95 protein-coding genes and 2 pseudogenes (1 of these 97 running past the window's edge) are annotated in these 115,343 nt (G+C 64.8%); 44 read left to right on the plus strand and 53 right to left on the minus strand.

Annotation, left to right across the window (positions count from 1 at the left end; all coding sequences use genetic code 11):
* Window positions 1–109 precede the first annotated feature (109 nt).
* The 3 genes from AC1RQP_RS12460 to AC1RQP_RS12470 are packed head-to-tail and all read left to right on the plus strand — an operon-like array spanning window position 110 to window position 2,993.
* A complete protein-coding gene (locus tag AC1RQP_RS12460) occupies window positions 110–1,003 on the plus strand; it encodes an ABC transporter permease (protein ID WP_492937164.1) in 894 nt (297 codons plus the stop codon).
* Window positions 1,003–2,010, plus strand: a complete 1,008-nt coding sequence (locus AC1RQP_RS12465; protein WP_492937166.1) for an ABC transporter ATP-binding protein — start codon at window positions 1,003–1,005, stop codon at window positions 2,008–2,010. Before AC1RQP_RS12460 ends, AC1RQP_RS12465 begins: the two co-directional genes overlap by 1 nt.
* Window positions 2,007–2,993 (plus strand): ABC transporter ATP-binding protein, encoded by a 987-nt coding sequence (locus AC1RQP_RS12470; RefSeq protein ID WP_492937168.1) that lies wholly within the window; start codon window positions 2,007–2,009, stop codon window positions 2,991–2,993. Before AC1RQP_RS12465 ends, AC1RQP_RS12470 begins: the two co-directional genes overlap by 4 nt.
* Here AC1RQP_RS12470 and AC1RQP_RS12475 read toward each other — a convergent pair.
* The 8 genes from AC1RQP_RS12475 to AC1RQP_RS12510 all read right to left on the minus strand — a co-directional run bounded on the left by AC1RQP_RS12475 (window position 2,965) and on the right by AC1RQP_RS12510 (window position 12,798).
* A complete protein-coding gene (locus AC1RQP_RS12475; RefSeq protein ID WP_492937169.1) occupies window positions 2,965–3,777 on the minus strand; it encodes a hypothetical protein in 813 nt (270 codons plus the stop codon). The two genes, AC1RQP_RS12470 and AC1RQP_RS12475, sit on opposite strands and share 29 nt — an antisense overlap.
* A 191-nt stretch (window positions 3,778–3,968) precedes the next feature.
* Complete coding sequence (locus tag AC1RQP_RS12480; protein ID WP_492937171.1) at window positions 3,969–5,945, minus strand: acetyl/propionyl/methylcrotonyl-CoA carboxylase subunit alpha; 1,977 nt, start codon at window positions 5,943–5,945, stop codon at window positions 3,969–3,971.
* Entirely contained in the window at window positions 5,942–7,558 is a 1,617-nt protein-coding gene (locus AC1RQP_RS12485; RefSeq protein ID WP_492937173.1) for an acyl-CoA carboxylase subunit beta, read from the minus strand. Before AC1RQP_RS12485 ends, AC1RQP_RS12480 begins: the two co-directional genes overlap by 4 nt.
* 115 nt (window positions 7,559–7,673) lie before the next feature.
* Window positions 7,674–8,540 carry a beta-keto acid cleavage family enzyme gene (locus AC1RQP_RS12490; protein ID WP_319326867.1) on the minus strand — a complete coding sequence of 289 codons (867 nt, stop codon included), beginning with the start codon at window positions 8,538–8,540 and terminating at the stop codon, window positions 7,674–7,676.
* A gap of 193 nt (window positions 8,541–8,733) precedes the next feature.
* Window positions 8,734–9,534 carry an AraC family transcriptional regulator gene (locus AC1RQP_RS12495; RefSeq protein ID WP_492937175.1) on the minus strand — a complete coding sequence of 267 codons (801 nt, stop codon included), beginning with the start codon at window positions 9,532–9,534 and terminating at the stop codon, window positions 8,734–8,736.
* 193 nt (window positions 9,535–9,727) lie between these two features.
* Window positions 9,728–10,384 carry a glutathione S-transferase family protein gene (locus AC1RQP_RS12500; protein ID WP_492937177.1) on the minus strand — a complete coding sequence of 219 codons (657 nt, stop codon included), beginning with the start codon at window positions 10,382–10,384 and terminating at the stop codon, window positions 9,728–9,730.
* Window positions 10,384–11,547, minus strand: coding sequence for an acyl-CoA dehydrogenase family protein (locus AC1RQP_RS12505; RefSeq protein WP_492937179.1), 1,164 nt, complete (start codon window positions 11,545–11,547; stop codon window positions 10,384–10,386). The genes AC1RQP_RS12500 and AC1RQP_RS12505 overlap by 1 nt, the downstream gene beginning before the upstream one ends.
* A gap of 114 nt (window positions 11,548–11,661) precedes the next feature.
* A complete protein-coding gene (locus tag AC1RQP_RS12510; RefSeq protein WP_492937181.1) occupies window positions 11,662–12,798 on the minus strand; it encodes an acyl-CoA dehydrogenase family protein in 1,137 nt (378 codons plus the stop codon).
* A gap of 263 nt (window positions 12,799–13,061) precedes the next feature.
* Between AC1RQP_RS12510 and AC1RQP_RS12515 the strand changes: the two genes are divergently transcribed.
* Entirely contained in the window at window positions 13,062–14,612 is a 1,551-nt protein-coding gene (locus AC1RQP_RS12515) for an acyl-CoA synthetase (protein ID WP_492937183.1), read from the plus strand.
* A gap of 74 nt (window positions 14,613–14,686) precedes the next feature.
* Complete coding sequence (locus AC1RQP_RS12520) at window positions 14,687–15,910, plus strand: ABC transporter substrate-binding protein (protein ID WP_492937186.1); 1,224 nt, start codon at window positions 14,687–14,689, stop codon at window positions 15,908–15,910.
* Window positions 15,911–15,994: 84 nt separating this feature from the next.
* Here the strand turns inward: AC1RQP_RS12520 and AC1RQP_RS12525 are convergent, their stop codons facing one another.
* Entirely contained in the window at window positions 15,995–16,756 is a 762-nt protein-coding gene (locus AC1RQP_RS12525) for a helix-turn-helix transcriptional regulator (protein ID WP_492937845.1), read from the minus strand.
* A 186-nt stretch (window positions 16,757–16,942) separates the two neighbouring features.
* Here AC1RQP_RS12525 and AC1RQP_RS12530 point away from each other — a divergent pair.
* From AC1RQP_RS12530 to AC1RQP_RS12545, 4 genes and pseudogenes are all read left to right on the plus strand, one after another.
* Window positions 16,943–19,206 (plus strand): annotated as a pseudogene (locus tag AC1RQP_RS12530) (marine proteobacterial sortase target protein).
* Window positions 19,207–19,383: 177 nt separating this feature from the next.
* A complete protein-coding gene (locus AC1RQP_RS12535; RefSeq protein ID WP_492937187.1) occupies window positions 19,384–19,953 on the plus strand; it encodes a class GN sortase in 570 nt (189 codons plus the stop codon).
* Between the two features lie 140 nt (window positions 19,954–20,093).
* Window positions 20,094–22,310 (plus strand): acetate--CoA ligase family protein, encoded by a 2,217-nt coding sequence (locus AC1RQP_RS12540; RefSeq protein ID WP_492937189.1) that lies wholly within the window; start codon window positions 20,094–20,096, stop codon window positions 22,308–22,310.
* A 198-nt stretch (window positions 22,311–22,508) separates the two neighbouring features.
* Complete coding sequence (locus AC1RQP_RS12545) at window positions 22,509–23,333, plus strand: MlaD family protein (RefSeq protein ID WP_492937190.1); 825 nt, start codon at window positions 22,509–22,511, stop codon at window positions 23,331–23,333.
* Window positions 23,334–23,398: 65 nt separating this feature from the next.
* On the opposite strand, the gene AC1RQP_RS12550 is transcribed toward AC1RQP_RS12545, so the two are convergent.
* From AC1RQP_RS12550 to urtA, 8 genes are all read right to left on the minus strand, one after another.
* Window positions 23,399–24,439, minus strand: a complete 1,041-nt coding sequence (locus AC1RQP_RS12550; protein WP_035716139.1) for an aliphatic amidase — start codon at window positions 24,437–24,439, stop codon at window positions 23,399–23,401.
* Between the two features lie 62 nt (window positions 24,440–24,501).
* Complete coding sequence (locus AC1RQP_RS12555; RefSeq protein ID WP_492937191.1) at window positions 24,502–24,879, minus strand: FmdB family zinc ribbon protein; 378 nt, start codon at window positions 24,877–24,879, stop codon at window positions 24,502–24,504.
* 138 nt (window positions 24,880–25,017) lie between these two features.
* Window positions 25,018–26,247 (minus strand): formamidase, encoded by a 1,230-nt coding sequence (gene fmdA / locus AC1RQP_RS12560; protein ID WP_492937192.1) that lies wholly within the window; start codon window positions 26,245–26,247, stop codon window positions 25,018–25,020.
* Between the two features lie 27 nt (window positions 26,248–26,274).
* On the minus strand, window positions 26,275–26,964 hold the full coding sequence (urtE, locus tag AC1RQP_RS12565) for an urea ABC transporter ATP-binding subunit UrtE (protein WP_239628160.1): 690 nt from the start codon (window positions 26,962–26,964) through the stop codon (window positions 26,275–26,277).
* A gap of 246 nt (window positions 26,965–27,210) precedes the next feature.
* Complete coding sequence (urtD, locus tag AC1RQP_RS12570; protein WP_492937193.1) at window positions 27,211–27,966, minus strand: urea ABC transporter ATP-binding protein UrtD; 756 nt, start codon at window positions 27,964–27,966, stop codon at window positions 27,211–27,213.
* A 63-nt stretch (window positions 27,967–28,029) separates the two neighbouring features.
* Window positions 28,030–29,172 (minus strand): urea ABC transporter permease subunit UrtC, encoded by a 1,143-nt coding sequence (gene urtC / locus AC1RQP_RS12575; protein ID WP_492937194.1) that lies wholly within the window; start codon window positions 29,170–29,172, stop codon window positions 28,030–28,032.
* Window positions 29,173–29,189: 17 nt separating this feature from the next.
* Window positions 29,190–30,116: an urea ABC transporter permease subunit UrtB gene (gene urtB, locus AC1RQP_RS12580; RefSeq protein WP_239628165.1), complete on the minus strand. Its 927-nt coding sequence runs from the start codon at window positions 30,114–30,116 to the stop codon at window positions 29,190–29,192.
* Window positions 30,117–30,243: 127 nt separating this feature from the next.
* On the minus strand, window positions 30,244–31,503 hold the full coding sequence (gene urtA, locus AC1RQP_RS12585; protein WP_492937195.1) for an urea ABC transporter substrate-binding protein: 1,260 nt from the start codon (window positions 31,501–31,503) through the stop codon (window positions 30,244–30,246).
* Between the two features lie 165 nt (window positions 31,504–31,668).
* Between urtA and AC1RQP_RS12590 the strand changes: the two genes are divergently transcribed.
* Both AC1RQP_RS12590 and AC1RQP_RS12595 read left to right on the plus strand, forming a co-directional pair.
* Window positions 31,669–35,040: a hybrid sensor histidine kinase/response regulator gene (locus tag AC1RQP_RS12590; protein ID WP_492937196.1), complete on the plus strand. Its 3,372-nt coding sequence runs from the start codon at window positions 31,669–31,671 to the stop codon at window positions 35,038–35,040.
* Window positions 35,030–35,950, plus strand: coding sequence for a response regulator (locus AC1RQP_RS12595; protein ID WP_035672991.1), 921 nt, complete (start codon window positions 35,030–35,032; stop codon window positions 35,948–35,950). Before AC1RQP_RS12590 ends, AC1RQP_RS12595 begins: the two co-directional genes overlap by 11 nt.
* A 124-nt stretch (window positions 35,951–36,074) precedes the next feature.
* Here AC1RQP_RS12595 and AC1RQP_RS12600 read toward each other — a convergent pair whose 3' ends face one another.
* Window positions 36,075–37,577, minus strand: a complete 1,503-nt coding sequence (locus tag AC1RQP_RS12600) for a flavin-containing monooxygenase (RefSeq protein ID WP_492937197.1) — start codon at window positions 37,575–37,577, stop codon at window positions 36,075–36,077.
* Between the two features lie 125 nt (window positions 37,578–37,702).
* Window positions 37,703–38,461, minus strand: coding sequence for a S1 family peptidase (locus AC1RQP_RS12605; RefSeq protein ID WP_492937198.1), 759 nt, complete (start codon window positions 38,459–38,461; stop codon window positions 37,703–37,705).
* Between the two features lie 106 nt (window positions 38,462–38,567).
* Here AC1RQP_RS12605 and AC1RQP_RS12610 point away from each other — a divergent pair, with 106 nt between their 5' ends.
* Window positions 38,568–39,203 (plus strand): HAD-IA family hydrolase, encoded by a 636-nt coding sequence (locus tag AC1RQP_RS12610; protein ID WP_492937199.1) that lies wholly within the window; start codon window positions 38,568–38,570, stop codon window positions 39,201–39,203.
* A 101-nt stretch (window positions 39,204–39,304) separates the two neighbouring features.
* On the opposite strand, the gene mtnA is transcribed toward AC1RQP_RS12610, so the two are convergent.
* The 3 genes from mtnA to AC1RQP_RS12625 all read right to left on the minus strand — a co-directional run bounded on the left by mtnA (window position 39,305) and on the right by AC1RQP_RS12625 (window position 41,752).
* Window positions 39,305–40,411: an S-methyl-5-thioribose-1-phosphate isomerase gene (gene mtnA / locus AC1RQP_RS12615; RefSeq protein ID WP_492937200.1), complete on the minus strand. Its 1,107-nt coding sequence runs from the start codon at window positions 40,409–40,411 to the stop codon at window positions 39,305–39,307.
* Between the two features lie 18 nt (window positions 40,412–40,429).
* Window positions 40,430–41,305 (minus strand): S-methyl-5'-thioadenosine phosphorylase, encoded by an 876-nt coding sequence (locus AC1RQP_RS12620; protein WP_239628176.1) that lies wholly within the window; start codon window positions 41,303–41,305, stop codon window positions 40,430–40,432.
* A 174-nt stretch (window positions 41,306–41,479) separates the two neighbouring features.
* Entirely contained in the window at window positions 41,480–41,752 is a 273-nt protein-coding gene (locus tag AC1RQP_RS12625; protein ID WP_028180428.1) for a phosphopantetheine-binding protein, read from the minus strand.
* A gap of 356 nt (window positions 41,753–42,108) precedes the next feature.
* Between AC1RQP_RS12625 and AC1RQP_RS12630 the strand changes: the two genes are divergently transcribed.
* The 7 genes from AC1RQP_RS12630 to AC1RQP_RS12660 all read left to right on the plus strand — a co-directional run bounded on the left by AC1RQP_RS12630 (window position 42,109) and on the right by AC1RQP_RS12660 (window position 51,842).
* The gene (locus tag AC1RQP_RS12630; protein ID WP_492937201.1) at window positions 42,109–43,326 is read left to right on the plus strand and encodes an acyl-CoA dehydrogenase family protein; all 1,218 of its coding nucleotides are present in this window, start codon (window positions 42,109–42,111) and stop codon (window positions 43,324–43,326) included.
* A gap of 56 nt (window positions 43,327–43,382) precedes the next feature.
* Window positions 43,383–44,363 carry an amino acid--[acyl-carrier-protein] ligase gene (locus AC1RQP_RS12635; RefSeq protein ID WP_239628179.1) on the plus strand — a complete coding sequence of 327 codons (981 nt, stop codon included), beginning with the start codon at window positions 43,383–43,385 and terminating at the stop codon, window positions 44,361–44,363.
* Between the two features lie 36 nt (window positions 44,364–44,399).
* Window positions 44,400–45,275 (plus strand): acyl-CoA acyltransferase, encoded by an 876-nt coding sequence (locus AC1RQP_RS12640; protein ID WP_492937202.1) that lies wholly within the window; start codon window positions 44,400–44,402, stop codon window positions 45,273–45,275.
* Between the two features lie 331 nt (window positions 45,276–45,606).
* Complete coding sequence (locus tag AC1RQP_RS12645; protein ID WP_492937203.1) at window positions 45,607–48,471, plus strand: PAS-domain containing protein; 2,865 nt, start codon at window positions 45,607–45,609, stop codon at window positions 48,469–48,471.
* 210 nt (window positions 48,472–48,681) lie between these two features.
* Complete coding sequence (locus tag AC1RQP_RS12650; RefSeq protein WP_492937204.1) at window positions 48,682–49,659, plus strand: tripartite tricarboxylate transporter substrate binding protein; 978 nt, start codon at window positions 48,682–48,684, stop codon at window positions 49,657–49,659.
* 184 nt (window positions 49,660–49,843) lie between these two features.
* The gene (locus AC1RQP_RS12655) at window positions 49,844–50,329 is read left to right on the plus strand and encodes a tripartite tricarboxylate transporter TctB family protein (RefSeq protein ID WP_492937205.1); all 486 of its coding nucleotides are present in this window, start codon (window positions 49,844–49,846) and stop codon (window positions 50,327–50,329) included.
* 4 nt (window positions 50,330–50,333) lie between these two features.
* Window positions 50,334–51,842, plus strand: a complete 1,509-nt coding sequence (locus tag AC1RQP_RS12660) for a tripartite tricarboxylate transporter permease (protein ID WP_239628188.1) — start codon at window positions 50,334–50,336, stop codon at window positions 51,840–51,842.
* A gap of 150 nt (window positions 51,843–51,992) precedes the next feature.
* Here AC1RQP_RS12660 and AC1RQP_RS12665 read toward each other — a convergent pair whose 3' ends face one another.
* Window positions 51,993–53,687 (minus strand): EAL domain-containing protein, encoded by a 1,695-nt coding sequence (locus tag AC1RQP_RS12665; RefSeq protein ID WP_492937206.1) that lies wholly within the window; start codon window positions 53,685–53,687, stop codon window positions 51,993–51,995.
* A gap of 221 nt (window positions 53,688–53,908) precedes the next feature.
* On the opposite strand from AC1RQP_RS12665, the gene AC1RQP_RS12670 reads away from it, so the two are divergent.
* Window positions 53,909–54,169, plus strand: coding sequence for a hypothetical protein (locus tag AC1RQP_RS12670; protein ID WP_194390444.1), 261 nt, complete (start codon window positions 53,909–53,911; stop codon window positions 54,167–54,169).
* Between the two features lie 75 nt (window positions 54,170–54,244).
* On the opposite strand, the gene AC1RQP_RS12675 is transcribed toward AC1RQP_RS12670, so the two are convergent.
* The 3 genes from AC1RQP_RS12675 to mtgA all read right to left on the minus strand — a co-directional run bounded on the left by AC1RQP_RS12675 (window position 54,245) and on the right by mtgA (window position 56,067).
* Window positions 54,245–54,898, minus strand: coding sequence for a hypothetical protein (locus AC1RQP_RS12675; RefSeq protein ID WP_492937207.1), 654 nt, complete (start codon window positions 54,896–54,898; stop codon window positions 54,245–54,247).
* A gap of 142 nt (window positions 54,899–55,040) precedes the next feature.
* A complete protein-coding gene (gene rpmF / locus AC1RQP_RS12680) occupies window positions 55,041–55,223 on the minus strand; it encodes a 50S ribosomal protein L32 (RefSeq protein ID WP_007598106.1) in 183 nt (60 codons plus the stop codon).
* 169 nt (window positions 55,224–55,392) lie between these two features.
* Window positions 55,393–56,067: a monofunctional biosynthetic peptidoglycan transglycosylase gene (gene mtgA / locus AC1RQP_RS12685; RefSeq protein WP_194390446.1), complete on the minus strand. Its 675-nt coding sequence runs from the start codon at window positions 56,065–56,067 to the stop codon at window positions 55,393–55,395.
* Between the two features lie 161 nt (window positions 56,068–56,228).
* Here mtgA and AC1RQP_RS12690 point away from each other — a divergent pair, with 161 nt between their 5' ends.
* Together AC1RQP_RS12690 and AC1RQP_RS12695 are read left to right on the plus strand one after the other, a co-directional pair.
* Window positions 56,229–57,152 carry a polyprenyl synthetase family protein gene (locus AC1RQP_RS12690; RefSeq protein ID WP_492937208.1) on the plus strand — a complete coding sequence of 308 codons (924 nt, stop codon included), beginning with the start codon at window positions 56,229–56,231 and terminating at the stop codon, window positions 57,150–57,152.
* A 9-nt stretch (window positions 57,153–57,161) separates the two neighbouring features.
* Window positions 57,162–57,854 carry a DUF1345 domain-containing protein gene (locus tag AC1RQP_RS12695; RefSeq protein WP_239628199.1) on the plus strand — a complete coding sequence of 231 codons (693 nt, stop codon included), beginning with the start codon at window positions 57,162–57,164 and terminating at the stop codon, window positions 57,852–57,854.
* A gap of 43 nt (window positions 57,855–57,897) precedes the next feature.
* Here the strand turns inward: AC1RQP_RS12695 and AC1RQP_RS12700 are convergent.
* Both AC1RQP_RS12700 and AC1RQP_RS12705 read right to left on the minus strand, forming a co-directional pair.
* Window positions 57,898–58,140, minus strand: a pseudogene (locus tag AC1RQP_RS12700) (caspase family protein); the annotation flags it as partial.
* 26 nt (window positions 58,141–58,166) lie between these two features.
* On the minus strand, window positions 58,167–58,595 hold the full coding sequence (locus AC1RQP_RS12705) for a GFA family protein (protein WP_239628201.1): 429 nt from the start codon (window positions 58,593–58,595) through the stop codon (window positions 58,167–58,169).
* A gap of 95 nt (window positions 58,596–58,690) precedes the next feature.
* On the opposite strand from AC1RQP_RS12705, the gene AC1RQP_RS12710 reads away from it, so the two are divergent.
* The 3 genes from AC1RQP_RS12710 to AC1RQP_RS12720 all read left to right on the plus strand — a co-directional run bounded on the left by AC1RQP_RS12710 (window position 58,691) and on the right by AC1RQP_RS12720 (window position 61,766).
* Window positions 58,691–59,065, plus strand: coding sequence for a nuclear transport factor 2 family protein (locus AC1RQP_RS12710; RefSeq protein WP_061879813.1), 375 nt, complete (start codon window positions 58,691–58,693; stop codon window positions 59,063–59,065).
* Between the two features lie 186 nt (window positions 59,066–59,251).
* Window positions 59,252–60,109: a class A beta-lactamase gene (gene bla, locus AC1RQP_RS12715; protein ID WP_492937209.1), complete on the plus strand. Its 858-nt coding sequence runs from the start codon at window positions 59,252–59,254 to the stop codon at window positions 60,107–60,109.
* Window positions 60,110–60,158: 49 nt separating this feature from the next.
* Window positions 60,159–61,766, plus strand: coding sequence for a Na+/H+ antiporter (locus AC1RQP_RS12720; protein ID WP_239628206.1), 1,608 nt, complete (start codon window positions 60,159–60,161; stop codon window positions 61,764–61,766).
* Window positions 61,767–61,870: 104 nt separating this feature from the next.
* Here AC1RQP_RS12720 and AC1RQP_RS12725 read toward each other — a convergent pair whose 3' ends face one another.
* The 6 genes from AC1RQP_RS12725 to AC1RQP_RS12750 form a co-directional block, all read right to left on the minus strand.
* Window positions 61,871–62,683, minus strand: a complete 813-nt coding sequence (locus tag AC1RQP_RS12725) for an N-acetylmuramoyl-L-alanine amidase (RefSeq protein WP_492937210.1) — start codon at window positions 62,681–62,683, stop codon at window positions 61,871–61,873.
* 86 nt (window positions 62,684–62,769) lie between these two features.
* A complete protein-coding gene (locus AC1RQP_RS12730) occupies window positions 62,770–62,895 on the minus strand; it encodes a hypothetical protein (protein WP_492937211.1) in 126 nt (41 codons plus the stop codon).
* Between the two features lie 145 nt (window positions 62,896–63,040).
* On the minus strand, window positions 63,041–63,937 hold the full coding sequence (locus AC1RQP_RS12735; protein WP_492937213.1) for a TauD/TfdA dioxygenase family protein: 897 nt from the start codon (window positions 63,935–63,937) through the stop codon (window positions 63,041–63,043).
* A gap of 135 nt (window positions 63,938–64,072) precedes the next feature.
* Window positions 64,073–65,356, minus strand: a complete 1,284-nt coding sequence (ispG, locus tag AC1RQP_RS12740; protein ID WP_239628212.1) for a flavodoxin-dependent (E)-4-hydroxy-3-methylbut-2-enyl-diphosphate synthase — start codon at window positions 65,354–65,356, stop codon at window positions 64,073–64,075.
* Window positions 65,357–65,368: 12 nt separating this feature from the next.
* Window positions 65,369–66,322, minus strand: a complete 954-nt coding sequence (locus AC1RQP_RS12745) for a DMT family transporter (RefSeq protein WP_492937214.1) — start codon at window positions 66,320–66,322, stop codon at window positions 65,369–65,371.
* A gap of 35 nt (window positions 66,323–66,357) precedes the next feature.
* On the minus strand, window positions 66,358–66,852 hold the full coding sequence (locus AC1RQP_RS12750) for a Fur family transcriptional regulator (RefSeq protein ID WP_028176819.1): 495 nt from the start codon (window positions 66,850–66,852) through the stop codon (window positions 66,358–66,360).
* 157 nt (window positions 66,853–67,009) lie between these two features.
* On the opposite strand from AC1RQP_RS12750, the gene AC1RQP_RS12755 reads away from it, so the two are divergent.
* Genes AC1RQP_RS12755 through AC1RQP_RS12765 form a run of 3 tightly spaced genes read left to right on the plus strand, consistent with a single transcriptional unit; the run spans window position 67,010 to window position 70,247 of the window.
* Complete coding sequence (locus AC1RQP_RS12755; protein WP_492937215.1) at window positions 67,010–67,492, plus strand: MarR family winged helix-turn-helix transcriptional regulator; 483 nt, start codon at window positions 67,010–67,012, stop codon at window positions 67,490–67,492.
* Complete coding sequence (locus AC1RQP_RS12760) at window positions 67,485–68,666, plus strand: HlyD family secretion protein (protein WP_492937216.1); 1,182 nt, start codon at window positions 67,485–67,487, stop codon at window positions 68,664–68,666. Before AC1RQP_RS12755 ends, AC1RQP_RS12760 begins: the two co-directional genes overlap by 8 nt.
* 24 nt (window positions 68,667–68,690) lie before the next feature.
* Window positions 68,691–70,247: an MDR family MFS transporter gene (locus tag AC1RQP_RS12765; protein WP_239628218.1), complete on the plus strand. Its 1,557-nt coding sequence runs from the start codon at window positions 68,691–68,693 to the stop codon at window positions 70,245–70,247.
* Window positions 70,248–70,322: 75 nt separating this feature from the next.
* Here the strand turns inward: AC1RQP_RS12765 and AC1RQP_RS12770 are convergent, their stop codons facing one another.
* The 5 genes from AC1RQP_RS12770 to pcaF all read right to left on the minus strand — a co-directional run bounded on the left by AC1RQP_RS12770 (window position 70,323) and on the right by pcaF (window position 76,102).
* On the minus strand, window positions 70,323–71,387 hold the full coding sequence (locus AC1RQP_RS12770; protein WP_239628224.1) for an ecdysteroid 22-kinase family protein: 1,065 nt from the start codon (window positions 71,385–71,387) through the stop codon (window positions 70,323–70,325).
* A gap of 76 nt (window positions 71,388–71,463) precedes the next feature.
* Window positions 71,464–73,152 (minus strand): methyl-accepting chemotaxis protein, encoded by a 1,689-nt coding sequence (locus AC1RQP_RS12775; protein WP_492937217.1) that lies wholly within the window; start codon window positions 73,150–73,152, stop codon window positions 71,464–71,466.
* Window positions 73,153–73,417: 265 nt separating this feature from the next.
* The gene (pcaG, locus tag AC1RQP_RS12780; RefSeq protein WP_492937218.1) at window positions 73,418–74,020 is read right to left on the minus strand and encodes a protocatechuate 3,4-dioxygenase subunit alpha; all 603 of its coding nucleotides are present in this window, start codon (window positions 74,018–74,020) and stop codon (window positions 73,418–73,420) included.
* Window positions 74,021–74,722, minus strand: a complete 702-nt coding sequence (gene pcaH, locus AC1RQP_RS12785) for a protocatechuate 3,4-dioxygenase subunit beta (protein ID WP_239628230.1) — start codon at window positions 74,720–74,722, stop codon at window positions 74,021–74,023.
* Window positions 74,723–74,893: 171 nt separating this feature from the next.
* Window positions 74,894–76,102, minus strand: a complete 1,209-nt coding sequence (gene pcaF / locus AC1RQP_RS12790; RefSeq protein WP_247800047.1) for a 3-oxoadipyl-CoA thiolase — start codon at window positions 76,100–76,102, stop codon at window positions 74,894–74,896.
* 215 nt (window positions 76,103–76,317) lie between these two features.
* Between pcaF and mutS the strand changes: the two genes are divergently transcribed.
* On the plus strand, window positions 76,318–79,056 hold the full coding sequence (gene mutS / locus AC1RQP_RS12795) for a DNA mismatch repair protein MutS (protein WP_492937219.1): 2,739 nt from the start codon (window positions 76,318–76,320) through the stop codon (window positions 79,054–79,056).
* Window positions 79,057–79,150: 94 nt separating this feature from the next.
* Here the strand turns inward: mutS and AC1RQP_RS12800 are convergent, their stop codons facing one another.
* The 3 genes from AC1RQP_RS12800 to AC1RQP_RS12810 all read right to left on the minus strand — a co-directional run bounded on the left by AC1RQP_RS12800 (window position 79,151) and on the right by AC1RQP_RS12810 (window position 82,677).
* The gene (locus AC1RQP_RS12800; RefSeq protein ID WP_492937220.1) at window positions 79,151–80,827 is read right to left on the minus strand and encodes a methyl-accepting chemotaxis protein; all 1,677 of its coding nucleotides are present in this window, start codon (window positions 80,825–80,827) and stop codon (window positions 79,151–79,153) included.
* A 372-nt stretch (window positions 80,828–81,199) separates the two neighbouring features.
* The gene (locus tag AC1RQP_RS12805; RefSeq protein WP_492937221.1) at window positions 81,200–82,003 is read right to left on the minus strand and encodes a hypothetical protein; all 804 of its coding nucleotides are present in this window, start codon (window positions 82,001–82,003) and stop codon (window positions 81,200–81,202) included.
* Window positions 82,004–82,167: 164 nt separating this feature from the next.
* Window positions 82,168–82,677 (minus strand): OsmC family protein, encoded by a 510-nt coding sequence (locus AC1RQP_RS12810; RefSeq protein ID WP_492937222.1) that lies wholly within the window; start codon window positions 82,675–82,677, stop codon window positions 82,168–82,170.
* 247 nt (window positions 82,678–82,924) lie between these two features.
* Between AC1RQP_RS12810 and AC1RQP_RS12815 the strand changes: the two genes are divergently transcribed.
* A complete protein-coding gene (locus AC1RQP_RS12815) occupies window positions 82,925–85,714 on the plus strand; it encodes a [protein-PII] uridylyltransferase (protein ID WP_239628238.1) in 2,790 nt (929 codons plus the stop codon).
* Window positions 85,715–85,723: 9 nt separating this feature from the next.
* On the opposite strand, the gene AC1RQP_RS12820 is transcribed toward AC1RQP_RS12815, so the two are convergent.
* A complete protein-coding gene (locus tag AC1RQP_RS12820; RefSeq protein ID WP_492937223.1) occupies window positions 85,724–86,254 on the minus strand; it encodes a methylated-DNA--[protein]-cysteine S-methyltransferase in 531 nt (176 codons plus the stop codon).
* A 49-nt stretch (window positions 86,255–86,303) separates the two neighbouring features.
* Here AC1RQP_RS12820 and AC1RQP_RS12825 point away from each other — a divergent pair, with 49 nt between their 5' ends.
* Window positions 86,304–86,711 (plus strand): DUF1304 domain-containing protein, encoded by a 408-nt coding sequence (locus tag AC1RQP_RS12825; RefSeq protein ID WP_492937224.1) that lies wholly within the window; start codon window positions 86,304–86,306, stop codon window positions 86,709–86,711.
* A 146-nt stretch (window positions 86,712–86,857) separates the two neighbouring features.
* Window positions 86,858–88,084 carry an ABC transporter substrate-binding protein gene (locus tag AC1RQP_RS12830; RefSeq protein WP_492937225.1) on the plus strand — a complete coding sequence of 409 codons (1,227 nt, stop codon included), beginning with the start codon at window positions 86,858–86,860 and terminating at the stop codon, window positions 88,082–88,084.
* Window positions 88,085–88,213: 129 nt separating this feature from the next.
* Here the strand turns inward: AC1RQP_RS12830 and AC1RQP_RS12835 are convergent, their stop codons facing one another.
* The gene (locus AC1RQP_RS12835) at window positions 88,214–88,639 is read right to left on the minus strand and encodes a DUF1330 domain-containing protein (protein WP_492937226.1); all 426 of its coding nucleotides are present in this window, start codon (window positions 88,637–88,639) and stop codon (window positions 88,214–88,216) included.
* 168 nt (window positions 88,640–88,807) lie between these two features.
* Here AC1RQP_RS12835 and AC1RQP_RS12840 point away from each other — a divergent pair, with 168 nt between their 5' ends.
* Together AC1RQP_RS12840 and AC1RQP_RS12845 are read left to right on the plus strand one after the other, a co-directional pair.
* Window positions 88,808–91,024: a transglycosylase domain-containing protein gene (locus tag AC1RQP_RS12840; protein ID WP_492937227.1), complete on the plus strand. Its 2,217-nt coding sequence runs from the start codon at window positions 88,808–88,810 to the stop codon at window positions 91,022–91,024.
* A 265-nt stretch (window positions 91,025–91,289) separates the two neighbouring features.
* Window positions 91,290–91,949 carry a hypothetical protein gene (locus AC1RQP_RS12845; protein WP_492937228.1) on the plus strand — a complete coding sequence of 220 codons (660 nt, stop codon included), beginning with the start codon at window positions 91,290–91,292 and terminating at the stop codon, window positions 91,947–91,949.
* Between the two features lie 157 nt (window positions 91,950–92,106).
* Here AC1RQP_RS12845 and AC1RQP_RS12850 read toward each other — a convergent pair whose 3' ends face one another.
* The 4 genes from AC1RQP_RS12850 to AC1RQP_RS12865 all read right to left on the minus strand — a co-directional run bounded on the left by AC1RQP_RS12850 (window position 92,107) and on the right by AC1RQP_RS12865 (window position 96,442).
* Window positions 92,107–92,946: a M48 family metallopeptidase gene (locus AC1RQP_RS12850; RefSeq protein WP_239628250.1), complete on the minus strand. Its 840-nt coding sequence runs from the start codon at window positions 92,944–92,946 to the stop codon at window positions 92,107–92,109.
* Window positions 92,947–93,257: 311 nt separating this feature from the next.
* Window positions 93,258–94,586 carry a polyhydroxyalkanoate depolymerase gene (locus AC1RQP_RS12855; RefSeq protein WP_492937229.1) on the minus strand — a complete coding sequence of 443 codons (1,329 nt, stop codon included), beginning with the start codon at window positions 94,584–94,586 and terminating at the stop codon, window positions 93,258–93,260.
* Window positions 94,587–94,707: 121 nt separating this feature from the next.
* On the minus strand, window positions 94,708–95,526 hold the full coding sequence (locus AC1RQP_RS12860; protein WP_239628254.1) for an ABC transporter permease: 819 nt from the start codon (window positions 95,524–95,526) through the stop codon (window positions 94,708–94,710).
* A gap of 112 nt (window positions 95,527–95,638) precedes the next feature.
* Entirely contained in the window at window positions 95,639–96,442 is an 804-nt protein-coding gene (locus AC1RQP_RS12865) for an ABC transporter ATP-binding protein (RefSeq protein ID WP_492937230.1), read from the minus strand.
* A 107-nt stretch (window positions 96,443–96,549) separates the two neighbouring features.
* Here AC1RQP_RS12865 and AC1RQP_RS12870 point away from each other — a divergent pair, with 107 nt between their 5' ends.
* The 3 genes from AC1RQP_RS12870 to AC1RQP_RS12880 all read left to right on the plus strand — a co-directional run bounded on the left by AC1RQP_RS12870 (window position 96,550) and on the right by AC1RQP_RS12880 (window position 99,864).
* A complete protein-coding gene (locus tag AC1RQP_RS12870; protein WP_197965395.1) occupies window positions 96,550–97,872 on the plus strand; it encodes an ActS/PrrB/RegB family redox-sensitive histidine kinase in 1,323 nt (440 codons plus the stop codon).
* Window positions 97,873–97,974: 102 nt separating this feature from the next.
* Window positions 97,975–98,529 carry an ActR/PrrA/RegA family redox response regulator transcription factor gene (locus AC1RQP_RS12875; RefSeq protein WP_492937231.1) on the plus strand — a complete coding sequence of 185 codons (555 nt, stop codon included), beginning with the start codon at window positions 97,975–97,977 and terminating at the stop codon, window positions 98,527–98,529.
* Window positions 98,530–98,874: 345 nt separating this feature from the next.
* Window positions 98,875–99,864, plus strand: a complete 990-nt coding sequence (locus AC1RQP_RS12880) for a c-type cytochrome (protein ID WP_492937233.1) — start codon at window positions 98,875–98,877, stop codon at window positions 99,862–99,864.
* Window positions 99,865–99,936: 72 nt separating this feature from the next.
* On the opposite strand, the gene AC1RQP_RS12885 is transcribed toward AC1RQP_RS12880, so the two are convergent.
* Window positions 99,937–100,428 (minus strand): MmcB family DNA repair protein, encoded by a 492-nt coding sequence (locus tag AC1RQP_RS12885; RefSeq protein WP_492937235.1) that lies wholly within the window; start codon window positions 100,426–100,428, stop codon window positions 99,937–99,939.
* A 98-nt stretch (window positions 100,429–100,526) separates the two neighbouring features.
* A complete protein-coding gene (locus AC1RQP_RS12890; RefSeq protein WP_492937237.1) occupies window positions 100,527–102,128 on the minus strand; it encodes an alpha-amylase family glycosyl hydrolase in 1,602 nt (533 codons plus the stop codon).
* A 170-nt stretch (window positions 102,129–102,298) separates the two neighbouring features.
* Between AC1RQP_RS12890 and AC1RQP_RS12895 the strand changes: the two genes are divergently transcribed.
* A complete protein-coding gene (locus AC1RQP_RS12895) occupies window positions 102,299–102,979 on the plus strand; it encodes an MBL fold metallo-hydrolase (protein WP_492937239.1) in 681 nt (226 codons plus the stop codon).
* A 46-nt stretch (window positions 102,980–103,025) separates the two neighbouring features.
* On the opposite strand, the gene AC1RQP_RS12900 is transcribed toward AC1RQP_RS12895, so the two are convergent.
* Both AC1RQP_RS12900 and AC1RQP_RS12905 read right to left on the minus strand, forming a co-directional pair.
* Window positions 103,026–104,213: an extracellular catalytic domain type 1 short-chain-length polyhydroxyalkanoate depolymerase gene (locus AC1RQP_RS12900; protein ID WP_492937241.1), complete on the minus strand. Its 1,188-nt coding sequence runs from the start codon at window positions 104,211–104,213 to the stop codon at window positions 103,026–103,028.
* Window positions 104,214–104,236: 23 nt separating this feature from the next.
* A complete protein-coding gene (locus tag AC1RQP_RS12905; protein WP_492937243.1) occupies window positions 104,237–104,704 on the minus strand; it encodes a hypothetical protein in 468 nt (155 codons plus the stop codon).
* 56 nt (window positions 104,705–104,760) lie between these two features.
* Here AC1RQP_RS12905 and AC1RQP_RS12910 point away from each other — a divergent pair, with 56 nt between their 5' ends.
* The gene (locus AC1RQP_RS12910) at window positions 104,761–105,996 is read left to right on the plus strand and encodes an LLM class flavin-dependent oxidoreductase (RefSeq protein ID WP_492937245.1); all 1,236 of its coding nucleotides are present in this window, start codon (window positions 104,761–104,763) and stop codon (window positions 105,994–105,996) included.
* A 143-nt stretch (window positions 105,997–106,139) separates the two neighbouring features.
* Entirely contained in the window at window positions 106,140–107,516 is a 1,377-nt protein-coding gene (locus AC1RQP_RS12915) for a cytochrome P450 (protein WP_239628268.1), read from the plus strand.
* A 134-nt stretch (window positions 107,517–107,650) separates the two neighbouring features.
* Here the strand turns inward: AC1RQP_RS12915 and AC1RQP_RS12920 are convergent, their stop codons facing one another.
* Entirely contained in the window at window positions 107,651–108,487 is an 837-nt protein-coding gene (locus tag AC1RQP_RS12920) for an SDR family NAD(P)-dependent oxidoreductase (protein WP_239628269.1), read from the minus strand.
* A 179-nt stretch (window positions 108,488–108,666) separates the two neighbouring features.
* Here AC1RQP_RS12920 and AC1RQP_RS12925 point away from each other — a divergent pair, with 179 nt between their 5' ends.
* The 4 genes from AC1RQP_RS12925 to AC1RQP_RS12940 all read left to right on the plus strand — a co-directional run.
* Complete coding sequence (locus tag AC1RQP_RS12925) at window positions 108,667–109,632, plus strand: sensor histidine kinase (RefSeq protein ID WP_028176853.1); 966 nt, start codon at window positions 108,667–108,669, stop codon at window positions 109,630–109,632.
* Between the two features lie 317 nt (window positions 109,633–109,949).
* A complete protein-coding gene (locus AC1RQP_RS12930) occupies window positions 109,950–111,686 on the plus strand; it encodes a putative bifunctional diguanylate cyclase/phosphodiesterase (protein WP_492937247.1) in 1,737 nt (578 codons plus the stop codon).
* Window positions 111,687–111,930: 244 nt separating this feature from the next.
* Window positions 111,931–113,370 carry a sigma-54 interaction domain-containing protein gene (locus AC1RQP_RS12935; RefSeq protein ID WP_492937248.1) on the plus strand — a complete coding sequence of 480 codons (1,440 nt, stop codon included), beginning with the start codon at window positions 111,931–111,933 and terminating at the stop codon, window positions 113,368–113,370.
* 243 nt (window positions 113,371–113,613) lie between these two features.
* Window positions 113,614–115,343, plus strand: the 5' portion of a protein-coding gene (locus AC1RQP_RS12940) for an acyl CoA:acetate/3-ketoacid CoA transferase (protein WP_492937251.1). 295 nt of this gene lie beyond the right edge of the window; 1,730 of the gene's 2,025 nt are visible here — the first part of the coding sequence; its start codon is at window positions 113,614–113,616; its stop codon lies off the right edge, out of view.

Below are 115,343 nucleotides of genomic sequence, written 5' to 3' on the forward strand. Positions count from 1 at the left end.
GGCCGGGACAAGCCCGGCCATGACGCTGTGGAAACAGTCGGTACCCATAGCCACGTCTCATATGCGATAGCCCTGCCGCAAGCGGGGAGAGGGGGAAGATAGAGCTTACATGGCCGCAATCGACTATGATCTCGAACTACGGCGCGCCGGCGCATATGCGACCGGCGGCTGGCGGCGCGTGCTGTTCATGGCGCAGCGGCATGTGCTGGGCGCGGCCGGCCTCGTCATCATAGCGGTGTTCGTGCTGACCGCGATCTTCGCCGACTTCATCGCGCGCTACGATCCGCTGACGGTCGATTCCGCCCGCGCGCTGGCCCGCCCGAGCCTGGCGCACTGGATGGGCACCGATTCCTTCGGCCGCGACGTGTTCAGCCGCATCATCCACGGCGCGCGGATCTCGCTCGCGGTCGGGCTCGGTTCGACCGCGCTCGGCGGCACGATCGGCGTCATCGTCGGCCTCACCTGCGGCTATCTCTCGGGCTGGGTCGATCTCGTCTTCCAGCGCGTCTCCGACGTTCTCCAGGCGCTGCCGCTTCTGGTGCTGGCCCTGGTGATGACGGCGGCGCTCGGCCCTTCGCTGCCCAATGTGATCATCGCCATCGCCATCCCGCTGATCCCGACGGTCGCGCGCGTCATCCGCGCCAATACGCTGGCGCTGCGCGAGCAGCCCTTCGTGGAAGCCGCCAAGTCGATCGGCATGAGCGAGATGCGGATCGCGCTGCGCCACGTGCTGCCGAACACGCTGGCGCCGCTGATCGTGCTGGCGACCGCGCAGCTCGGCTCGACCATCCTCACCGAAGCCTCGTTGTCCTTCCTCGGCCTCGGCATTCCCGAGCCTTATCCGTCATGGGGGCGCATGCTGTCGGAATCCGCCGCCGAATATGTCCGCACCGCGCCGTGGCTCGTGATCTTCCCGGGCATCGCGATCAGCCTCGCCGTATTCGGCGCCAACCTGTTCGGCGACGCCCTGCGCGACATCCTGGATCCGAGGCAGCGCGGCTGATGGCGGACAAATCCGATCTCGTGCTCGACGTCAGGAACCTGAAGACGGTGTTCTTCACCAATTCCGGCCTGTTCAAGGCCGTCGACGATCTCTCGTTCAATGTCAGACGCGGCGAGACGCTGGCGATCGTCGGCGAATCCGGCTGCGGCAAGAGCGTCACCGCGCTGTCCTTGATGCGGCTCGTGCCCGATCCGCCCGGTCGCATCGTCGGCGGCTCCGTCACGCTCGAAGGCACCGAGCTGCTGTCGCTGGATGAAGCGCAGATGCGCGCGGTCAGGGGCAACCGCATCTCCATGATCTTCCAGGAGCCGATGACCTCGCTCAATCCGGTGATGCGGATCGGCGACCAGATCGTCGAGGCGGTGCGGCTGCACCGGAGCATCACGGCGAAAGAGGCCCATGCCATCGCGATCGAGATGCTGCGCCTCGTGCGCATTCCCGAGCCGGCGCGACGCGCGCGGGAATATCCGCATCAGCTGTCCGGCGGCATGCGCCAGCGCGCGATGATCGCGATGGCGCTGGCCTGTCGGCCGGCGCTGCTGATCGCGGACGAGCCGACCACCGCGCTCGACGTCACCATCCAGGCGCAGATCCTGGCGCTGATCCTCGACCTTCAGAAGGAGCTCGGCACCGGCCTCGTGCTGATCACGCACGATCTCGGCGTCGTCGCGCAGACGGCGCAGCGCGTGATCGTGATGTATGCGGGGCGAAAGGTCGAGGAGGCCAGCGTCGAGGCGCTGTTCGCCTCACCGATGCATCCCTATACGCGCGGGTTGATGGCCTCGATCCCGGCCGTCCCGGCATCCGGTGTCCCGGCGCAGGCGCGGCTGAACGAGATCCCCGGCACGGTGCCCTCGCTGGTGGGGCTGCCGAAGGGCTGCGCCTTCGCGCCGCGCTGCAAGCTCGCCATCAAGCGCTGCGAGGCCGAGTATCCGCCGCTGGCCGACTGGGGCGGCGGCCATCTCGCTGCCTGCTGGCGCGCGGAAGACGTCGCGGAGGTGGCATGACCGAAGCGCTGCTCGAAATCACCGACCTCAAGAAGCACTACCCGGTGCGCGCCGGCGTGTTGCGCCGGCAAGTCGGCACCGTGCATGCGGTCGACGGCGTCTCGTTCGCGCTCGGGACCGGCGAGACGCTCGGCCTCGTCGGCGAATCCGGCTGCGGCAAGTCCACGGTGGCGCGGAGCGTGCTGCGGCTAGTCGAGCCGACCTCGGGCCAGATCCGGCTCGACGGCGAGGACATCACCCATCTGTCGAAGACGGCACTGCGCCCGCACCGGCGTTCGATGCAGATCGTGTTCCAGGACCCGTTTGCCTCACTCAATCCGCGCATGACTGCGGGCGACATCGTCGGCGAACCCATCGCCGTGCATGGCCTTGCAAGCGGCAAGGCGCTGGCGGCGCGCGTCGCACAGCTGTTCGAACAGGTGGGCCTGCGGCCCGACCAGATGCGCAACTTCCCGCATCAGTTCTCCGGCGGCCAGCGCCAGCGCATCTGCATTGCGCGGGCCCTGGCGCTGGGGCCGCGCCTGATCGTCTGCGACGAGCCGGTGTCCGCGCTCGACGTCTCGATCCAGGCGCAGGTGATCAACCTCCTGATCGACCTGCAGCGCCAGCACGGCTTCTCCTACCTCTTCATCGCCCACGACCTCGCCGTGGTCGCCCATATCAGCCACCGCGTCGCCGTGATGTATCTCGGCCGCATCGTCGAGATCGCGGACAAGGACGAGCTGTTCCGCAACCCCCGACATCCCTACACGCAGGCCCTGCTCGCCTCGGTGCCCGTCGCCAACCCGCTCGCGAAGAAGCTGACTCCGCTGGTCGACGGCGACGTGCCGAGCCCGGTCAACCCGCCTTCGGGCTGTGCGTTTCACACGCGCTGCCGGTTCGCGATGGAACGCTGCAAGACGGAGCGGCCGGCGTTGGTGGACGCCGGCGACGGGCACCAGGTGGCGTGCTTGCTCAATGAGGGGACGGGGCGCGGCCAGTAGGCCGCAACGCCCGGATCACCGGCCAGGCCGCCAACGCCGCGGCCAGATGCTTGAGCGTGTGGCCCGAGACGATGTGCCCCGTCGCTTCGAACACCGTCGCGTCACCGAGTTCGAAGAATTTCGCCAGCACATAGAAGAAAATCACGCCGCCGAGCGGCACGCCGAGCGCACCCGGCAGCGGCCGTGCGAACGCCAGTCCCACGGCGAGAGCCATGCCGCCGAACTGCACGACCGCCCATGGAGTGAGATTCTCGTGTGCCACCCAGGCCGCGAGCAGGCCCGCAACCATCATCAGCACCAGCACCGCTTCGCCTGCGCGCACGCTGATGCGCTCGCTGGCCGCGATGCCAAGAAAGCCCGCGAACGCCACCGCCATGCCGACGCGATCGGCCACGAGCCGCTGCGGCATGTCGGGGTCCAGATGATAGAAGCCTGAGCCCAAGCAGGTGAGGATCAGTCCGATGAAGAACCAGCCTGCACCCACGGGCGCATCATTGCGGGCGCGCAGCCGCTCTGTGCCCCAGACGCCCATCGCGAGGAAGGCGAGATTGCTCAGCACGTCGCCGGCATTGGGCACACCCAGCCAGGGGCGGGTGTCAACGAAATGCGGGATGTGCCAGGCGGCGGCAGGCAGCGCAGGAGCGAGCAGCACCACCAGCGCAAGGACGAACAGCATGCCGGCCAGGCATTTTTCGCGGACCGTTGATACGGCGAACGGCAGCCGGCTGGACACTGAGGGGAGGGCGGCGTCCGTCTCTCGAGCGGGATCAGTTGCGCGCGACATGCGAGCCTCCATGCGAATTGAACAATGTTCATATTTGTCGCACGAAAATGAACACCGTTCAATCCGAATTGCGCAGGGCACGATTCGCGACCTATCGTATTGAAACTCTTGGTATTTCACGATCAACAGGCGATGGGCACGGCGTTAACGGCGCTATACGCCGTTGCCCAGCCGATACTGCATTCGCGGCGCTACCCCGCCCCGATCTCCGCCACGATCCTGCCCGTCGTCACCTGCTCGCCTTCGGCGACGTCGATTGCCGCGACGACGCCGTCGAGGCCGGCCTTGTGGACGTGCTCCATCTTCATCGCTTCCAGCGTCAGCACCGGCTGGCCCGCGGTGACGCGGTCGCCCGGCTTGACCAGGACAGCGACGACGCGGCCATTCATGGCGGCACGGACCTTGCCGTCACCGCCATTGCTTGCTGCAGCCTTCGGCGCCGCCAGCGTGAGATCGATCGCCGCAAGCGGGATGCCGCGATGCTGGAGGTAGAGCCGGTCGGCATCGCGCAGGAATTTGGCGCTGTCCATCACGCCGTCATGGCGAAAACGGATCGCATCGGCATCGAGCTGCTCGATCTCGAACCTGTCCCGACGGCCATCGGTGGCGACGGTGTAGCTGCCATCGCGCTCGCGCGTGACTTCGAGCTCGTGGACGTGGCCAGCGATCTCGAGTTTCGCTGGAAGCGGGAACGTTGCGGACAGACTCCGACCACTCTGCCAGGCAGGCGCGCGCGGATTTGTGACGTAGAGCAGCAAGCCCGCCAACACCGTATCGAATGCAGCGCCCCTGCGCGGCGCCAGCAGCTCGTCGCGATACGCACCGATGAAGGCTGTCGTCGCCTCGCCCTTGGCAAAGCCGGAGTGACGCAGGCAGGAGATCAGGAACGCCTGGTTCGTGGTCACGCCAAACGCCGTGAGCTGCTCCAGGCCGACGATCAGCCGTCCCCTCGCCTCTTCGCGACTCGCACCATGGCTGATGATCTTGGCGATCATGGAATCGTAGAACGGCGGGATTTCGGAGCCCGACTGCAGCGCGTGCTCGACGCGGATGCCGTCGGGCACCTGCCAGCGCGCCATGCGGCCGGACTGCGGCATGAAATCCTGCGCGGCATCCTCCGAGCAGAGCCGCACCTCGATGGCATGGCCTTCGAAGCGGATGTCCTGCTGCTTCACCGGCAGCGGCTCGCCACGCGCGACACGCAGCTGCAACTCGACGAGATCGAGCCCGGTGACCGCCTCGGTCACGGGATGCTCCACCTGGAGACGCGTGTTCATCTCCATGAAGTAGAACTCGCCACGCTCGTCGAGCAGGAACTCCAGCGTCCCCGCCCCTTCGTAGCGCAGCGCCTTGACCGCGGCGACCGCGACCTCTCCCATCCTCGCGCGCAACTCGGGCGTGACTGCGGGCGACGGCGCCTCCTCGATCAGCTTCTGGTGCCGCCGCTGCACCGAGCAGTCGCGCTCGCCGAGATGGATGGCGTTGCCGTGGCTGTCGCCGAACACCTGGATCTCGATATGGCGCGGGTTCTGGATCGCACGTTCCAGGATCACGGCGGGGTCGCCGAACGCGGCCTTCGCCTCGGAACGCGCACTGCGCAGCGCATCGGGAAACGAGGCCGCGTCGGCCACGAGCCGCATGCCGCGTCCGCCGCCGCCGGCGACCGCCTTGATCATCACGGGAAAGTCGATCTTTCTGGCTTCCGCCAGCATGACCTCGTCACCCTGCTCGACCCCTTGATAGCCGGGCACGATGGGCACGCCGGCCTTCTTCATGATCTCCTTGGCGCCGGCCTTGTTGCCCATCGCCGCGATCGCCTGCGGCGACGGGCCGATGAAGACGAGACCGGCCTCCTTGCAGGCGCGGGCGAACTCCTCGTTCTCGGCGAGAAAGCCGTAGCCGGGATGGACGGCATCCGCGCCGCTCGCCTTTGCGGCCCCGATGATCGCGGGAATGCTGAGATAGGATTGCGCCGGAAGCGCTTCGCCGATGCGCACGGCCTGATCGGCGTGCTTCACGTGGAGCGCATCGCGGTCGGCATCCGAGTAGACGGCGACGACGCCGAGACCGAGCCGGCGTGCGCTACGCATGACGCGCAATGCAATCTCGCCGCGATTGGCGATCAGGACCTTGAAGAACGGCCGGTGCTGCACTGATCCGTTCCTCATGGCCGGGCCACCGAAAACTGCATCCGCTGGGGTGTGCGCGCATCGCCCTCGCGGCAGATCGCGAGCGCTTCCGACAGCACCGCGCGCGTGTCGCGCGGATCGATCACTCCGTCGTCGAGCACGCGTGCGCTGGTGGAGAACACGTCCATCTGGCCGTCGAACACACCGACGATCTGCGCCTTCATGGCATCCAGCTTGTCCCTCTCGATCGGCTTGCCGCGGCGCGCTGCGGCGGCCTCGGTCACGATCGCCATGGTCTCGGCCGCCTGCTCGCCGCCCATCACGGCGGTCTTGGCATTCGGCCAGGAGAAGCAGAAGCGCGGATGGAAGCCGCGCCCGCACATGCCGTAATTGCCGGCTCCGAACGAGGCGCCGCAATAGATGGTGATCTGCGGCACCGTCGCCGAGGTGACCGCCTGGATCATCTTGGAGCCGTGCTTGATCATGCCGGCTTCTTCATAGGCCTTGCCGACCATGTAGCCGGTGGTGTTGTTCAGATAGAGCAGCGGCGTCCGGGTCTGGCAGCAGGCCTGGATGAAATGCGTCGCCTTGTTGGCGCCGGCGGGATCGAGTGGACCATTGTTGGTGATGATGCCGATGGCCTGCCCTTCGATGCGGGCATGCCCGCAGACCGTGGCAGGCCCGTAATTCGGCGCCATCTCGGTGAAATCGGAATCGTCGATGATGCGCGCGATCACCTGCTTCATGTCCACGGGGCGCTTGTGGTCCATCGGCATGATGCCTAGCAGTTCGTCCTGGTCGTAGCGCGGCGGCTTGAATTCTGGCGTCGCCCTGTCCGGCCGCTCCCACTTCAACGCCGCCATGATCTCGCGCGCGATGCGCAGGGCATCGCGGTCGTCCTCGGCGAGATAGTCGCCGAGACCGGAAACCTGTGTGTGCATCTCGGCGCCGCCGAGCTCTTCCTCGGTCGCAACCTCGCCGGTCGCGGCCTTCAACAACGGCGGACCCGCAAGGAAAGCACGGGTGCGGCCACGGACCATGACGATGTAGTCGGAAAGACCGGTCTGATAGGCGCCGCCCGCGGTGGACGAGCCATGCGTGACGGTGACGACCGGCAGGCCGGCCGCGGAAAGGCGCGCCAGATTGCGAAAGATGTTGCCGCCGCGGACGAAATCCTCGACGCGGTAGCGCAACAGATTTGCGCCGGCGCTTTCGACGAGCTGCACGTAGGGCAGCTTGTTCTCCAGTGCGAGTTCCTGCACCCGCAGCGTCTTGTCGAGACCGTAAGGCTGCAGCGCGCCGGCATCGATGCCGGCGTCGTTGGCGCTGACCATGCAGCGGATGCCCGAGACGAAGCCGATGCCGGCGATGACGCCGCCGCCGGGCACGCTCTTGTTCGGATCGGGCACGTCGAACATGTAGCCCGCGAGCGTCGACAGCTCGACGAAGGGCGCACCGGGATCGAGCACCAGGGCGACGCGTTCGCGCGGCAGCAATTGTCCGCGCTTGTGGAAGCGATCCTTGGCCGCGGCCGACGCCGCCCGCGTGCGCTCTTCCAGCGCGCGCATGCGGTCGATCAAGGCGAGCATGCCGTCACGGTTGGCATGGTAGGCGGCGCTGCCGGGGGAAACGGTGCTTTCGAGAATGGACATGGACTTGATCCTGCTCCTCATTGCGAGGAGCGAAGCGACGAAGCAATCCAGACTGCATCCGAGGAGAGATTCTGGATTGCTTCGCTTCGCTCGCAATGACGGGTGAGGCGATACCTTACCTGTTCGTCCCAAAGATCTTCCGCGCCTCGGCCGGGCTCGCGATCTCGCGGCCGGCACGCCGCGCGCAGGCGGCGACCGCTTCGATCAGCTGGCCGTTCGAGGTCACCTTCGTGCCGTCGGCGAGGTAGAAGGTATCCTCCAGCCCCGTGCGGAGATGGCCGCCGAGTTCGGCGCAGCGCTGGTGCAGCGGCCAGATCTCCTCGCGACCGATCGCGGTGACCTGCCAGTTCGCCTCGGGGCGCTTCAGCTTGATCAGGATCGGCAGCAGTTCGGGATCAGCAGGCATGCCGGAGGCAACACCCATCACGAAATTGTACTCGAGCGGGCCGTTGTACATTCCGACCTGGCGATACATGCCGACGCAGCGGACGATGCCGACATCGAAGCACTCGAACTCGGGGATGGTGCCGACCGCGTTCATGACGTCGAGATAGTCCTTCACCTTCTCGACCGCATTGTCGAACATCATCGGCGGCCAGGCCCAGGTGTTGTCGGCCTTCACTTTCAGGTAGTTCAGCGAGCCGGCATTGCAGGCGGCGATCTCCGGCCTGGTCTCGCGGATGCAATCGAGCGCGCCACTGTAGTTCGGGCCGGAGACCCCCGAAGTATGGTTGATGATCACGCCCGGGCACGCCTCGCGGATCGCCTGCTGGATCTCCTTGCTGACAGCGACCTCCCAGGACGGCAGGTGCCCCTTGTTCGGCGCCTGCTGGCGCAGATGGATGTGCATGATGGACGCGCCGGCATCGAACGCAGCCTTGGCCTCGCGCGCCATCTGCTCGGGCGTCACGGGCACGTTGTGCTGCTTCGGGTCGGTGAGCACGCCGTTCAGCGCGCAGGTGATGACGGCCTTGTCGCTCATGCCACTAATGTCTCGCACGTTGAGAATTCAACGCTTGCGATCATGTGACGCGCGACATGCGGCTTCTTGCGCGGAGAAGCTGAGAAACGGCAGGCTTTCGTAGGGTGGGCAAAGCGAAGCGTGCCCACGCTCTTTGCCAGTTGCCGGGAGGTGGTGGGCACGGCGCAAGTGCGCCTTTGCCCACCCTACGAATCTACGAAGCCTCCGCCAGCCGCACCGTCTCGGTGCTGCGATAGATCGCAAGGTCGCGCGAGCCGACGAAGATCGCACGCGGTTTCAATCCGTAGAAGCGGCGGATCGAGTGACTGAAATGCGTCGAGTCGGGATAGCCGATGTCCTGCGCGAGGTGAGCGAGGTTGAGGTCCTGGTTGGCAAAGTGCAGCAGATGCCGCGCGCGCTTCCAGGCACGGAAGGAGCGGAAGGAGATGCCGGTCTCCTCCTTGAACAGATGCAGGAAGCGCGATGCCGAGAGGCCCGCCTCTGCCGCACACGTATCCGCCGTCACCGGCTCGCCGGAGAAACGCCCGATGCGGGCGACCGCGCGCATCACGCGCGGGTCGAGCACGCGACGTGGCAGCGCCTCGCCAAAGCACATCTCGTCGAACTCGGCGGTGGTGATGTCGCCGTAGCGCCGCTGGCGCAGCAGCGTATAGGCGGCCAGGATCTTGCGCGCATAGGCGGCCTTGTCCGGCCCCCGGAGCCGCTCGGCCAAAGCCTCGATCACGCCATCCGGCATGCTTTCCGGCTCCAGCGTCACGCTGATCACGGTGCGGTAGTCGCTGGCGATGGTGTGCCGCTGGTTCGGCAGGGTCACGACCAACTCGTCCGATGTCTGGACGTCGTCGATCGTCAGGTGCAGGCTGCCCTTCACCGCCACATAGACATGGCAGCAACCGGGGGTGCGCTTGCGGGGCCGGCCGAGCAGCCCGGCATAGAATACCCGCTCCGGCGTGATCAGCATCAGATGGTCGGATTCGCGACCTTTATCTTCCATTGGGGTCCTCCTCGCGCGGCTCTCTGGCCGCTGCGCACGGAGGTCACCTTAGCGGAAATTTGGGCGCTGTCACGACAGGATAGCGCTGTCATGAAACATGCATCGTCGTTCCGAGGCGGTCCGCAGGACCGAGCCCGGGAACCTCGAGATTCCGGGCTCGATGCTTCGCATCGCCCCGGAATGACAGCCTCCCTTACGCCCTCACCCTCGCTGCAACATTCTGCTCGGCGCCAGCCTTCTGTTCCGCAGCAACTGCGCGCTTGAAACCGTCGCGCTGCTGCAGGCGAGCCCAATAGGCTGCGACATTTGGCCCAAAATCCTTGGCGAGCCCGATGTTGCTCGCCAGGCGGAGCGCGTATCCGATGACGATGTCAGCGGCGGTGAAGCGGCCCGCGCACAATGTTTCGGCATTCGCCGTGGCTGCCTCGACGGCGCGCAGTCTCCCCAGGAACCATTTTGCGTAGTCGGTGGCGACTTGCGGGTTGCGGCGCTCCTCCGGCTCGAGTTGGGTGTATCGGAGCACCAGCGTCTGTGGGAAGGTTAACGTGGCGTCGCTGAAATACATCCAGTTCAGGAAGGCGCCATAGGCGGGATCCTCCGGTCCGACCATCAACGGCGTCGGGCCGTATTTGATGCCGAGATAGTGGCAGATGCCGGAGGACTCGGTCATCTTCGTTTCGCCGTCCACCATGAAGGGAATCGTGCCCAGCGGATTGAGCGCAAGATATTCCTTGGCGAAGACGCGCGGCGGGAACGGCAGCATCTTCAGCTCATAGGGCAGCCTCATCTCCTCCAGCATCCAGAGCGGGCGAAACGAGCGCGCGGCGTCGCAGTGATAGAGCGTGATCATCAAGCACTCCCTTTGCTGCCGGGCAGCGTACCCATCATCTTGCACAGGACCATCAGCATGACCTCGTCGGCGCCGCCGCCGATCGAGGTCAGGCGGCTGTCGCGATAGGCGCGGCTGACCGGCGTCTCGTTGGTAAAGCCCATTCCGCCCCAATATTGCAAGCAGGCGTCGGTGAGCTCGCGGCCGAGGCGGCCGGCCTTCAGCTTGGCCATGGTCGCAAGCCTCGTCACGTCTTCGCCCGCCACCAGCTGCTCGGCGGCACGATAGATCAGCGCGCGCAGCAGCTCGACCTCGGTCTGCATCTCCGCGAGCTTGAAGTGCACGACCTGGTTGTCGAGGATGCTCTGGCCAAAGGCCTTGCGATTGCGAGTATATTCGATGGTCTCGTTGATGATGTATTCGTGCGACTTGAGGCAGGCGGCCGCGCCCCACAGCCGCTCCTCCTGGAACTGGATCATCTGGTAGGTGAAGCCCTTGCCCTCCTCGCCGATCCGGTTGCGCTTGGGCACGCGGACGTTGTCGAAGAAGATCTGCGCGGTGTCGGAGGAACGCATGCCCATCTTGTCGAGCTTGCGGGCGACGGTGACGCCCTTGCTCTTCATGGGCACGCAGATCAGCGACTTGTTGCGATGAACGGGGCCGTCGCCGGTGTTGGCGAGCAGGCAGATCCAGTCGGCCTGCGTGCCGTTGGTGATCCACATCTTGCCGCCGTTGACGACGTAATCGTCGCCGTCGGAGCGCGCCTGGGTCTTGATCGAGGCGACATCGGAGCCCGCGCCGGGCTCGGAGACGCCGATGCAGGCGACGTAATCTCCGGCAATCGAGGGGGCCAGAAATTCGCGACGGACCTCGTCCGAGCCGAATCGTGCCAGCGCGGGCGTCGCCATGTCGGTCTGCACCCCGATCGCCATCGGCACGCCGCCGCAGGTGATGGCACCGAGTTCCTCCGCCATCATCAGCGCATAGGAGTAATCGAGACCAGAGCCGCCGAACTCGACCGGCTTGTTCAGGCCGAGGAAGCCGAGATTGCCCATCTTCTTGAACAGCTCGTGCGCCGGGAAGATGTCGGCCTTCTCCCATTCATCGACATGGGGATTGATCTCGTTTGCGATGAACTTTTGCAGCGAGCGGCGGATGTCGTCGTGGTCGGTGGTGAATAGCATCTTGCTCCTGTCATTCCGGGGCGGCGCGAAGCGTCGAACCCGGAATCTCGATATGATTGGGACTCAGCTCTTGGTCCCGGGTTCGCGCTGCGCGCGCCCTCGGGACGACGGTTTTCACAGCCCCATCTGCCTGGACGCCAGATCCTTCATGATCTCCTCGGTGCCGCCGCCGATGGCGTTGACCTTGACCTCGCGGTAGATGCGCTCGGCCTTGATGCCGCGCATGAAGCCGGCGCCACCGAAGATCTGCACGGCTTCCGAGGCGCAGAAGGCCATGGTCTGCGTCGCCTGGTTCTTCATCATGCAGATTTCCGCGACCGGGCTTTCGCCCTGCTCGAGCCGCCAGGCCAGCATCTCCAGCATCGCCTGGGAGGCCGCGACCTTCTGCGCCATGTCGACGATCTTGTGGCGGATCACCTGGTGCTGGGCGAGCGGCTTGCCGAAGGTCTTGCGCTCTTTCGCGTAGGCAACCGCCTCGTCGAGGCAGACCCGGGCGAAGGCGGTGCAGCTTGCCGCCATGCCCATGCGCTCGCTGTTGAAATTCTGCATGATGATCTTGAACCCCTGGCCCTCCTCGCCGATCAGGTTCTCTGCCGGCACGCGGCATTGGTCGAAATGCAGCGTCGCGGTGTCGGAGGCCCACCAGCCCATCTTCTTGAGCTTCGTCCGCGACAGGCCGGGCGTGTCGCCTTCGATCAGGAGCAGGCTGACACCGCCGGCGCCCTCGCCACCGGTGCGCACCGCAACAGTCAGATAGTCCGCACGGACGCCTGAGGTGATGAAGGTCTTCTCGCCGCTCACGACGTAGTGATCGCCGTCGCGCCGGGCCCGGGTGCTGAGATTCGCGACATCGGAGCCGCCGCCAGGTTCCGTGATCGCGAGCGCAGAGATCTTCTCGCCCGAGAGCACTTGCGGCAGCACGCGCGCCTTCACCTCCGGCCGAGCCGCGCGCGCGATCGGCGGCGAGCCGATGGTGTGGCTCATCAGGCTGGCACTGACACCGCCGGCGCCGGCGCGCGCCAGCTCCTGGCTGGCGACGATCTTCATGAACTGGTCGGCGGTGATCCCGCCATATTCCTCGGGGAAACCGAGCCCCAGGAGACCGATCTCGGCCGCCTTGCGATAGAGCACGCGCGGGAATTCCCCGGCCTCGTCCCACTCATGGGCGAACGGGGTGATCTCCTTCTCGACGAAACGGCGCATGACGTCGCGAAAGGCGTCGTGCTCGGCGGTATAGAACGGGCTCTTCATTTGTCTCGCCCTGCTGGCGGATTCGCTCGTCCACCATGGCTGGAACATTTGCCATTCACTTGCGCGGAGTGGCTGACCATGGGAGCCGCTCCACCGCAGCCTCTGGCCTAGCAACTCCACGCAAGACGATTTTCATCCCGCACAGGCTAACTCTGGCTCAAAAAAACGTTGCTGCACAGACTCCGGCTGGCGCCAACGCCACGCCGGGCATCGCGCACGGGCAGCAAGGAGGAGGGCGGCACAGACCGCCAAGGGAGGAATTCTTGGCCGTTCGCTACTACGATTGGATCGCCCATCATGGCCGCCGCACGCCGAACAAGGTTGCGGTGATCGATCTCGCAAGCGAGCGCCGCTTCAGCTACGCGCAGCTCGACGCCCGCGTCTCGCGCCTTGCCTCGTTGCTGCGTCACACGCTGAAGGTCTCGCGCGGCGACCGTGTCGCGGTGCTGGCGCTGAACACGACCGATACGCTGGAGGTGCAGTTCGCCTGCGGCCGGTTAGGGGCCATCTTCGTCCCGATGAACACGCGCCTCACCGTTCCCGAGCTCCAGTTCATCACCGCCGATTGTGCGCCGAAGGTGATGATCCACGACACAGATCTGGCCGAGACGGCGCTCGCCGTCGCAAAGCTCTGCAACGTTGCGGCCAGCCTGCTGCTCGGCCCGGGCGGCACCTACGAAGCCGGCATCGCCGCCGCGAAGCCGCTCGACTGCGCCGAAGAAGTCACGCTCGATGATGTCTCGACCGTCATGTACACCTCGGGCACGACGGGCCATCCGAAGGGCGCGACCATCACGCATGGTATGACCTTCTGGAACTGCGTCAATCTCGGCGGCCCCGCCTGCATCGGGCCGGCCTCGGTGCTGCTCACCGTGCTGCCGCTGTTTCACACCGGCGGTCTCAATTGCTACACCAATCCGGTGCTGCACGCCGGCGGCACCGTGATGATCATGCGCGCCTTCGATCCTGGCACGGCGCTCGGCCTGATCAACGATCCCGCGCAGGGCATCAACGTGTTCTTCGGCGTGCCCGCGATCTACCAGTTCATGGCGCAGCACCCGGCCTTCGCGACCACCGACCTCAGCCGGCTGATCGTCGGCGGTGTCGGCGGCGCTCCGATGCCGGTGCCGTTGCTCAAGGTCTGGGAGGCGCGCGGCGTCGCGCTTCAGCAGGGCTACGGCATGACCGAGACCTCGCCGGCCGTCTTGGTGCTCGATCGCGAGGATGCTGCGCGCAAGGCCGGCTCCGCCGGCAAGCCGGTGCTGCACACCGAGGTGCGCATCGTGCGTCCCGACGGCAGCGATGCCGATGTCGGCGAACTCGGCGAGCTCTGGGTCAGGGGCCCCAACATCACGCCGGGCTACTGGAACAGGCCCGAAGCGAACAAGACGTCCTTCACCGACGGCTGGCTGCACACCGGTGATGCGACCCGCGTCGACGAGGAAGGCTTCTACTACATCGTCGATCGCTGGAAGGACATGTACATCTCCGGCGGCGAGAACGTCTACCCGGCTGAGGTCGAGAACGTCCTGCACCAGCTCACGGCCATCGCCGAAGCTGCCGTGATCGGCATTGCCGATCCGCAATGGGGCGAGGTGGGGCTCGCTATCGTCGCGGTCAAGCCGGGACAAAAGCTGACGGAGACCGAGGTCTTCGTGCATTGCGCGGCCAATCTGGCGCGTTTCAAATGCCCGCGTCAGATCCGCTTCGTCGATGCGCTGCCGCGCAACGCCACCGGCAAGATCCACAAGCCGACCTTGCGCAAGGAGTTCTCGGTGGCTTCCGAAATCGACAAGAAGGTCGCCAATGCCTGACCAAAGCGCCCCTCGCGGGCGCTTTTTCGTTTTGAAGTGCCTATCCAAACCACAAGAAACCTCAAGGAATTTCCATGAAGAACAAGAAACTCGCCCTGCTCGCCGCGGCAACGGCCCTGACCTTGCTTTCAGTTCAAGGCGCCTTCGCACAAAAGAAATACGACACCGGCGCCAGCGACACCGAGATCAAGATCGGCAATGTCGAGGCCTATTCGGGTCCCGCTTCCGCCTACGGCATCATCGGCAAGACCGAGGAAGCCTATTTCAAGATGATCAACGACCAGGGTGGCATCAACGGCCGGAAGATCAACTGGATCTCCTATGACGACGGCTATTCGCCGCCCAAGACCGTGGAGCAGGTCCGCAAGCTGATCGAAAGCGACGAGGTGTTCCTGGTCTTCAACGCGCTGGGCACGCCGACCCAGACCGCCGTGCAGAAGTATCACAACGCCAAGAAGGTCCCACAGCTCTTCCTCGCAACCGGCGCCAGCAAATGGAACGACCCCAAGGGCTTTCCGTGGACCATGGGCTTCCAGCCGAGCTACCGGGTCGAGGCGCGGATCTTCGCCAAGTACATTTTGCAGGCCAAGCCCGATGCGAAGGTCGCGATCTTCTATGCCAATGACGATTTCGGCAAGGACTACGTCGCCGGCATCAAGGAGATCTTCGGCGACAAGGCCTCCTCGCTGATCGTCGCGGAAGAGAGCTACGAGACCACCGAGCCTTCGATCGACTCCCACATCGTCAAGCTGAAGGGCACCGGCGCCAACGTTTTCGTCAACATCTCGACACCGAAATTCGCGGCACAGGCGATCAAGAAGATCGCCGAGCTCGAATGGAGGCCGATGCATGTGATGACCGACGTGTCGATCTCGATCGGCGCGGTGATGAAGCCGGCCGGGCTCGATGCGTCGGAAGGCGTGCTGTCGGCGAGCTATCTGAAGGATGCATCGGACCCGCAATGGAAGGACGACGAAGGCATGAAGAAGTTTCTCGCCTTCATCGACAAGTACATGCCGGGCGCCAACGTCTCCGACACCAACATCGTCTACGGCTATGCCGCCGCGCAGACCCTGGTTCAGACCTTGAAGCAGTGCGGAGACAACCTGACGCGCGAGAACGTGATGAAGCAGGCCGCGAGCCTGAAGGATTTTGCCCCCGACACGCTGATCCCCGGCATCAAGATCAACACCGGCGCCAACGACTTCGCGCCGATCGAGCAGCTCAAGATGATCCGCTTCAAGGCCGGTCAGTGGGAGCTGTTCGGCGACATCATCAGCGCCGAGACGGGAGGCTAGCTCGCATCAGCTGAAACATGCCCCCAACCCAGATAGCGGCCGAAAGGGCCGCTATCTTCCTATGTGAGCGAGCTCGAAGCAAGGCTATGCCGGCAGGAAGAGCGCAAAGGGCTCTTCCACCGTGCGGCGCAGGTGCTTTCGGTACAAGACGTAGTTGCCGTCGTCGGGCGCAACCCGCCCCAGGGACGGCTTTGGAATATTCCTGAGCGGCACATAGGCGATGGGCGCGGCGATCGGCGTGAGCTGCGAGCCGGGGCCGGCGCGGAGCGTCGAGATGATGCCGTACATCTCGCCGGCAACCGTCGGCCGCGACACCGTGATCACGCGATGCTGACCGTGCTTGATGATGACGAGGTAGATGAAGCCGGACTGATGGGGAACGGCAACCTCGCCGGTGTGCTCATAGGCGGTGTCGGTCCGCTCGCCCTCGCGAAAGACCAGTGCGGAGACCTTCGGCTCCCAGACGATCTCGGTGCGATAGGCAAAGATCGCGTCCTTGTCGCCGAAGGACGGCCGCAGGGTGATGTAGACGTCCTCGAGCCAGGTCACGGCGCGATGAGCATAGGAGCCGAGGCTGTCGGGCGCGACGTCGCTTGCGGCCGGAGGCGTCACCACGATGGCGCCTTTGCGCAGGGAGACGCCTAGCGCCTGCTCGAGCCGGACCGTCGTCGCCAGCGTGAACGGCCGGCGGCCGCCGAGCACCTTCTCCAGCGTCGACAGGCTGAGCTTGGCCTGCTCGGCCAGGGCCTGCCGGGAGATCCGGCGTCTGGCCAGCTCTTCGCGAATGGTCTCCGCGATCTCGCGGCTCTGCTCGTCCGAAAGCTGCTTGTCGGCCTGCATTTGCATCATCAACCCTGCCCTGGGAGTGCCATTCTAGCAGGGCGGACAAACCAGCACAAAACCGCACATGGCCGCCCGACGGCAGCCTGCTCGCGCCGGCCGCGGCGGAACATTGCCGATCATTCTGCTCGCGAAATCAGCCTCTCCAGGTCGATCCTGAGGGCCAGCAAACAGCCAACGGGAGCAGGCCAAATGGATACCTACGACACAGCCGACAGCGGCGAACACCCCGTGCTGGGCCGGCTGATCAAGCTCGGACTATTCCTTCTCGCGCAGGGCGTCGCGGTGATGCTGGTGGCCTTCGTGGCCCTGCTGGTAAGCTTCGGGACGGCCTGGTCGGCAACGGCGGAGCAGGCCAGCCTCCTCCAACCTGGCGAGGCACGGTCGGGCAGCCTGCTCCTGAAGGAAGACGGCGCCTATACCGAGGCGATCCGTCTCGGCACCGACATCGACATCACCGTATCGGGCCCGACGCTGCGCGTCCGCGTCACGCAACTGTTCCGCAATCCGACCAAGGACTGGGTCGCGGCCACCTATGTCTATCCGCTCGCGACCAATGGTGCCGTCGACACGCTGAAGATGGTGGTCGGCGACCACGTCATCGTCGGTGACATCAAGGAGCGGCAGCAAGCCCGCGTGATCTACGAGCAGGCACGAAGCGCCGGCCAGAAGGCCGCGCTCACCGAGCAGGAGCGGCCCAACGTCTTTACCAACTCGGTCGCCAATATCGGTCCCGGCGAGACCGTGCTGGTGCAGATCGAGTATCAGGAGCCGGTGCATCAGGCCGGCGGCGAATATTCGCTCCGCGTGCCGCTGGTGGTCGCGCCGCGCTACAATCCGGCGCCGATCGTGCAGAGCGTCGACTTCCGCAACGACGGCTCGGGGTGGGGCGCAGCGACGTCTGATCCGGTTCCGGATCGCGACCGCATCTCGCCGCAGGTGCTGGATCCCGCCAGAAATGCGCCGGTCAACCCGACCAGCATCACGGTGCGCCTGAAGGCCGGCTTTGCGCTCGGCGAGGTCAGGAGTCACCACCATGACGTCAAGGTCGAGAGTCCGGACGACACGACGCGTATCGTCACGCTCGCTGATGGCGCCGTCCCCGCCGATCGCGATTTCGAGCTGACCTGGAAGCCGGCCGCCGGGATGGCGCCGTCCGTTGGCCTGTTCCGCGAGCATGTTGACGATTCCGATTACCTGCTCGCCTTCGTCACTCCGCCCGGCGTCGAGCAGGCAACGCAGAAGCCGCTGCCCCGCGAGGTCGTGTTCGTGATCGACAATTCCGGATCGATGGGCGGCACCTCCATCGTTCAGGCCAAGGCGAGCCTGCTCTATGCCCTCGGCCGGCTCCAGCCGAATGACCGCTTCAACGTGATCCGCTTCGATGACACCATGGACGTGCTGTTTCCGGCGTCCGTGCCGGCGGACGTCGCGCATGTCGGCGAGGCGACCTCGTTCGTCAGCGCCTTGCAGGCGCGCGGCGGCACCGAGATGGTACCGGCGATGCGCGCTGCGCTCGCCGACAAGATCAGTGACAGCAGCATGGTCCGCCAGGTCGTGTTCCTGACCGACGGCGCGATCGGCAACGAGCAGCAATTGTTCGAGACGATCACGGCCATGCGCGGCCGTTCGCCGTGTTCATGGTCGGCATCGGCTCGGCGCCCAACACCCACCTGATGACGCGCGCCGCCGAGCTCGGCCGCGGCGCGTTCACCCACATCGGCTCGGTTGAGCAGGTCGAGGAGCGCATGCGCGGCCTGTTCGCCAAGCTGGAGAATCCGGTGGTGACCGGCCTCACCGCAAGATTCTCCGACGCCAAGGCCGACATCACCCCGACGATCATTCCGGACGTCTACCGCGACGAGCCGCTGGTGCTGGCGGCCAGGCTCGACCAACTCGCGGGCTCCCTCGAGATCAAGGGACGCATCGGCGATCGCCCGTGGTCGGTGACGCTGCCGCTGCAGAGCGCCGCTGAAGGCAAGGGCCTGTCGAAGCTCTGGGCCAAGCGCAAGATCGGCGATGCCGAAGTGGCGCGCGCCATGCGCGAGATGACGCCCGAAGAATCCGACAAGGCGATCCTGGCGCTGGCGCTCGATCATCAGATCGTCACGCGGCTCACCAGCCTTGTTGCGGTCGACAGGACGCCGAGCCGGCCCGAAGGCGAGCCGCTCAAGCTCAGCGACCTCCCGATCAATCTGCCGGCCGGCTGGGATTTCGAGAAAGTGTTCGGCGAGCGGCCGCACCTGACGCCGACACAGCTGCGCGAACGCCATGCCGACGCGCGCAACCAGCCGTCAGCGAGGCAACCGAAGCCCGCGGCACCCGACACGATCCGCCTGCCAAAGACTGCAACCTCGGCCGAGCTCAAAATGATCGCAGGCCTGATCCTGATCGTGCTCGCCCTGACCCTGTTCGTGTTCAACCGGCGTCGGCGCTTGCTCACCGACGCCGCTTGAGAGAGGAGCGCCCCGAACTCCTCTGTCAGCGCGCGCGGCTGCCCGTCCCCTACAACGGCCGCGCGCGCCTTTTTTGGGGAAGTCATTCCGGGGCGATGCGAAGCATCGAGTCCGGAATCTCGAGATTCCGGGTTCGGCTCTACGAGCCGCTCCGAAATGACCAACAAAGAGATACAGATGCCCCGCCTCATCTCTCCTCTGGCTCTCACGCTTGTCGGCCTCTTCCTGTTCGGCGACGGCGCCTACATCCACGCCAAGGCATGGCTCGCCCAAATGCTGCTGGAGCGGGCGTTCGACCGAAGCATTGCGACGGGACAGGCGGTGAAGCCGTGGTCCTGGGTCGACACCTGGCCGGTCGCGCGGATCGAGGTGAGGCGGATCGGTGCCAGCGCCATCGTGCTGGAAGGCGCGAGCGGACAGGCGCTCGCTTTTGGCCCCGGCCATATCCACCAATCGGCTCATGCGGGTGAACGCGGGATTGCGGTCTATGCCGCCCATCGCGACACTCATTTCCGCTTCCTGCGCAATGTCGCCATTGGTGACATCATCGATGTCACACGTCGCGACGGTCGGCATTTCAGCTATCGCGCGGATTCCTCGGCCGTGGTCCGTTTCGACGCATCGGGCATCGACGCCACGACACAGGGCTTCGAGCTTGTTCTCGCGACCTGCTGGCCATTCGACGCCGTCACCTCCGGCCCCGAGCGCTACATCCTGCATGCAACATTGGTCGGGGCCGACAGCTAGATCGCTCACCGAGCCGACGACACGCGCCAGCGTCGCTCATTCCACCATACGGCATACCACCCCCAAGGTTGCCACTCCGAAGGACTCGCCATAGAACGGAGTGGCACTCGACCAAGAAGAACAACAGGTGAGGTCACGGCATGGAAGCCCAGGTGTCTGCTGCGTCCGCGTTCCATCCATGGTCTCCAGCGTCCGATGCCAGCGACATCGTCAAGGGCATCCACGCCATGCTGCACCCGCGCAACATCGTGCTGGTGGGTGCAACCGACAAGCCAGGCAATTATGCCGAGCGCATCTGGAACAATCTGGTCAAATACGGTTTCGAGGGCGGCCTCTATCCGGTCAACGCCAAGCGCGACGCCATCTGGGGCGTCCCCTGCTACAAGAATTTTGCGAGCCTTCCCGAGAAGCCCGATCACGTCCTGGTGCTGGTGCCGGCACGCTTTGCCGTGCAGGTGATCCGCGACGCCGCCGCGGCCGGGGCGCGATCGGCCACCATCGTCACCTCGGGCTTCAGCGAGTTGCAGGATGACGAAAGCCAGAAGCTTGCCGCCGAATTGCAGGCGGCCGTGCGCGAGACGGGCCTTGCCGTCACCGGCCCGAACTGCCTCGGCAATCTGAGCGCCGGCGAAAGGCTCTTCACCAACATCGACGATCGAATCATCACCATGGAACAGGGCGCGGTGGCGATCGCCGGGCAATCGGGCGCGATCGTCATGGCGATCCGCCAGGCGCTGGAGGATCGCGGCGTCGGGGTCGGCTACATGGTGACGACAGGCAACGAGGCCGGGCTCGAGACGCCCGACCTGATGCGCTATTTCGCCGAGGATCCGAGCATCAAGGTGATCGTCGTCTACCTCGAAGGGGTGCGCAACACCAAGGCGTTCCGCGACGCCTGCAAGGCGGCGCGCGCCGCGAGCAAGCCCGTGATCGCGCTCAAGCTCGGCGCATCCGAGGGAGGACGCGCCGCGGCGATGGCGCATACCGGCGCACTTGCGGGCTCGATCGAGACGTTCGATGCCATCGCAACGCGTGAAGGCGTCATCCGGGTCGGCGGGCTCGACGAGCTGATCGAGACCACCGAATGCTTCGTGCACGCTGCCGTGCCCAAAGGCGACCGGCTTGCCGCCGTCACGCTCTCCGGCGGCAAGCGCGGCATGCTGATCGATGCCTTCTACGCCGCGGGCCTGAATTTCGCGCCGCTGAGCCCGCATGTCTGCTCGGAGCTGGCCAAGATGCTCGGCCCCGGCTCGATCGTCGGCAATCCGCTCGACGCCGGCTTTGCCGCGGTCGTCGATCCCTCCGTCTATATGAAGTCGATCAAGCTGATGATCGACGACACCGATATCGACATCGTCATCGTCGATGCCGAACTGCCGAAAGCCCCGCACGAGCTGCGCGAGCGCAACTTGCGCATCGTCAACGAAATGGCGGGGCAGGCCGGCAAGCCGGTGATCTATATCAGCGCGATGTCGATCGGCTTCACCGAGTTCACCAAGGGCTTGCGCAAGTCGCTGCCGCATCTTGCGGTCATGCAGGGCATGGATCGTGCGGTGACCGCGATCAAGTCGCTGCTCGACTACGCGAAACTGCGCAAGGAGGTGCCGGACATCGTCTCGAGCTCGAAGCCCGCCGCGCGCGCCGTGCTGGAGAAGACGTTGAAATCGGCGACCGGCGCCGCGCTCGATGAAGTCGCCTCGAAGAGGCTCCTCAAGGCTTACGGCATCCCGATCTCGAAAGAGGCGATCGCACAGACCGCAGCGGAAGCCGCAGGGATCGCCAGGCAGATCGGATTCCCGGTCGTGGCAAAGGTCGTCAGCGCCGAGATCCTGCACAAGTCCGACATCGGCGGCGTGGTGCTGAACCTCAACAGCGCAGCCGAGGTGAAGAAGGCGTTCGCCGACATCACGGCGCGGGTCAGGAAGCTGAAGGGCAAGCCGAAGCTCGATGGCATCCTGATCGCACAGCAGGTCAAGGCCGAGCTCGAGCTCGTGGTCGGCGCCTCCCTCGATGCCGAGATGGGGCCTGTCGTGCTGTTCGGCACCGGCGGCATCGACATCGAGCTGATGAAGGACGTCGCCCTCGCCGGCGCGCCGCTGGACGAGGCCGAGGCGCGGCTTCTGATCGGCCGCACCAAGGCCGGCATCAAGCTGCGAGGCTATCGCGGCAGGCCGGCCTTGCACGAGGCCTCGGCGGTGAAGGCGCTGGTCGGCCTCTCCAACCTGATCGCGGATGCCGGTGACCGGATCGCCTCGATCGATATCAACCCGTTCCTGATCAACACCAGGACGGGCGTGGCCGTCGATGCCCTGATCGTGCTGAACAATGCTGCGGCAAGACGCGCGGCTGGACATTGAAGTACCGCAGGGTAGATCAGCGCAGCGTGATCCACCAAATCGGCCCATCCACACGCGAGGCGCTGGGAGGTTGCGCTTCCGCCTTCGCTCTTCGAGCTGCGGCGGACAAGTCGTTAACCCGCCCGCTCTAATATGACGGCCAAAGCTCCATCCAGGCTCCTTCCAACTTCTCCGCTTTGGCCGTAGAATCGTCCCTGCATGGCGCGCGCGAGCAATCTTGTGATCGGAACGGCAACGCTGGCGGCGATCGCCGTGGCGTTCGGCGGCCTGCTCGGCGTGCAGAAATGGCGCACCATCCAGAGCCGCAGCCAGTTGCGCGTGGTATTCGAGGGGGGTTCCGCCAGCGGCCTGCGCCGCGGGGGGCCGGTCAATTTCGACGGCGTGCCCGCCGGCCAGATCCTGTCGATCAAGCTCGACAACCCCCGCAGGATCGTGGCGCTGGTGATGCTCGACAACACCGCACCGATCCGCAAGGACACCGTGGCAGGCATCGAGTTCCAGGGCCTCACCGGCGTTGCCGCGATCTCGCTGATCGGCGGCGCGCCCTCTGCGCCGCCGGTGCCGCTGGACACGGACGGCATTCCCGTGCTGACGGCCGATCTCAGCGACGCCGAATCCATCGTCGAAACGCTGCACAGCGTCGACCGCACGATCGTGAACAACGCGCCGGCGATCAAGGAGGGCCTGCGCACGTTCGAGGGCCACACTGCCGACCTCCGAAGCAAGGGTGCGGAAATCGATTCGGTCATGGCCAAGGTCGACAGCGCCTTTGCCGGATTCGACAAGGCGGTCGCGAAGATCGAGGGCGTGGTGCCGGGCTTCGTCGACGGCAAGGCCGACGAGCTCCTGGAGAAGATCAAGGGATTGCACGAGCTTGCCGACACCATGAAGAAGAAGTCGGCGACCTACCTCGAAGACATTCGCCGCTCGCTGCTCGACGTCAGCGAGACCGCCAACAAGATGAGCGGGACGCCAGCGCCGCCGCGTCCACCGCGCAGGCCCACGGAGCAGCAGAAGCGGTAGGACCCGCTACGTGACGCGCGACGTCGTTGCCGGCGCATGAGCGGGTGACGTGCGCCGGCAATACCTCAGTAATTGCTCGGAGACGCTCCATTCGGGATGCCATCGATCGGGCATTCGTCCGTGCCCGGGGTCGAGCGGGTCATCGCTTCCACCATGTCGCGCGTGCCTTCGGGGTCCTTGATCCAGTTCTTGTAGAAATCATACGGACACGCCGCGACGCCGCGCGGGCTGTCGCCGGAATTGATCATGCCGGTGTAGCCGCGGTGGACCAGCTTGTAGAGATGGTTCTGCGACTGGCCGTTGCGGCGCGCATCGCGGATCAGATGTTTCGAGAGCTGGGCGTACTGGATGCCGTAATCCTCCTCGCCGCACTCGCCGAGGGTGCGGCCGTCGAAGCCGATGATCGCGGAATGACCAAAATAGGAATAGACGCCGTCGAAGCCGGCGGCATTGGCGACGGCGACATAGACATTGTTGGCCCACGCCATGGCCTTGGAGATCATGACCTGCTGCTCCTTGGCCGGATACATGTAGCCCTGGCAACGCACGATCAGCTCGGCGCCCTTCATGGCGCAGTCGCGCCAGATCTCGGGATAATTGCCGTCGTCACAAATGATCAGGCTGACCTTGAGCCCTTTCGGCCCCTCGGACACATAGGTGCAATTGCCGGGATACCAGCCCTCGATCGGCACCCAGGGCATGATCTTGCGGTACTTCTGCACGATCTCGCCCTTGTCGTTCATCAGGATCAAGGTGTTGTAGGGCGCCTTGTGCGGATGCTCCTCGTGGCGCTCGCCGGTCAGCGAGAACACGCCCCACACCTTGGCCTTGCGGCAGGCCTCGGCAAAGATCGCGGTTTCCTCGCCCGGCACCATGGATGCCGTTTCGTACATCTCCTTGGAGTCGTACATGATGCCCTGCGTGGAATATTCCGGGAAGATCACGAGGTCCATGCCGGGCAGGCCGAGCTTCATGCCAACGATCATGTCGGCGATCTTGCGGGCATTATCGAGCACCTCGGCCTTGGTATGCAGCCGGGGCATCTTGTAATTGACCACTGCAACGCCGACCGTGTCGTTGCTGCTGGAAATATCGCCGTGAAGCATGTTGACCGCTCCTGTACTTGACTCGTTGTTCTGGGTCGCCGCCGATCAGGCAGCCGCGTGGGTTAGTGGCTGATCATCCAGGGCCGCGCCGTCGGAAAACCCTTGGCGCCGCTCCCGGTCTTGGTCATCAGACGCGCCGGTTTCTTCCTGTCCGTCGCGCCCTTGTCCTTCACGGTCTTGCCCGAGGAGCAGCAGCCGCAGCCGGGGCCGTGCGAGGCCTTGTACTGTGCGAGCGTCTGCGGCGCGTGCGTGCTGCGCTCGTTGACGGCGTGCGCCTTGCGCTTGTCGGCCGGCATGCAGAAGAAGTTCGGCGCGGTCAGGATGACGCGGGGCGCCAGCGTCTCGCAGTGCGGACAGCTTTGCGGATCATCGCACTCCGCCATCGGGCGAAGGTCCTTGAATGGACCGCAGTCGTCACAAAGATATTCGTAGACCGGCATCTTGTACCCCTTCACGTTCGGTCATGGCGGAGCGTCCGGGTGAGGGGGAGTTCCGCAAACTCACTGTCATCGTTCATGCGGAGACAGCCCCTCACCCCAACCCTCTCCCCGCAAGAACGGGGAAAGGGAGCGCAAGCGTCACTTGTCAGGCGAGATCGGCATCTGGATATCGCCGGTGATGTGCTTGATGGGACCGGCCGCCGATGGCATCACGTCGAAGTCGAAGATCTCGGTCGGCAGCCACAGCGTGGCGCAGGCGTTGGGCACGTCGACCACGCCGGAGATATGGCCCTGGCACGGTGCAGTACCGAGGATCGAATAGGCCTGGGCGCCGGAATAGCCGAACTTCTTCAGATACTCGATGGCGTTGAGGCAGGCCTGGCGGTAGGCGATGTGGACGTCGAGATAGTGCTGCTTGCCGGCTTCATCCACCGAGATGCCTTCGAAGATCAGATAGTCCTTGTAGTTCGGCGTGATCGGCGACGGCTTGAAGATCGGGTTCTTGATGCCGTACTTCGACATGCCGTCCTTGATCACCTCGACCTTCAGGTGCAGCCAGCCGGCCATCTCGATGGCACCGCAGAAGGTGATCTCGCCGTCGCCCTGGCTGAAATGCAGGTCGCCCATCGAGAGACCCGCACCGGGCACGTAGACCGGGAAGTAGATCTTCGAGCCACGCGAAAGATCCTTGATGTCGCAATTGCCGCCATGCTCGCGCGGCGGCACGGTGCGCGCGCCCTCCGCGCCGATCTTGGCTTTCACATCGCCCTTGGCGCGGCCGCCATGGGCGGTCGGTGCGAAGGGCGGATTGGCAAGGCCGGGCACGCGGGTCGGATTGGTCGAGATCAGCTCGGCCTCGCGCTTGTTCCACATCTCCAGCATCTTCGGATCAGGCAGACAGCCGATCAGGCCGGGATGGATCAGGCCGGCGAAGTTGACGCCGGGCACGTGGCGGGACGAGGTGTAGAGGCCCTTGATGTCCCAGATCGACTTCTGCGCCAGCGGGAAGTGATCGGTGAGGAAGCCGCCGCCATTCTGCTTGGAGAAAAAGCCGTTGAAGCCCCACAGGCTCTCCTTGAGCGGCCCCACGTCCAGCAGATCGACGACGAGGAGATCGCCGGGCTCGGCGCCCTTGACGCCGATCGGGCCGGACAGGAAGTGCACGATCGACAGATCGATGTCGCGCACGTCGTCGGCGGAATCGTTGTTCTTGATGAAGCCGCCGGTCCAGTCATAGGTCTCGATGATGAAGTCATCGCCGGGATTGACCCAGGCCACGATCGGGATATCGGGGTGCCAGCGGTTGTGCACCATGTCATTATCATAGGCCGACTTGGTGAGATCGACCTTGATCAGTGTCTCTGGCATCGAGATGCTCCCCTTTACTACGGTTGGTTAGACGGACAGATATTTCGAGACCTGCGCGGCATCGACGGCATCGCGCCGATCGTCACGGACGATCTCGCCGTTCTCGATCACCAGGACGCGGTCGGCGATGTCGAGCGCAAAGCTCAGGACCTGCTCGGATACGACGATCGAGAGGCCTTTCTCGTCGCGGATGCGCTTCAGGGTTCGCGCCATCTCCTTGATGATCGACGGCTGGATCCCTTCGGTCGGCTCGTCCAGCAGCAGCACTTTCGGCTTGGTCGCGAGCGCGCGCGCGATCGCGAGCTGCTGCTGCTGTCCACCGGAGAGATTGCCGCCGCGGCGGCCCTTCATCTCGAGCAGGACCGGAAACAATTCGTAGATGTCGCCGGGCACCTCGGAGCCGCCGGAGACGACGAGCCCGGTCTCGATGTTCTCCTCCACCGTCATGGTCGAGAAGATCATGCGGCCCTGCGGCACATAGGCGAGGCCCTTGGCGACGCGCTCGTAGCTCTTGAGGCTGCCGAGCTCGGTGCCGTCCATGGACACCGAGCCGCTTTTGGCCGGCAGGATTCCCATCAGCGACTTCATCAGCGTGGTCTTGCCCATGCCGTTGCGACCCATGATCGCAACGATCTCGTTGGGCGCTACCTTGACGTTGAGGCCGTGCAGCACCTCGCTCTGCCCATAGGCGACGTGGAGATCGGAGATTGCCAGCATCAGCGTGTTCCTGGTTCAGAGTGAATGGTGAGGCACGAACGCCTTCCTTCTCCCCTTGGGGGAGAAGGTGGCGCGGACGCAGTCCGCGACGGATGAGGGGTTTGCATCCGCGGATGCACTAGGCAGTTTGAGACGCGGAGAGACACCCCTCACCCGGATCGCATCTGGCGATGCGATCCGACCTCTCCCACAAGGGGAGAGGTGCACCGCCCGAGCCGCAACTGTTTCACTCACCTTCGTCATGTCTCAGTGACCCAGATAGACTTCGATGACCTTGGGATCGTTCTTCACCTTCTCCATGGTGCCTTCCGAGAGGATCTGGCCCTGGTGCAGCACGGTGACCTTGTGCGCGATGTCCTCGACGAACTTCATGTCGTGCTCGATCACCAGCACGGAACGGTTCTGGATGATGCGGTTGAGCAGCTCGGCGGTCTTGGCGCGCTCCGACACGCTCATGCCGGCGACGGGCTCGTCCAACATCAACAGGTCCGGGTCCTGGATCAGCAGCATGCCGATCTCAAGCCACTGCTTCTGGCCGTGGCTTAGCTCGTCGGCATAGGTGTTGAGCTTGTCCTTGAGAAAGATCATCTCCGCGACCTCCTCCACCCGGTCCTTCACCGGCTGGTCGCGCTGAAAGGTCAGCGAGCCGAACACGGTGCGACCGCGCGGAAACGAGATCTCGAGGTTCTCGAAGACCGTGAGGTCCTCGAAGACCGACGGCGTCTGGAACTTGCGCCCGACGCCGGTCTGCACGATCTCGTTCTCCTTCATCTTCGTGAGCTCCTTGCCACGAAACTGAATCGAGCCCGAGGTCGCCTTGGTCTTGCCGCAGATCAGGTCGAGCACCGTGGTCTTGCCCGCGCCGTTGGGACCGATGATGACGCGGATCTCGTTCTCCTCGACATAGAAGGAGAGATCGTTGACTGCCTTGAACCCATCGAACGAGACGGTCAGTCCGGAGACCGCGAGCAGGAATTCCTTCGGCTGATGACCGACGAGCATGATTACCTCCTCACTGCCAGAGTGGCATCGGCATCGTGATGACCGACGAGCATGATTACCTCCTCACTCTGCCGGTGCGCCGTCGGCGACCGAATTGTCGTTCCAGCCCGCCTTCGTCTTGCGCGAGGCGAACAGCCGGTCGATGCGCGGCTGCACGTAGTCGGCCCAGAGCCCGGACAGGCCGTTCGGGAAGGCAAGCACGACCGCGATGAACAGCGCGCCGAGGCCGAACAGCCAGAGCTGCGGGAAGGATTCCGACAGGCTGGTCTTGGCGAAGTTCACCAGGATGGCTCCCCAAACCGCGCCGAAGATCGACGTCCGTCCGCCGACGGCGGTGTAGATCACCATCTCGATCGACGGCACGATGCCGACAAAGGACGGCGACATGAAACCGACGTTGAGCGCGAACATGGCGCCGCCGATCGCGGCGAAGATCGCGGCCATGCAGAAGGCGAAGATCTTGAAATTGGCGACGCTGTAGCCGGAGAAGCGGACGCGGTCCTCCTGCTCGCGCATCGCCACCAGGATGCGGCCGAGCTTGGTCAAGCGGATGAACTGCGCGATGCCGATGCAGGCGAACAACAGCACCACCTCGACGAAGTACAGGATGACCTTGGCGTGGTCGGGCCGGATGTCCCACCCCTTGAGCGTGCGGAGGTCGGTCATGCCGTTGATGCCGCCGGTGTAGCCCTGCTGCCCGACGATCAAGATGGTCAGGATGGCGGCGACCGCCTGGGTGATGATCGCGAAGTAGGTGCCGCCGACGCGACGCTTGAACATCGCAGTGCCGATGATCAGGGCGAAGAGACCGGGAACCAGAATGATGGCAAGGATGGTGAAGGTCAGGCTGTGAAACGGTTGCCAGAACAACGGCAGCGACGTGATCTGATTCCAGTCCATGAAGTCGGGAATGCCGGGCGTCGACTGGATCTTGGTGTTCTCGACGCTCGAAGCCTCGAGCTTGAGGAACATCGCCATGCAGTAGCCGCCGAGGCCGAAGAACACGCCCTGCCCCAGGCTGAGAATTCCACCATAGCCCCAGCACAGCACGAGGCCGAGCGCGACGAAGGCGTAGGTCAGGTATTTCGCGACGAGGTTGAGGCGGAACACGTCCAGCGACAGCGGCAGGATCACGAACAACACGGCGGCCAGGACGATGAAGCCCGTGAGTTCGGAGCGATTGAAGAAGCGTGAGTTGATGATCATGACTTGCCTGCTTCTCGTTATTTGCGGACTTTGAGGGCGAAGAGACCCTGCGGCCGCAGCATCAGGATGCCGACGACAGCGAGCAGCGTGAGCACCTTGGCCATCGAGCCCGACATGAAGAACTCGAGGGTCGATTGCGTCTGCGAGATCGAGAAGGCCGAGGCGATGGTGCCGAGCAGGCTCGCGGCGCCGCCGAACACGACGACCAGGAACGTGTCGACGATATAGAGCTGACCGGAGGTCGGCCCGGTGGAGCCGATCATGGTGAAGGCGCTGCCGGCGACACCCGCAATGCCGCAGCCGAGTCCGAACGTATAGCGATCGACCTTCTCGGTGTTGATGCCGACCGCGCCGGCCATGATGCGGTTCTGCACCACCGCGCGGACCTGGCGACCCCAGCGCGACAGGTAGAGAACATAGGCGACGGAGACGGTGATCAGCACGGTGAGGCCCATCACGAAGACGCCGTTGATCGGCACTTCAATGCTCTCGGTCACGTGCAGCGAGCCGAGCATCCACTGCGGCAGCTCGACGCCGACCTCACGCGCGCCGAACACGGAGCGATAAGCCTGCTGAAGCATCAGGCTGAGACCCCAGGTGGCGAGCAGCGTGTCGAGCGGGCGCTTGTAGAGGTGCCGTATCAGCACCCACTCCACCAGCATGCCCAGTGCGCCGGATGCGATGAAGGCCAGGATCATCGCGAGGAAGAAGTAGCCGCCGAACAGGCTCGGCATGTAGGCCTGGAAGAGATTTGAGGTCATCCAGGTGACGTAGGCCCCGAGGATCATGAACTCGCCATGGGCCATGTTGATGACGCCCATCTGGCCGAAGATGATGGCAAGCCCGAGGGCCATGAGGACATAGACGGAGAACAGGATCAGTCCGGCAAAACCCTGCATGACGAAGATCGAACCAAGGTCGCCAATCGAATAGTCGCCGAACATCGATGTCCTCCGTCGAGATGGGGTCCCGCGTCGCGAGCAGGTTCGCGACGCGGGGGCTTGAGGCATGGACTTGCGATCCACGCCAGGGAGCGGCTTGGTATCGGGGAGAAAGCGCGACGGATGCCGCTTACTGGTAACCCTTCGGGAACGGATCGGGCTCGACGAGATCGGCGGTCTCGTAGATCAGCTCGAACTGGCCATCGAGCTTGGCGCGACCGACCCGGGTCTTCGACCAGAGATGATGGTTCTCGTGGATGCGGACGTAACCTTCCGGGGCCCCCTTGAACTCGACACCGGGCGACGCCGCCGCGATCTTGTCGACGTCGAAGGAGCCAGCCTTCTCGACCGTCAGCTTCCACAGCCACGGTCCGAGATAGGCAGCCTGGGTGACGTCTCCGATCACGGTCTTCTCGCCCCACATCTTCTTGAAGGCGGGCACGAAGGCCTTGTTGTTGGGGTTGTCGAGCGACTGGAAGTACTTCATGCAGGCGTACGCGCCCGCAATGTTCTCGCCACCGATGCCGTCGATTTCGTCCTCGGTCACCGAGATCGTCAGCAGCGGCTGCTTGGCGAGGTCGATGCCGGCGGCCTTGAGCTGCTTGTAGAAGGCGACGTTGGAGCCACCGACGACGTCGGTGAAGATCACGTCGGGCTTGGTCAGCTTGATCTTGTTGATGACCGAGTTGAACTGAGTGCTGCCGAGCGCATAATACTCCTCGCCGACGACCTTGCCCTTCAGGACGTTCTCGACGTGCTTGCGCGCGATCTTGTTCGAGGTGCGCGGCCAGATGTAGTCGGAGCCGATGAAGAAGAAGGTCTTCGCGCCCTTCTCCTTGGCGATCCAGTTCAGGCCGGCGAGAATCTGCTGGGTCGCTTCCTGGCCGGTGTAGATCACGTTCTTGGACTGCTCGAGGCCTTCGTAGAAGGTCGGGTAATAGAGCATGCCGTTATACTGCTCGACGACCGGCAGCACCGCCTTGCGCGAGGCCGAGGTCCAGCAGCCCATGATGGCCGCGACCTTGTCGTTGACCAGCAGCTTCTTGGCCTTTTCGGCGAAGGTCGGCCAATCGGAGGCGCCGTCCTCCTGGATGAACTTGATCTTGCGCCCCAGGACGCCGCCCGCCGCGTTGATCTGCTCAATCGCGAGCTTTTCGGCCTCGATCGAGCCGGTCTCGGAGATCGCCATGGTGCCGGTCGCCGAGTGCAGGATGCCGACCGTGACCTCGGTGTCGGTGACCGCAAGACCCGTGGTGTTGACCGCCGAGGTCGCCGGAGCCTGCGCAAAGGACGTCCGCGGCAGCATGGTAATGGCCGGCACGGCCGCCATCCCCATCAATAATTTGCGCCGCAGCGGCGACAACAGGCCCTTGTTTGCTTCGTCTGACATGAGCACCCCACTTTTGTTCGAGACACGCGATTGGTGCCGTGAGGATGGCTCGGATTTGTGCAGCCAAAGCATACGCAAGATCGCGTATACTGCACCGCAAAATGCCGACGTAGGCTTTTGGTACGGAACTTGCGAGGGCTCGGGCCGTATCGGGAGTGGGGTCAAGTGGCAGGGCGGCAGCGAATAGACCGCGTCAGGCGCCAGTACAATCAATGGGTCGCCAACCAGACGCTGGAAGACTATGCCCTTCGCTTCACCGCGAAGAGCGCGCGCCGCTGGTCCGCCGCCCGCGTCGCCAACACTGCCCTAGGCGCGATCTCGTTCCTGGCAATGGAGGCGATCGGCGGAACCATCACCCTCAATTACGGCGTCACCAATGCCACCGCCGCGATCCTCGTGGTCTCGGTCATCATCTTCTGCTGCGGCATGCCCATCGCGTATTATGCCGCCAAGTGCGGCATCGACATCGACCTGCTGACGCGGGGAGCCGGCTTCGGTTACATCGGCTCGACGGTCACCTCACTGATCTACGCGTCCTTCACCTTCATCTTCTTTGCGATCGAAGCCGTGATCCTCGCGTCCGCGCTCGAAATGTGCTTCGGGATCCCGCGGCCGGTCGGCTATCTCATCAGCGCCGTCGTCATTATCCCGCTGGTGGCCTACGGCATCACGCTGATCAGCCGCTTCCAATTGTGGACGCAACCGCTATGGGTGATCCTTCACATCATTCCGTTCGCGGCGATCGCCTGGCACAACCCGCACTCCTTTACGGAATGGCGCAAGTTCTCGGGCGAGCACGGCGATCTCAACGGACATTTCGATCTGTTGCTGTTCGGCGTTGCGGCCTCGGTGGTGTTTTCCCTGGTGGCGCAGATCGGCGAGCAGGTCGACTTCCTGCGCTTTCTCCCCCGCGACCGCCGCGCCTCGAGGGTTTCCTGGTGGATGGCGCTGATGAGCGCAGGACCGGGCTGGATCGTGCTCGGCGCGCTGAAGCTCCTGGCCGGCTCGTTTCTCGCCTTCTTCGCGCTCAGCCACGGCGTGCCGCCCGAGGAGGCCGCCGAGCCGGCGCATATGTATCTCGAAGCGTTCCGCTACGTGCTCTCGCAGCCCGAGCTCGCACTGGCGTTGACCGGCACCTTCGTGATCCTGTCGCAGGTCAAGATCAACGTCACCAACGCCTATGCCGGCTCGATCGCCTGGTCGAACTTCTTCTCGCGTTTGACCCACAGCCATCCCGGGCGCGTGGTCTGGCTGGTCTTCAACGTCATCGTGGCACTGCTGTTGATGGAGATCGGCGTCTACAAGGCCCTGGAGCAGACGCTGGCGCTCTACTCGAACGTCGCGATCGCCTGGGTCGGCGCGCTGGTCGCCGATCTCGTCGTCAACAAGCCGCTTGGATTGCGGCCGCAGCAGATCGAATTCAAGCGCGCGCATCTCTACGACGTCAATCCGGTCGGCGTGGGCGCGATGACGATCGCAACCATCGTCTCCATCAGCGCCTTTTACGGCCTGTTCGGACCTACCGCGAAGGCGCTGTCGGCCTTCATAGCGCTCGCAGTAGCCTTCCTCGCCGCGCCGTTGATTGCCTGGGCCACGAACGGCAAGTACTACATCGCACGCAAGCCGAAGCGGAGCTGGCAGAACCTCGAGGCGATCCAGTGCTGTATCTGCGAGCACGCGTTCGAGCCGGAGGACATGGCCTCCTGCCCCGCTTACGCCGGTCCGATCTGCTCGCTGTGCTGTTCGCTGGACGCACGCTGCCACGATCTCTGCAAGCCGCACGCTCGAATTCAGGCGCAGGTCTCGGAGACGCTGGGCAAGCTGATGCCGCAACCGATCTACGCCCGGATCAACTCGCAGCTCGGCCACTATATCGGCGTGTTCGTGGTCTCCGCCGGCCTGGTCGCCCTGGTGCTGGGACTGATCTATCTGCAGACGTCGGCGAACGTCCATGGCGAGAACGAGCTCGTGTCCGACGTGCTGTGGAAGGTGTTCTTCTCGCTCAGCATCATCATCGGCGTGGTTGCCTGGCTGTTCGTGCTGGCACAGCAGAGCCGCCGCGCCGCCGAGGCCGAGACGCGGCGGCAGACCACGCTGCTGATTCAGGAGATCGACGCGCACAAGCGCACCGACGCCGAGCTCCAACGTGCCAAGGAGGTCGCCGAATCCGCCAATTTGGCCAAGAGCCGCTACGTGGTGGGCCTGAGCCATGAGCTGCGCTCGCCGCTGAACGCGATCAGCGGCTATGCCCAGCTGCTCGAGCAGGATACGACGCTGGGCCCGAAGCCGCGCGACCAGGTCCGCGTCGTCCGCCGCAGCGCCGACCACCTGTCCGGCCTGATCGACGGCATCCTGGACATCTCCAAGATCGAGGCCGGGCGGCTGTATCTGTCGCGCGACGAGGTGCACCTCGGCGAATTCCTCGATCAGCTCGTCGGCATGTTCCGCCTTCAGGCCGCAGCCAGGGGCGTCGATTTCATGTTCAGGCGGCCGGCGTCGTTGCCGCGCGTGGTCTATGCCGACGAGAAGCGTCTGCGTCAGGTGCTGATCAACCTGCTCTCGAACGCCATCAAGTTCACCCAGGCGGGCAGTGTGCAGTTCGTGGTGCACTATCGCAGCCCCGTTGCCGAGTTCGAGGTGATCGACACCGGCCCCGGCATCCGGGGCGACGATCTCGAACGCATCTTCGCACCCTTCGAGCGCGGTGCGCTCGGCGTCTCGCAGCCGCAGACCGGGACCGGGCTCGGCCTGACCATCAGCCGCCTGCTCGCCGGCGTGATGGGCGGCGATATCAAGGTCACGAGCACGGTCGGCACCGGCTCAACGTTCAAGGTCAAGATCCTGCTCTCGGAGGTCACCAATCCCCGGCGCATCGCGCCGGTCGAGGCCCCGGTCTCCGGCTATCACGGCGCGCGCAAGACCATCCTCGTTACCGACGATGACCCCGTGCATCGCGATCTCCTGCGCGAGGTGCTGACGCCGCTCGGTTTCATCCTGCTCAGCGCGCCGGACGGCGCTGGCTGCCTCGCGCTGGCACAGCATTGCCGGCCCGATCTGTTCCTGCTCGACATCTCGATGCCTGCCATGGACGGCTGGACCGTGGCCGAGGCCTTGCGCGCGAGCGGCCATCACCAGGCGCGCATCCTCATGGTGTCGGCAAGCGCGTTGGAGGCCCACGGCGCTCCGCTGGCGCAACCTTTCCACGACGGCTATCTGATGAAGCCGATCGACATCCCGCGGCTCCTGGAGACGATCCGCCACCTGCTCAAGATCGAATGGCAATACGGTTCGGACGAGATCGCGGTGCCGTTCTGGCGTCCCGAGACCGGATCAAAGCCGCCGGTGCGGCACATCGAGGCGCTGATCGGGCTCGGCCAGATCGGCTACGTCAAGGGTATCCAGTTGAAGCTGGACGAGATCGGCAGCGAACATCCTGAGCATGCCGACTTCGTCGCGCAGATGCGGTCGCTGGTCGATCGCTTCGATCTCGACCAGTACATGGCCACATTGAAGACGTTGCACGCGTATGAACATTGAGTCGAAGAAGCGCGACGTCGCGCTCGTTGTCGATGACTCTCCGGAGACGCTGCGGCTGCTCACCGACGCGCTCGACGGCGCCGGCATGACGGTCATGGTGGCGCTCGACGGCGCCGCGGCGATGCGCATCATCGACCAGATCACGCCCGACATCATTCTGCTCGATGCCGTGATGCCCGGCATCGACGGCTTCGAGACATGCCGCCGGCTCAAGCGCGATGCCGGTCTCGCCAACGTCCCCGTGATCTTCATGACGGGCCTTGCCGAGACCGAGCACATCGTGCGCGGGCTTGAAGCTGGCGGCGTCGACTACGTGACCAAACCGATCGTGATCGAGGAAATGCTGGCGCGTATCCGCGTCCATCTCGGCAATGCCCGGCTGACCCAGAGCGCCCGGACCGCGCTCGACGTCTCCGGCCGGTTCTTGTTCGCGGTCAACCGCCAGGGCAACGTGCTGTGGGCGACGCCGCAGGCGCAGAAATTGCTGTCCGACCATCACGGCGCGCAGGCCGACGATTTCGTCCTACCCCCAGCGCTGCTGCAATGGCTGGAACAGGCCAAGGCCAAGGGCAGCTCGAAGTCGCAGGGCGCTTCCTTGCCCGACAATCCGCAACTTCGGCTCTTCTACATGGGTGAGACCGCGCCGAACGAATTCCTGCTGCGACTCTCCAGGGAGTCCGGCACCGCGCTGCCACCCGAATTCACCAGCGAGCTCGGCCTCACCACCCGCGAGGGAGAGGTTCTGGCCTGGCTCAGCAAGGGCAAGACCAACCGCGACATCGCGCAGATTCTGGGTCTCAGCCCGCGCACGGTCGACAAGCATCTCGAGCAGATCTACGCCAAGCTCGGCGTGGAGAACCGGACGGCCGCGGCGGCCATCGCGGCGAATGCGACGAGGCGGAATTCGTGAGCCGCTCGGCAGGTGAATTGGCACGCCGTTCACCCAGCAAACGGCGTCGTCCCGGGTTCGCTTCGCGCCCCGGGACGACAGTGGAGCGTGTGGCGGTCGCTACCGCCCCTTACGCGAACAGCTTTCACCCATAGACAAAAGCCTTGTCGTCCAGGTCCGTCTTCGGGATCTCGTCCTTCTCGATCCAGTAATCCTGGCTGTGCTGCCATTCCGGCTTGTCGCCGCGCTTGGGCAAGAGGTCCATGTTGCGCATCATGTAGCCGGGGTTGAAGTTTTCCGGATCGATCCACGGCAGGATCGGCATGTTGTGGTCTTCGGGACGCAGCTTGACCTCGACCTTCTTGGCGCCCTTTGCCTTCATGTGTCCGAGCAGCCTGCAGACGAAATCGGCGACGAGGTCGACGCGCAGCGTCCAGCTGGCGCGGAAGTAGCCGAACACCCAGACCATGTTGGGCACGCCCGTGAACATCATGCCGCGATAGGTGACGGTGTCGCCAAAAGCGAGCGGCCTGCCGTCGATCTCGAATTCGATATCGCCGAGCGCTGCAAGATTGAAGCCGGTCGCGGTGACGATGACATCCGCCTCCAGCAGCTTGCCGGATTTGAGCTGGATACCGTTCTCGACGAAGCATTCGATCTCGTCGGTCACGACGGAGGCCTTGCCGCTGGCGATCCCCTTGAACAGATCCGCATCCGGCACGAAGGCGATGCGCTGCCGCCACGGCCGGTATTTCGGCGTGAAGTGCGTCTCGACGTCGTAATCGGGACCCAGGACGACGCTGATCTGGCCGATCAGCTCCTTCTTGACCTGCTCGGGCTTGGACACGCAGAGTTTTGTGAACGCATCCTGTTCGAACAGGATCTTCCGCCGCACGATCTCGTGGATCCAGGTCTCGTCAACCTGAAGCCGGCGCAGCTCTTCCGCGATCTCGATGGCGTTGCGGCCAAGGCGGAAATAGGTCGGCGAGCGCTGGAGCATGGTGACATGCGCGCATTTGTCCGCGATGTTCGGCACCAGCGTTGCCGCCGTCGCACCCGAGCCAATCACGACGACCTTCTTGTTCGCGAGATCAATGTCGTCGGGCCATGTCTGCGGATGGACGATGCGGCCCTTGAAGCGGTCCATGCCCTTCCATTGCGGCGTGTAGCCTTCTGAGTGGCGATAATAGCCCTGGCACATCCAGAGGAAGTTGGCGGTGAATGTTCTGGACTCGCCGGTGTCGGTCGTTACCGCTTCGATGGTCCAGAGATTGCGCTCGCTCGACCAGCTCGCCGAATTGATCTTGTGCTTGTAGCGGATGTGCCGCGCGATATCGTTGTCGTCGATCACCTCTTTCATATAGGAGAGGATTTCCTCGGCGGTCGCAATCGGCGGACCGACCCACGGCTTGAAGCTGTAACCGAAGGTATGGAGATCGCTGTCGGAACGAATGCCGGGATAGCGATGTGTGCTCCAGGTGCCGCCGAATGTCTCCTGCGTCTCCAGGATGACGTAGCTCGTGCCCGGAAGCTGCTTCTGGATGTGATAGGCGCTACCGATGCCGGAGATGCCGGCGCCGACGATCAGCACGTCGAAATGTTCAGAAGCCTGTTTGGCCGTGGCGTGACTGCGAACAGCGACATTCATTGTTGTTTCTATGCCTTGCTTGTTTTTGTGGCCGTCCTTGACCGGACGGCGCGTTTCCTCCGCGCCGGGCAGTTTCGCCCGCCGCGCTTCCGCTACAAAATGACATAGATCAAGTCGCGGTCAAATCACAGCGCCGCACCCCAGCTCCGCGCGGTCTGCAAGATCCAGTCGCGATAGAGCGTGAGCGGCGTGACGCCGGTCAATCCGCCGCAACCGGCGGCGCCGTTCGGCCCTGTCGACCAGCTGATGAGCCCGACGAGCACGGGACCATTCGGCCTGTCCTCGAACACGGGGCCGCCGGAATCGCCGGTGCAGGCGCCAATTCCGTCGCGAACACCGTTGGTTACGGGATCAACCAGGCGAATCTGGAGCGTGCCGGGCTGCCCTGTGGCAACGAGGCCGGCAACGCGCGTCGTGCCGCCGCTCTTGCCTTCACCGCGCACGGTGACGCCGATGCCGGCAATGACGAAGCGGCTGCCGACCTGAATTGGAATCGTCGGCGTGCCGACCGTCACCGTGGATTTTCCCTTGAATGGAATTTCCAGCTGCAGCAGCGCCACGTCGGCGGTGGCGCGGTGCGCCTGCATCGCCTGCATGTTGAAATTCGGATGGATCGCGACGGCGCGGACGTTCAGCAATTGCGGCTGGCCGTCCGCGCCGCGTTCTACGATCTTGTAGTCGGCGCCGGGCTGCACGCAATGAGCGACTGTCAACACCACCTTCGAGGTGATCAGGCTGCCGGTGCAGAAATTGCCCCGCGATCCGACGATGGTGACGACCGCACGCGCGACACCATCGGCCTGCGGCGTGCCGCCGCCGACGATGGCGTGGGCAGGCGTGGCGAGCAGCAGCGCTGCTGCGACGGACATGGCAAGCTTCTTCATGGGAACACGCTTTGGCGTCAGCATCGGTGAAGGAGGGGGCTTCGGACTGGCTCTTGCCGATAGCGCATGCTAGCCCTCTTGGAAAGGAATTGACGAGGGCAGGACATTGACGATCGAGGCTGTGATCTTTGATTTTGGCGGCGTGCTGACGAGCTCACCATTCGAGGCGTTCACGCGGTTCGAGACCGAGCGCGGCCTGCCCATCGACATCATCCGGCGCACCAACGCCGCCAACCATCTGGAGAACGCCTGGGCCAAGTTCGAGCGGGCCGAGGTGGACATCGACACCTTCGACGAATTGTTCGCCGCCGAATCGCTCGCGCTTGGCGCGGAAGTGCGCGGCCGTGACGTGCTGCCGCTGCTGCAGGGCGATCTGCGCCCGGAGATGGTCGAGGCTCTGAAGCGCATCAAGGCGCAGTTCAAGACCGGCTGCATCACCAACAATTTGCCGGCGAACGCCATCGGCAGCATGACGGGACGCTCCCTCTACATCGCCGAAGTGATGGTGCTGTTCGATCACGTGATCGAATCCGCCAAGATCGGACTGCGCAAGCCTGACCCGCGCATCTACGCGCTGATGGTAGACACACTGAAGGTCGATCCGAAGGACTGCGTCTATCTCGACGATCTCGGCGTCAACCTCAAGCCCGCGCGCGAGATGGGCATGACCACCATCAAGGTGACGAACGGCGCACAGGCGATCGCCGAGCTGGAAGCGGCGACTGGGCTGAAGCTCAACTAGCGCAACTCATTCCGCAACCGTAGGGTGGGCAAAGCGCAGCGTGCCCACCACCAGCATATGGTGGGCACGGCGCTTCGCGCCTTTGCCCACCATACGGGAGCCTACTCCGCCGCAGCGGCGATGCGCTCGGGAAACGCCGCCGCCAGCGAGTCGCGATCCGCCTTCAGCACGCCGCGTTCGGTGATGAGGCCGGTGACGAGCCGCGCCGGCGTCACGTCGAACGCGTAGTTCGCGACCGGCGAGTTCTCCGGCACGATACGAACCGTCTCCAGCCTTCCGTCGGCGGTACGGCCGGTCATGTCGGTGACCTCTGTGCCGCTGCGCTGCTCGATCGGGATGTCGCGAATGCCGTCATGGACGGCGAAGTCGATCGTCGGCGACGGGAGCGCGACGTAGAACGGCACGCCATTGTCATGCGCAGCAAGCGCCTTCAGATAGGTGCCGATCTTGTTGCAGACGTCGCCATTGGCGGCGACGCGGTCGGTGCCGACGATGGCGAGATCGACCATGCCGTGCTGCATCAGGTGTCCGCCGGTATTGTCCGGGATCACGGTGTGCGGCACGCCGTGATGGCCGAGCTCCCAGGCCGTCAGCGAGGCGCCCTGGTTGCGCGGACGGGTCTCGTCGACCCAGACATGGATCTTGAGGCCGCGCTCATGCGCGAGATAGATTGGCGCCGTCGCCGTGCCCCAATCGACGGTGGCGAGCCAGCCGGCGTTGCAATGGGTCAGCACGTTGACCGCCTGCCCCGGCTTCCTCGCCGCGATTGCCTCGATCAGCTTCAAACCGTTGCTGGCAATGCCGCGATTGATCTCGACGTCCTGCTCGACGATCTCGTCGGCGCGCGCATAGGCCGCTTCGGCCCTTTCAAGCGGGTCGATCGGCGCGAGCGTCGCGCGCATCTCGTCCAGGGCCCATTTCAGATTGATCGCGGTCGGCCGCGCCACGACGAGCGTGTCATAGGCGCGTTTCAGGCCCGCATCCGAGGCATCCTCGCGCATCGCGTGCGCCATTCCATAGGCCGCGGTGGCACCGATCAGCGGCGCGCCGCGCACCAGCATGTCGCGGATCGCGACGGCCGCGTCCTCGCAGGAGGTGAGGCGCGCGATGACGAACTCGTGCGGCAACCTGCGCTGGTCGATCGCGCCGACCGACCAGCCGTCACGCTCGCGCCAGATGCTGCGGAAATGCTTGCCGTCGACCTTCATGGCATTCTGCCTTTCACATCACGCCCGCAGGATGCGCCCGGCCACCGCATCGAGCTTCTTCAGAAGCTCCGGGTCGCGCGCCTCCGGCGCCGTGATCAGCGCGGTGTCGAGCGCACGGTCCGAACCAATCGGGCACGGCTCGTGCTCGCGCGGAAAATCCTTTGCCAGCCGCGCCACCAGCGCCTTCGCCTTGTCGGCATTCGAGGTCAGCACGCGGATGATGTCCTGAACGGTGACGGCATCGTGATCGGGATGCCAGCAGTCGAAATCAGTCACCATCGCGACCGTGGCGTAGCAGATCTCCGCCTCGCGCGCGAGCTTCGCCTCCGGCATGTTGGTCATGCCGATCACGGAATAGCCTGATGTCTTGTAGGTCGTGCTTTCCGCATACGTGGAGAATTGCGGCCCTTCCATGCAGACATAAGTGCCGCCGCGCGCGACCGCGATGCCCTCGGCTTCGGCCGCCGCCGCGAGATGGATGCGCAGCCGCGGCGAGACCGGATGCGCCATCGACACATGCGCGACGCAGCCGCGGCCGAAGAACGAGCTCTCTCGCTTGTAGGTACGGTCGACGAACTGGTCGACGAGAACGAAAGTCCCGGGCGGCAGTTCCTCCCTGAAGGAGCCGCAGGCCGAGAGCGAGATCAGGTCGGTGACGCCGGCCCGCTTCAGCACGTCGATATTGGCGCGATAATTGATGTCGGAGGGGGACAGCCGGTGGCCCTTGTCATGCCGCGGCAGGAACACGATGGGCAGGCCGGCGATGGAGCCACGCCGCAAGGGCGCAGACGGCTCGCCCCAGGGGCTCTTGATCACCTCTTCACGCGCACCCTCGAGGCCCGGGAGGTCATAGATGCCCGAGCCGCCGATGATACCCAATACCGCCTGCGTCATGCCTGCTCCAACCTGTCCGCCATGTGTGACATGGTTAAGCTATGCCAGCTTTGCGGCGGTTTTGGAACGGGGTGTTGGAGCAGAGGTACTGTGAAGGAGCGATGACGAGATCTCGCGCTCAGCGTCGTCCCTGCGTTCGGAGGGACGACGGCGAAGAAGGCAGTGGCGCCTAACCTACGCCGCGGTCGCCGGCTGCAGCTGGGTCGCGATCATCCGCTCCAGCGTCTCGACGGACTGGAAATTCTCCGGCGTGATCTCGGATTGCGGGATGGTGAAATCGAACTCGGCTTCGACGCCGAGCATCAGATTGACCATGTCCATCGACGTCAGGCCGACATCAACGAGCTTGGCGGAAGACGTGACGTCTGCGGTGAGTGAATTCTGTTCGAGGATGCCCTTCACCAGCTTGATGATGCGATTGCGCACGTCGGTATTGAAGGCCTGCATCGGCAAATTCCCATCTGTCTAACGAGGTCGGACCGGACTGCCGGCTACGATGGGCACGGCTTGCCGGTCCTGCAATGGGCGTCACCAATACTTCGCGTTTCTTAGTAAACGATGACTCAGATTGTCCGAAATTCAGGCTTCTTCCAGAGTCCTAACGCGATGCCGGAGAATCCGGTGATGCAAACAACCGGCCCTTAACTGTTCGTCCGGAATTGGGCTTTGTTTACCCTCTATTTCATCGACGAATTTGAATTAAATCCGTAGCCTCGTCTCACAAGCAAAGATGGCCGGAGGATCACCGGCGGCATCGCGAATGATGCCGGCGATCTCGAACGGCAAAACGGAGGCGGACGAGCATGAACGTGCGTGAAGCGGTCCTTACTGTCGACGAGATGCAGACGAGCTTCCTCGAGCAGGGTCCCTCCCTGATCGAGCGCGCCGCCCGGACCGCCGCCGCTGCAGCGGCCGACGCAGACGGAGTCGATCGCGACGCCCGTTTCCCGCACAAGGCGTTCGAGGTCGCACGTGAGCAGAAGCTGCTCGGCGTGATGGTTCCGGTCGAGTTCGGTGGCTTCGGCGCTTCGATCCATGATGTCACCGACATCTGCTACACGCTCGGACGCGCCTGCGCGTCCACCGCGATGATCTACGCGATGCACCAGACCAAGGTCGCCTGCATCATCAGGCACGGCCATGGCATTCCCTGGATGGAGACCATGATGCGCCGGGTCGCCCGCGACCAGTGGCTGCTCGCCTCCTCCACCACCGAGGGCCAGAATGGCGGCAACATCCGCGCCAGCGCCGCTGCGGTCGATCATGCCGGCGACACCGTCTCGCTGGTGCGCGACGCCACCGTGATCTCCTACGGCGCCGAGGCCGACGGTCTCGTCACCATCGCCCGCCGCGCCACCGATGCGGCGGCCTCCGACCAGGTGCTGCTGGCGCTCGCCAGGGACGATTATTCGCTGAAGCGGACGCTGGGCTGGGAAACGCTCGGCATGCGCGGCACCTGCTCGACCGGGTTCGAGCTGAAGGTCGACTGCCCCGCCGACCGGGTGTTCCCGGAAGCCTATGACAAGATCCACGCCCAGACCATGACGCCGTTCGCGCATCTGTGCTGGTCGTCGGTCTGGGCCGGCATCGCCGCTGCGGCAGTGACCCGCGCGCAGGCCTTCATCCGCAAGGCGGCGCGTTCCTCCGGCGGCCAGATGCCCCCGGCCGCGGCGCACTTCACCGCAGCCAAGATGTCGCTGGCCAAGCTGCGCGCGCTGATCGCGGCCAACATCGACGCTTTCGCGCGGGCCGAGCATGACGAGCGTGCGCTGAGCTCGCTCGACTTCCAGTCCTCGATCACGCTGCTGAAAGTGCAGGCCTCCGAGCTTGCGGTCGAGACCGTGATGCATGCGATGCGCACCGCGGGTCTTTCCGGCTACCGCAACGACGGCGAGTTCACCATGGGTCGCCACCTGCGCGACGTGCTGTCGTCGCCGATCATGATCAACAACGACCGCATCCTGGCCAACGCCGCGACGTCGACGCTGATGAGCGGGGTGCCGACGAGCCTTCGCGACTGAAATGCATCGGCGACTGAATCAACAAGAACAATTTTGAGATAGCAGGACATCGAACCATGAATATTGCCGTCCTCCCCGACTCGCCCGCCACCGCCCCGCAGATGATCGATCCGCTCGATCATCTCGCCGACAAGCTGTTCCACCGCATGGGGGCCGACGGCGTCTACGCCCGCACCGCACTCTATGAGGGGATCGTCGAGAAGCTCGCCGCGTTGATCACCAGCCATCGCGAGACCGGCACCGAGGTGATGCGCTTCCCGCCGGTCATGAGCCGCGCCCAGCTGGAAAAATCCGGCTACCTCAAGAGCTTTCCGAACCTGCTCGGCTGCGTCTGCGGCCTGCACGGCACCGAGCGCGAGATCAATGCCGCGGTGAGCCGCTTCGATGCCGGCGGCGACTGGACGAGTTCGCTGTCCCCCGCCGATCTCGTGCTGTCACCGGCCGCCTGCTATCCGGTCTACCCGATCGCGGCGAGCCGTGGCCAATTGCCGAAGGGCGGCCTGCGCTTCGACGTCGCGGCGGATTGCTTCCGCCGCGAGCCGTCGAAGCATCTCGACCGGCTGCAATCGTTCCGGATGCGCGAATATGTCTGCATCGGCAGCCCCGAGGACGTCGCCGACTTCCGCGAGCGCTGGATGGTGCGCGCGCAGGCGATCGCCCGCGATCTCGGCCTCACCTTCCGCGTCGACTATGCCAGCGATCCTTTCTTCGGCCGCGTCGGCCAGATGAAGGCGGTGAGCCAGAAGCAGCAGCAGCTCAAGTTCGAGCTCCTTATCCCGCTGCGCTCGGAAGAGCAGCCGACCGCCTGCATGAGCTTCAACTATCACCGCGAGCATTTCGGCACGACCTGGGGAATCCAGGACGCCAATGGCGAGCCGGCCCATACCGGCTGCGTTGCCTTCGGCATGGACCGCTTGGCCGTCGCCATGTTCCACACCCACGGCACCGACCTTTCCGCCTGGCCGGCGAAGGTGCGGGACATCCTGGGCTTGCAGCCGCAGGTCGCGGCCGAGGCTCATGGCGAAGGCTGGCGCTAAGGTAAGAGGTCGACCATTTCCACGGGCTAGACGAGCGTGATCCATACCAAGGTCCGATGCCGCGAGATCACCGAGTCCGACGTCGACAAGGTCGCGGACTTGCTGACGCGCGGCTTCGCGGGACGTTCGCGCGAATACTGGGTTGAGGGCCTGCGGCGGCAGGCCTTCCGGCCCGTGCCGGAGGGCTATCCGCGCTTCGGCTACATGCTCGACGACGGCGGCACACCGGTCGGCGTGCTGCTCTTGATCTACACGGCGCGTAAGGATGGCGAAGAGACCGCCATCCGGTGCAACCTGTCGAGCTGGTATGTCGATCCGGCCTACCGCAACTACGCCCCGCTGCTGACCAAGATCGCCCAGCGGCACAAGGACGTCACTTATTTCAACATCAGCCCGGCGCCGTGGACCTGGCCGATCATCGAGACGCAGGGCTTTCGCGCCTATTGCCGCGGCATATTCTTCTCGGTCCCTCTGCTGGCGCGCGCTCCGCGCTGGAGCGAGATCGAGGTCATCGCGCCGCACGCCAAGGAGATCGAGGGGCTTTCCGACACCGAGACCGAGCTCCTGACGCGGCATGCGCGCTACAATTGCCTCAGCCTCGTCTGCCGCACGCCGAAGGGAACGTTCCCCTTCATCCTGCAACCGGTTCGCATCCGCCGCGGTTTTATCGCACCGCCCGCGATGAAGCTGATCTATTGCCGAAGTGCCGAGGAATATGCCGAATGCGCCGGCCGCATCGGCCGGTTGCTGCTGCGGCTCGGCAAGGTCTCTGTGGCCATCGATGCCAACGGTCCGGTTGCCGGCCTCGTCGGCATCTACACCGAGCGGCGCGGCCGCAAATACTTCAAGGGCCCGCACCGGCCGCAGCTTGGCGACCTCACGGACACGGAGCTCGTGCTGTACGGGCCGTAGTTAGACCTAGAGCCAACAGTCCAGCACCGTCATCCTGAGGTGCTCACCGCGCGCAGCATGGTGAGCCTCGAAGGGTGAACGGCCGGGACGCAGCCGGGCCGTCGTCCTTCGAGGCCTCCGCTTTCGCTCCGGCACCTCAGGATGACGGTGAAAGTTCGGTGCCTGAGGTAGGGCTCCACCGTGCAGATCGCGGCACATACATCTTCACCATCGCCGGTCACCCTCCGTAAACTAACGCGCTTAAGGGAATTTTCCGGCCTCTTCGCTACCCTCGGCCGCTGAATTAGGTTGCTTCAAGTCTATTGCCTGCCGAGGTCCCGCCGAGCCCATGATGTCGACCCGCGACAACGAGCCTGGTGCACGCCGCGAGCAGGGCCCGGACGCCCTGGTCGTCCTGAGCCAGCTTGCGCTCGACCACATGGAGCAGGGCGTCTGCGTCTACGACGCCGACAACCGGATCGTGCTGGTGAACCAGCGCTACCTCACGCTGTTCGACATGTCGGCCGACATCGTGCGGGTCGGCACGAGCTACCGTGAGGTGCTCGAGCACAGCGCGAGACGCGGCAACTTTCCGCAAGACGAGCTCGACGCGTTGTATTCGGCGCGGATCGCGCAGATCGCCGCGGGCAAGCCGTTCCTGACCGAGCAGCGGCTTGCAAACGGCCTCGTCATGTCGCTCGAGCTGAAGCCGCTCCCCGGCGGCGGCTGGATGACGATCTGCGACGATGTCAGCCGCCTCGCCCGGCTCGAAGCGGAATTGCGCCTGCAGACCGAGCGGAGCCAGCACGCGCTCGCGAACATGTCGCATGGCCTCATCATGTACGACGTCGACAGCCGCGTTGTCCTCTGCAACGAACGGTTCCTGAAGCTCTACGATCTCGATCCCGAGATCGTGAAGCCGGGCGTCCCGCATTGTGCGGTGATCGAGCACTGGATGTCGCGCGGCAACCTGCCGGGCATGTCGAACGACGAATTTTACGAAAGCCGGCTGGAAGATGTGCGCCGCAGGAAGGCGAAAACCCTGCTGGTGATGCGTTACGACGGACGGATGGTCCAGGCGGTCTCCCGCTTCCTGCCCGACGGCGGCTGGGTGACGGTGCACGAGGACGTCACGGAGCGGCTGCAATACGAGGAAACGCTGAGGCAGCAGAACTTCATCCTCGATGCGGCGCTGGAGAACATGGCGCACGGGCTCGCCTTCTACGACAGCGACATGCGCCTGCGGGTCTGCAACACCACCTACCGCAAGATCTACCGGCTGTCGCCGGAGGAGACCAGGCCCGGCACGCATCTCGCCGAGCTGATCGAGCGTTCGATGGCGAAGGGCGCATTCTCATCCGAATACAGTCCGCAACAGCTCCTCGAAGCCGCCTGCACGAGCATTGCGAAGCGCGATTCCTCGCCAATGCGCCGGCGCATGGCGAACGACACCGTGGTGTCGGTGCGCTACTGCGCACTCGCCGAGGGCGGCTTCGTCGCCACCTATGAGGACATCACTGAGCGCGAGCACGCGGTCGAGCAGCTGGGCGAGCAATATCGGCGCTTCGACGCTGCACTGAACAACATGAGCCAGGGCCTGTGCATGCTCGATTCGAGCCTGCGCGTGATCGTCTGCAACCGCCGTTATCTCGAGATGTACGGGCTGTCGCCGGAGATCGTGAAGCCCGGCGTCTCGATGCGAGAGATCATGGAGTACGGCTGCGAGCTCGGCATCCATCCGAACATGACCGGCGCCAAGCTCTATGCCGACTATGTCGAGAGGTTGCGCGAGGGCGAGCACACGTTGCACCGGCACTTGAGCGACGGCCGCATCATCAAGCTCAATCACAAGCGGATGGAGCACGGCGGCTGGGTCGTCACCTACGAGGACGTCACCGAGCGTCACAAGGCCCAGGCCCGGGTGGCGCATATGGCGCAGCACGATTCGCTCACCGACCTGCCCAACCGCACGCTGTTTCGCGAGAAGATGGGCGAAGGACTGAACCAGGTCGCGATCGCCGGCGGCGCCATGGCCGTGCTGTGCTTCGACCTCGACAACTTCAAGACCGTCAACGATCGTCTCGGCCATGCCGCAGGCGACCGCCTGCTGCGCTGGGTCGCAGCACGCCTGAAGGAGAACGTCGGCGAGCACGATACCGTCGCCCGCCTCGGCGGCGACGAGTTCGCCATCCTCCAGCGCGGACCGCAGCCGCAATCGGCCGAGGAGCTCGCCCGCCGCCTCGTCGACATCATCGGTCATCCGCCGCCGCTGGAGAGCCAGTCGATCCATGTCGGCGTCTCCGTCGGCATCGCGATCGCACCCGACCATGGGCTCGATGCCGACGAGCTGATGAAATGCGCCGATCTCGCGCTGTACCAGGCCAAGGCCAGGGGGCGCGGAGCCTATCAGCTGTTCGAGCCCGAGATGGAGGAAGAGGCGCGCAGCCGGCACGCGCTGGAGCAGGATCTGGTTGGCGCGCTGGAAGGACGTGAATTCCACCTGGTGTTCCAGCCGCAGATGCGGCTCGATTCCTGCGAGCTCACCGGCTTCGAGGCACTTCTGCGCTGGAAACATCCCTCGCGCGGCTTGGTCTCTCCGGCCGAGTTCATTCCGATTGCAGAGGAGAACGGGCTGATCGTACCGATCGGCGAATGGGTGCTGCGCACGGCCTGCGCGGCCGCCGCGTCCTGGCCCGATGTCACCGTCGCGGTGAACCTGTCGCCGGTGCAGTTCCGCGCGCGCGGGCTGGTGGCGATGGTCACGAGCGCACTTGCAGAGGCAGGCCTGCCGCCGCAGCGGCTCGAGCTCGAGGTCACGGAGACGGCGCTGCTCGATGACAGCGAGGCGACGATCGAGATCCTGCACCAGCTCCGCACGTTAGGGGTGCGCGTCAGCCTCGACGATTTCGGCGTCGGCTATTCCTCGCTGAGCTATTTGCGCAAGTTTCCCTTCGACCGCATCAAGATCGACCGCTCCTTCGTCGGCACGCTCGGCGAAAGCCCGGAGAGCGTTGCCATCGTCCGAACGATCGCAAGCCTCGGCTCCGTGCTCGGCGTCGAGACCACGGCGGAGGGGGTGGAGACCGAGGAGCAGCTCGATTTCGTTCGCGAATGCGGCTGCACTGCCGTGCAGGGCTATTATTTCGGCAAGCCGTGTCTCGCATCGGAGGTCGGCCGCACCATCGAGAGGCTGAACATGGTCCGGCGCGTGGCCTAACGGCTTCTTCCCCCCCCCCCTCAAATTCCGCCTCTCGGCACGCAGCCGAACGACGAATTGTCGCATGTGCCGGCTCTGCCGGCATGGCCCAACCGATCGCCGCGTGCGGTCCGCGCAATGCGCTTTTCTTCTCCCGCGATTTCAGGAACAATCGTCTCACAAGAACAAGAGGCGACGGCCCAAAGGGGCCGCTGCGAGGGAGGCGTTTCGATGTCGGGATACGGGCTGAAGACGATCGCATTTGCCGCGGCGTACGCTGTCATGGGCGCATTGTTCCCCACTGCCGCCGGTGCGCAGGACTATCCGAGCAAGCCGATCACGTTGATCGTGCCGTGGCCGGCCGGCGGATCGACCGATATCTCGATGCGAGCGATCGCCGACTGCGCCTCGAAGATCCTGGGTCAGCCGATCGTGATCGACAACAAGGCCGGCGGCGGCGGCACGGTGGGACCGGCGACCATGGCGGCGGCCGCGAAGCCTGATGGCTATACCATCTCGCAGATCCCGATCACGGTGTTCCGCCTGCCTCTGATGCAGGAGGTATCGTGGGATCCGGCGAAGGACTTCAGCTACATCGTCCATCTCACCGGCTATACTTTCGGCGTCACGACCAGTGCGGAGTCGCAGTTCAAGAGCTGGAAGGACGTGGTGGAGTTCGCAAAGGCGAACCCGGGCAAGGTGACCTACGCCACGCCGGGCGCCGGCACCTCGCTGCATATCGGCATGGAGCAGATCGCCGCGATGTCCGGCATCAAGCTGACGCAGGTCCCTTTCAAGGGCGGCGCAGAGACCAACGCAGCCGTGCTGGGACAGCACACCATGCTCCAGGCTGATTCCACGGGATGGCGGCCGCTGGTCGATGCGGGCAAGCTTCGACTGTTGATGGTCTGGACCGGCGCGCGCTCGCCGAACTACCCGGATGTGCCGACGCTGAAGGAGCTCGGCTACCCCATGGTCTATGATTCCCCGTTCGGCATCGCCGGCCCGAAGGGCATGGATCCCAAGATCGTCGCCAAGCTGCACGATGCCTTCAAGAAGGCGGTCGAAGACCCGGCAGTCGTGGCGACGCTTGCCAAATACGACATGGTTCCGAACTACAAGAACACCGAGGACTACAAGAAGTTCGTCGTCGAGGTCACGGAGTCCGAGCGCAAGGTGATCGAGACGCTCGGGCTTGCGAAGAAGTAGACTGAGCCGCTTTCATGTCCCGGACGCGGTGCAGCGCTTCTTCAGCGATGCACGGCAGAGCCGGGACCTACCTTTCATCCACACTCATGGGCCCCGGCTCTGCAGCGCACCGCCATAGCGCGTCGAAGACGTGCATGAACGCACTCATGGCGCTACGCTGCGTCCGGGGCACGATAGGGAAGCGATGAACGACCAAACCAACGTCAAGCTCCGCCTCAGCAATTCCGAGCTCTGGGGCGGGGTGATCGGGCTTGCGCTTGGCGGCTTCGTGATCTGGTCGGGCTTGAAGCTCAGGCTCGGCACCATCAACGATCCCGGCTCCGGCTACGTGCTGTTCTATACGGGCATCCTGATGTGCGTGTTCGCAGGCGCCATCATCGTCTCGGCGGTCACCGAGGGCGGTCCGACGCTGGCCTCGCGCTGGGAGAATGTGCGCTGGAGCAAGCCGCTTCTCGTCATCGCCTGCCTCACCGCATTCTCGTTCGCGCTGGAGCCGCTCGGATTCCTGTTGTCGTCGATCCCGCTGATGCTGCTGCTGTTGCGGCTGATCGATCCGGTGCGCTGGACGTTGGCGGTCCCGATCGCCGTGCTGGTGCCATCAGGCATGTGGTGGGTGCTCAAGCGGCTGCTGTTGATCCAGTTGCCCTCAGGCCTGTTCGGGATCGGTTGATCGCATGGATACGCTTGTCAATGTGGCCCATGGATTCGGCGTCGCGCTGCTGCCGATCAACCTGCTCTACTGCTTCATCGGCGTCTTCATCGGCACGCTGGTCGGCGTGCTGCCGGGCATCGGGCCGATCTCGGCCATGTCGCTGCTGCTGCCTGTGACGCTGTCGGGGACCCCGGAATCCGGCATCATCATGATGGCCGGCATCTATTACGGCTCGATGTATGGCGGCTCGACCACCTCGATCCTGGTCAACATCCCCGGCGAGGCAGCCTCCGTCGTCACCTGCATCGACGGCCACCAGATGGCGAAGCAGGGCCGTGCGGGCCCTGCCCTCGGCATCTCCGCTTTCGGCTCCTTCGCCGCGGGCACGTTTGCGCTGATCGCCCTGATGCTGGTGGCGCCGAAGCTTGCCAGCATTGCCATCGCCTTCGGCCCGGCCGAGTATTTCAGCCTGATGGTGCTCGGCCTCGTCGTGCTCACTTTCCTCACCCAGGGATCGATGCCGAAGGCATTGCTGATGGCGTGCATCGGTGTCGTGCTCGGGCTGGTCGGGCTCGACAGCATCACCGCGCAGCCGCGGCTGACCTTCGGCCGCATGGAATTGATCGACGGCATCGGCCTCGTGCCCGTCGTGATGGGCCTGTTCGGCGTCGCCGAGGTGCTGCTCAACACTGAGCAGGCCATCAAGCGCGACATCATCAACACCAAGATCACTCATCTCCTGCCCAGCAAAGAGGACTGGAAGGCGAGCGCAGGTCCGGTCGGCCGCGGCACGATCCTCGGCTTCTTCCTCGGCATCCTGCCGGGCGGCGGCGCGGTGGTGGCGTCATTCGCCTCCTACGCGCTGGAGAAGCGGCTGTCGAAGACGCCCGAGCGTTTCGGGCATGGCGCGATCGAAGGCGTCGCGGGACCGGAATCGGCGAACAATGCCGCGGCGGGCGGGGCCTTCATTCCGCTGATGACGCTCGGCATCCCGCCGAATGTCGTGATGGCGCTGCTGCTCGGCGCCTTCGTCATTCACGGCCTGCAGCCGGGGCCACTGCTGATCACGCAGAATCCAGGCCTGTTCTGGGGCATCGTCGCCAGCATGTATATCGGCAACGTCATGCTGCTGATCCTGAACCTGCCGATGATCGGCATGTGGGTGCAGCTGCTCAAGCTGCCCTACAATATCCTGTTTCCCCTGATCATCCTGTTCACGATCCTCGGCGTCTATTGCTCGAGCAACAACGTGTTCGACGTCCATGTGATGATCGCGTTCGGGATCATCGGCTATTTCATGCGCAAACTCGGCTATGAGCCGGCGCCGCTGGTGCTCGCCTTCGTGCTGGGGCCGATGATGGAGAACAACTTGCGCAAGTCGCTGATCCTGTCGCAGGGCGATCTCTGGACCTTCGTGCAGCGGCCGATCTCGGGGGTGTGCCTGACGCTGGCGCTCGTGCTGCTGATCGCGCCGCTGCTGCCGTCTCTGCGCAAGAAGCGCGAGCTGGTGGCGCTGGATGAGGGGGCGTGAGGAAGCCTTGGCTTCCTAGGGTGGGCAAACCAAAGCGACTTGTCCGCCGTAGCTCGAAGAGCGAAGGCGGAAGCGTGCCCACGTCTGTCGTCGACGCTTCAAGAGATGGTGGGCACGGCGCAAGTGCGCCTTTGCCCACCCTACGGCGGCTCAGCTCGCAGCAGGCAGTGCGCTGTCCGGGGGCGTACCCCAGGGACGCTCGGCTGAGGCGAGCCCGATCAGGCGGCCCTGGATGTAGTCGCAGCCCCACTCACGCAGCATACCTGCGGCTTCCTCGTCCTGCACCCATTCGGCGACCGTCTTGATGTCGAGGCGGCGGGCGAGGTCGATCAGGGTCTGCACGAAGGCGCGGTCGTCGGCCGAGCGGGTGACGTTCTGCACGAAGGCGCCGTCGATCTTCACGATGTCGACGCCGAGCTTGCGCAGGTTTCGGAACGAGGTGTAGCCGGCGCCGAAATCGTCGATGGCGATGCGGCTGCCGAAATTCTTCAGCCGCGTGACGAAGCCGCGGACGTCGTCGATGTCCTGGATCGCGACCGTCTCCGTGATCTCGACGATCAGGCGCTCGGCAACACCGGGATGCGCCAGCATCAGCGACTCGATCCCGGCCCACCAGTCCGGATCCATCGTCGTATCAGGCGAGATGTTGAGGCTGAGGCAGATGTTGGGCGCAGCGGCGAGCTCGGCGACCACGAGCTCGAGCACGCGGTGGTCCACCAGGCGGATCAGGCCGAGCCGCTCGGCGACCGGCACGATATCGGGCGCGAGCAGCACCTGGCCATCACCCTGGTCCATCCGCACCAGGCACTCGTGGAAGGCGCGTTCGCGCGAGCTGGCCGAGACCACCGGCTCATAGGCAAGCTTGATACGGCGTTCGTTCAGCGCGGTGACGATCTCGTCGGTGACGCGGATGTTGACCCGGCGCTGCGCGTCGCGCGCGGCATCCGGGCGCCACGCGGCGAACGAGCCGGCGCGGCGGCGCTTGGCGGCATCCAGCGTTTCATGGGCGCGGTTGACCGCTTCATCGGTGTTGCGGGCGTAGCGCGGCAGGCTGACCGCGCCGATCGAGGCGGTGACCGAGACCGGGCCGGATTTCGTCGGCACCACCTCGTCGCGGATGCCGGTGAGGAAGCGCTCGGCGGCGACGTTCATGTCGTCGACGGTACAGTTCTTCAGGATCAGGCCGAACTTGTTGCCGGAGAAGCGCCCGAGCACGTCGCCGCCGCGCAGGCGCGAACGAATGCGCCTGGCGACATCCAGGATCACGGCGTCGGCGACGTCGAAGCCGAAGGCGTCGTTGACGCGGGCGAGATGATCGATGCCGACCAGCATGAAGGCCGCGGTCGAGCGAAAGCGGGCCGTCTCCTCGATCGCCTCGGCCAGTGCCGCCAGCAGATGGGAACGGTTGAGCTCGCCGGTCAGGGGATCGAGCCGGGCCAGCTTGGCCAGTTCCTCGTCGCGGGCGTGGCGCTCATTGTTGATGCGGACGGAGCCGATCGCACGTGTGGGGCGACCATCGGGGCCCGCGAACCAGCGGCCGGTCTCCTCGACCCAGATCACCGGATCGGAGGCGCTCATGCGCACGCCGTACTCGGCCCGGTAAGGCGTACCGCCGGCGCCGTGCACGGCGGAGGTCTGCGCCAGGGCTGCGGTCCGCAGCGTTTGCGCGGGCTCGATCAGCTTGGCGAATTCGGCGCCAGTCGCGAGCTGCTCGGCCGGGATGCCGGGAAAGATGCTGGCGACCTGCTCACCCCAGACGATGGCATCGCTGGCGATGTCCCAGGCGAACACGGCCTGGCCGAGCGCGGCGAGGATGTCGGAGGCTTGCGGCAATGCGGGAGTCAAAATCGCCTCGTTCTGGGACAGTGGAGAAGTCCTGATCCGGCACAGGATAGAGCCAGATTCGCCCCCGACCCTAGGCAAAGTTGATAAACAATTTGGAAACCACGTTTCCGGGACGTGGGGAACCAAACCGGCCCGGGCGGCATAGGCCTTGCGAGTACAGGACTCGCACCGGCGCCTGCGTCCCGAAACGCGACAATCTCGCCGGATCAACGGTGATTGCGATGTTGAGTACCGATCGATCGGACGCGGCTGAGAACGGCGCAGGCACAGCCCTGGTGCCGCTGATGCCGACGTTGCAGTGGGTCCACAAGGCACCGCTGCCCCGCCCCGATCCGAGCTTCGTCACCCAGCTCATCGCCAACGCCGAACATCTGTCCCAGACCAGCCGGCTCCGACGGGCCTCTTCCGAAGACGCGAGGACGGCCTATGGCAGCAAGCGTCCATTGGGAAGCGTCAGCGCGCGGACGCGGCAGGTGGCGTAAGCCGGCTGATGGGGCAATTTTCGCCTCACCTGCGCTGCGCCTCTCCCCGTCTGCGGAAGAGGTCGACGCGCTCGGTCAGCGTGGCGGCGCGTCAGGGGACGACGGCGAGCCGTTGCCCGGCTGAAGATGGGGCGAGGAAATTTCCGGCGAGGGTGAGCCCTGCACCGGCTTTGGCGCAGGATGATCCATCAGCACGGATTCGGCGACGGATTGCGCCGAGGGTGCGGGCGGCGCCACCGGCGCCGGCTGTGGCGCAATCACCGGCTCGAACCTGGAGGCGGCCTCCGCGTCATCCGCCGGCGCTTCACCCCTGCGCTTGGCCTTGCGTGGCGCCGGCACCGTCGTCTCGGCGACATAGGTGACGCGGCGACGCGTGCGCTGGGCAATGCCGGCAAGGAAGTCGGCCATCGCCAGCAGCACCAGCAGGAAAAAGGTGGAATTGCCAAATTTGGGCCACATCACGAATTCGGCTGCGGCCGCCCCGAAGACGATCAGCGACAGCAAATGATCCATCAGGAATTTCGAGCCCGGCCGCGCGCCCTTGACCACCTCGAGCAGCAGCAGCACCACGCCGAGCGCGAGCAGCAGATCGGCGAGCGTGACCGGCCAGCTCTCGCCCGTGATCATCGGCACATTGAACAGCACGTCCGAGAAGGACACGCTGGGCATCAGGAAGGCGATGATGTTGTAGACCGCGAGCGGAATCAGAAGCAGCGGGAAACCGACCATCGGCGAGATGCCTTCTCGATCAAGATATCCGGACAGAACAATGCAGCGGCGAAGCATTTGCTCCGCCGCCGTCACCGTCTAGCTCATGGGGTGGCCGAAATCACGCGGGTTCAATCATCCCGCCTGAGGAAAGGTCCTGCCTTCAGGACTCTTTCTTCTTCAGGACCTGACGGCCCTTGTACATGCCGGTCTTGAGGTCGAGATGGTGCGGACGACGGAGCTCGCCGGAATCCTTGTCTTCCACATAGGTCGGCTTCTTGATGGCGTCAGCCGAGCGGCGCATGCCACGGCGCGACGGCGAGGTTTTTCTTCTCGGAACGGCCATTTCAATATCCTCTAGGGATTGGTGTCATCAGGGCATCGTCCGCGGAGGGACGGCTCAGCACCCGCAATACGAGGCGAGCTGAATGCCGATCAAGGCCGCGCTTATAGAGGAAGGCTGGCCGTAAAGCTAGGCTCTTGGGCCGGAAAATGCGCCCGGAATGGGCCAAAAATCAGCGATTTTCGCGCCAGCAGGTCGCAAGCGAGCTCGCCTGCCCCCGCGCCATATAGGTTGCCGCCAGCCGCCGGACGCCGGGCCCGGGGGTCCTGGCGCTGCGTTTGACCGGATTCGGCAGGATCGAGGCCAGAAGGGCTGCCTCCCGCGGGGAGAGGCTGGCGGCCGATTTGCCAAAGGCATAGGCGCTGCCCGCCTCGACGCCAAACTGGCCCTGCGGACCAAACTCGGCGATGTTGAGGTAAATCTCCAGGATCCGCGGCTTGGGCAGGACGAGATCGATCCAGAGTGCCAGCGGGAATTCCAGCGCTTTGCGAACGAAATCCCGTCCCTGCCAGAGGAACAGGTTTTTCGCCACCTGCTGGGTGATCGTGGAGGCGCCCCGGAACGGCGTGCCATCCTCCTGCGCGTCGTCGATCGCCTCGCGCAACGCGCCCCAATCGATGCCGTGATGCTTGCAGAAATGGGCATCCTCGGCCGCCACCACGGCGCGCGGCAGATAGGGCGACATGTCAGCCAGATCGATCCACGTCCGCTGCATCGGCGCGCCCCGGAGCGAACGCCAGGCCATCAGCGTCGAAACCGGATGGCCGGTGCGGTAGAACGGCGCGATCACATAGGGCGCGAGAGCCGCGACCACGAGCGCCAGGAGAAGGATTTTGACGATGCGCAAGTCGACCTTTCCGGCGCAAAATGAAACGAGGCCCACGGCTGAGCCATTAAGTCTGTGATAATTCGGGCCTTTTCCAGCACTTTTTAGCCCTTCCAAACGATTGACTGGCGCGGGCGCATAAAGGATTGTCCGGCCGAATTTTAGTTCTGGAGCCCTTCTTGATGACCGGCACGTCCCCGTCCGATTTCGCCAAACGTCTGGACAAGACCGCTGATGACACCGAGGCCCTGCTCGAGCGGCTATTGTCGGACGACATCCTGCACGACGAGATCGCCCGGCCCAAGCGACTGATGGACGCAATGCGCTATTCGAGCCTGAATGGCGGCAAGCGTCTGCGGCCGTTCCTGGTGGTCGAAAGCGCCGCCGTGTTCGGCGTCCCGCGCGAGGCGGCCCTGCTCGCCGGCGCGGCGCTCGAATGCATCCACTGCTATTCGCTCATCCATGACGACCTGCCGGCGATGGACAATTCGGACCTGCGCCGCGGCCGCCCCACCCTGCACAAGAAGACCGATGACGCGACCGCGATCCTGGCCGGCGACGGCCTGCTGACGCTCGCCTTCGACATCATCACCCGCGACGAGATCCATCGCGACGCCAATGTGCGGCTGCTGCTGACGCGCGCTTTGGCGCGCTGCGCCGGCATCGGCGGCATGGTCGGCGGCCAGATCCTCGATCTCGCCGGCGAAGGCCGCTTCGGCGGCAACGAGCCGATCGATGTCGCCCGCATTCAGCAGATGAAGACCGGCGCGCTGCTGCGCTACGGCTGCATCGCCGGCGCGATCCTCGGCCAGGCCTCGCAAAAGGAATATCAGGCGCTCGACGATTACGGACGCGCGCTCGGCGAAGCCTTCCAGATCGCCGACGATCTGCTCGATGTCGAAGGCGATGCGGCCGCGCTCGGCAAGCCTTCCGGCCAGGACGCAGCGCTCGGCAAGACCACCTTCGTCACCCAGCTCGGCATCGAAGGCGCCAAGCAGCGCGTACGCGACTTGCTCGCGCGCGCGGACAACGCAGTGTCGATCTTCGGCGACCGCGCCGTCGTGCTGCAGGCCGCCGCGCGATTCGTCGCCGAGCGGAAGAACTGACGCGCGCCGATGGCGGCCCGCGGCAAAGAGGATCCCGCTCTTGTCCGCTTCCGCCAGATGTCGCGGCCGATGCGGCTGCTCTATGCACGGCCGCGGACGTTCATTGCGCTCGTTGTCGGCATCCTCGTCTGCCTGCTTGTGCCGGGCACGCCCCGGCTGGTGACGCGGCTCCTGTTCGGATGGGACGCGCTGATCGCGGTCTATCTCGTGCTGGTCTATGCGATGATGCTCTGCAACGACCACCAGCACATCCGTCGCGCCGCTGCGATGCAGGACGACGGCCGGTTCGTGATCCTGCTCGTCACCGCCACCGGTGCCTTCGCCAGCATCGCGGCAATCGTCTCCGAGCTGGGCACGCCGCAGCGCGGCGGCCTGGATCTGACGATCGCGATCATCACCATCGTGCTGTCATGGGCTGCGGTGCACACGACCTTCGCGCTGCACTACGCGCATGATTATTATCGCGACGGTACGGCAGGTGGCCTTCAGTTTCCGAGCGGCGACAAGGAAGACCATGCCGACTATTGGGATTTCGTCTATTTCTCCTTCGTGATCGGCATGACTGCGCAGGTCTCCGACGTCGGCATCACCGACAAGACCATTCGCCGCACCGCGACGGCGCACGGCATCGTGTCCTTTATCTACAACACGGCGTTGCTGGCGCTGACGGTGAACATCGCGGCGAGCGCAATCTCGAAATAGTCCGTCGTCCCGGCCCTCGCCGGGACGATCCAGAAAGTAGCGGTCAGTAACACACCTCGGCGTTGGGGTCGTTGCCGGGGCCGCCGCCGCCGCGATATTCGAGACGGCAACCGCGATGGACCGGACGACAACCGGTGTTGTTGCAGTAGACCTGCCCGCCACTCGTCGCGCGGCCGTCGCCAGCAGCAGCAATGCCGGCAGCGGCACCATAGCCGCCCGCCGCCCCGCCAGACTGACGACGCTGCCGTGCGGGACGCTCGTCGTCGCGCTTCGCGGGCGCGGTTCGCCGACGGAGGCGCGGTCCGGGCTCCCTCAGACAACCCCGATGTGCCCCCGATATTGCGGCAGATTGTCCGTAATCTCGTGCCAGGGCGCCTTCGAGCCGACGAAAATATGGGCGCTGGGCCGGATCGAGGGCGCGTCGACCAGGGTGCCCATGGCGACATGAACCCATTGTCCTTCACGCACCCTGGAATAGAGCAGCGAGCCGCAGCGGGCACAATGCGCATCATGGGTGGTATCGTCGCCGAAAATCATCCGCTGGTCCTCTCCCCGGACGATGCGGAGCTTGTCTTGCGCGATGCCGGCGAACGGCTTGAAGGCGGCTCCGGTGGTGCGACGGCAGTTCGAGCAGTGGCAGTTCATCGCATAGGAGAACGCATCCGCCACTTCAAAGCGCACAGCGCGGCAATAGCATTCGCCGGCGAGGATACGAGCGTTCGAATTGTCTGATCCGGTCATGACGATTGCCTTCGCGCAAACGGCTCACAGACCCATAGCGCATTTTGACTTATACGACTAAGTTCGCCCCGCGCCATCATGCAGAGGAATGACCAATGAACCAGGACCGGTCGAGCGTCGAAGCCGTCGTGCAATCCTATTTTGACGGGCTCTATGAGGGCGACGCCGAAAAGCTCGGCGCCATCTTCCATCCCTCCGCCGATCTGCGCTGGGTCGAGAAGGGCGAACTCCAGGTTCTGACCGTACCCGACTGGCTCGATCGCGTCCGCAAGCGCGCCTCGGCCAAAGCCGAGGGCAAGCCGCGCGAGGATTTCGTCGTCACCATCGACCGGTCCGACGACAAGACCGCCTTCATCAAGGTGCGCTGCCAGCTGCCACCGCGCTATTTCACCGACTATCTGGTGGCGATGAAGCTCGCCGACGGCTGGCAGATCGTGTCGAAATCGTACAGGTACGACCTGAGGGAGTGAGCCCTCCCGATCTTCCGCTGCCCGAAATCTGTCGCACTCGTTCTCCATTCGTCATTGCGAGCGAAGCGAAGCAATCCAGAATCTCGCCGGGGAGGCCGACTGGATTGCTTCGCTCCGCTCGCAATGACTGTGCGGATAAAGCGTCCGCTACATCCCTACCCGTCTGACCCACGCCAAAGGTCTTTCATGCTTATCGATCGCCGCTCCCTGCTCGCCTCCCTGTGCTGGATCGCCGCTTCTCCCGCGCTCGCCGCGGAGGCGCCGGCCGAACTCGAAGCCTATGAGCGCGGCAGTGGCGGGCGCATCGGGCTCTATGCGGAGAATCTTGCGACCGGCAAGACACTCGCCTGGCGCGCCGACGAGCGCTTCGTCATGTGCTCGACATTCAAGGCCTCGCTTGCGGCCTGCGTGCTGGCGCGGGTCGATCGCGGCGAGGAGCAGCTTGCGGCCATGATCCCTTACGGCAAGGCCGACCTGCTTGATTACGCACCGGTCGCCAGGCAAAATCTCGCGGCCGGCAAGATGTCGGTCGGCGAGATGTGCAAGGCGATCGTCGAGCTCAGCGACAACACCTGCGCCAATCTGCTGCTGGCGCGGATCGGCGGGCCCGCCGCGCTGACTGCATTCTGGCGATCGCTCGGAGATACCACCTCGCGGCTCGACCACAACGAGCCAGAGCTCAACCGCTCACGGCCCGGCGATCCCCGCGACACCACGACACCCGCGGCGATGGCGGGCAATCTGCGGCGGCTGGTGCTGGGCGAGGCCTTGTCGGCGCAATCGCGCCTCCAGCTCACCGACTGGATGGTGAATTGCAAGACCGGTGCGAACCGGCTGCGTGGTGGCCTGCCGGCAAGCTGGAAGATCGGCGACAAGACAGGCAATAACGGCAAGGATGCGTCGGGCGATATCGCGGTCGTCTGGCCGAAGCCAGATGCGCCGATCCTGATCGCGGCCTATACCCAGGGCGGCACGCCGAATGCGGCGCAGATCGCGACTTTATTTGCGCAGATTGGACGGATGGTCGCCGGCCAGCTGACGTGAGCATTGCCGCATTGACCTCGCGCGCGCTTCCGGGTCAAGACAGGCCATCATGGAAGCGAAATTTCAGACTTTTCTCATCCTGCTTGCCGTGCTGGCGGGCGTGGCGCTGGCCGCGCGCCGCTTCAACGTCGCCCCGGCCATTCTGCTGATGCTGGCCGGCGTCGGCCTGGCCTTCGTGCCAGGCATGCCGCCGGTCGAGCTGCCGCCGGAACTGGTTCTCTTGATGGTCCTGCCGCCGCTGATCTACTCGGCGAGCGTCGCCATGAGCTGGCGCGAGTTCAGGAACAATTTACGCCCGATCGTGCTGCTCGCGGTCGGCGCGGTGATCTTCACCGCGGCGATGGTGGCGGCGGCCACGCACTACATGATCGGCCTGCCCTGGACCGTCGCCTTCCTGCTGGGAGCCATCGTTGCGCCGCCCGACGTGGTGGCGCCGCTCGCGATCGCGCGCCGGCTCAACATGCCGCGCCGGCTCCTGGTCATCCTCGAGGGTGAAGGGCTGGCCAATGACGCCACTGCGCTGATCCTCTACCGCTTTGCGCTCGCCGCGATCATGGTCGGACATTTCTCGCTGCCGCTCGCGGCCGGCGAGTTCCTCCTGATCGTCGCCAGCGAGATCGCCTTCGGCATCGGCGTCGGCTGGCTCTCCCTACGCTTCCGCAAATGGTCGGGGGACCCGCAGGTCGAGCTGACATTGTCGCTGATCACACCCTACGTCTCCTACTGGCTGCCCGAACATGTCGGCGGCTCCGGCGTGATCGCGACCGTCGCCTGCGGCCTCTACGTGAGCTGGAACGGGCCGCTGCTGATCTCGTCGGCAACGCGCCTGCAAGGCATCTTCTTCTGGGATCTGGTGATCTATCTGATCGAGGGCATGCTGTTCCTGCTCACCGGCTTCCAGATGCGCGCGCTCTACGAGAAGTCGAAGTCCTTCCCGCTCGACGACATTCTCATCGCGACGGCAGTGGTCCTGGTCATCGTCGTGATCGCGCGCTTCGCCTGGCTCTACCCCGCGACCTACCTGCCGCGGATGCTCAGCAAGTCGCTGCGCAAGCGCGACCCGTCGCCGCCATGGCAATGGCCGTTCGTGCTCGCCTTCACCGGCGTGCGTGGCGCCGTGTCGCTGGCGGCCGCGCTGGCGCTGCCGTTCACGCTGCCTGATGGCGAGGCGTTTCCGTATCGCGACCTGATCCTGTTCGTCGCCTTCGGTGTCATCTTCGTCACGCTGATCGGGGTCGGCCTCACGCTGCCGCCGGTCGTGCGCTGGCTCGGCGTCGCCGAGGCCGGCCGCCACGAGCATGCCGCCGAGCACGAGGCCGAGATCGCTGCCCGGCGCCAGGCGCTCGATGCCGCGCTGAAATCGCTCGACGTACTGACCGCGCAGAAGGAAGTATCCGAAGAAGTGATGCGGCTGATGCGCGCACGACACGATATCCGCGTCAACCAGCTCCCGGACTCGCTCGATCCCAACCACCACGACGTCTCCGCCGCCGGTACCGCGCTTACCCGCGAGCTGATCGCCGCCGAAAGAAAATTCATCCACAACCTCCTGCGCGAGGGCCAGATCACCGACGAAACGCGGCGGCGAATCGAACGTGATTTGGATCTGGAGGAGGCAAGTCTGGCAAACCGGGAGTATCGGAGAATGCCGCTGTAGCTTTTCGTCATTACGAGCGCAGCGAAGCAATCGAGAGTCCTTCCGCGAAGAGCCTGGATTGCTTGGCTGCGCTCGCAATGGCCAACGCGAAATAGCCGAACTCGCTACCGCCTCTCGCAAAACTCCCTCATTGCAACCGCCACGGCGCCCGCGACCGCTTCGTGCCGCTCCGCCGAGTTCAGCTCCATTTCTTCGTCGCGATTGATGATCGAGCCGGCCTCGAGCAGCACGGCGGCGCTCCTCGTCCGCGACAGCACGATGAGCCCGTCATAGCGATAGACGCCGACGTCCCTGTCGAGCAGCTGGCGCCGGTAGCGGCCCATCACCGGCAGGGTGTACTGGCTGGCATAGCGCAGGCCCTGCTCCTTCAACTGCCTGCCGATCATCCGGGCCAGCATCAGGCTGGTGGCGAAGTACGGATTCTGCTGCGACACGAACAGCGAGTGCCCCGAAAAACGGTCGCTGAAATAGCTTTTTGCGCCGTCGAACTCCCAGGTCTCGAGCAGCTTGTCCGGCACCGAATCGTGATGGACCGACAGGAACAGATCGGCCCGGCCTTCGTTCGCAGCGCCGACGCGCTTGAACAGGCTCGGCCGCGCCTTGCCGTCCGTGACGAGCAGGCGGGTTTCGGCGAAGCCTTCAGACCTGAGCTTCGCCGTGATCAGCCTGGCGAGGCGGAAGTTGAAGCCGAACTCTGGATCATTGCGCGCGCTCAACGCGCCGTAGGAGTCCGGGGTGTGCCCGACGTCTACGACGATCCGAAAGTTCGGCATCTCGCACCTTGCCGACAACTTCGACTTGGCCTTGGGGCTTGCAGTCCTTCGCGCGGCGACGGCCTCGCTGCTCGCAACAGTCGCCAGCGGCGACAGCAAGATCGACGCGACCAGCCCGACGATGATGCTCCGCGACCGCCTCAAGCGCTACTCCGTTGCTAAGATCCTGGAATGGCCGGCGAAGCCGGCAACGTCGCCGAAGCGTTCCAACATCACGGCTGGCAAGTCCTTCATGCAGGCACCGGAGCACGCGCATAGCGGTCCTGATGCGCAGCTTGCGGCGGCGGCTTGCCCTGCTCGGGGAGCTCTTTCGAGAGCAGGACAGGCATCCAGAAGCGGCGCAACAATTCACCCATGCCGGCCCCCTGGGCCGGACTCGGTCAGGAATTTATTGTCCTCTGCGCGGAGCATGGAAATCCCCCTGATTTGTTTTCGGGAAGATTGGCGCGAGAGCGGGAGAACGTCAACGCGAGGATGATCTCGTGTCCCGGACGCAGCGGATCAAACCGGCCGCTCTCCCTTCACCGTCACGCGCGTGCCCGAGCGCGTGTGCGGCCAGTAGTCCCACATCGCGCGGTGCTGGGTGCAGCGGTTGTCCCAGAAGGCGATGGCGTTCTCGGTCCAGCGGAAGCGGCACTGGAACAGCGGGTTCTCGGCGAGCTGGTAGAGATAAGCCAGCATCGCATCGCTCTCGTCGCGCGGGATGCCGTTGATGTGGCGGGTGAAGCCGCGGTTGACGTAGAGCGCCTTCCTGCCCGTGACCGGATGCGTGCGCACCACAGGATGCTCGGCATGCGGATAGGACGGACGATCGGCGACACCGTAATTGGCGTAGAGCCCGCGATAGATGGGCTCGCCGTCGTGCAGCGCGGTGAGCCCGTCGAGATAGGCCTTCATGCGGTCCGACAGCGCCTCGTAGACCGCGTACATGTTGGCGAACAGCGTGTCGCCGCCGCGTGGCGGGCATTGCCTGATGTAAAGGATCGAGCCCATCGGCGGCTCGAGATCGCAGGACACGTCGGAATGCCAACCCTCGCCATTGGCGCGCGACGAATTCTTGTCGGCGTAGATTTTCATCAAGGCGGGGTCTTCATCCTCGTGCGGCGCGGCGGGATGAAAATGCAGCTCGCCGAACTTGCGTCCGAAGGCGAGATGCTGCTGAGGCGTGATGTGCTGGTCGCGGAAGAAGATGACGAGGTTTTCGGCAAGCGCGCGGTGAATCTCGTCCATCTGCCGGTTGGAGCGGGTGTCGCCCTCGACGAGCGCGCCGATATCGACGCCCGAGATTTCCGCGCCGATGATGGGGGTGAGCTTTTCGACCTGAAGCGTCTCGTATGGTGCGCCGTCTTCAGCCGTGTGGCGATAGCGCGGACCCTGCTTGCCGGCGAGTGAGCTCATGGCGTGTCTCCCGATCGTTGTTGATTGGGAGCATGGTAGCGTGCAGTGATGGATGTGCAATCTGCACTGCAAACACAACCGTCGTTCCGGCGAAGGCGGAACGACAGCGGAGCATGGGGCGCTAGCGGAGCGAAATCACTCCGCCGCGGGCGCCGGCACCTTGGTGCCCTGGCCGTAGCGCTGGTCGATGTAGTCGATCACCAGCGCCTTGAAGTCGGCAGAGATGGTCGGCCCGCGCAGCGTGCGGAACTTCTTGCCGTCGACGAAGACAGGCGCGGCCGGGGCTTCGCCGGTGCCCGGCAAGGAGATGCCGATATTGGCATGCTTGGACTCGCCGGGGCCGTTGACGATGCAGCCCATCACCGCGACGTTGAGCTCCTCGACACCAGGGTACTTCGTCTTCCAGGTCGGCATCTCGTCGCGGATGAAATCCTGGATCGAGCGCGCCAGTTCCTGGAATGTGGTCGAGGTGGTGCGGCCGCAGCCGGGGCAGGCCGCAACCAGCGGCACGAAGGTGCGGAAGCCCATGGTCTGCAAGAGCTCCTGGCCGACCTGCACCTCGCGGGTACGGTCGCCGCCGGGCTCCGGCGTCAGCGAGATGCGGATGGTGTCGCCGATGCCCTGCTGCAGCAGAATGCCGAGCGCGGCCGAGGACGCCACGATGCCCTTCGAGCCCATGCCGGCCTCGGTCAGGCCGAGATGGATGGCGTAGTCGGAGCGCGAGGCGAGATCCTGGTAGACCGCGATGAGATCCTGCACCGCCGAGACCTTGGCGGAGAGGATGATGCGGTCCTTGGGCATGCCAAGCTCTTCGGCGCGCGCGGCCGAGAGCAGTGCGGACTGCACCATGGCCTCGCGCGTCACCGCGCGCACGTCGCGCGGATTGGCCGACGCGGCATTCTCGTCCATCAGCTTGGTCAAAAGCTCCTGGTCGAGCGAGCCCCAATTGGCACCGATGCGGACCGGCTTGTTGTTCTTGTTCGCGATCTCGATGATGTCGGCGAACTGGGTGTCGCGCTTATCCTTGAAACCGACATTGCCGGGATTGATGCGGTATTTCGCCAGCGCCTCGGCGCAGGCCGGATAGGCCGCGAGCAGCTTGTGGCCGATATAATGGAAGTCGCCGATCAGGGGCGTCGTGATGCCGCGCTTGGCGAGGCCGTCACGGATGTGCGGAACGGCGGCAGCGGCCTCCTCACGGTCCACGGTGATGCGGACCATTTCGGAGCCGGCGCGCGCGAGCGCTGCGACCTGGGCGATGGTACCGTCGATGTCGGCGGTGTCGGTGTTGGTCATCGACTGCACGACGATCGGCGCACCGCCGCCAACGGCGACGTTGCCGACCTTGACCTGGGTGGTCCGGTGCCGGGGCGCCGGGCCCGCGACGTCGGAATCGAGGGGATTTTCGAGCTTGTTCATGGGGTCCAAATATCAGGTTTTGGTGACGTTCAGCAATGCATCACGCGGCGCCGCAGCCGCTTGGCTCGGACGGTTAACCAGAAAAAGCCCAGCAATTACAAGGACCGCGGCGGCCCCGAACGTCAGGCTCAAGGTGTCGTGCATGATGAAATAGCTACCGACCACGCCAAACAAAGGGGTGATGAAGGTAAAAGCCGACAATTTGCTGGCCGAATAGGCCTTCACCAGCGCGAACCAAAGCGTGAACGTGGTTCCCACCACCCAGATGGCCTGGAACGCCATCAAGCCGAGCGATAGCGGCGCCGGCATGTGCGTGATCGATTCGCCAAACAGCCAGGCCGCCATCCCCAGGATCGGGATCGAGGTGGCGACCTGATAGCCCAGCGCCTTCTCGGGCGCGGCGAAGCGCAGCCGCGTGCCCTTGGCGACCAGCGTCGTCGCGGCCCACAGCGCGGCGCCACCGACGATCATGAGATCGCCGAGCAGGACATGCGAATCGACATTGGGCTGCGGCACGCCGATCGCGAGGGCGACGCCGGCAAAGCTGATGGCCAATCCCAGCCATTGCGAGCCGCCAAGACGCTCGCCAAGCACTTGATAGGAGCCGAGCGCGACGAAGAACGGCGCTGTGTAGAGGAACACCACGGCACGCGAAGCAGACGTGAAGCGCAAGCCCTGGAAGATCAGCACGAACTCGATGCCGAACATCAGCCCTGCGATCAGGCCGGGTTTCCAGGTGCGGTCGCGTTCGAAGAAATTGACGCCACGCAGGGTGCCGATGATGAACAGCACCGGCAGCGCGCCCATCGAGCGGATGGTGGCCTGGAGCATCGGCGGAATGTCCGGCAGCACCAGCTTCACCGCGATCTGGTTGAACCCCCAGGTCAGGCACAGCATGAGCATCAGGGCAATGGCGCCGGCACTGAGGGGGCGTGCGGCGGAGGGCACGATTTGAGCTGAGGACATTTCTTCCCGAATACCGGCTTTGCGCCGTTGTTGGTCTATGCAGTCTTCTGACAATGGGTGCAGACGCCCGTGATCTCCACCACGGACAATTTGGGAGCGAAGCCCGAGGCGCGCGCGGCCGCGTTGAGATCCCCGGCAAAGGACGCCGACGGGATCTCGCCGACGAGGCCACAGCGCTCGCAGATCAGGAACGCCACAGCCGATGTCGCATCGTGATCATGGGCGGCGCAGGCGAGATAGGCATTGCGGCTCTCGATGCGATGCACGAGGCCGTTGGCCATCAGGAAATCGAGGGCGCGATAGACCGTGATCGGGGCCGGCCGCGCCATCGACTTGGCGAGCTCGTCGATCACCTCATAGGCGCCGAGCGGGCGATGGCTGGAGAGCAGCGCGCCCAGCACCTGACGGCGAATTGGCGTGAATTTCTGCGCGCGCTGCTCGCACACCGCCTCGGCATGCGCGAGCGCATCCGCGGTGCAGCGGCGGTGATCGTGATCGGGCGCGGGAAATACCGGGTTTGCGAGGGTCATGCGGCCGACCTTTTAGCATTTCGGCCCGGGAACCCAAAGCACGACACTGCAAACGGCTGCCAGCCATGCCCGCGCTGCGGGACAGCCACCCGCTAATCCGCCATGAAATAATCATAAGCTTGCTTATGATATGTCCTGCTTATTGGAGACCAAGCTCATGACCCGTGGGTCTGTCGACCAGAACTTCCTGTTCACGCTCGCAGAGCTCTACCGCCTGCTGCGCGTCTATGCCGACAAGGAGGCCTCGCGGTTCGGCATCACCCGCGCGCAATGGGCCGTGCTGGCGAAGGTGGAACGCAGCGAGGGCATGAAGCAGTCGGAGCTCGCCGAACTGCTCGAGGTGCAGCCGATCACGCTGACGCGCATGATCGACAAGCTCTGCGACAACGACTGGCTCGAACGGCGCAATGACGCCTCGGACCGCCGCGTCAAGCGCCTCTATTTGAAGAAGGCCGGCCGGCAGCTGCTCGGCCGGATGACCGGGCTCAGGTCCGAGATCACCGCCAACGCGCTCGACGGCATCAATCCGGCGGAGGCCCACCGTCTCCTCACCCAGCTCGAAGCCATCAAGGAAAACGTGCGGACCGCGATCCAGGCCAGCGGCGCGGAACAAGCGCGTAAGGAGCAGCGCTATGGCTGATCAGGTTCTCAAGTTCCAGCCCGAGCAGAAGAGCGAGGACGGCAAGCCGACGAAGAAGGCCGGCGCCGATCCGCGCCGCCGCCTGGTGGCGGGCCTGCGCCGCTATCGCCGTTTCCTGCTGCTGGTCGTGCTGCCGGTCGTCGTCGCCATCGGCGGCCTCACGCTCTATCTCAATGGCGGACGCTATGTCGGCACTGACGACGCCTATGTCGGCGCGCAGAAGGTGCTGGTGACGCCGGACATCTCCGGCAAGATCCAGAAGGTGGTCGTGAAGGAGGGCCAGCTCGTCAAGCAGGGCGACGTGCTGTTCGAGATCGACCCCGTGCCGTTCCGCCTCGCGGTGGACGAGGCCAGAGCACAGCTGACGCAGGCGCAGACGACTTATGACAATCTCCGCGCCAACATCAAGATCTACGGCGACATGCTCAACCTCGCCCAGCAGGGCGTCGACCTGAAGCAGCGCGACGTCGAGCGCAAGCAGGCGCTGGTGAAGAACAATTACGGCTCGCAGCTCGACCTCGACAACGCAGCGAACGCGCTGGTCACGTCCGGGTCCATCGCGCAATATGTCAGGCAGCAGCTCTCGACGGCGAAGACCCAGCTACTCGGCGATCCCGACCTGCCGCTGGAAAAATTCCCGGCCTATGCGGAGGCCAAGGCCAAGCTCGACAATGCCGAACGCAATCTCGACCACGCCGTGGTGCGCGCCTCGATGGGTGGCGTGGCGACGCAGGTCGAGCAGATCCAGCTCGGCCGCTACGTCGCCGCCGGCACGCCGGTATTCACCATCATCGACGTCGCCCATCCCTGGGTCGACGCCAACCCGAAGGAGAGCGACCTCACCTACGTCACCGAAGGACAACCCGTGACGCTCGAGGTCGACGCGTTCCCGAACCACGTCTTCAAGGGCAAGATCGGCTCGCTCTCGCCGGGCACCGGCGCGCAATTCGCGATCCTGCCGCCGCAGAACGCCACCGGCAACTTCGTCAAGGTGGTGCAGCGCGTGCCGATCCGGATCTATTTCGACGAAACCGACAAATATGTGCGGAAGCTGAAAGCCGGCATGAGCGTCTATGCCACCATCGACACCGGCCACAAGCGCTCGCTGGCCAGCCTGTTCGGCCTGTCGGCGACCGCGGGCCAGGACAAAGACCACGACAACGACCAAGACTAAGAGACTGCGACAAGGCCTGATCCGATGTCCGACGCCAATGCCAGCCTGATGGTCCCCGGCCTGCGCCGGAACATGGTGACGATCTGCGCGATGACCGCGACCGTCATGCAGGCGCTGGACACCACCATCGCCAACGTCGCCCTGCCATACATGCAGGGCACGCTGTCGGCATCGCAGGACCAGATCAACTGGGTGCTGACCTCCTACATCGTCGCCGCCGCAATCATGACGGCGCCGGTGGGCTGGATCGCCAACCGTTTCGGCCGCAAGCGCATCTTCATCATCTGCTCGGCCGGCTTCACCATGGCCTCGGTGCTGTGCGGCCTCGCGCAGGACATCAACCAGATGGTGCTGTTCCGCCTGCTGCAAGGCGTGTTCGGCGCGGCCCTGGTGCCGCTGTCACAATCGGTCATGCTCGATTATTACACGCTCCAGGAGCGCGCCAAGGCGATGTCGATCTGGGGCATGGGCGTGATGATGGGCCCGATCATGGGGCCGTCCCTGGGCGCCTGGCTCACCGAGACCTATTCCTGGCATTGGGTGTTCTTCGTCAATCTGCCGTTCGGCGCGATCACCGTGCTCGGGCTGATCCTCTTCATGGACGAGACCAGGAAGGACCTCAGCCTCAAATTCGACTGGTTCGGTTTCGCCGCGCTGGCGATCGCGATCGGCTCGCTGCAGCTCGCGCTCGACCGCGGCGAGCAACTGGGCTGGCTCGAATCGGGCGAGATCCTGGCGGAGTTCATCGTCTCGGCCGTCGCCTTCTATTTCTTCCTCGCGCACTCGTTCACGACTTCGACCCCGTTCATCCGCTTCGCGCTGTTTCGGGATCGCAACTTCGTCACCGGCTGCGTGTTCATGATCGTGATGGGACTCGTGCTGTTCTCGACCATGGCGCTGGCCTCGCCCTACATGCAGAACGTGATCGGCTATCCCATCATCACCGCCGGCCTGCTGCTGGCGAGCCGCGGCATCGGCACCTTCTTCGCGATGATGCTGGTCGGCCGCATGATGCGTTATTTCGAGGCGCGCACGCTGATCATCTCCGGCCTGACGCTGACCGCGGGCTCGCTGTTCCAGATGACCGGCTGGACCGACCTGACCCAGGTGCCGGAGATCGTCACCGTCAGCGTCATCCAGGGCTTCGGCTTCGGCCTCGTCTTCGTGCCGCTCTCGACCGTGGCGTTCCTGACGCTGTCGAACGAGCTGCGCACCGACGGCACTGCGATGCTGACCCTCTTGCGCAACGTCGCGAGCTCGGTCGGCATTTCCGTCGTCATCGCCGAGCTGACGCAGGGCACGCGGCGGACCTATGCGATCCTCTCCGAGCACGTCAATCCGTTCAACCACGCGCTGCAGATGCCCAGCGTCAGCGGCATGATCAATCTGTCCACCGACGTCGGCCGCGCCATGGCCGACAGGATGGTCAGCGTGCAGGCGCAGATCATTGCCTTCGCGCACGACTACCAGCTGGTGATGGTCTTCATCCTCTGCACCATCCCGCTCGCTTTCCTGATCGGCTCGACCAAGGCCACGCTGCGCAAGCAGGCGGCCGGGCCGGAGCATGCGGTGATGGAGTAGAGTCGACTTCGCGCGATCCCGTGTCCCGGGCGCGGTGCAGCGCATAGCGATGCGCCGCGTCCGGGGCACGAGAGATCACCCCAACAGCTCCTCGCAGCCCAAATCGTCCACCGCCGCAAACACCCGCTCCAGATTGTTCCACCAGATTACCCGCGGGATGTCGATGCTCCACTGCCAGACCGGCCTCGTGATCTGCCAGAGCACCGCCCAGCGATAGTCGCGATCGAGCGCGCCGCGCGTATAGCCGGTGATGCCGCTTTCGATCAACGTATCGTGGTAGACATTGAGCAGCGGGCGTTCGAGTGCCTGCCGGCGTTCCGGATACCAATGCATGGCCATCATATAGGCGAGGTCGTGAGTCGGAACGTTGATGCTCCAAAGATCGAAATCGAAGATGCGCACGGTATCGGCAACGCCCGCGCGCGGCAGCAGGAAATTCCAGATATGAGCGTCGTCATGGGTGATGCTGAGATGACGGCGCGAATGGTAGCGCTGGGATAGCGGTTCCGACTGATCGATGAGACGGCGGTAGAGAATGCGCCGTTGTTCGCTGAGCCGATCACCGAGCAGATCGGCGAAACGATCGTAATGGCCGGCAAAGGTCTCCATACGCTGCGCGCTGTCCTCGGCGCTCGCCAGCGTGCCGACGGTGTCACCAAGATCGGGATGGTCCCACCATGCCGCATGCCAACGCGCGAGCGTCGTGACGATCGCGACCGCCTGACCGCGCGACGGCGGCAGCGGCCATTGGGTCGCGGTCGCATGGCTGTCGGTGAGATCTTCGAGCAGAAGATGCCAGGCAAGGCTCTGCTCGTCGAAATGTCCGTCGAAGCATCGTGGCACGAGTCCCGGCGGCATTCTCGGTGCGAGCTGCATGTAGTAGTCCACCTCGCGCCGGCCGCCATTGGCGAGGCGCTCGGCGAAGGCGGAATTGGGCATCTTGAGGATCAGCGACTGCGGGGCGCCGGCGGATTCGCCGACATAACGCAGGCCGAGACGGATGATATGCGACACGACGGTGTCGCGCTGATGCAGCACCTTCACTTCGCGCACCGCGCCGGCGTCCAGCACGCCGCCCCGGCGCAGCGCGGCCGTCAGTCGGGCGGGCTCAACGACCGCCGGCAATTGTGGAGGTGTCATGAACCACGATGCCCCTGTCCCGCGCCATACTGCACGATCACACTGCCGGGCACCAGCGGCGGAGCTGATGCCGGGCTCAAGCCGCCGCCGTCGAGTCGCGCACGGTGCGCACCACGACCGACCGCAGCTGTTCGAGATTGGCCGCCATCCCGGCGATCGCCTGCCTGACGTCCGCGGCGCGCTGGTTGACGGAGGCGGCGTCGCGGCTGACATCGCCGATCTTGGCCGAGACCTCCTTCGCCGCGGAGGCGGATTCGGAAATCGACCGCGTGATCTCCCGCGTCGCGGCGTCCTGCTCTTCCATCGCGGCGGCGACCGAGGTCGCCACGCCGTCGATCTCGATGATGTGGCCCCCCATGGCCTCGACGGAATCGACCGCGGCCTGCGTCGAGGCCTGGATCTCCGCAATCAGCCGCCCGATCTCCTCGGTGGATTTGGCGGTCTGGTCGGACAGGGATTTCACCTCGGCGGCGACCACCGCGAAGCCGCGGCCGGCTTCGCCGGCGCGCGCCGCCTCGATCGTCGCGTTGAGCGCGAGGAGGTTGGTCTGGCCCGCGATGCCGCCGATGAGATCGGAGACCTCGGCGATCTTCTTCACCGACCCGGCCAGCGCCTGGATGGTCGAACGCGCCTGCTCGCGGCCGGCGACCGCCGATTTGGTGACGGTGCTGGTGCGTGCGACCTGGCTTGCGATCTCGCGGATCGAGGTGCTCAATTCTTCGGCTGCGGCCGAGACGGCCTGCGAGCTGCCGAGGGCCTGCGTGGAGGCCGCCGCGACCGCCTGCGACTGCGCAGAGAGCGATTTCGCGATCTCCGACAGGCCGGAGGCGGCCCGCTCGACGCCTTGCGTCGCCGCGGTCGCGGTGTCGACCGAGCGGCCGGTCTCGCGCTCGACGGTTTCGGCCATCTGGTGCAGGGCGGAGCGCTTGGCAAGCGCCGCCTCCTGCTCCTGCCGCAACTGTTCCTCGCGCAGACGGGAATTCTCGACCGCCGCCTGCTTGAACACCAGAAGCGCACCCGCCATCGAGCCGACCTCGTCCTGGCGGTGCGCAAACGGAATGTCGGCGGCGAGATCGCCGGTCGCGAGCTTCTGCATCGTGTCCGTCATGCGCACGATCGGACGGACCACCCCGAGGGCAACACCGAGCAGGCCCGCAGCGATGAAGGCGAGAACGGCGGCGGAGACGCCAAGGAGGATATAGAGGATGGAGCTGTCGCGGTCCGCGGCCAGCTTCTCCATGGCGGCATTCTGCTTGTTGGCGTTCTCGACGATGCTGTCGATGACGGCGCGATGCGCGGTATAGGCATCCTTAAGCTGCGCATAGGCGCGCTCGGACGCAGCTGCGTCCCTGGCCTTGAGGGCCGGCAGGAGCTGGTCGGACGCCTTCCAGAATTTCTGCACCTCCGCATCGGACTTCGACACCAGCGCGGTCTTGAGGTCGGCCGAGAGGCTGGAGGAGACCCAGAACGCCTTGCGCTCGTCGTAGTCCTTGCGGAGCTGGACCAGGCGCTCGCCATGGGCGGACAGCTGGTCCGGCTCGCGCATGGCCAGCGTCGCCTCGAGATAGGCCTCGATGACATATTCCGGCGGCGGCAGGATGTCGGCGATCAGGTCGTTGCCGAGCTTGATGTCGGAATAGAGCGGGCCGCCGACCTTGAGCTCGCGCAGCGCATAGAGGCTGGTGGAAACAACCGCAGTAAAGCCGATGGCAAGGACGATCCCGAAAGCGACGATCGCGGCCGACAATGACAGACGAATCTTCATGAAATAATCCAGGGCGCGCGCTGAAACCGCGAGGAGCCTAGATCAATATGGTAAATGCGGGATTGCCTCGCGGGAAAGTCTCGAAAGAAAGGCTCCGAAACGCTACGGGAATTGAGCGTCGATCAATCGGATTTGGGTCAGCGGGACTGACGCACGGCGAGCATGGGGACGGTCAGGCCGGATGCAGGGCAACGCCGACCGCGGTTGCGCTGGATAAGAAGCGTGATGCCGACGACCTGGCGACGTCGGCACGTATTCGATTCGCTCAGACCTCGAAGAACACTGTCTCGTCGTCGCCCTGGAGCCGCAGGTCGAGCCGGTAAACCGCCTTGCCGGCCTCGCGCACCGCGGTCAGCGTGGCGCGGCGGTCAGCCGGCACCAGCGCCAGCACGGGATCGGCCGCGTTGCCGGCCTCGTCGCTGAAATAGATGCGGGTGTAGAGATGCCGCAGCATGCCGCGGCCGAACACCGCAAGCAGGATGTGCGGCGCCTGCGGCTTGCCGTCGGGATCCGGCACCACGCCCGGCTTGATGGTGTCGAAGGCGTAGTTGCCGTCCTTGTCGGTGCCGCAGCGGGCAAAGCCGCGGAAGCTCGCATTCGGCAGCGCACGCTTGTCCTGCGGGTCGGCGAAGCGTCCCTGCGCATCCGGCTGCCAGATCTCCAGCATGCAATCCGGCACGGCAACGCCGTCGCCATCGAACACGCGACCCTCGATGCGGATGCGGTCGCCCGACACGTCGGGGGTCAGGGTCGAGTTGGTGAACGCGTCGTTCCAGGCGTATTCGCCGTTCGGCGTCAGGCCGTATTTGAAGAACGGACCGACCGTCTGCGAGGGGGTGATCCCGTTGGATTTCACAGACTCTTGCACTTAATGGCTCTCCATGGGTGTGGCGTTCTTGCCGCGCAGCACGATGTCGAAGCGGTAGCACAGCGCCCATTCGGGCTTTGTGTTCTCGAGATCGAACGACGAGACCATCCGCGCGCGCGCCTTCTCGTCCGGCACCGAGTTGAAGATCGGGTCGAACGGGAACAAGGGATCGTTCGGGAAGTACATCTGCGTCACGAGGCGGGTGACGAAGGAATAGCCGAAGACCGAAAGGTGGATGTGCGCGGGGCGCCAGGCGTTGTGGTGATTGCCCCAGGGGTAGGCGCCGGGCTTGATGGTGACGAAGCGATAATAACCGGAAGCATCGCTCACGGTGCGGCCCGCGCCGGTGAAATTCGGATCCAGCGGCGCCGGGTGCTGGTCGCGGACATGCACGTAGCGGCCGCAGGAATTGGCCTGCCAGATCTCGATCAATGAATTCGGCACGCCACGGCCGTCCTCGTCGCGCACATGGCCGTGCACGATGATGCGCTCGCCGAGCGGCTCGCCGCTGTGCTGGGTGGTGAGATCATTATCGCCCTCACGCACGGTCTCATGGCCGTAGACGGGGCCGGTCAGTTCCGACAGCGTGTGGCGCATCGGGATCAAGGGCTTGCTCGGCGCGCGCTTGATCGAGCTCTTGTAGTCGGGCGACAGCGGCAGCGGATGCGCCTTGTTGCTATCAGTGGGATAGATGAATGCCATGGCGAACTCCTCCCCGGCCATTGTGGTCTGGCCGGTCAACGCTTCGCCGATCATTATAGGATATAACTAATTTGGGGAAGCCGGTTTCGCGGCTTCCCGAAGCTGTCATTCCGGGGCAGCCCGCAGGGCTGAACCCGGAATCTCGAGATCCCGGGTCGGTGCAAGTGCCCGTCAGTTCAGCTTCTCGATCGCAACCGCGACGCCCTGACCGACGCCGACGCACATGGTGGCGAGCGCAAGCTTGCCGCCGCGCTTTTCCATGCCGTGCACCGCGGTGAGCGCGAGGCGGGCGCCGCTCATGCCGAGCGGATGGCCGAGCGCGATGGCGCCGCCATGCGGATTGACGAAATCGGCATCGTCCTTGACGCCGAGCTGGCGCAGGCAGGCTATGCCCTGCGAGGCGAAGGCTTCGTTCAGCTCGATCAGGTCGAAATCGCTGATCTTCTTGCCGAGCCGCTCCATCAGCTTGCGTGTGGCCGGCACCGGTCCGATGCCCATGATGCGCGGCGGCACGCCGGCCGAGGCGAGCCCGAGGATGCGGGCCCGCGGCGTCAGGCCGTGCTTCTTCACCGCGGCTTCCGAGGCCAGGATCATGGCGGCGGCGCCGTCATTGACGCCGGAGGCGTTGCCGGCCGTCACCGTGCCGGGATTGCGCACGATCGGCTTCAGCTTGGCGAGACCTTCCAGCGTGGTCTCGGGACGCGGATGCTCGTCCTTGTCGACCGTGATGGGGCCAGCCTTGCCGCCGGGAATGGTGATCGGCGTGATCTCCTCGGCGAAATAGCCTGCCGCGATCGCCGCACCCGCACGCTGCTGCGAGCGGATGGCGAAGGCGTCCTGATCGGCGCGCGAAACCTGGAATTCCTCGGCGACGTTCTCGCCGGTCTCCGGCATGGCATCGACGCCGTACTGCGCCTTCAGCAGCGGATTGATGAAGCGCCAGCCAATGGTGGTGTCGAAGATTTCGGCGGAGCGCGAGAAGGCTTCCTGCGCCTTGCCCATCACGAAGGGTGCGCGCGTCATCGACTCGACGCCGCCTGCGATGGCGAGCTCGACCTCGCCGGCGCGGATGGCGCGGCCCGCGGCGCCGACTGCATCAAGGCCCGAGGCGCAGAGCCGGTTCAGGGTCTGGCCGGGAACCGAATCCGGCAGGCCCGCCAGCAGCAGCGCCATGCGCGCGACGTTGCGGTTGTCCTCGCCGGCCTGGTTGGCGCAGCCGAAGAACACTTCGTCCACCTGCGCCCAGTCGAGATTGGGATGTTTTGCCATCAGCGCCTTGATGGGGGCGGCGGCCAGATCGTCGGCGCGAACCTTGGCGAGCGAGCCGCCGAAACGGCCGATCGGGGTCCGCACGGCATCGCAGATAAAGACGTCACGCATCGTTGTTCTCCCTGAATGCCGCAGTCCGGCCAAATTCTTCAATGTCGGCGGAGTTTTAGGAGGGCGCCCGCGGCAGGTCAATTGACTGATGCGCGCGTGTTCCGAGGGGGCCGCACGCCGCAAGCGCATGCCACCGTGCGGACAACGTGGAAAACCTCGCCGCTCCGGCCAAAGCGATAGGAGCAGGTGCCGAAATTTTGTAGGTTGCGCCGCCCATGACGATGCAACAGCCGATACCTGTCCCGCCCCCCGAGGACACGCCCGCGCCGCAGGCCGAAGCCGCCGCGCGCGTCACGCCGATGATGGAACAGTACCTCGAGATCAAGGCGGCGCATCAGGGCCTCCTGCTGTTCTACCGGATGGGCGACTTCTACGAGCTGTTCTTCGAGGACGCCGAGATCGCTTCCAGGACGCTCGGCATCGTCTTGACCAAGCGCGGCAAGCACCAGGGCGCGGATATCCCGATGTGCGGCGTGCCGGTCGAGCGCTCCGAGGACTATCTGCATCGTCTGATCTCGGCCGGCCACCGCGTCGCGGTTTGCGAGCAGACCGAGGACCCCGCTGCGGCCAAGGCGCGCGGCAACAAGAGCGTGGTGCGCCGCGGCGTGGTGCGGCTGGTGACGCCGGGCACGCTGACCGAGGACACGCTGCTCGACGCGCGCGCCAACAATTACCTGCTGGCGATCGCGCGCGCCCGCTCCTCCGCTGGCGGCGACCGCTTCGGCCTCGCCTGGATCGACATCTCGACCGCCGAGTTCATGGTGACGGAATGCTCAAGCGGCGAGCTCCCCGCGACGCTGGCACGCATCAACCCGAACGAGGCGATCGTCACCGACGCGCTCTACAACGACAGCGAGCTCGGACAGACCCTGCGCGAGCTGCCGGCGGTGACGCCTCTGACCCGCGACGTGTTCGACGGCGCGACCGCCGAGAAGCGGCTGTGCGACTACTTCGCCGTCGCGACCATGGACGGGCTCTCCCAGCTCACGCGCCTGGAGGCCACCGCCGCGGCCGCCGCCGTCACCTATGTCGACCGCACCCAGGTCGGCAAGCATCCGCCGCTGTCGCCGCCCGCGCGCGAGGCTTCCGGCGCGACCATGGCGATCGATCCGGCCACCCGCGCCAATCTCGAGCTGACGCGGACGCTGGCCGGCGAGCGCCGCGGCTCGCTGCTCGACGCCATCGACTGCACGGTGACCTCGGCGGGTTCGCGCCTGCTCGCACAGCGTCTGGCGGCGCCGCTGACGGATGCCCCGGCGATCGCCCGCCGGCTCGACGCGGTCAGCGCCTTCGTTGCCGATTCCGCGGCGCGCGAGGACATTCGCAGCATATTACGCGGCGCACCCGACATGTCGCGCGCATTGGCTCGGCTCTCGGTCGGCCGCGGCGGACCGCGCGACCTCGCCGGCATCCGCGACGGCATCATCGCCGCCGACCAGGTGCTGACGCGGCTCTCCGAACTGGATGCGCCGCCGCAGGAGATCACGGCGGTGATGGCGGCGCTGCAAAGGCCGTCGCGCGAGCTCGCATCCGAATTTGCCCGTGCGCTCGACGAGCAGCTGCCCCTGATCAAGCGCGACGGCGGCTTCGTTCGCCCGGGCTATGAGCCAGCCCTCGACGAGGCGCGGAACCTGCGCGACGCCTCACGCCTCGTGGTGGCCTCGATGCAGGCGCGCTACGCCGACGACACCGGCGTCAAGGCTCTGAAGATCCGGCACAACAACGTGCTCGGCTATTTCGTCGAGGTCACGGCCCAGCACGGCGACAAGCTGATGTCGCCGCCGCTGAACGCGACCTTCATCCATCGCCAGACGCTGGCCGGGCAGGTGCGCTTCACCACCTCCGAGCTCGGCGAGATCGAAGCCAAGATCGCCAATGCCGGTGACCGCGCGCTGGGCCTCGAGCTCGAGATCTTCGAGCGGCTCTGTGCGAAAGCGCTCGAGATCAGCGACGATCTGCGTGCTGCGGCGCAAGGTTTTGCACTGCTCGACGTCGCGACCTCGCTCGCCAAGCTAGCCGTCGACGAGAACTATGTGCGGCCCGAGGTTGACGGCTCGCTCAGCTTCGCCATCGAGGCTGGCCGCCATCCCGTGGTGGAGCAGGCCTTGAAGCGCAACGGCGAGCCGTTCATCGCCAATGCCTGCGATCTGTCGCCTGCGCCAGCGCAGAAGTCCGGTCAGCTCTGGCTGCTGACCGGCCCGAACATGGCGGGTAAGTCGACCTTCCTGCGCCAGAATGCGCTGATCGCGCTGATGGCGCAGATGGGCAGCTTCGTGCCGGCCACGCGCGCGCGGATCGGCATCGTCGACCGCCTATTCTCGCGCGTCGGCGCCGCCGACGATCTCGCCCGCGGCCGCTCCACCTTCATGGTCGAGATGGTCGAGACCGCGGCGATCCTGAACCAGGCCGGCGAGCGCGCGCTGGTGATTCTGGACGAAATCGGCCGTGGCACCGCGACCTTCGACGGCCTCTCGATCGCCTGGGCCGCGATCGAGCATCTGCACGAGAGCAATCGCTGCCGGACGCTGTTCGCGACGCATTATCACGAGCTGACCGCGCTCGCGGCCAAGCTGCCGCGGATGTTCAATGCGACGGTGCGGGTCAAGGAATGGCAGGGCAACGTCGTGTTCCTGCACGAGGTGCTGCCGGGCTCGGCCGACCGCTCCTACGGCATCCAGGTGGCGAAACTCGCCGGCCTGCCGCCGGCGGTGATCACACGCGCCAAATCCGTGCTCTCCAAGCTGGAGGCGCAGGACCGCGGCCAGACCGCGCGAGCCTTGGTGGACGACCTGCCGCTGTTCGCCGTGCCCTCGCGCGCCGCCGCGGAAGCCGCGCCGCCGAGCGAGGCCGAGTTGCTGATGGAGGCGGTCAAAGCGCTGCACCCTGACGAGATGTCGCCGCGCGAAGCGCTGGATGCGCTCTATGCGTTGAAGGCCAGGCTGCCGAAGCAATAGTGGTATCGTAGCCCGGATGAGCGAAGCGACATCCGGGGACGTATGTCCCGCATATCGCTGCGCTCATGCGGGCTACAAATGCAGGCTGGATACCCTACGCCCTCGACGCGATCGCCGCGGCCTCGGCGGCCGCGCGCTGCATGCTGGTCGACATCTCGTTCGTCACCGTGCTCTGCTCCTCGATCGCTGCGGCGGTCGAGGTGACGTACTCGCTGACATTGTTGATCGCCTGCTTGATCGAACCGAGCGCGCTGACGACGTCGCCGGAAATGCTGTTGAGGCTGCCGATCTCCTCGCCGATCTTGTCGGTGGCCTGCTTGGCCTGGTTGGCGAGGCTCTTGACCTCGGAGGCGACCACCGCGAAGCCGCGGCCAGCCTCGCCGGCGCGGGCCGACTCGATCGTGGCGTTGAGCGCGAGCAGGTTGATCTGCCCGGTGATGTTGTTGATCATCTCGACGATGCCGCTCATCGCCTGCGCAGCCTCGGTGAGGCGTTGGGCCTGCGCGTCGGCGGAGGAGACCTGTTCAACCGCGCTCATCGCGGTTTCGCGGGATTTGGTCATCGCCTCGGAGATCTCCCGCACCGAGGCGTTGAGCTCCTCCGAGCCGGCGGCGACCGATTCCATCATGCCGCGGACGCGCTCGTTGCCCATGCGGACCAGCACCTGCCGCGTGGTGTCGGTGGCGTATTTCACCACCTTGAACGGCCTGCCGTTGAGATCGAGGATCGGATTGTAGGAGGCCTGGATGTAGACTTCCTTGCCGCCCTTGCCGATGCGCTTGTATTCGGCCGCCTGGTATTCGCCGCGATTGAGCGCGGCCCAGAACTCGCGATAGCCGGCGCCATCGCGCTCGCTGGGATCGACGAACATGCTGTGATGCTGGCCCTTGATCTCGGCCAGCGAATAGCCGAGCGCGCCGAGGAAGTTGGCATTGGCGGTGACGATCGTGCCGTCCATGTTGAACTCGATCACGGCCTGGGCCTTGTCGATGGCGGCGATCTGACCGGCGAGATCGGCATTCTTCAGCTTCTCCGCGGTCACGTCGGTTGCGAACTTGACGACCCCGTACGGCCTGCCGTTTTCGTCGAGCAGCGGATTGTAGGAGGCGAGAATCCAGACCTCGCGGCCACCCTTGGCGATCCGCTTGAACTCGCCGGCCTGATAGTCGCCGCGGTTGAGCGCGGCCCAGAATTCGCGATAGGCCGAGCTGTTGCGTTCGGCCTCCGCCACGAACAGGCTGTGATGCTTGCCCTCGATCTCCGCCAGCGAGTAGCCGAGCGTCTTGCAGAAATTCTCGTTGGCCGTGACGACGGTGCCGTCGAGCTTGAATTCGATGACGGCCTGAGCGCGGCTGATGGCGGCGATCTTCGACGCATCCGTCATGCTCCGGATCTTCTTCGCAGTGATGTCGGTCGCAATCTTGGCGACCATCACCGCCTTGCCGTTGCCGTCGAGCACCGGATTGTAGGAGGCTTCGATCCAGACCTCGCGGCCGTCCTTCGCGATCCGCTTGAACTCGCGCGCCTGATACTCGCCACGGTTCAATGCAGCCCAGAACGCCTTGTACTCGGCGGTGTCGCGCTGGTCGGCCGGCACGAACATGGAGTGATGCTTGCCCTGAATCTCGTCGAGCCGATAGCCGAGGGCGTCGAGAAAGTTCTTGTTCGCCGTGATGATCGAGCCATCGAGATTGAATTCGATCATGGCCTGCGAACGGCCGATGGCGTCGAGCCGTGCCTGTGCATCACTGTGGGACTTGCGACCGAACATCAAGGAATCTCCATCTCGAAATAGCGTGGACGGCTCGTAGGGGAAGTAACAGTTGCAGCGGCACAGCCGTATTCAAATCGACAATTCCCGCGCGTCCCTGCACTTTGATGCAGCCCGGACGAGTTCGCGCTAACGGCAGCGGACGCGGGTACGCTGGTTTATTCGTAGATGAAAAGCGCGAAGAAAGTTCTAATAGATCTGTCGGAAACCGGCGGGAAATCGGAGCGATGCTCTACGCATCGAAGATCAACGGCAATCGCGGCTGCGATTTGAAATGACGCATCTCGATCAATGGCTTGTGCGTACGCCGCGCTGTACTGGACATTTCTGGGCCGGCGTTTGCGCGACGCGATGACGCTCCGTTCCGTAGTCTCACGGAGACCGCGCCTTCCGCATGACGCGTCCACGCTGCCACAGCGTCAAGTTCCACAGCACGCAGGTTGCAAGGGCAAGAGAAAGACCTGTCGCCGATCCGAATTGCGCCACCGCAATGTGCATGATGGCGATCGCCATGCCGAAGCCGAGCAATCCCCAGGCGGAGTTGGCAAGCACCGCGGCCGTCGGCGGGCCGCCGATTCGCGGGTGCAGGATCACCATCATGCTGGTGAACACGACCGGAAACAGCGCGATGATACCGCTGATCCGCGGGCCGACCCATCCTGACGTCGAGACCACGATGGCGACGAGGGTTGCGACCAGCGCCGCCCGCATCGGCACGTCGTACCAGCGGCGCGTCACCAACGGCATCTTCACGTGGCGATACCGCGCCAGCAGTGGGATGCAGATGCCGAACGCGATCAGGTTGGCGGCAAGCCCCGCGGCGAGCGACCAGTCGAACTGGCGGATGATCGATGCAAGCACGATCCAGACCGCGACTGCGCTTCCACAGCTCACCACGAGATTGTGCCGCTGCGACAGCACGACATAGGTGAGACACATGAAAATCGTCGCCGCATTGACCGGCAGGCTCGCCAGCGCACCCTGCGCGATGAAGGCGGCGTCATGATCGATCGCGAGGAAGACGTAGGATGGACCGGCCGATACCGGCAGGGTCGCAACCAGCGCGCCGATCACGGGCCCCGCGCGTTCGGTGATGATCGACGCCGACACCACGAACGCCGCCGCGATCGCCATGCGCAGGAAGAGGAAGAGGATGAAGTGGAGGTCGAGGGACATTTTTGTTTTGTCGTCCCGGACAAGCGCAGATCCGGGACCCATACTCACAGGCTTCGCTGTGTTAAGCAGTTTTAGTGGTCAGTTCGGCGATACAATCGGCGCTAGGGATTCTGGGTCCCGGCGTTCGCCGGGACGACACCGATTGTGGAGTAGCGACCTTCGCCTTACATCCGCTGCATCGACACCGACACCTTGGGGCCGTTCTTGATGGTCTGATAGACCACGCAATAACGCTCGGTGAGCTTGAGCAGCAGGTCGAGCTTGTCCTGCGGCGCGTCGGTGTCGACCTCGAAGCGCAGGCGGATCTCGGCGAAACCGACCGGAGTCTCCTTGTCGATGCCGAGCGTGCCGCGGAAGTCGAGATCGCCCTCGGCGTAGACGTTGCCGGTCTTGAGCGGCACCTCGATCGCGGTCGCGACCGACTTCAGCGTGACGCCGGCACAGGCGACCAGCGCTTCAAGAAGCATGTCGCCGGAGCAGAGCTCGAGGCCGGAGCCGCCGGTGCCCGGATGCAGACCGGCCATTGCGATGGCGCGGCCCGTCTCGACCTTGCAGGCGATGCCTTCGCTGTCGGTGGAGCCCTTGGCCTTCAGCGTGATCAGCGCGGCCTTGGGATCGTTCCTGTAGCGCTCCTTGATCGGGGCCTGCATCTGGCGCAGTTGGACAGCGTCCATCTTGTTCTCTCCCGGCATGTCGTTCCTCACGAGCGGTATAGAAGGCGGCCGGTTTCGTGTCAGCTCATGATTGATGGGATCTGCCATGAGCGACCGGAATCGAGCCAAAAACAAACGTATTTTCATGATGTTACGCTCAAATCACGAGCAGCGCCACAGACTGTCCGATCTGCATGACCGAGTTCATCGGTCGCTGGCTTGCGAATGTCTCGTGACAGCGCCTGTCACCTCTTATATCCGGAGAGACATGGACAGCATCGCAACTGAGCAGAAGGCCGGGGTGGACGATCGTTTCGACACCGCGCGGATCACCGCCGCGGTCGATGCGCTTGCCGAACAGTATCAGGGACGCGAGGACGCGTTCCGTACGGCGATGGCGCAATTGCTCAAGGCGGAACTTATCGCGGCGCGCGCCGCCGCGCAGGCGATCCTCTTGAAGGACCGCCACGGCCGGCGCTGCGCCGAGCGGCTGTGCCACGTGCAGGACGAGATCATCCGCATCCTGTATTCGGCGGCGACGCGCCATCTCTACCGCTCGCCGATCCCGAGCGGCGCCGAGCGCATGGCGGTCGTGGCCACCGGCGGCTATGGCCGCGGCCTGATGGCGCCGGAATCGGACATCGATCTGCTCTTCATCCTGCCCTACAAGCAGACCGCCTGGGGCGAGCAGGTCGCCGAGGCGATCCTCTATTGCCTCTGGGACATGGGGCTGAAGGTCGGTCACGCCACCCGCTCGGTCGACGAATCGATCCGGCAGGCGCGCGGCGACATGACGATCCGCACTGCGATCCTGGAGACGCGCTTCCTCACCGGCGACAAGCCGCTCTATGAGGAGCTGGTCGAGCGCTTCGACAAGGAAGTCGTGCAGGGCACCGCGTCGGAATTCGTCACCGCAAAGCTCGCCGAGCGCGAGGAGCGGCACCGCCGCGGCGGCCAGTCGCGCTATCTGGTCGAGCCCAACGTCAAGGACGGCAAGGGAGCCTTGCGCGACCTGCACACGCTGTTCTGGATCGCCAAATACGTCTACCGGGTGCGCGATACCCACGAGCTGGTCGCGCGCGGCGTGTTCGACGCACAGGAATATCGCAGCTTCCGCCGCTGCGCCGATTTCCTCTGGTCGGTCCGCTGCAATCTGCATTTCTATTGCAACCGCGCCGAAGAGCGCCTCTCCTTCGACCTCCAGCGCGAGATCGCGATCCGGCTCGGCTATACCTCGCATCCCGGCATGCAGGACGTCGAGCGCTTCATGAAGCACTACTTCCTGGTCGCCAAGGAAGTCGGCAACCTCACCGCCATCCTCTGCGCCAAGCTCGAGGACCAGCAGGCCAAGCCCGCCCCGGTGCTGAGCCGGATGATGGCGCGCTTGCGACCGACCGCGGCGAAGCGGCGCGTCCCTGACAGCGACGACTTCATCGTCGACAACAACCGCATCAACGTCGCCGCGCCGGACGTGTTCAAGCACGATCCGGTCAACCTGATCCGCATCTTCCGCCTCGCGCAGAAGAACAACCTCGCCTTCCACCCGGATGCGATGCGCGACGTGACGCGCTCGCTCGGCCTGATCAACGCGGGCTTGCGCGAAAATCCCGAGGCCAACCGGCTGTTCATGGAGATCCTGACCTCCGACAACGCGGAGATCGTGCTGCGGCGGATGAACGAGACCGGCGTGCTCGGCCACTTCATCCGCGCTTTCGGCAAGATCGTCTCGATGATGCAGTTCAACATGTATCATCACTACACCGTCGACGAGCACCTGATCCGCTGCATCGGCTTCCTCCAGGACATCGAGCGCGGCGGCATCGAGGAGTTCGCGCTCGCCAGCGACCTCATGCGCAAGTCCCGGCCCGAGCACCGCGCGGTGATCTACATCGCGACATTGCTGCACGACGTCGCCAAGGGCAGGCCCGAGGATCACTCGATCGCCGGGGCGAAGGTCGCCCGGCGGCTGTGCCCGCGGCTCGGCTTCAGCCCTGCCGACACCGAGCTCGTGGCGTGGCTGATCGAGGAACATCTGACGATGTCCACGGTCGCGCAGTCGCGCGACCTCTCGGATCGCAAGACCATCGAGAATTTCGCCGCCGTGGTGCAGTCGGTCGAGCAGATGAAGCTCCTGACCATCCTGACCACGGCCGACATCCGCGGCGTCGGCCCGGGCGTGTGGAACGGCTGGAAGGCGCAGCTCTTGCGCTCCCTGTACTATGAGACGGAACCGGTGCTCACAGGCGGGTTCTCGGAGGTCGACCGGGGAAAACGCCTTGCGGCCGCCCACGCCGAATTCCGCATGGCCTTCGCCGAATGGCCGAAGGACGAGCTCGACGCCTATATCGCCCGGCACTATCCCGCCTACTGGCTCAAGGTCGAGCTGCCGCGCAAGATCCGCCACGCCCGCTTCGTCCGCTCCAGCGAGCAGGCCGGCCACAAGCTGGCGATCAATGTCGGCTTCGACGAGGTGCGCGGCGTCACCGAGCTGACGATCTTTGCCGCCGACCATCCCTGGCTGCTGTCGATCATCGCGGGCGCCTGTGCCTCGGCCGGCGCCAACATCGTCGATGCCCAGATCTACACCACGACCGACGGCCGCGCGCTCGACACGATCTCGATCTCCCGGGAATACGACCGCGACGAGGACGAGGGTCGGCGCGCCACGCGCATCGGCGAGATGATCGAAGACGTGCTGGAGGGCAAGCTGCGCCTGCCCGAAGCCGTGGCGCGGCGCACCGTACGCAGCAAGGCGAAGCCGTTCGTGATCGAGCCGGAAGTGACCATCAACAACCAGTGGTCCGACCGTTACACCGTGATCGAGGTCTCCGGCCTCGACCGGCCCGGCCTGCTCTACGAGCTGACCACGGCCATCTCCAAGCTCAATCTCAACATCGCCTCGGCCCATGTCGCGACCTTCGGCGAGCGCGCGCGCGACGTGTTCTACGTCACCGACCTCCTGGGCGCGCAGATCAACGCGCCGACGCGGCAGGCCGCGATCAAGAGTGCGCTGACCCATGTGATGGCCGGCGACAAGGCGGTGCAGCCGGCGGCGTGATCGCAGGGACTACACCTCCACCCCCTCATGACGCAGCAGCCAGCGCTTGCGCTCCAGTCCGCCGCCGTACTTCACCAGCGAGCCATCCGCGCCGATCAGGCGGTGACAGGGCAGCACCACGCTGATCGGGTTGGAGCCGTTGGCATGGCCAACCGCACGAACGGCCTTGGGCATGCCGATCCTTGCGGCGAGCGCGCCGTAGCTCAGCGTGGTACCCGCCGGGATTTGCGCAAGCGCGCTCCAGACCTTCTGCTGGAACGGCGTGCCGGCGATGCGCCACGCGATGGCCGAGAGCTGGCCGAGCTCGCCTTCGAAATAGCCGGACAACGCCGTCCGCATATCCGCGGGCGCGGGCTGGTTGCTGAGATCCACGGCACCGTAATGCAGGCGCAACAGCCCGCGCATGCGGTGCTCGTAATCCTCCCAGTCGAGCGCGCGCAAGTCACCATCAGCATCGGTGACGAGCAGCGCGATCCCGATCGGCGTCGTCAGGCGGTCGAGGCCGAAGCGTTCAGGCGTCTTGATTGATCGAGCGGGCATCGCGGTACCAGGCAATCGAAACACACCCATCGCACTTGCCATGCCGGCCATGCTAGCGTCCACCCGAAAGCTGACGCTTTTGGGGGAGCTGACCTTGATCCTGATCGCCAATGTGCTGGTGGCGCTGGTCGCGGCACTGCACGTTTTCTTCCTGATCCTGGAGATGTTTCTCTGGGACAGGCCGCTGGGCCTCAAAGTGTTTCGGAATTCGCCGGAGAAGGCCGAGATCACGAAAGCGCTGGCCGCCAATCAGGGCCTCTATAACGGCTTCCTCGCTGCCGGCCTGCTCTGGGGCCTCGTGCACGGTAACCCCGCCTTCGCGCTCCAGATCAAGGCGTTCTTCCTGCTTTGCGTGATCGTAGCCGGCGTCTATGGCGCAGCGACCGTCAGCACGCGGATTCTGATGGTGCAGGCGCTGCCGGCGGCGGTCGCGCTGGTTGCGTTGTTCTTGGCTTAGTTTCTGGCCTGAGACGCTACGGCGCAGCGCGGCGATCCTTGCGCCGCGGCGAACCTTCCTCCACAATCTTCGGCAGCGATGGCGACCGTTGCAATCAACGGAGAAAGACCGTCGGCCGAAAATTCCGTCAGGAGGAACAACCCAAGATGAACAATCGCAGAGCCTTCATAGCTGCCACGGCGGCGATCGCCTTCGCGGTCTCCGCCAGCCAGGCCCTCGCCCAGAAGAAATACGACACCGGCGCAAGCGACACCGAGATCAAGATCGGCCAGACCGTGCCGTTCTCCGGCGCCTATTCCGTCTACGCCAATATCGGCAAGACCCAGGCCGCCTACTTCAAGATGATCAACGATCAGGGCGGCATCAACGGCCGCAAGATCAACCTGATCCAGTATGACGACGCCTATTCGCCACCGAAAACCGTCGAGCAGGTGCGCAAGCTCGTCGAGGGCGACGAAGTGCTGTTCACCTTCCAGCTGATCGGCACCGCCGCGAATGCCGCCGTGCAGAAGTACCTCAACGGCAAGAAGGTCCCGCAACTCCTCGCCTCGACCGGCGCCGCGCGCTTCAACGATCCGCAGAACTATCCCTGGACCATCGCCTACAATCCCAACTACGTGTCCGAGGGGCGGATCTACGCCAAGTACATTCTCAAGGAGCATCCCAACGCCAAGATCGGCGTGCTCTACCAGAACGACGACATGGGCCGCGACTATCTGGCGGGGCTCAAGAGCGGCCTCGGCGACAAGGCCGCCAGCATGATCGTCGGCGAGGTCTCCTACGAGGTCACCGACCCCACCGTCGATTCGCAGGTGGTCAAGCTGAAGTCGATGGGGGTTGATCTGTTCTTCGACGCCTCGACGCCGAAATTCGCGGCGCAGGCGATCAAGAAGCTTGCCGATCTCGGCTGGACCCCGGTGCACATCCTCGACATCAATGCGAGCCCGGTGTCGGCAACGCTGAAGCCGGCCGGCCTCGACATCTCCAAGGGCATCATCTCGACCAATTACGGCAAGGACCCGGGCGATCCCCAGTGGAAGGACGATCCGGGCGTGAAGGCCTTCTTCGCCTTCATGGACAAGTATTTCCCGGAGGGCGACAAGCTCAACACCATCAACACCTATGCCTATTCGGTGGCCGAGTTGCTGGTGCAAGTCTTGAAGCAATGCGGCAACGACCTGACGCGTGAGAACGTCATGAAGCAGGTCGCCAACATCAAGGGCTACACGCCGAGCCTGGCGCTGCCCGGGATCAAGATCACCACTGGGCCCAATGACTACCGCGTCAACAAGCAGATGCAGATGATGAAGTTCAACGGCGAACGCTGGGAGCTGTTCGGACCGATCATCGAGGACACGGGCCCCTCGGGTTAGAACGCATCTGCCTCTGCGACGTCATGCCCGGGCTTGTCCCCGGCATCCACGTTCTTGGGGCGTCAAGGAAGCCGTGGATGGCCGGGTCAAGCCCGGCCATGACGATCGAGAGAGCCTCCTACTTGGCGTTCAGGTCGGGACCTCCCCGAAATTCTTTCCCACCGGCAGCACGGCATGCCGGATCAGCCGCGAATCCTCCACCGCGGCCTGGCGGTGCTTCACCGCCTCGCGATAGACGGGATCGCGGATCATCTCGACGAAGGCCGCGACGCTGGGATATTCGGCGATGAAGCAATGGTCCCAACGTTCCTCCTGCGGGCCGATCAGCATCAGCTCGAACCTGCCCTGCCAGACGATGCGGCCCCCGAGACGTTCGAACACCGGGCCGCTCTCGCGGCCATAGGCCGCATAGGCCTCCGCGCCACTCGCCTTGCGGCCGTCCGGATAGGCCGCCTCTTTCCGCAGGCGCACCAGATTGAGCATGTGGATCGGGCCCGGGCGGTCGTTCTCCCGGAATTGCGCGAAGATCTCCTTGGTCGGATCGATGTGGCCCATGCGAGTTCCCTCTTTATTTATGCGGGCGATCCTAGCCCCGGCGCCAGGGAAGCGGAACCGCGGCGGGCGAATGCCCCACCTCCTAATCGCGCGTTAACGTCAGGGTAACCGGGCCTTAAACAGCGACCGCTAGCGTGCGGCGGGGCGGACTGACCGGGCGTATTGCGTATGGCGTGGGGAAAGAAAAAGGGTGCGCGGAAGGAGCCGCTGTTCGGCTTGCCCGCGGCGCTCGCCGATCTGCGCCTGACCGCTGCGGACCGCGTTCCCGGCGGCGACGACAAGCCGAAGAAATCTGCGAAGACATCCGCCAAGCGCAAGAGCGAGGATGCCGGCGACGAGCCGCCCCGCGAACGGAAGGCACCTGCCAGCCGCAGCGGCGCCAAGCGCCGCTCGAGGTCGCGCGGCGGCTTCAGCCTCGGCCGCCTCGTCTATTGGGGCGCGGTGCTGAGCCTGTGGGGCGCCATCGCCGTGATCGCCGTCGTGGTCTATGTCGGCGCCCATCTGCCTCCGATCCAGTCGCTGGAGATTCCCAAGCGGCCGCCGACGATCCAGATCGTCGGCATCGACGGCAGCATGCTGGCGCAGCGCGGCGAGATGGCCGGCGCCAATATCGCGCTGAAGGACTTGCCGCCCTATCTGCCCAAGGCGTTCATCGCCATCGAGGACCGCCGCTTCTATTCGCATTTCGGCATCGATCCCGTCGGCATCCTGCGGGCCCTCGTCACCAACGTGCTCCATCGCGGCGTGTCGCAGGGCGGTTCGACGCTGACGCAGCAGCTCGCGAAAAACCTGTTCCTGACCCAGGAGCGCACCATACAGCGCAAGCTGCAGGAGGCAGAGCTCGCGATCTGGCTGGAGCGCAAGCACTCCAAGGACGAGATCCTGGAGCTCTATCTCAATCGCGTCTATTTCGGCTCCGGCGCCTACGGCGTCGAAGCCGCCGCGCAGAGATATTTCGGCAAGTCGGCGAAGAACGTCACGATCGCCGAAGCCGCGATGCTGGCCGGCCTCGTCAAGTCGCCGTCCCGCCTTGCGCCGAACCGCAATCCGGAAGGCGCCGAGGCGCGCGCGCAGATCGTGCTCGCGGCGATGGCGGACGCGAAATTCATCACCGACGCGCAGGCCAAGGCCTCAATCGGCCATCCCTCCTACAACGTGAAGCCGGCCGGCGCCGGCACGGTCAATTACGTCGCGGACTGGATCGGCGAGGTGCTGGACGACCTGGTCGGCCAGATCGACGAGAGCATCAAGGTCGAGACCACGATCGATCCGAAACTGCAGAGCGTGGCGGAAGCCGCGATCATCGACGAGCTCGCGGCCAAGAGCGTCAAGTTCAATGTCAGCCAGGGCGCGCTGGTGGCGATGACGCCAGACGGCGCGGTGCGCGCCATGGTCGGCGGGCGGAACTATTCCGACAGCCAGTACAACCGGGCGGTGACCGCCAAGCGCCAGCCGGGCTCCTCGTTCAAGCCGTTCGTGTACCTCACCGCGCTCGAGCAGGGGCTGACGCCCGACACGATGCGCCAGGACGCGCCGATCGAGGTCAAGGGCTGGAGACCCGAGAACTACACCCACGAATATTTCGGCGCGGTGACGCTGACGCAGGCGCTGGCGATGTCGCTCAACACGGTCGCGATCCGCCTCGGCCTCGAGGTCGGGCCGAAGAACGTGGTGCGCACCGCGCACCGGCTCGGCATCTCCTCCAAGCTCGAACCCAATGCCTCGATCGCGCTCGGCACCTCCGAGGTCTCCGTGGTCGAGCTGGTCGGCGCCTATGCGCCCTTCGCCAACGGCGGCCTCGCGGTGGCGCCGCATGTCGTGACGCGGATCAGGACGCTCAGCGGCAAGCTGCTCTACATGCGCCAGCCGGAGGAGCGCAACCAGGTCATCGAGCCCCGCTATGTCGGCATGATGAACGCGATGATGCGGGAGACGCTGATATCAGGCACCGCCAAGAAGGCCGAGATTCCCGGATGGCCGGCCGCCGGCAAGACCGGCACCAGCCAGGATTATCGCGACGCCTGGTTCATCGGCTACACCGCCAACCTCGTCACCGGCGTCTGGCTCGGCAATGACGACAACTCGCCGACCAAGAAGGCGACCGGTGGCGGCCTGCCGGTGGAAGTCTGGACGCGCTTCATGCGCGCGGCGCACGAGGGCGTGCCGGTGGCGAACTTGCCGAACTCGCAAGCCACCTGGGGCCTGTCGAACCTCGCGCAGGCGGCCTCGCAGGTGTCGCCGCCGACAGCGGCAGCACCCGGACCCGCACCGGCGAACGCCGGCGGCTATCGCCCGCCGCCTCCCACGCGCGCCAATGTGCGGCCGGAAGCGGCGGCAGGACTCGATGGCTGGCTGATGGAGCGGCTGTTTGGCGGGAATCGATAGGTTCTGCCCGAGGTTTCGATGACCTCGAAACAAGAACTGCGAAAACAACCCCATGCACAGTAGCCGAGGATAATGAAATCAACGGCTTGCGCAGGCAGCGCAGAGCCTGAAGCGCGCGCTTCATCACTTCGGCAATTCCTGCCCAGCGCGGCAAGATCGACCGCGACCCACGCATGGCTGATGGGAAAAACACCAATCTCTTCAAGCACCCGTCTTCGGCCCGGGATTTGCTCTCATAGGTCGAGCAGGGACCTGGGAGCGTTCGATGATTTCAAATGTATCCGGTGCGGCGTTGCCTCATCTGCGGCCCGCATCAACTCCCGCGTCGAATGCGGCATCGGGTCTCCAACCGGTGGTACCGGACGCGACTGACGCTGCGACCAGCAGCTTCCGGATTGACGTCTCGCAAGTCAAGCCGCTGTCAGGTGCGAAGGTGATATCGGCGGCGGACAATCCCCACCTGCGCGACCTCCTGGCAACGAACTGGCTGAGGACTCACGACGCGAGGGTGACGCAACCGGTCGCCGCAGACAACGCACCGGAGAACACCTACGCTCAGGTCAAGGTTGACGGCAAGGTGGTGGCCACGTTGTACAATGGCGGGTCCTCGGTGATGACCAACCAGGCCGCGGCGAAGGTCGGCAAGCTCGAGGATCCTCCCGGCTTGAGCGGGCCGGACCTGGCGCAATGGCGGGCCGACAGATACGCCGAGCTGCTTGGCGGCACCGTCGAGAAGGCCTCCACGGCCATCACGCAATCGCAATGGACGCCGCGCGAGAGCAGGCCCACGACATATAGTCGCGAGCAACTCGACGCGGCGTTCCAGGCGATGGTGGCGGAGGGTCAGACGGCTGGCGCGCAGCAGCAATCAGCCTATCTGGCCTCACGCGCGCAGACGGGAACGAGTGCGGATTTCAGTGCATGAGGGTGGTTTGAAGCCGCGCCGCTCTCTGCTGTCACTTACCGCGAAAGCGAGACATCTAGTACAGCACGCCCCGACTCAACAACAACGGTCTCTTTAAATACTGGGTCGTCCGGTCAAGCCGGACGACGACAGCGAGTGTTCAGCGGGTAGTGAGAGCCTACTCCTCGACCCCGTAGCGATGCAGATCGTTGCCGTAGGTGTCGAGCCACTTCTTGGCGCGCTCCATCGACGGGCAGACCTTGCCGCACACGCGCCAGAACCGCGCCGAGTGGTTCATCTCGACGAGATGAGCGACTTCGTGGGCGGCGAGATAGTCGAGCACGAACGGCGGTGCGAGGATCAGGCGCCAGGAGAACGACAGCGAGCCGGCCGAGGTGCAGGAGCCCCAGCGGCTGGACTGATCGCGGATCGAGAGCCGCTTGACCCTGACACCGAGTTCGGCCGCATAGGCTTCCGCCGAGCGCTGAAGATCGCGGCGCGCCTCGCGCTTGAGGAAGTCGCCGACGCGGCGGTCGACATGTTCGAGCCCACCGGCGACGCAGAGGATGCGTTCACCGCTATCGCGCATCTCGGTCCACACCGTGCCGCGCGTGCCGGCGCGATGAACGATGCGATGCGGCGTGCCGCGGAGCGGTATCACCGTGCCAGGCTGGAACGGCGCGGCCTTCGGCAAGCGACCGAGACGCGCGGCGATCCACGCACCGTGACGCTGCGCGAAGTCCTTCGCTTCGGCGAGCGTGCCCCGCGGCGGCATGGTGAGGATGGCTTCGCGGTCGCTCGGATGAATTCTGAGCGTGTAGCGGCGCGCACGGCGATGCCGACGCAATCGGATGGCAAAAAATTGCGATCCGTGGGTGATGACGAGGGTCTTCGGTTCGTGGGGCCGACGATAAAGGAGTGCGCGAGTGGCCATGTCTGTCAGTCCGGGGAGCAGGAGTTCGCCCGGATTCTGCCATAACCGCCGCCAGGGAAAGCGCTCGGCGCAAAAACAAATCATTTGCCCAATATACAGCGGTCAGGCGCCCGGGAGACCCTATAGACTGGGGTTGGAACCCGTTTTTTTCGCCCCCGCTGGATGCATGCGACACCCCCAAGGGGTGAGGAGAGACTCACTCCTATAAAGCTACCTAAATACCGCGAATCCGGTAGGAACTTGCCCCCGTCGGAGGCCCCGACAGGCGCCGGAATTTCGACGGGAAAGCCGAAATTCGCGGCTGGAGCCCTTCCGATGAAAATCGGAACGGCTCCAGATCCTATTCTGACGCGTTTTCTTTACGCGAACCGGCCACCACGTCGCTCGAAAACGCTCTATTCAGCCGCGAGAGCCTGCAACGAGCTCGGATTCGCGGCCGAGACCATGAAGTCGTGAATCCGCGGCACGATCTCCGACTTGAAACGCGATCCGTTGAACACGCCGTAATGTCCGACGCCCTTCTGGACGTAGTGAACGCGACGATGATCGGGGATCGAGCTGCACAAACCGTGTGTTGCTTCGGTCTGACCGAGGCCGGAGATGTCGTCGTTCTCGCCTTCGACCGTCATCAACGCGACGCGCTTGACCTTGGACGGTTCGACGCGGGTTCCACGATGAGTCATCTCGCCCTTCGGCAGCGAGTGCTTCACGAACACGGTGTCGACGGTCTGCAGGTAATACTCGGCCGAGAGATCCATCACCGCGAGATATTCGTCATAGAAGTCGCGATGCTTGTCGACGAGATCGCCGTCGCCCTTCACCAGATTGGCAAACAGCTGCTTGTGCGCATCCATGTGCCGATCGAGATTCATGCTGATGAAGCCGTTCAGCTGCAGGAATCCGGGATAGACGTCGCGCATCATGCCCGGATGCGGGAACGGCACCTTGGTGATGACGTGGTTGCGGAACCAGTCGATACCGCGCTCCTGGGCGAGGTTATTCACCGCGGTCGGATTGCGGCGGGTGTCGATCGGGCCGCCCATCAGCGTCATCGAGGTCGGCACGAACGGATCGCGCCGCGCTTCCATGATCGAGACGGCTGCGACCACGGGCACGGAGGGCTGGCACACCGCCATGACATGGGTGTTGCTGCCGAGGACGTGCAGCATCTCGATGACATAGTCGATGTAGTCGTCGAGATCGAAACGGCCTTCGCTCAAGGGGACCATGCGGGCATCGGCCCAATCGGTGATGTAGACCTCATGCGCCGGCAGGAAAGCCTCGACCGTGCCGCGCAGCAGCGTCGCATAATGGCCGGACATCGGCGCCACGATCAGCACGCGCGGCTGCGGACTGCGCAGCGGGCGGGCGAACTTGCGATCGAAATAGAGCAGATTGCAGAACGGCTTTTCCCAGACCGAGCGGACCTCGACGGGAACGCGGATGCCGTTGACCTCGGTGTCGTTGAGACCCCATTCCGGCTTGCCGTAGCGGCGCGTGGTGCGCTCAAACAATTCGCAGGCCGCGGCGACCGACTTGCCGACCTCGGTGCGCGCCCAGGGGTTGAGGGGATTCTGAAACAGCAGCTTGGTCGCGTCGGTGACCGCACGTGCCGGATTGAGAGAGGCATGAGCCATCTCGTACATCCAGTACATCGGCGTCGTCAGGACCGGACTGCCTTCTGCCGCCAGCGGCGGCGCGCCGCCAAACTCACCAATGGGCATTGCTATATTCCTCTTCGCATCGCAGCATACTGCCGAATGCGTAATATTGCGTCAATGCATGGTTCCGTACATCTACGTAGCCGAAGCGGCCAAATCACCATGAATCCACGGGAAAGTGACCCTATTCGCCACCTGACAGCAGTGAGCCATGCTCCCGGGCGCTGCGCAAAAGGGCAAGGAATGCCCAAAAAGATGCAGCCAGAAGCAGGGCGTTGATGGCCAATGCCTGCAGCATCAGATCGGTCCTGAAGGTGTGCTCGATCAGGAGCGCGCGCATGCCCTCGAAGGCGTAGGTCGGCGGCAATGCCCAGGCGACGTATTGCAGCCAGACCGGCAACACGCTGACGGGATAGTAGACGCAGGCGAGCGGCAGGATCGCGAACATCAGGGTCCAGACGATGCTTTCGGCGCCAAGGCCGTTTCGCAGCACCAGACCCGAGACGAAGATGCCGACCGACCAGCTCGTGAAGATCAGATTGCAGAAGAAGGCGATCAGCGGCAGGCCGAGGGCATAGACGTTGAAGTGAAACAGAAACAGCGCGAGCAGCGTCATCGGGATGACGCCGATCGCGAGCCGGATCAGGCTCATGACCATCAGCGACAGCAGAAACTCGATCGGCTTGAGCGGGCTCATCATGAGGTTGCCGAGGTTGCGCGCCCACATCTCTTCCAGGAACGAGATGGAGAAGCCGAGCTGTCCGCGGAACAGGATGTCCCAGAGGATGACGGCGCCGATCAGCGTGCCCCCTGCGCGCGCGAAGAAACTGGCGTTCTCGGCGATGTAAAGCTGGAGGAAGCCCCAGGTGATGACCTGCAGCGCCGGCCAGTACAGCAGCTCGAGCAGCCGCGGCCAGGACGACAGCAAGAGATACCAGTAGCGCAGGATCATCGCGCCGATGCGATGAACGGAGATGCCGCGATGGAGGGAGAGCTCGGTCATCGCGCCCTCGTGTAGCCTGGATAAGCGAAGCGACACCCGGGACTTTGCTTGCGGCGGTCCCGGGTATCGCTCCGCTCACCCGGGCTACGACAGTCACACAAGGCCGCGTCTCTCATCTTGCAGCCTCCTTCGCGCCATTCGCCCGGCCGCGCGCGACGTCCAGAAACACCTCTTCCAGGGTGGTGCGGTTGTAGCGGGCCATGATCGCTGCCGGCGCGTCGTCGTCCTCGATGCGGCCGCGCTTCATGATGATGACGCGGTCGCAGAGCCGTTCGACCTCGAGCATGTTGTGCGAGGCCAGGAGAATGGTGGCGCTGTTGTCCCGGCGGTAGCGTTCCAGATGCGCGCGCACCCAGTCGGCGGTATCCGGGTCGAGCGAGGCGGTCGGCTCGTCGAGGAGCAGCAGCTCGGGCTGGTTGATCAGCGCCTTCGCCAGCGCCACGCGGGTCTTCTGACCGGCCGATAGCTTGCCGTTGGCGCGGTCGATGAATTCGGTGAGGTCGAGATCCTCGGCGAGCTTCGCGATGCGGTCCGAGAGATTCTTCACCGCATAGAGCTTGCCGAACACGGTGAGGTTCTGCCGCACCGTGAGCCGCATCGGCATGTCGACATAGGGGCTCTCGAAATTCATCCGGCCCAGCACGGCCGCGCTCTCCTCGGGCATGCGATGCCCCAGCACCTGCACGCGGCCGGAGGTCGGCAGCACCAGGCCCATGATCATCGCGATGGTCGTGGTCTTGCCGGCGCCGTTGCCGCCCAGAAGGCCGGTGATGCTGCCGCGCGGAAGCGTGAAGGAGATATCGTCGACGGCGCGGGTCTGCTTGTAGACCTTGACGAGGTGCTCGACCGCGATTGCCGCGGACGAGCTGCGATCCGCGACAGTCGGCCGACTTGAAGCCTTGTCATTCTCCGTCATGCTGGCCGTTCTTCTGCTATTGCAGCGAAGAGCGCAAGGCTTGTAATGCCTGCGTGGTTCCGCGAGCCCAGCGTTGTGATCGAGAAAGCACCGCCACATTGTCCGATATGACCGAAATTGCCGCTTCCGACTTCCGCCACGCGCAGCGGCACATCCGGCTGGACACGATCCTGCGGCTGCGCTGGCTTGCCGTGCTGGGCCAGCTCGCCGCGATCTTCATCGTGGCACAGGGGCTGGAGTTCAACGTCGAGATCATCCCCTGTGTCAGCATCATCGCTTTGTCGGCCGCACTCAATCTGGCGCTCCAGACCGCGGCCAATCCGATGCAGCGGCTGGAGCCGATGCAGGCGGCCGGGCTGCTCGCGCTGAACATCGTGGAGCTGGCCGGCCTGTTGTTCTTCACCGGCGGCCTGCAGAACCCGTTCTCGTTCCTGTTCCTCGCGCCCGTGCTGATCTCGGCCACCGCGCTGCCGGCCCGTTTCACCTTCGGCCTCGGCCTGCTCGCGGTTGCCTGCGCTTCGCTCCTGTTCTTCTTCCATTTTCCGCTGCCGTGGGATTCCGACGATCCGCTGGTGCTGCCGCCGGTCTATCTCGTCGGCGTCTGGCTCTCGATCGCGCTCGCGATCGGCGTCACCAGCCTCTACTCGTTCCAGGTCACCGAGGAGGCGCGCAAGCTTGCGGACGCACTGGCCGCGACCGAGCTGGTGCTGACGCGCGAGCAGCATCTGACCCAGCTCGACGGACTCGCCGCCGCCGCCGCGCACGAGCTCGGCACGCCGCTCGCGACGATTTTCCTGATCTCGCGCGAACTGGAAAAGACGGTGAAGGACCCAAGCTTTGCCGCCGACCTGAAGACCTTGCGCGAGCAGACCCAGCGCTGCCGCGACATCCTGAGCAAGATCACCCAGCTCTCCTCCACCGGCGCGCCGTTCGACCGCATGAAGATGTCGGAGCTGATCGAGGAGGTGGTGGCGCCGCACCGCGATTTCGGCGTCGAGATCAAGGTGCGGATCGCGGTGGCCGCGGCGGCCGAGCCGGTCGGCTCGCGCAATCCGGCGATCCTTTACGGCATCGGTAACATCGTCGAGAACGCGGTCGATTTCGCCCGCACCACCGTCGAGGTGAACGCATGGTGGAACAAGGACACTATCGAACTCGTGATCTCCGACGACGGACCGGGCATTCCGCCCGACATCCTCAACCGGATCGGCGAGCCCTATCTGTCGCGGCGCCGTACCCAGGACGATGGCGGCGGCGGACGACGCGGCCTCGGCCTCGGCGTGTTCATCGCGCGTACCTTGCTGGAACGCACCGGCGCCAAGGTCTCGTTTACCAATCGGACCTTTCCGGAACACGGCGCGGTGGTCCAGATCACATGGCCCAGGCAGCGTTTTGAGGCTATCGAGACGCACGAAGAAACAATAGGATAGCCGCGACCTTGCGTCGCACAACAGGGCCGATCGACGATCGGCGGCCTTGGCACCGCGTGATTGCGAGGCCATATGTCGGTGCGCTGGAGAGAGGACAAAACCTTGAACGCCATTGCCGAACTGAACGAACAGAGCGACCGCTCGCTTCTCATCGTGGAAGACGACAAGCCGTTTCTGGAGCGGCTGTCGCGCGCCATGGAGACGCGGGGCTTCTCGGTGACATCGTGCGACACCGTCTCGGACGGACTTGCGCAGATCGGCAAGTCGGCACCGGCATTCGCCGTGGTGGATCTGCGGCTCGGCGACGGCAACGGCCTCGACGTGGTCTCGGCGCTGAAGAAGAAGCGCCCCGATGCACGCGCGATCGTGCTGACCGGCTATGGCAACATCGCAACCGCCGTCACCGCGGTGAAGATGGGCGCGATCGATTATCTCTCCAAGCCCGCGGATGCCGACGACGTCGTCGCGGCACTGCTGTCGACCAGCGCGGAGAAATCCGAGCTGCCGATCAACCCGATGTCGGCCGACCGCGTGCGCTGGGAGCACATCCAGCGCATCTACGAGATGTGCAACCGCAACGTCTCGGAAACGGCGCGCCGACTCAACATGCACCGCCGCACGCTGCAGCGCATTCTGGCCAAGCGCGCGCCGCGGTAGTCTCTCGGCGTTCACTCATGAGCACGCAGATCTTCGGCCTTTGAGGCGGAGATGCTTGGCGTGGTCGAAGCGTTGACGTTGACCCGGGATCGCCGTTTCCGCGGAGGGAACGGCGACAGCGAAAGCCGGGTCAGCTGCGGATTTCACAACTCGACGGGCGCGCTCCCATAGCTCAACATGCCCAAGGTCGGTCGGCCCTGAACGTGCCCTGGCCTGACGTCCCGGCGTCGTGTCGGTAAGCCCAAGTGTTGTCCTCGCGAGTTCGTTGAACCCGACGTTAACCTCAGACGGCGCATCATCGAGCCCACCTGGCGCGACCAGTATCCACCTGATGTCGAGAGATCGATGGTTTACCCTACGCCGCTTCTTGCATTGCTTGGCCTCTGGACGATGCGCGCGGTGGCCGTCGGTGTCATCGCCGTCGCCGCGCCGGCCGCGGTGCGAGCTCAGCAGATATCCTCTCCGGTCTGGACGGTGCCGGAAGTCGGCGCGCTGCCTGATGACGCTCATGGCCGGCTCGTGCGGCGCGGGCGCGACCTCGTCACTGCGACCTACGCCCATATCGGGCCGGAGGTGCGGGATTCAGCCAAGCGTTATGCCGGCAACAATCTCGCCTGCAGCAACTGCCATCTCGAAGCCGGCACGAAGAAGTTCGGCTTGCCGATCTTCGGATTGGTCGAGCTCTTCCCGCAATACAGCGCCCGGCTCGGCGCCGAGATCACGATCGAGGACCGTGTGAACTCGTGCATGACGCGCAGCATGAATGGCCGCGCGCTGCCACTCGAGAGTCCGGAAATGCAAGCCCTCGTGGCTTACATCAGGTTTCTGTCGTCCGGCGTGCCGGCCGGCAAGGCATTGTCAGGACTCGGCACCGGATCGATGCCTGAGCTCGATCGGGCAGCTGACCCGGTTCGCGGCAAGGCGATCTACGCGAAGGCCTGTCTTTCCTGTCACAATGAGGACGGCTCCGGAATACGCCGCAGCGTTCCGAGCGTCGATCTCGGCTACATGGTGCCGCCGCTCTGGGGCCCGGATAGTTTCAATGATGGCGCCGGCATGGCGCGGTTGATTACCGCGGCGAACTTCGTGCACTTCAACATGCCGCACGGGACGGACTACCTGAATCCGCAGCTCACGGTCGAGCAGGCATGGGACGTGGCGGCCTATATGATCTCTCAACCGCGTCCGAAAAAGGCCGGTCTCGACAAGGACTATCCAGACCTTTCGACCAAGCCGGTCGATGCGCCTTACGGACCGTACGCCGATGGCTTCGATCAGCAGCAGCACATGTACGGACCTTTCGGTCCGATCCGGGCGGCGCACGCCAAAAAGTAGTCGGGACGGAAGGAAAACCGGCGACCTCGCATCACGAGGAGACCGGATCACGTCGCGCTTCGCCCGGGCCGCCTATTCCCAGAAATCCGCGTGACCCTGCGGGTCGACCAGCCGGTTGATCCGCAAGGCTGCCGCCATTGCAAAGCGCACCGTCATCTGCTTGCGCGTCGGTGCCGGCAATTTGTGCTCGGGCGCCTCGCAATGCATGTGCGCGCCATAGGCGTCGGCGATGATCAGGCCGGTGTCATCGGGGAAGATCTCGCACGGCAGATCCTGCGTGAAGGCGAAGAACAGCCGGTCGCAATGGCCGCGGTATTCGTGCCATTTCTGGTCGGCGCGCAGATCCTCCACCGACGATTTGATCTCGACGATCCAGATCTCGCCGCGCTCATTGAGCGCCACCAGATCGGCACGGCGGCCCGAGGGCAGCGGCAATTCGCTGATGCAGGAGAAGCCGAGCGAGCGTAACAGCCGCGCCGTGCCGCGCGCGATGGCGAGCGCGGTCTCCGACTGGCGACGGTCCGGCGGCGGCACGAGGGCGATGTTGCGGGCGGTGTTGTCCATGGCCCGAGCTTAGCCGATTCCGGTCGTGTGCACACGGCCCGTTGAGGTCAGTCGTGGCCGCATTTTCCACTGCCCTGCCGCGTTTGCGGGGACGACAGTCAGGCCGGCGGCGCCACCACCACGCCCTCATTGCCGCGCAAATCCAGCACGCCTTCCAGCCGCTCGCCCTCGCGATCGAGGAACGTCGACAGCAATATCTCGCTGCCGAACCGGATGGCGCTGGTGGTCACGGCGACCGGCTCGGGGCCGAGATTGAGCGCCACGATCACCGCCCTGCCACCGGCGTCGCGGCGGTAGATCAGGAGATCGCCCTGCGCCGAGATCGGGTGGTAGTCACCGGCGACCAACGGGAGACAGCTCTTCCGCAGGGCGATCAGGCCCTTGTAGAGATTGAGGATCGAGCGCGGATCGGCTTCGAGATTGGCGACATTCTCGCGGATATGATCCTCCGGCAGCGGAAGCCACGGCCTCGCCTCCGAGAAGCCGGCGAAGTTCGAGGAATCCCACTGCATCGGCGTGCGGCAGCCGTCGCGGCCGACGCCGATGCCGGGCACGTTCTTCTCGAACGGATCGCGCACGTCCTCCGGCGCGATCGCGAGCTGGTGCATGCCGATCTCGTCGCCGTAATATAGCGTCGGCGTGCCGCGCAGCGTCAGCAGCAGCATGGCCGCGACGCGGGCCTGCTCGGGACCGACGCGGCTCGCCACGCGCGGCCGATCATGATTGCCGAGCACCCAGTTCGGCCAGGCGCCCTTCGGCAGCGCCTTCTCGTAATCCTCGACGATCTTCTCGATCGAGCGCGCGCTCCAGAAGGTCGAGAGCAGGGCGAAATTGAACGGCATCTGCGCGCCGGTGAGATCGTTGCCGTAATAGGCCATGAGACGATGCAGCGGCAGGTAGATCTCGCCGATCAGGACGCGGGCGCCGTAGGAATCGGTGACGCGCCGCATCTCGGCGATGACATCGTGCACCTCCGGCTGATCGGTCGAGTACTGCGTCAGGATCTTCTCGTTCGGCGGCCGGCCCTCGACATAATGCGGGTTGGGCGGGTTGTCGCGGAATTCGGCGTCCTTGATCAGGTGCCAGATCACGTCGACACGAAAGCCATCGACACCCTTGTCGAGCCAGAACCGCATCACATCATAGATGGCGGCCCGGACATCCGGATTGCGCCAGTTCAGGTCCGGCTGCCGGGCGAGGAAGGCGTGGTAGTAATATTGACCCGTGGTCTCGTCGAATTGCCACGCGCTGCCGCCGAACTCGGACAGCCAGTTGTTGGGCGCGCCGCCATCGGGGGCCGGATCGCGCCAGATGTACCAGTCGCGCTTGGGATTGTCGCGCGACGACCGGCTCTCGATGAACCAGGGATGCTGGTCCGAGGTGTGGTTCGGCACGAGATCGAGGATCAGCTTCAGGCCATTGTCATGGGCGGCCGCGAGCAACGCGTCGAATTCGGCCATCGTGCCGAACAGCGGCTCGATGCCGACATAATCCGAGATGTCGTAGCCGAAATCCGCCATCGGCGAGGGAAAGATCGGCGACAGCCAGATCGCGTCGACGCCGAGCGATTTCACGTAAGGCAGCCGCCTGAGGATGCCGGCGAGATCGCCGACGCCGTCGCCATCGGAGTCCTGAAACGAGCGCGGATAGATCTGATAGAAGATGCCGTCGCGCCACCAATTCTCGTTGTCTCGAGCCATGCCGAAGACCACCCAAATCTGCGCCTCGCGCGGGAGAACGCGACAGCATCGCCCCGGTTCAAATTGGCAGACCAATTGGGACGGCCGTGTGACGAGGGCCGCTCCTGTTCCCGAAGCTCTCGCCCGAATCTTTTGCTTGGCGGACTGACAAAAATCGGCATTGTGGCGCCATGACCGAGCAAACCGACACCCAGAACTCCTCGCCACCCAAGGCGGGCGCGATCATCGTTCCCGTGACGCTGTTCGAGCAGAACTGCACCATCATCTGGGACGAGCCCGCCAAGAAAGCGGTGGTGATCGATCCCGGCGGGGACGTGCCGAAGATTCTGGACGCGATCAAGCAGACCGGCGTCACCGTGGAGAAGATCTGGCTGACCCACGGCCATATCGACCATGTCGGCGGCGCGGCCGATTTGCGTGATGCGCTGAAGGTGCCGATCGAGGGCCCGCATGAAGCGGACAAATTCCTGCTCGACAACGTGGTCGAAAGCGGCGCGCGCTTCGGCATGACCGGCGTACGCAACTTCGCGCCCGACCGCTGGCTCAACGAGGGCGACACCGTGTCGATCGGCGATCTCAAGTTCGACATCCTGCACTGCCCGGGCCATTCGCCCGGCAGCGTGGTGTTCTTCAACAAGGCGTTACGTTTTGCCCATGTCGGCGACGTCCTGTTCGCGGGCTCGGTCGGCCGCACCGATCTGCCCGGCGGCAGTCACGCCACGCTGATCAGTTCGATCAAGACAAAGCTGCTGCCGCTCGGCGATGATGTCGGCTTCATCTGCGGCCATGGCGCCGGCTCGAGCATCGGCCAGGAGCGCATGACCAATCCATTCATCACCGGCGAGATGTAGCTGGTTTATTCTGCGGCCTTCCGGCCAGCGCATTCTGCGAGCCCGGCTACTTCATCAACCCCGCGGCCGTGAGCGCGCGCGTGATGATCTGGCCGAGATCTAAGCCGCGAGCCTTCTCGGGCTGCGGCTCGGCCTGCTCTTCGGCAATTGCTGCACGGATCGAGCGCGCGAGATGCGGCGCGGGCGAGAGCGCCGGCTTCGTTGCAGGCTTCATGGCAGGCTTGGCTTCCGCCTTCCTCGTCGCGGCGTCCGGAATCCAGCCGGTGAGGCCGAAGAACTTTGCGATGTGGTAGGACGAGGAAATGCCGGCCTCGATCAGGAATGCGCCTTCGATGCCGTAGCGCTGATCGTTGTCGGCCAGCCCGAGCGGCGTGCCATGCGCCATGTCGGTGATGGCGTAGGATTCGACCAGCGTCTCGCCGTCCTTGTTCCACCAGGCCTGGCGCGGATGGCCGTCGACGACCGTCTCCGCCATCGGCGCGTCAGGAAGGTCGTGCAGGTCGAGCCATTGCTTGACGATCTCGTTGGCATTGCCGGGATTGACGGTGCGGTCGGCGCTGCCGTGCCACACCGAGACCTTCGGCCAGGGCCCGCGATGATCCGAGGCGCTGCGCACGAGATCGCCGAGCTCGCGCGCGGGACGCGCCGGAGAATGAAACATGCCCTCGAGCGCCTCTCGCAGATTCGAGGCGATGCCATAGGGCAGTCCGGCAATGACCGCGCCGGCCGCGAAGACTTCCGGATAGGTCGCGAGCATCACCGACGTCATGCCGCCGCCGGCCGACAGGCCGGTGATGAAGATGCGCCTGGAATCGATGCGGTGCGTGTCGACCATGTGCGCGATCATCTCGCGGATCGAATGCGCCTCGCCGCTGCCGCGCACGGTGTCTTCCGGACTGAACCAGTTGAAACAGGTGTTGCCGTTGTTGACGCGCTGCTGCTCGGGCATCAACAGCGCGAAGCCATAGTGCCGTGCCAGTGTCGACCAACCCGCGCCGAGATCGTAAGCGGCTGCCGTCTGGCCGCAGCCATGCAGCACGACGACAAGCGCGCGCGGTTTCTGCAATTGCGCCGGCACGAACGCGAACATGCGCAAGGCTCCGGGATTGTCGCCGAAACCAAGGACCTCCTCCAAGGGGCTGGATGAATCAGCGCTGCGGCCGAGCTCGGCAAAGCGCAGTCCGTCCAGCCTCGGCAGACGTCTCAACAGATCGATATTTTTGGCTAGCGACACGGCAACTTCCTGGTGGGCGACGTTCAACGTCCAGTCCAACCAGATAGTTGCTGCATTGCAAAATAAAAAGACCGTGCGCTGTCAATCTCGCGAAAAGGCCCCGGATTCCTGCAGGAATCCCCACGTATTAACCGCAATGCCTCAACATCGTGCAGATGCGCGGGCATGCACGCCGGAAATGCGGCGCAAATCATGATGATGTCACAAACGGCCTGAGCGAGACGACAGATCCTGCGCGCGCTGATTGCACGGCTTGGGCGGTGGACAACACCGCGCCGCGAGGAGTCCCGCCCCTCATCGAAGATGATCATGATGAGCGCAGGCGCGAGCGACGTCGGCACATCGACATGGAACGTGACGAGCGCGAGCGCAGCAAGGCCTTCGATCGCGCAGCGCTCGATCAGCAACACGGCGCCGCGATGCCCACCTCGCCTCACCTCGCATGCCTGCATTCCGCTGCGCGGGACATCGCGCGATTGCGTTCGCGCCATCAGGCACGTAGCCTTGCCGCCTCAACAAGCAGAAAATCAAAGCCGGAGAGACCGCCATGGCGCGCCTGAAGTTCGGAGCCTTCCTTGCCCCGCATCACCCGATCGGGGAGCATCCGATGCTGCAGTTCCGGCGCGATCTGGATCTCGTCGAGCAGCTGGATGCACTCGGCTATGACGAGTTCTGGTGCGGCGAGCATCATTCTTCGGGCTGGGAGATGATCGCCTCGCCCGAGATGTTCCTGGCCGCGGCCGGCGAGCGCACCAAGCGGATCAAGCTCGGCACCGGCGTGGTGTCGCTGCCCTATCACCATCCCTTCAATGTCGCCCAGCGCATGGTGCAGCTCGACCACATGACCGGCGGCCGCGCCATCTTCGGCTCCGGCCCGGGCGCGCTCGCCTCGGACGCGCACACGCTCGGCATCGACCCGATGACGCAGCGCGACCGCCAGGACGAGGCGATCGGCGTCATCCGCCGCCTCTTCAACGGCGAGCGCGTCACCGCCAAGAGCGACTGGTTCACGATGAACGACGCCGCGCTGCAGATCCTGCCGTTGCAGGAGGAGATGCCGTTCGTGGTGGCCTCGCAGATCTCGCCCTCCGGCATGACGCTCGCCGGCAAATACGGCATCGGCATCATCTCGCTGGGCTCGATGACGACGCAGGGACTGATGTCGCTGCAGCAGCAATGGCAGTTCGCCGAGGATGCCGCCAAGAAGCACGGTACCAAGGTGAACCGTGCCGACTGGCGCGTGCTGCTGACCTTCCACATCGCCGAGACCCGTGAGCAGGCGCGCCGCGAAGCCGGCGCCGGGCTGATGCGCTGGCACAACGAATATAACGTCGGCACGTTGCAGCGGCCGGGCCTCACCGCGTTCTCCTCACCCGACGAGGCGGTCGACAAGACCGCCTTCGTCGAGGGAGCCGCGTCCACCATCGGCACGCCCGACGATCTCGTCAAAACCATCAAGAACGTGATGCAGGTCTCCGGCGGCGTCGGCGCCATCATCGGCTTCGTGCACGACTGGGCCAATCCGGAAAACACGCGGCGGAGCTGGGACATGGTGGCGCGCTACGTCGTGCCCGAGATCAACGGCTACATCGACGGCCTGCGCAAATCGCAAAAATTCGTGATCGAGAACCGCGCGATCTTCGAGCGCGCGGGACAGGCCGTGATGGCCAAGATCATGGAGAACGAAAAGGCCGCCGAGGCGCTGAAGGTCACCGGCCCCGGCCGCGTCGCCATTCCCGCCGTCAACGCCCCGGATCTGCAGAAGGAAGCCGCGAAGCGGTAGGGGCGCGTTGCGCTGTACCTGCGGCCACGATCTCAAGCAGGTGATATCGGCCCGTGCTAAGCTGATCGCATCAGCCTGGCGCGGGCCGCAATATTGCCGTCGGTCGCGCAGATTCTGTCGGTCAGCCAACCGGAGCAATCGTCATGTCGATGCAGAATGTGGCCGCCCCCGCGTTTCAGTTCACCCCGCCCAGACGCAATGAGCTGACCCACATCCCCGGCGACGAAGGCTGGCCAATCATCGGCAAGACGTTTCAGGTGCTCGCCGATCCCAAGGGCCATATCGAAGCCAACGGCGCCAAATACGGCCTGGTCTACCGTACGCATTTTTTCGGCGAGACCAATGTCGTGCTGCTCGGGCCCGAGGCCAACGAGCTCGTGCTGTTCGACCAGCAAAAGCTGTTCTCCTCGACACATGGCTGGAACAAGGTTCTGGGCCTGCTGTTTCCGCGCGGATTGATGCTGCTCGATTTCGACGAGCATCGCCTGCATCGCAAGGCGCTGTCGGTCGCGTTCAAGTCAGGGCCGATGAAGTCCTATCTCGGCGATCTCGACCGCGGCATTTCTGCGCGCGTCGCGCAATGGAAGGCAAAACCCGGCGAGATGCAGCTCTATCCGGCGATGAAGCAGCTCACGCTCGATCTTGCTGCGGCCTCGTTCCTCGGCGCCGATATCGGGCCTGAGGTCGACGAGATCAACCGCGCCTTCGTCGATATGGTCGCCGCCTCCGTCTCGCCGGTCCGCCGCCCCCTGCCCGGCACCCAGATGGCGCGAGGGGTGAAGGGACGCAAGCGCATCGTCGCCTATTTCCGGGAGCAGATTCCGCTCCGCCGCGGCAATCATGGCGGCGACGATCTGTTCTCGCAGCTCTGCCGCGCCACCCATGAGAACGGCGCGTTGCTCTCGGAGCAGGACATCATCGACCACATGAGCTTCCTGATGATGGCGGCGCACGACACGCTGACCTCGTCGCTGACGTCCTTCATCGGCGAGCTCGCCGCCAATCCGGGCTGGCAGGACAGGCTGCGCGCGGAGGTGCTCGCGCTCGGGCTTGCCCCGGGGGCGCCGAGCAGCTTCGACGATCTCGAAAAGATGCCACTGTCGGAGATGGCGTTCAAGGAAGCGCTGCGGATCAGGCCGCCCGTGCCGTCGATGCCGCGCCGCGCGATGCGCGATTTCAGCTTCAAGGGCTTTGCGATCCCCGCCGGCACGGCGGTCGGCATCAATCCGCTCTATACGCACCACATGAAGGACATCTGGCCGGAGCCGGACCGCTTCGATCCGCTGCGCTTCACCGAGGAAGCGCAGCGCAACCGCCACCGCTTCGCCTTCGTGCCGTTCGGCGGCGGCGCGCATATGTGCCTCGGTCTGCACTTCGCCTACATGCAGGCGAAATGTTTCGCGAGGCACTTTTTGCAGAACATCGAGGTGACGCTGGCGCCCGGCTACAAGCCGGACTGGCAGATGTGGCCGATCCCGAAGCCGCGGGACGGGCTGCGGGTGACGGTGAAGGCGGTTTAGCCTCTCGTGTCCCGGACGCGCGCAGCGCGAGCCGGGACCCAGAATCGAGAGTCACATTCAACCAGGAGAGATGGGCCCCGGCTCTGCGGAGCGGCACTTCGCGCCGCACCGCGTCCGGGCACGAGACCAATCCGCTACGCCTGATCGAACGCCTTGCGCAGAGCCACGTAGCCCTGCTGCTGCTGGCTCCAGTTGCGGCCGCCGGTGATGGCGCCGTCGACGACGAGGTCGTGACCGTTGACGAAGCTGGATTCGTCGCTGGCCAGGAACACCGCGGCATGGGCGATGTCGTCGGGAAGGCCGGCACGCGGGATCGGCTGCGCGGTCTTGTAGACCTCGCGCATCACCGCCGGCGTCTTCTCCGCTGCGTCGGTCGAGAGCCCCAGCGCCTTGCCGAAGATGCCCGTTGCGATCGCGCCGGGCGAGATCGAGTTGACGCGGACGTTGGATTCGCCGAGCTCCATCGCCACGCATTTGGTGAGATGGATCACCGCCGCCTTGGCCGCGCTATAGACCATCGACGACGAGAATCCGGCGAGGCGGCCGGCGATGCTGCCGTTGTTGATGATGCTGCCCGCCCCCTGCTTCTTCATATGTGGCGCGGCGTGTTTCATGCCGAGCATGACGCTGCGCACCAGCGTCGCCATCGCCGCATCGAACCGCTCGGCCTCGAGGCCCTCGATGCCGCCGGTCTGTGCCGGCCCGCCGGCATTGTTGAATAGGCAATCGATCCTGCCGAATTTCTCGACCGCGAGCGCGATCAGCGCCTGCATCTGCGCTTCGACCGTGACGTCGGTCTGGCGGAAGATGCAGTTGGCCCCGAGTTGCTTTGCCAGCGCCTCGCCTTCCGCTACGCGTCGCCCCGCGATCACAATTTTGGCACCTTCCGCAACGAAGACTTCCGCAGTGCGCAATCCGATCCCGCTCGTTGCTCCCGTAATCACCGCAACCTTGCCGTCCAGCCTGCCCATGGAATGTTCCTGTTTTCGAGTGATTTGATGCCAAATGGCGAATGTCGGCCGCCGCCGTCGCCGGAGCGGCCACTATCCCTGCCCGCATCCGACAAGGCAAGCTATGCTTGGGCGGGCGGCATGCGTAACATTTTCACGGGCCGCTCGATGTTCGAACGCATATCGCAACTGGGCTGCGCATGGGGAAGCTGATCGACGAGTTCCGCAAGGGCTGGCAGGGCGCGGCGCCGCCCTCGCTCGGTCTGAGCATCTCGTTCGCGATAGTCTGCCTGTTGGCCGCGACCCTGGTCCGCTGGGGGCTCGCTCAGGTTCGCCCCGACATCTACTTCACGCCGTACTTTCCGGCCGTGTTCTTTGCAGCTGCCCTGGGAGGATTCCGGATCGGCGTGGTCACGGCGCTGATCGGCGGCGTGCTTGGAGTCGTCCTGAACTTCGGCGATGCCTTTGCCGACCGCGCGCGCTTTGCCCTGCTGGCCCTTTACTGGGCCGTCTGCGCGATAACCATCTGGGGTGTCGAGCACTATCGCACCATGCTGGCAGAGCAGCGCCGGATCTCCAAACGCCTGATCGAGGAGGAAGAGTATCGCAAGCTGCTGGTCGAGGAGCTCCAGCACCGGCTGAAGAACAAGCTGTCGACGGTGCATGCCGTGCTGCATCAGGTGCTGCACGATCACCCGCAGGTCTGGGCCCGGGTCGATCCCCGGCTGCGCTCGCTGGCCGCAACGGACGATTTGATCTCGCGGATCGACAAGGGCGGCTGCGATATCCGCGACCTCCTGATCTCGGAGCTCGGCCCCTATGGCCATGTCCGCTTCACCCTCAATGGCGACCGATTGTTCCTGCCGCCGAAGCTCGCGGTCACGCTGTCATTGATGTTTCACGAGCTTGCCACCAATGCGGGCAAGTATGGCGCATTCTCCTCACCGCGCGGCCTGTTGCAGGTGTCCTGGACCATCAGCGACGACCGCCTGACCATCACCTGGGACGAAACCGAAGGGCCGAGCGTGGACAAGGTGTCCGAGCCCGGCTTCGGCACCAAGCTGCTGAAATCGGCATTGTCGTCCTTCGATGGCAGGACCGAGATCTCGTATCTGAAGACCGGGCTGCATTGCATCATGCAGTGCCGAATCCCGCGAAGCGAATAGAGAATGATGAACCAGCTCCGCTCGCGCATCACTTCTCCGGGGCAAAGAAAAGTGTCGACTGCAGTTCGCACCGTTCAACCAAGGCCTAAACGCAGCCGGACTCGATAGAAGCGAAAGCGCAGCCACGCCCTTCTCGCAGTTTCACTTTGCGCGTTGACCCTCTGTTAATGACGATCGTCAGCGCGCGTCGCATCGTCGCAAGTTTTCTCCAAAACACCCCCGTATTTCTCCTGGCCCCTTAACCAAACTTAAGAGGGAACTGCGCAAGATCGCGCCCATTGCAAAGGCGCGCCGAAACAACAAGATTCATGACTTGTATGAACGACAATACATATTCCGGCGCGACTGAAGCCGAGCTCAGTTTTCTCAAGGAAATCGTTAGAATGCTACCTGCCGGCCTCACCGTGCAGGACGCGCATGGCGAGCTTCTGCTGATCAACGATACCGCCGCCGCCCAGCTTGGCATGGACGGCAGCCGTCCCTCACCCGATCTGGCCCCGCGACAGGAAGCCTGCCGGCAGGCGCTGAGCGCCGGCCAGGCGGTCGTGACCGAGGAGGCGCTTCACGTCGGAGCCGCGCGCCAGGTGCTGCTCACCACGCATCGTCCCGTTCGCCTCGCCGGGCGCGAGCTCCTGATCTCGGCATCCTCCGACATCACCGAACAGAAGAATTTCGAGGACCAGCTGTTCCGCTCGGCCTATTTCGACGAGCTGACCGGATTGCCCTCGCGGCGCGTGATCGAGCACCGCGCCAACAGTCTGCTCGCGGCGGGTCATGGCGGCGAGCGTTTCGCGCTGGCCTTTCTCGACGTCGACAATTTCAAGCACATCAACGACTATTACGGCCACTCCGTGGGAGACGCGCTGCTGGTCGAGCTGTCGAAGCGGCTCGGGCGCGACCTGCGCGATTCCGACATACTGTCGCGCATCTCCGGCGACGAATTCCTGCTGCTGCTCTCCCCGATCCAGAGCCAGGAGGAAGTCGCCGAGTTCATGCAATCGACGCTGGAGCGGCTGACTGCACCGTTCTTCATCGACAATTCGGAAGTCTTCGCCTCGACCTCGGTCGGCATCAGTCTCTATCCCGACCACGGAAGCAGCTTCGAGACGCTGCGGCAGAACGCCGACATCGCGATGTACCGCATCAAGAACAACGGCAAGGGATTGGCGACCTTCTTCGACACCAGCATGGAGCGCGAGGCGCAGGCGCGGATGAAGGTCGAGCAGTCGCTGCGGCTGGCCATCCTGGAAAAGCGCTTCTGCTGCGCCTTCCAGTCCAAGGTCGACATCCGCACACAGGCGGTGAAGGGCATCGAGGCCCTGGTCCGCCTGCGCGACGACGAAGGCGTGATCCAGGCCCCCGGCTCGTTCATCAATCTTGCCGGCGAGCTCGGGCTGATCGATGAGCTGACCCATCTCGTGCTCGCCGAGATCGTCAAGTCGATCGACCTGATCAACGACACGTTCGGCGCGGATGGGACCATCAGCATCAACGTTGCCGCCAAGCAGGCCGGCAATCCCGAATTCATGCGCAGCTTCGCGCGGGCGCTGGACGACACCGGCTTTCCCCAGCGCTTCATGATGGAGGTGACGGAAGACGCCTTCGTCGCCAAGAATCATTTCCAGGCCGAGATCCTGCCGATGTTCCGCAAGCTCGGCGTCGGCATCTCCATCGACGATTTCGGCACCGGCTATTCCTCGCTCTCGGCGCTGGCCGACATCACCGCGGACGAGATCAAGATCGACCGCTCCTTCATCACCGACATCCATAAGCGCCCGCGCAGCCAGGGCATCCTGCGCGCGATCGAATCCTTGAGCGAAGCGCTCGGCATGACGGTGGTCGCCGAAGGCCTCGAATCCTACGAGGAACTCGCCTATCTCCAGGCGGCAACGAAGATCCGCTACGCGCAGGGCTACTACTTCTCGCGGCCGATCTTCCTGGAAGAGCTGAAGCTCGCAACACCCGCCTCCAGCGAGGCGCGGGTCAGCGTGGCGAGTCGCCCGATGCAGCAGAACCGCCAGGGCTATTCGCGCGCGAGCGGGTATCGGCGGTAGGGCTGCATTCCTCGCGCCCAACGAATTCCCTATTCCGTCATCCTGAGATGCGAGCGGCGCGATGCAACGCATCGCGCCGGGAGCCTCGAAGGATGCACGGCCGAGATGCAGCCGGGCCGTCGCCCTTCGAGGGCCGCTGAAGAAGCGGCCACCTCAGGGGTGACATAGATTCGCCCCGCCATTTCCCCCTTTGAAATTGCTGGCCTTTTGCTAATACACAGGCGGACTTCCGCTGGGATATGTCATGTCCGCTTCCGCCTCGATCCGCGACCCTGCCTATCTCCGCGCACGCGCGATGGAGACGCTGTTCGAACGGCTGGAAAAGCTTTGCGAGGGCGCCATCGCGATCGACCGCGGCGGGCACGTCGTCTACGTCAACGAAAAATATCTCGCCTCGCTCGGTCTCAAGCACACGAGCGAGGCGATCGGCCGGCCGATCGAGGAGGTCATCCCGAACAGCCTGATGCGGAAGGTGGCCGACACCGGCGAGCCGATCCTGCTCGACATCATGGAGCTCGGCGGCGAGCAGCTCGTCGTCACCCGCATGCCGATCGAGGACGAGAACGGGACGGTGATCGGCGCGATCGGATTCGTCCTCTATGATCATCTCGAAAGCTTGAAACCGCTGCTCGCCCGCGTCACCCAGCTCGAGAGCGATCTGCGGCTGGCGCGGCGGCAATTGTCCAACGCCCGCGCCGCGCGCTTCACCTTCGCCGATTTCGTCGGCAACACGCCGGGAATCGCGCAGGTCAAGGAGCTTGCAGGCCGTGCCGCGCGGCAGAGCGTCACCGTGCTGCTCACCGGCGAGACCGGAACGGGAAAGGAGATGCTGGCGCAGGCGATTCACAACGCCTCCGCGCGTGCGGAGAAGCCGTTCGTCAGCGTCAACGTCGCCGCGATCCCGGAAACGTTGATCGAGTCGGAGTTCTTCGGCACTGCGCCGGGCGCCTATACCGGCGCCGACCGCAGGGGGCGCGAGGGCAAATTCCGCATTGCCGACGGCGGCACGCTGTTCCTCGACGAGATCGGCGAGATGCCGCTGCAATTGCAGGCCAAGCTGTTGCGCGTGCTCCAGGAGCGCGAGATCGAGCCGCTCGGCTCGGACAAGATCTCGAAGGTGGACGTGCGCGTGATCGCCGCCACCAATGTGGACTTGCGCAAGCGCGTCAGCGACGGCGCGTTCCGGCCCGACCTTTATTACCGGCTCAACGTGCTCTCGATCGAGCTGCCGCCGCTGCGCCATTGCCTCGACGATCTCCCGGACATCTGTGCCCGGCTGCTCGACGACATCAGCGGATCGGGCGACTACGTCAAGGCGAAGATCACGCCGAGCGCGCTCGCCGCGCTGTCGCGCTATGACTGGCCGGGCAATGTCCGCGAGCTCCGCAACATCCTGGAGCGCGCGCTGATCCTCAGCGATTCCGGGCGGCTGACCGGCGAGGACGTCGCGCGCATCCTCCCGGTCGACACCGAGGTCAGGCTTGCGCCGCCCGCGCGCCCGGCCGGAGCCGTGGTGCCCTATGCCGAAGCCGAGGCGGAGTTCGAGAAGAACACGCTCGAACAGGCACTCGCGGCCAGCAACGGCCAGATCACCGAGGCCGCCAGGATGCTGCGGATCTCGCGCGCAACCTTCTACAAGAAGCTCGCCAAGTTCGGCCTCGCCACGGGACCGGCTGCCGTCTGAGTTTCGAGACTTTCCGTGTCCGGAGTCTCGGATTCCGGACACGGTGCCCGGCTACTCTTCGGCTGCAGACATGCGGAAAATGCCGCAGCTTTGGCCACTTTCAGCGAATTGACGGCCTCTGGCGCGGACCTTGCTCTCCTCTGCCTTCTCTCGTGGGGAGCAAGCTGTTCCAGGGCCGATCCCCGCGATAAGATCAACGCAAAACAATAACGGCATGCGGTCGAAGGGATCGGGAGGAACGCCGTGAGCCAGCACCCAGCTCTGCCCTACTTGCGCAATTCCGAGAAGGGCAAGGTCGTCTCGGCGACTGAGGCCGTCATGCTGATCCGCGACGGCGACACCGTGGCGACCGGCGGCTTCGTCGGCATCGGCTTTGCCGAGGAGATCGCGATCGCGCTGGAGCAGCTCTACCTGTCGCATGAGGGCGATGCGCCCTACACGCAGGGCAAGCCGCGCAATCTGACGCTGGTCTATGCGGCCGGACAAGGCGACGGCAAGCAGCGCGGTCTCAATCATTTCGCGCATGAAGGGCTGGTCCGGCGCGTGATCGGCGGGCACTGGGGCCTTGCGCCGAAACTGCAGCAGCTTGCGATCGCGAACCGGATCGAGGCCTATAACCTGCCGCAGGGCGTGATCACGCATCTGTTCCGCGACATCGCCGCGCACCGGCCCGGTCACATCACCCGCGTCGGATTGAGCACCTTCGTCGACCCCAGGCACGGCGGCGGCAAGCTGAACGCGCGCACCACCGAGGACATGGTGGAGCTGATCACGCTGCGCGGCGAGGACTGCCTGCTCTACAGAACGTTTCCGATTCAGGTCGGGATCATCCGCGCCACCACCGGCGATCCCGACGGCAACCTCACCATGGAGAAGGAGGCGCTGACGCTCGAGGCGCTCGCAATCGCCATGGCGGCGCATAATTCCGGCGGCATCGTCATCGCCCAGGTCGAGCGCGTCGCCGAGGCCGGCAGCCTCAATCCGCGCCAGGTCAAGATTCCCGGCATCCTCGTCGACTGCGTCGTCGTGGCAAGGCCGGAGAACCACTGGCAGACTTTCGGCACCCAATACAATCCGGCCTTCTCGAGCGAGATCCGGGTCCGCGCCGCCTCTCTGCCGGTGATGCCGATCAGCGAGCGCAAGATCATCGCCCGGCGCGCCGCGCTGGAGCTGAAAGCCAACAGCGTCGTCAATCTCGGCATCGGCATGCCCGAGGGAATCGCCTCGGTCGCCAATGAGGAGCGGATCATCGATCTGATCACGCTGACGGCGGAGCCGGGCGTGATCGGCGGCATCCCGGCGAGCGGCATCGATTTCGGCGCCGCGATCAACACCCAGGCCGTGATCGACCAGCCGTACCAGTTCGACTTCTACGATGGCGGCGGTCTCGATGCCGCTTTCCTCGGGCTTGCCCAGGTCGACCGCGCCGGCAACCTCAATGTCAGCAAGTTCGGGCCGAAGCTTGCCGGCGCCGGCGGCTTCATCAACATCAGCCAGAATGCCAAGGAAGTCGTCTTCGTCGGCACGTTCGGTGCGGGCAAGCAGCGCGTCGCCGTGCGCGACGGGAAACTCGTCATCCTTGACGAAGCCAAGTCGCGCAAGTTCGTGGATCGCGTCGAGCACGTCACCTTCAGCGGCCCGTTTGCGGCCGCGCGGCGGCAACGCACGCTGTACGTCACCGAGCGCTGCGTGTTCGAGCTCAGGGACGAGGGGCTCGAGCTCACCGAGGTCGCGCCCGGCATCGACATCGAGCGCGACATCCTGCGCCTGATGGATTTCAAGCCGCTGATCCCGCGCGACCCGGCGCTGATGGACGCGCGCATCTTCGGCGAGGGTCTGATGGATCTGCGCGAGCGCCTGCTCACCATCCCGCTCGACCAGCGCTTCACGCTGGACGAGCAGCAGAACCTGTTCTTCGTCAATCTGGAGCGCTACCCGCTGCGCAGCAAGGCCGAGATCGACACCATCGCGTC

It is taken from the genome of Bradyrhizobium sp. GW821-FHT13H06 (assembly GCF_058803975.1).

Coding starts and splice junctions, on each gene's coding strand:
- AC1RQP_RS12460 (WP_492937164.1), top strand. CDS start 110: ATGGCCGCAATCGACTATGATCTCGAACTACGGCGCGCCGGCGCATAT.
- AC1RQP_RS12465 (WP_492937166.1), top strand. CDS start 1,003: ATGGCGGACAAATCCGATCTCGTGCTCGACGTCAGGAACCTGAAGACG.
- AC1RQP_RS12470 (WP_492937168.1), top strand. CDS start 2,007: ATGACCGAAGCGCTGCTCGAAATCACCGACCTCAAGAAGCACTACCCG.
- AC1RQP_RS12475 (WP_492937169.1), bottom strand. CDS start 3,777: ATGTCGCGCGCAACTGATCCCGCTCGAGAGACGGACGCCGCCCTCCCC.
- AC1RQP_RS12480 (WP_492937171.1), bottom strand. CDS start 5,945: ATGAGGAACGGATCAGTGCAGCACCGGCCGTTCTTCAAGGTCCTGATC.
- AC1RQP_RS12485 (WP_492937173.1), bottom strand. CDS start 7,558: ATGTCCATTCTCGAAAGCACCGTTTCCCCCGGCAGCGCCGCCTACCAT.
- AC1RQP_RS12490 (WP_319326867.1), bottom strand. CDS start 8,540: ATGAGCGACAAGGCCGTCATCACCTGCGCGCTGAACGGCGTGCTCACC.
- AC1RQP_RS12495 (WP_492937175.1), bottom strand. CDS start 9,534: ATGGAAGATAAAGGTCGCGAATCCGACCATCTGATGCTGATCACGCCG.
- AC1RQP_RS12500 (WP_492937177.1), bottom strand. CDS start 10,384: ATGATCACGCTCTATCACTGCGACGCCGCGCGCTCGTTTCGCCCGCTC.
- AC1RQP_RS12505 (WP_492937179.1), bottom strand. CDS start 11,547: ATGCTATTCACCACCGACCACGACGACATCCGCCGCTCGCTGCAAAAG.
- AC1RQP_RS12510 (WP_492937181.1), bottom strand. CDS start 12,798: ATGAAGAGCCCGTTCTATACCGCCGAGCACGACGCCTTTCGCGACGTC.
- AC1RQP_RS12520 (WP_492937186.1), top strand. CDS start 14,687: ATGAAGAACAAGAAACTCGCCCTGCTCGCCGCGGCAACGGCCCTGACC.
- AC1RQP_RS12525 (WP_492937845.1), bottom strand. CDS start 16,756: ATGCAAATGCAGGCCGACAAGCAGCTTTCGGACGAGCAGAGCCGCGAG.
- AC1RQP_RS12535 (WP_492937187.1), top strand. CDS start 19,384: ATGCCCCGCCTCATCTCTCCTCTGGCTCTCACGCTTGTCGGCCTCTTC.
- AC1RQP_RS12540 (WP_492937189.1), top strand. CDS start 20,094: ATGGAAGCCCAGGTGTCTGCTGCGTCCGCGTTCCATCCATGGTCTCCA.
- AC1RQP_RS12545 (WP_492937190.1), top strand. CDS start 22,509: ATGGCGCGCGCGAGCAATCTTGTGATCGGAACGGCAACGCTGGCGGCG.
- AC1RQP_RS12550 (WP_035716139.1), bottom strand. CDS start 24,439: ATGCTTCACGGCGATATTTCCAGCAGCAACGACACGGTCGGCGTTGCA.
- AC1RQP_RS12555 (WP_492937191.1), bottom strand. CDS start 24,879: ATGCCGGTCTACGAATATCTTTGTGACGACTGCGGTCCATTCAAGGAC.
- fmdA (WP_492937192.1), bottom strand. CDS start 26,247: ATGCCAGAGACACTGATCAAGGTCGATCTCACCAAGTCGGCCTATGAT.
- urtE (WP_239628160.1), bottom strand. CDS start 26,964: ATGCTGGCAATCTCCGATCTCCACGTCGCCTATGGGCAGAGCGAGGTG.
- urtD (WP_492937193.1), bottom strand. CDS start 27,966: ATGCTCGTCGGTCATCAGCCGAAGGAATTCCTGCTCGCGGTCTCCGGA.
- urtC (WP_492937194.1), bottom strand. CDS start 29,172: ATGATCATCAACTCACGCTTCTTCAATCGCTCCGAACTCACGGGCTTC.
- urtB (WP_239628165.1), bottom strand. CDS start 30,116: ATGTTCGGCGACTATTCGATTGGCGACCTTGGTTCGATCTTCGTCATG.
- urtA (WP_492937195.1), bottom strand. CDS start 31,503: ATGTCAGACGAAGCAAACAAGGGCCTGTTGTCGCCGCTGCGGCGCAAA.
- AC1RQP_RS12595 (WP_035672991.1), top strand. CDS start 35,030: ATGAACATTGAGTCGAAGAAGCGCGACGTCGCGCTCGTTGTCGATGAC.
- AC1RQP_RS12600 (WP_492937197.1), bottom strand. CDS start 37,577: ATGAATGTCGCTGTTCGCAGTCACGCCACGGCCAAACAGGCTTCTGAA.
- AC1RQP_RS12605 (WP_492937198.1), bottom strand. CDS start 38,461: ATGAAGAAGCTTGCCATGTCCGTCGCAGCAGCGCTGCTGCTCGCCACG.
- mtnA (WP_492937200.1), bottom strand. CDS start 40,411: ATGAAGGTCGACGGCAAGCATTTCCGCAGCATCTGGCGCGAGCGTGAC.
- AC1RQP_RS12620 (WP_239628176.1), bottom strand. CDS start 41,305: ATGACGCAGGCGGTATTGGGTATCATCGGCGGCTCGGGCATCTATGAC.
- AC1RQP_RS12625 (WP_028180428.1), bottom strand. CDS start 41,752: ATGCAGGCCTTCAATACCGACGTGCGCAATCGCATCATCAAGCTGGTG.
- AC1RQP_RS12630 (WP_492937201.1), top strand. CDS start 42,109: ATGAACGTGCGTGAAGCGGTCCTTACTGTCGACGAGATGCAGACGAGC.
- AC1RQP_RS12635 (WP_239628179.1), top strand. CDS start 43,383: ATGAATATTGCCGTCCTCCCCGACTCGCCCGCCACCGCCCCGCAGATG.
- AC1RQP_RS12645 (WP_492937203.1), top strand. CDS start 45,607: ATGTCGACCCGCGACAACGAGCCTGGTGCACGCCGCGAGCAGGGCCCG.
- AC1RQP_RS12650 (WP_492937204.1), top strand. CDS start 48,682: ATGTCGGGATACGGGCTGAAGACGATCGCATTTGCCGCGGCGTACGCT.
- AC1RQP_RS12655 (WP_492937205.1), top strand. CDS start 49,844: ATGAACGACCAAACCAACGTCAAGCTCCGCCTCAGCAATTCCGAGCTC.
- AC1RQP_RS12660 (WP_239628188.1), top strand. CDS start 50,334: ATGGATACGCTTGTCAATGTGGCCCATGGATTCGGCGTCGCGCTGCTG.
- AC1RQP_RS12670 (WP_194390444.1), top strand. CDS start 53,909: ATGTTGAGTACCGATCGATCGGACGCGGCTGAGAACGGCGCAGGCACA.
- AC1RQP_RS12675 (WP_492937207.1), bottom strand. CDS start 54,898: ATGGTCGGTTTCCCGCTGCTTCTGATTCCGCTCGCGGTCTACAACATC.
- rpmF (WP_007598106.1), bottom strand. CDS start 55,223: ATGGCCGTTCCGAGAAGAAAAACCTCGCCGTCGCGCCGTGGCATGCGC.
- AC1RQP_RS12690 (WP_492937208.1), top strand. CDS start 56,229: ATGACCGGCACGTCCCCGTCCGATTTCGCCAAACGTCTGGACAAGACC.
- AC1RQP_RS12695 (WP_239628199.1), top strand. CDS start 57,162: ATGGCGGCCCGCGGCAAAGAGGATCCCGCTCTTGTCCGCTTCCGCCAG.
- AC1RQP_RS12705 (WP_239628201.1), bottom strand. CDS start 58,595: ATGACCGGATCAGACAATTCGAACGCTCGTATCCTCGCCGGCGAATGC.
- AC1RQP_RS12710 (WP_061879813.1), top strand. CDS start 58,691: ATGAACCAGGACCGGTCGAGCGTCGAAGCCGTCGTGCAATCCTATTTT.
- bla (WP_492937209.1), top strand. CDS start 59,252: ATGCTTATCGATCGCCGCTCCCTGCTCGCCTCCCTGTGCTGGATCGCC.
- AC1RQP_RS12720 (WP_239628206.1), top strand. CDS start 60,159: ATGGAAGCGAAATTTCAGACTTTTCTCATCCTGCTTGCCGTGCTGGCG.
- AC1RQP_RS12730 (WP_492937211.1), bottom strand. CDS start 62,895: ATGGGTGAATTGTTGCGCCGCTTCTGGATGCCTGTCCTGCTCTCGAAA.
- AC1RQP_RS12735 (WP_492937213.1), bottom strand. CDS start 63,937: ATGAGCTCACTCGCCGGCAAGCAGGGTCCGCGCTATCGCCACACGGCT.
- ispG (WP_239628212.1), bottom strand. CDS start 65,356: ATGAACAAGCTCGAAAATCCCCTCGATTCCGACGTCGCGGGCCCGGCG.
- AC1RQP_RS12745 (WP_492937214.1), bottom strand. CDS start 66,322: ATGTCCTCAGCTCAAATCGTGCCCTCCGCCGCACGCCCCCTCAGTGCC.
- AC1RQP_RS12750 (WP_028176819.1), bottom strand. CDS start 66,852: ATGACCCTCGCAAACCCGGTATTTCCCGCGCCCGATCACGATCACCGC.
- AC1RQP_RS12755 (WP_492937215.1), top strand. CDS start 67,010: ATGACCCGTGGGTCTGTCGACCAGAACTTCCTGTTCACGCTCGCAGAG.
- AC1RQP_RS12760 (WP_492937216.1), top strand. CDS start 67,485: ATGGCTGATCAGGTTCTCAAGTTCCAGCCCGAGCAGAAGAGCGAGGAC.
- AC1RQP_RS12765 (WP_239628218.1), top strand. CDS start 68,691: ATGTCCGACGCCAATGCCAGCCTGATGGTCCCCGGCCTGCGCCGGAAC.
- AC1RQP_RS12770 (WP_239628224.1), bottom strand. CDS start 71,387: ATGACACCTCCACAATTGCCGGCGGTCGTTGAGCCCGCCCGACTGACG.
- AC1RQP_RS12775 (WP_492937217.1), bottom strand. CDS start 73,152: ATGAAGATTCGTCTGTCATTGTCGGCCGCGATCGTCGCTTTCGGGATC.
- pcaH (WP_239628230.1), bottom strand. CDS start 74,722: ATGGCATTCATCTATCCCACTGATAGCAACAAGGCGCATCCGCTGCCG.
- pcaF (WP_247800047.1), bottom strand. CDS start 76,102: ATGCGTGACGTCTTTATCTGCGATGCCGTGCGGACCCCGATCGGCCGT.
- mutS (WP_492937219.1), top strand. CDS start 76,318: ATGACGATGCAACAGCCGATACCTGTCCCGCCCCCCGAGGACACGCCC.
- AC1RQP_RS12800 (WP_492937220.1), bottom strand. CDS start 80,827: ATGTTCGGTCGCAAGTCCCACAGTGATGCACAGGCACGGCTCGACGCC.
- AC1RQP_RS12805 (WP_492937221.1), bottom strand. CDS start 82,003: ATGTCCCTCGACCTCCACTTCATCCTCTTCCTCTTCCTGCGCATGGCG.
- AC1RQP_RS12810 (WP_492937222.1), bottom strand. CDS start 82,677: ATGGACGCTGTCCAACTGCGCCAGATGCAGGCCCCGATCAAGGAGCGC.
- AC1RQP_RS12815 (WP_239628238.1), top strand. CDS start 82,925: ATGGACAGCATCGCAACTGAGCAGAAGGCCGGGGTGGACGATCGTTTC.
- AC1RQP_RS12820 (WP_492937223.1), bottom strand. CDS start 86,254: ATGCCCGCTCGATCAATCAAGACGCCTGAACGCTTCGGCCTCGACCGC.
- AC1RQP_RS12825 (WP_492937224.1), top strand. CDS start 86,304: ATGCTAGCGTCCACCCGAAAGCTGACGCTTTTGGGGGAGCTGACCTTG.
- AC1RQP_RS12830 (WP_492937225.1), top strand. CDS start 86,858: ATGAACAATCGCAGAGCCTTCATAGCTGCCACGGCGGCGATCGCCTTC.
- AC1RQP_RS12835 (WP_492937226.1), bottom strand. CDS start 88,639: ATGGGCCACATCGATCCGACCAAGGAGATCTTCGCGCAATTCCGGGAG.
- AC1RQP_RS12840 (WP_492937227.1), top strand. CDS start 88,808: ATGGCGTGGGGAAAGAAAAAGGGTGCGCGGAAGGAGCCGCTGTTCGGC.
- AC1RQP_RS12845 (WP_492937228.1), top strand. CDS start 91,290: ATGATTTCAAATGTATCCGGTGCGGCGTTGCCTCATCTGCGGCCCGCA.
- AC1RQP_RS12850 (WP_239628250.1), bottom strand. CDS start 92,946: ATGATTTGTTTTTGCGCCGAGCGCTTTCCCTGGCGGCGGTTATGGCAG.
- AC1RQP_RS12855 (WP_492937229.1), bottom strand. CDS start 94,586: ATGCCCATTGGTGAGTTTGGCGGCGCGCCGCCGCTGGCGGCAGAAGGC.
- AC1RQP_RS12860 (WP_239628254.1), bottom strand. CDS start 95,526: ATGACCGAGCTCTCCCTCCATCGCGGCATCTCCGTTCATCGCATCGGC.
- AC1RQP_RS12865 (WP_492937230.1), bottom strand. CDS start 96,442: ATGACGGAGAATGACAAGGCTTCAAGTCGGCCGACTGTCGCGGATCGC.
- AC1RQP_RS12870 (WP_197965395.1), top strand. CDS start 96,550: ATGACCGAAATTGCCGCTTCCGACTTCCGCCACGCGCAGCGGCACATC.
- AC1RQP_RS12880 (WP_492937233.1), top strand. CDS start 98,875: ATGGTTTACCCTACGCCGCTTCTTGCATTGCTTGGCCTCTGGACGATG.
- AC1RQP_RS12885 (WP_492937235.1), bottom strand. CDS start 100,428: ATGGACAACACCGCCCGCAACATCGCCCTCGTGCCGCCGCCGGACCGT.
- AC1RQP_RS12890 (WP_492937237.1), bottom strand. CDS start 102,128: ATGGCTCGAGACAACGAGAATTGGTGGCGCGACGGCATCTTCTATCAG.
- AC1RQP_RS12895 (WP_492937239.1), top strand. CDS start 102,299: ATGACCGAGCAAACCGACACCCAGAACTCCTCGCCACCCAAGGCGGGC.
- AC1RQP_RS12905 (WP_492937243.1), bottom strand. CDS start 104,704: ATGGCGCGAACGCAATCGCGCGATGTCCCGCGCAGCGGAATGCAGGCA.
- AC1RQP_RS12910 (WP_492937245.1), top strand. CDS start 104,761: ATGGCGCGCCTGAAGTTCGGAGCCTTCCTTGCCCCGCATCACCCGATC.
- AC1RQP_RS12915 (WP_239628268.1), top strand. CDS start 106,140: ATGTCGATGCAGAATGTGGCCGCCCCCGCGTTTCAGTTCACCCCGCCC.
- AC1RQP_RS12920 (WP_239628269.1), bottom strand. CDS start 108,487: ATGGGCAGGCTGGACGGCAAGGTTGCGGTGATTACGGGAGCAACGAGC.
- AC1RQP_RS12925 (WP_028176853.1), top strand. CDS start 108,667: ATGGGGAAGCTGATCGACGAGTTCCGCAAGGGCTGGCAGGGCGCGGCG.
- AC1RQP_RS12930 (WP_492937247.1), top strand. CDS start 109,950: ATGAACGACAATACATATTCCGGCGCGACTGAAGCCGAGCTCAGTTTT.
- AC1RQP_RS12935 (WP_492937248.1), top strand. CDS start 111,931: ATGTCCGCTTCCGCCTCGATCCGCGACCCTGCCTATCTCCGCGCACGC.